This window comes from Microbacterium sp. SGAir0570, from assembly GCF_005491085.2.
GTDB lineage: Bacteria > Actinomycetota > Actinomycetes > Actinomycetales > Microbacteriaceae > Microbacterium > Microbacterium arborescens.
Window position 1 is genome coordinate 112409 of the sequence record NZ_CP027929.1, and the last position, 113456, is coordinate 225864.

Sequence of the window (113456 nt, forward strand, 5' to 3'; positions counted from 1 at the left end):
CCCAGATGGGCTGGTCGCGTGTGGCCTGCTCGGAGACGGGGACGGTGGGGTCCGCGGGCGCGGGGCCGGTCGAGCGAGGCTTCGTCATGGTCACACTCTAGAGGCGGGGTCGGCGCTCCGTGAGGGGCGGGGCGGAGGCCGTCGAGCAGATAGGGTCGGCGGGGGAGGAGCCACCATGACCGACGCCACGACCGAACTCCATCGCCTGCGCGCGAGCATCGACAACATCGACGCCGCGCTCGTCTTCATGCTGGCCGAACGGTTCCGCTGCACGAAGCAGGTCGGCGAGCTCAAGGCGACGCACGGCATGCCGGCCTCCGATCCTGGTCGGGAGGAGCGGCAGATCGCCCGGCTGCGTCGTCTCGCCGAGGAGGCGGATCTCGACCCCGAGTTCGCTCAGAAGTGGTTCGGGTTCGTGGTCGCCGAGGTGATCCGCCACCACCGCATCGCGGCCGAGGACATCGCCGACTGAGTCTCAGTCGCCGGGAGCCGCGAGCTGCCGGATCGATTGCTCGATCGCCGCGCGCTGAACCGCGTCGAAGTCGAGGAACCCCGTCGCCCGGCTCACCCACAGCCCCAGTGCCGCTGCCACGGCGGTCAGCTGCGCGGGTGTGGCGTCGTCCGGCTGCAGCCAGTGCGCCCGGATGCGATGCCATTCGTCGTGCATCCGCCGCCCGCCGATGGTCTCGACCGCGAGGCGCAGCTCGGCCGGTGTGGCGTCTCCTTCGAGCATGCCGGCCACGAACGCGGCGAATCTGTGCGGGGGATCGTCGGGTTCGTCGGCCGCATGGGATGCCGCCGCCTCGGCCCAGCCGTCGATCAACCGGCCCGCGACAGCCTCGAGGATCAGCTGCCGCGTCGCGAAGTGATAGACGATGCCGCTCTTGGTGAGACCGGTCTGCGCCGCCAGGTCGTCGTAGGTGACCGATTCGGCCCCGGAGGTCGCGAACAGCTCGACGGCCGCGTCGATGATGAGCTCGCGGTTACTCGGCCGCACGGGGTGCTCCACTCGCCGCGGTGTTACCGGCTCGCCACATCGCGAGCGGGCCGGCGCCGTCGGGCCAGGGCAGCCGCGTGAGCGGAACAAAGCCGTGCCGGCGGTACAGCGCGGTCGTGCGGTCGTTCGACGACTCAAGGTAGGAGGGAGAGCCCTGGGTGTCGATCAGCTCGAGCCGAGCTGCCAGCAGGGTTCCCCCGATGCCGCCGCCGACCGCGTCGGGCGCGACGCCGACCGCCTTGAGGTACCAGTGCGGGACGGCGGGCCGGTGGGAGTCGATCGCGTCGGACACGCGGAGGGCGCGCGCGAGGCCCCCGATCCCGATCGCTCGGGCGTACTCGGGCAGGGCGGCCGTGCGCATGCCGGTGTCGCCCGGACGCGACCACACGGCCACCCCGATGAGCGTCCCGGTATCGGGATCGCGAACGCCGTCCACGGTGCCGTTCTGCAACGGGCCGCCCAGCAGGATGGCGCGGAACAGGCGGTGGCGCGCTCGCTCGTCGTGCGCGCGCTCCTGCAGCAGCGCGCGCGTGGGGGCATCGTTCGCGAACGCGCGGGTCAGCAGGTCCGCCGCCACGTCGATCTCTCCGCGGGTGACAGGGGTGACGGTGCGGGACGTCGTACGGGTCATGCCGTAACTGTACGTGCACTGCACATACAGTTGTCTGTGAGTCGACTGTCCATTCGGGCGCGTGCGCGCGCGTTTATCCGAATGGCCGGTCAGCGGTCAAATCCTCGGTTCGATTTGCGACCTCCCTGTGAACGTGAAACGTTGGATCAGGCCCTCCGCGGGCCACTACCCGACCAGTCCGCGGTCGCTGGTGGCAATCTCCTGAGGTTCCAGACCGGCGAGCGTATGGTCGGCGGCCTGTGCTCGTGGGTCCGACATCCGCAGCCGAGACGCCGTCGCGAGACGCGCCGAGAGGTCGCCACCCGGGCGTAACCGATGCAGCCTGCACCGGCTGCCGAGGTGACCTGTGACCAGTCCGTCTTCTTCGGGGGAAAAGACGTCCCCCGCTCTCGAAGCCAAGAATCTGTACAAGGTCTTCGGGCGCAACCCGAAGTCCGTCGTCGAGAAGCTGCGGGCCGGCGCCCAGCGCAACGAGATCTCCGACGCCGGGACCGCCGCCGTCATCGACGCCTCCTTCACCGTCCAGCCCGGCGAGATCTTCGTCATCATGGGCCTGTCCGGCTCGGGGAAGTCGACCCTCATCCGCATGCTCAACGGCCTGCACGACGCCACCGCAGGAACGATCACCGTGAAGGGCGACTCGATCACCGATGTCGCGCCCGCCCGGTTGCGCAGCATCCGTCGCGAGTGCATCGCGATGGTCTTCCAGCACTTCGCCCTGCTCCCGCACCGGACCGTCGCCGCCAACGTCGCCTACCCGCTCGAGCTTCGCGGCGTCGGCAAGGTCGAGCGCCTCGCGAAGGCCGAGGAGATCCTCGCCCTCGTCGGGCTCGAAGGCTGGGGCGACAAGCTGCCGTCGGCGCTCTCCGGCGGAATGCAGCAGCGCGTCGGCATCGCCCGCGCGCTCGCCGCCGACAGCGACATCCTGCTCATGGACGAGGCCTTCAGCGCGCTCGACCCGCTCATCCGGCGCGAGATGCAGGAGCAGCTGCTCGAACTGCAGCAGAAGCTGCAGAAGACGATCATCTTCATCACGCACGACCTCAACGAGGCCATGTTCCTCGGCGACCGCATCGCGGTCATGCGCGACGGCCGCATCGTGCAGATCGGCACGCCCGAAGACATCCTCACCGACCCGGCGAACGACTACGTCGAGCAGTTCGTGCAAGACGTCGACCGCGCCCGCGTCCTCACGGCCGCGAACGTCATGGAGCGGCCGCGCCCCGTCGTCGCCGAATCCGCCGGTCCTCGCGTGGCCCTCAAACAGATGCGGGATGCCTTCATGTCGGCGGCCTACGTCGTCGGGCGCGACCGCAAACTGCTCGGTGTCGTCACCGACCGCGACGCCGTCAAGCTCGTCCGCCGCGGCGAGTCGGCGCTGTCTTCGGTCATCAAGCCCGCGCCGCAGACCGTCGGCCAGGACGAGGTGCTCATGAACCTCTTCGTCCCGGCCGTCGAGTCGCCGCTGCCGCTCGCCGTGACCGACGCGGAGGGGCGCCTCGTCGGCGTCATCCCCCGCATCACCCTGCTCGCCGCCCTCGGCCCCGGGCCCGGCGCGACGGAGGAGATCACGATCCCGCTGCAGCCGATGCCGCAGGCCGCGATCGATGAGGTGCTCGCGGAGGCGACCGCCGTCGACGGCGCCGCCCTCCAGAACGGGGAGGTGCGCTGATGGATGGGTTCCGCATTCCGCTCGGCCAGTGGGCCGAGGTCGCGGTCGACTGGATCCGCGACAACCTCTCCTGGCTGCTCGGCGCGGTCTCGACCGCGGTCGGCTGGCTGGTCGGCTCGCTCGCCGACCTGCTGCTGAGCGCACCGATCGTCGTCGTCATCGTCATCGCGGCGCTGCTGGGCTGGTTCCTGCGCTCGTGGAAGTTCGCGATCGGCACCGCGATCTCGTTCGCGATCATTCTCGGCGTCGGCCAGTGGGTCACCGCGATGCAGACGCTCGCACTCGTCGTCATCGCGACGCTCATCGCCGTCGTCATCGCCGTTCCGCTCGGCATCCTCGCTGCGCGCAGCGACCGCTTCAGCGCGATCATCAAGCCCGTCCTCGACCTGATGCAGGCGATGCCGGGGTTCGTCTACCTCATCCCCGCGATCGTGTTCTTCAGCATCGGCTTCGTGCCGGGTCTGGTCGCGACCGTCATCTTCGCGCTGCCGCCGGGCGTGCGTCTGACCGAGCTCGGCATCCGCAGCGTCGACTCCGAGACCGTCGAGGCCGGGCACGCGTTCGGCGCGACGCCAGGGCAGATCCTGCGGGGCGTGCAGCTGCCCCTCGCGATGCCGACGATCATGACGGGCGTCAACCAGGTGATCATGCTCGCGCTCTCGATGGCCGTCATCGCCGGTATCGCCGGTGCTCCCGGCCTCGGCAAGGAGATCGTCCAGGCGATGTCGACCGTCAACATCGGCACGGGTGTCGAGGCGGGCCTCAGCGTCGTCATTCTCGCGATCTACCTCGACCGCCTGACCTCGGCCCTCGGTGACATGAAGGGCCAGAAGGGCTCGATCCTCGGCGTGATCGGCCGCCGTCGCACCGCGGCCGCCGCCGCGACCGCCGCGGAGAAGCGCGAGCTCGCCCCGGCTGCGTGAGCCGCGGCATCCCGAACGTATCCTCCCTGCACCACCCATACGGAACGAATGAATCCATACGGAAGGCACACGATGAACAAGCGACACCTCACCGGGATCGTGGCGCTCGGCGCCGCGGCATCCCTGGCCCTCGCCGGCTGCGCGAGCGGTAACCAGGCCGAAGGCGGCTCTGGCGAGAGCGGCGACAGCAAGGGCACCATCACGCTGGGCTACCTGCCCTCGTGGACCGACGGCCTCAGCACGGCGTACCTGCTCGAGAACCAGCTCGAGCAGCTCGGCTACACCGTCGAGATGCAGGAGCTCACCGAGGCGGGCCCGCTCTACGCCGGTCTCGCGCAGGGCGACGTCGACATCTACCCGTCGGCCTGGCCCGAGCTCACCCACGCCTCGTACATGGAGCGCTACGGCGACCAGATCGACGACCTCGGCGCGTACTACGACAACGCCAAGCTCACGATCGCCGTGCCCGAGTACGTCGACATCACCTCAATCGAGGACCTGGCTGCGAACGCCGACCGCTTCGGCGGGCAGATCTACGGCATCGAGCCGGGCGCCGGGCTGACCAAGCAGACCCAGGAGTCGATGATCCCCGAGTACGGCCTCGACGGCACGTACGAGCTCGTCACCTCGTCGACCGCGGCGATGCTCACCGAGCTCGACACCGCGATCGCTGCGCAGCGCGACATCGTCGTGACCTCGTGGCGTCCGTTCTGGGCCAACGAGCGCTACGGTCTCAAGGACCTCGAAGACCCGCGCGGCGCGATGGGCGACACCGAGGCGCTGCACTTCCTCGCGACGTCCGGCTTCGCCGACGAGCACCCCGAGGCCGCCGAGCTGATCGGCAAGATCAAGCTCGACGACGAGCAGTACGCCGCGCTCGAGGACATGGTCGTGAATCAGTACGGCGAGGGCAAGGAAGCCGAGGCGATCACAGCCTGGCTCGAGGAGTACGGCAGCCAGGTCGACGGTCTGCAGACCAGCTGACCTCGTCTGAGTGACGACGAAACCCCCGGGAGCTGCTCCCGGGGGTTTCGTCACTCCGGCCGGTCGCCGCGCGACGGGCGGTCGCGCCGCATCCGGTTCCACATCTCGGTCGACCGGGTGATGGCGCGTTGCGCGTTGTCAAGGAGGTCTTGCGCGACCTCGGCCCAATCGGGCGAACGGTCGTCGGGCTCGGGAAGCTCGCGAGGCGTGCCCTGCCGCGCGGCGCGCTCCGCGGCGTCGAAGGCATGGGTAGCGCGCCGGACGGCTTCGCGATAGGCGCTGTAGTCGCCCGGAGCCATGCGAACCTCGCGCGAGGCCGGTCGCAGCCACGACGCCTGCTGGTGCTCGCGCAGGAAGAGGTCCATCGGCGGCCAGCGGGCGTCGAGCATCATCGGGAATCCGATGGCCTTCGCGGCATCGGTCTCGTAGTCCATCCACCGCGCCAGCAGTGCGTCGTGCTCGGCCATCAGCCGGGCCAGCGGCATCCGGTCGACCTCCTTGCGCGACGCGGGCATCATCGCGCGCGCGGCCTGTACGCCTGCGCGCCGCGCCTTCAGCTCGGCGACGGCGGCCCGTGCCTGGCGCTCGGCGATCTGCAGGCGACGACGGGCCTCGGGCACCGCACCCGCGGTCGCCCGGGGCGTCGCCTTCTCGGCCTGCGCGCGCATCAGCTCGGCGCGCGCGACCTTCAGCTGCGCGCGGGCATGGGTGACGCCCTGCTGCGCGCGGCGGAGGTCCAGCTGGGCGGCATCGAGCTCGAGGCGACGCTGCGACGGCCGTCCCCGGCGCAGGCCGGCCCAGCCGAGGGCGCCCGCGCTGGCTCCCGCCGGCGCGATCCACCACCACTCGGCCGCGAGGGCGAGGATCGGATCCACTTCTTCAGCCTACGCACCTCGACGCGCCGCGTCTTCGAGCCAGCTGGGGATACACCTGTCGGACTGGTGGTGCTGGTGTACGGTCGAACCCGCCGTGAGGCCGCACCAGCCCCACGGGTCCTACGGATGTATCAGCCGAAGAGCAGCGCGAAGACCGTCGAGCCGCCGCCCACGAGGATGAGCGAGACGATCGCGACCCACGCGGTCACGCGCAGGCGACGCGAGCGCCCGCGCGCGAAGCCGGCGTACTCGTCGTCCTCGCCCTGCGGCGTCAGGTCGCGCCCGCTCATGCCGCGCTCATGACGTCGGCACCTCGTCGACGATGTCGCCGAAGGCGGCGGGCAGGGTCGCGCGCGACGTGGCGCGGATCTCGGCGACGGGCACCGAGAACAGGCCCTGGATGTCGAGCACCGACTCGACGCCCTCGGCGGCATCCGTCACGCCGATGCGGATGACGGGGTAGTCGCGGCCCTCGCACAGGCCGCGGAACTTCACGTCCTCCTCGCGCGGCACCGAGACGATGACGCGGCCGGTCGACTCGCTGAACAGCGCGGTCGCGACATCGACGCCGTCGCGCTCGACGATCTCGCTGAGCCAGACGCGGGCGCCGACGCCGAAGCGGGTCGTCGCCTCGGCGAGGGCCTGGCCGAGGCCGCCGGTCGACAGGTCGTGCGCGGCCGAGATGAGTCCCTGCTGCGACGCGGCCTGGATGAGGCCGGCCAGACGCTTCTCGGCGGCGAGGTCGACCTTCGGGGGTCGTCCGCCGAGGTGGCCGTGGATCGTGTCGGCCCAGGCCGAGCCGTCGAGCTCCTCGGCGGTCGTGCCGAGCAGGTAGATGTTCTCGCCGGCATCCTGCCAGCCCGACGGGATGCGGCGGGCGACGTCGTCGACGATCCCGAGCACGCCCACGACGGGGGTCGGGAAGATCGGCTGGTCGCCGGTCTGGTTGTAGAACGAGACGTTGCCGCCCGTCACCGGCACGCCGAGCTCGAGGCACGCGTCGGAGAGCCCGTCGACGGCCTGGCCGAACTGCCACATGACCTCGGGGTTCTCGGGGCTTCCGAAGTTGAGGCAGTCGGTCACGGCGGTGGGCACGGCGCCCGTGACGGCGACGTTGCGGTACGCCTCGGCGAGGGCGAGCTGCGCGCCCGCGTACGGGTCGAGCTGGCAGTAGCGGCCGTTGCAGTCCGTCGCGATCGCGAAGCCGAGGCCCGACTCCTCGTCGACGCGGATCATGCCGGCGTCGTCGGGGAAGCTGAGCGCGGTGTTGCCGAGCACGTAGTAGTCGTACTGGTTGGTGATCCAGCTCGTGTCAGCGAGGTTCGGGCTGCCGACGAGCTGCAGGAACTGGTCGCGGAGCTCCTCGCCGTCGGTGGCGCGGGGGAGGGATGCCGCCGAGTCGGCCTGCAGGCCGTCGATCCAGGTCGGGTAGGCGACCGGGCGGTCGTAGACGGGACCGTCGACCGCGACGGTCGAGGGGTCGACGTCGACGATCTTCTCGCCGTGCCAGAAGATCTGCAGGCGGCCGTCGCCGGTCACCTCGCCGAGCACGCTCGTCTCGACATCCCACTTGCCGACGACGGCGAGGAACGCGTCGAGCTTCTCGGGAGCGACGATCGCCATCATGCGCTCCTGGCTCTCGCTCATGAGGATCTCCTCGGGCGTGAGCGAGGGGTCACGCAGCAGCACGTTCTCGAGGTCGACGCGCATGCCCGATCCGCCGTTGGCGGCGAGCTCGCTCGTGGCGCACGAGATGCCGGCCGCGCCAAGGTCCTGGATGGCCTCGACGAGCTCGCCCGCGTACAGCTCGAGGCAGCACTCGATGAGCACCTTCTCGGCGAACGGGTCGCCGACCTGCACGGCGGGGCGCTTGGTGGGTCCGCCGTCGGCGAAGGTGTCGGACGCGAGGATCGACGCGCCGCCGATGCCGTCGCCGCCCGTGCGGGCTCCGAACAGCACGACCTTGTTGCCGGCGCCGGTGGCGTTGGCCAGCTTGATGTCCTCGTGGCGCATGACGCCCACCGCGAGGGCGTTGACGAGCGGGTTGCCCTGGTAGACCGAGTCGAAGACCGTCTCGCCGCCGATGTTCGGCAGGCCCAGGCAGTTGCCGTAGAACGAGATGCCGCTGACGACGCCGTGCACGACGCGGGCGGTGTCGGGGTGGTCGATGGCGCCGAAGCGCAGCTGGTCCATGACGGCGACGGGCCGCGCGCCCATCGAGATGATGTCGCGGACGATGCCGCCGACACCCGTCGCGGCGCCCTGGAACGGCTCGATGTAGCTCGGGTGGTTGTGCGACTCGACCTTGAAGGTGACCGCCCAGCCCTCACCGACGTCGACGACGCCCGCGTTCTGGCCCATGCCGACCATGAGGCGGGTCTTCATCTCGTCGGAAACCTTCTGGCCGAACCGGCGCAGGTAGTTCTTGCTCGACTTGTAGGAGCAGTGCTCACTCCACATGACCGAGTACATCGCCAGCTCACCCGAGGTGGGGCGGCGGCCGAGGATCTCGCGGATCTTCGCGTACTCGTCGGGCTTGAGGCCCAGGGCTCCGTAGGGCTGATCACGCTCCGGAGTGGCGGTGGCGTTCTCGACGGTATCTGCGACAGGGGTGCTCACGCGGCTGGACTCCAGGACTCGGGATGCCGGACGCGATCAGTCTAGTTGGCGGGACGAACCGTCGAGTCGCCAGGAAATGCGGATGCGGGCGGTCCGGTATCCGCGCCTTCTGGCGAGTCGACGCTCAGGAGGGCGCGTTGTATGCGCCGAAGAGACCGGTGCCGTGCTCGACGAGGGCGTCGTACGCCTCGCCGTAGGTCGCGGGCAGCGTGCTGCCGGGGTCGAAGCGCGACGTCAGGAGCCCGAGCAGTCCGCGCGCGGGCGGGGTGAGCGGACGCTTGTGGTGCTTCTCGTCGGGGGCCTTGGTCGCGCCCTTCTCGGGATTGGGCGGCACGTACAGCGACTGCGGCTGCGGCCAGGTGTAGGGCTGGCGCGGCGTCGTGAGGTTGACGGCGTTGAAGATCGGGTTCGCGGTCTCGTCGCGGACGTTGAGCGGCCGCAGCCCGTGCAGCCGGCAGAGCGTGTTGATCACCGACCCGTGATGCATCTCGTCGTGGATGACCGTCCCGGCTGCGGTGTACGCGCTCACGACGATCGCCGGCACCCGCAGACCGAGGCGGTCGAACGTGAAGCCCATCTCGCCGGGTCCGCTCGCATCCGGCGGCGGCGCGGCCGGCGGCGCGACGTGGTCGAAGGTGCCGCCGTGCTCGTCGAAGGTGATGACGAGCGCCGTGTTCATGGCGTTCGAGCCGGAGGTCGACGCACTCGTGCGGATCGCGTCGTACACGTCCTGCGCGAGTTTGTCGCCGGCGCGGACGTCGCTGTCAGCGCTGTTGGTGATGCGGATGCGACTGCCGTCGGACAGCTCGAGCTCGCCCTCGCGAGTCGCGCCCCACGGCGGATGCATGTCGTTGTGATTGAAGACCATGCGCGGCTCGATGAACGCGTAATCGGGCAGCTCGCCGTTCGCGGCATCCACGTAGAACTGCTCCATGACGCGGAAGTTCGTCTTCCAGTACCGCTCGAGCACGGGCGCGTGGAGCATGCCGGTGAGCGAGACGAGTTGCGTCGCGTCGTAGTAGACGCGCCACGACAGGCCGGCGTCTTCGAGGCGGTTGAAGATCGTGGGTGCTGCGGGTGCGTTGATCCACTTGTCGTAGTTGTCGCCGGTGTGGTTGACGACGTAGCCGTGCGAGGTCGAGGCGTGGAAGAAGCTGCGGTTGCAGAAGGTCTGGGACGGCACGCCGGCGAACCAGCGGTCGTAGACGCCGAACTCACGGGCGAGGGTCGAGATCACCGGCAGCATCTCGGGCGAGAAGCCGCCCATCGCCGTGGCGTACTCGTCGGCGGTCGGCTCGCGCTTCTTCGCGAGGCGGTAGTTGACGATGTAGTCGTGCACGAACCCGTCGTTGCGGGGCGCGCTCCCCGCGGCGGGAGCGTTGTAGGGCGGCTGCAGCCCGTTGCGGGCGATGTCGGCGTTGGCGGGCGGGTCGATCGTCCCGAACAGCTGCGTGTTGACGTGCGGGTAGGTCTCGCCGGGGTCGGGCTGCGGCTGCTGCATGATGTGGTCGGTCGCGCCCGTGTAGACGTGCGCGGGCACGACGGTTCCGTCGGGGGCGGTGTTGGCGTAGTCGCCCTGCAGGATGCCGTCGAAGTCGGCCGCGCTCTTCTCGTCGGCCGTGTAGAGGTGGCCGAGCAGGTTGTCGAAGCTGCGGTTCTCGAACATGAGCACCACGACGTGGTCGAACCCGGCGACGCTCCGCGCCGCGAGGGGCGCGAACTCGGGCGGATGCGCGGTCATCGCTGCCGTCACGGCCGCGCCGGCCGAGCCTCCGACCGCGAGGCCTGCGGCTCCGAGGCCCGCGCGGCGCAGGAAGTCGCGGCGCGACGGGCGTCGGCTGGCCCAGGAGGCGTCCGTCTCGTCGCGATCGGCGTCGGTCACGGGTCCCCTCCCTCCCTGGGTGCTCGGCGATCAGGCTACCCTCACACCATGGAGGACGGCCTGCGTTTCGATCGGGGAGCCCGATACGGTGCGGCGATCGTCGCGGCGATGTTCGGCACCTATCTCGCCGTCGCGTCCGACTTCTCCGCGATCGTGCAGGCGCAGATGTACGCCGGCACTATCACGAACGACATGCCGTACGTCGACACGCTCCAGTTCGTGCTCGTCGTGGCGACCCTCGTCGCCGCGTTCGCCGTGCTCCCGACGTCGCCCATGCGCCGCGTGGGAGGTGTGACCCTCGCGTGCGTCGCGCTGTTCCTCTGGGCGACGTTCGGGCTGCTGCGCGGAGCCGGTCATCTCGCCCACCTCGACCCTCTGTGGGAGGTCGTGCTCAATCAGGGCTTCATCGCGTTGCTGGCCGGGGTGGGCGGCTGGGTGGTCGCGCGCGGCCGGCATCCGCTGTCGTGGGTCGTCGTGATCGTCGCGCTCGTCCCGCCGATCGTCGGCCCCCGACTGGTCGAGGCCAACGTCACGAGCGGCGGCTACGCGCTGGCGATGCAGGGCATCGTGATCGTCGGCGGGCTCGTCGCGACGTGGGCCGCTGTCGGGATCGATCGGTTGCTGCGCCGGCGAATCAGTGGTCGGGATGCAGCGACGCGTCGGCCGGCACGCTCCGCCACGACACGAAGCGAACCGTGAGCCCGGCGCGCGTGGGCGCGCAGCAGAACGGCCCGGCTGCCACCTCCGCGTCCGGGTCGAGGGGGGCCACCCGGACGAGCCGCCAGTCCTCGTCGTCGACGCGGGCGCGGATCGTGACGGCGTCGCCCGACCGGCTCGCGCGAACCGTGACGACGCGTCCAGCCCAGTCGGCGACGGGGGAGAGCGACCAGTCCGACATCCCGCGCGTCACCACCGCGCCCAGGCTGTCGGCGCCGTCGCTGTGCTCGATGCCGGCCTTGATCCAGGTCTCTTCGTCGACGCGCAGGAAGACACCCGCCTGATCGAACTGCGCCGAGAAGTCGAGCACGAACGCCACCTCGACCGCGGTGTCGGGTGCCATCGGCGCGAGCAGCGCGTGCTCGTCGTCGTGCACGAACCCGTACGACGTCACGCGCCACGCGTCGCTTCCCTCGCGCGCCGTGACGAGCAGGTCGTGGCCGTCGAGCGCGGTCGCCGCGGGCTCGTTGGTCCACGATCCGGTGGACCAGGCGATGTCGGTCATGTGATTCCTCTCGGGTCAGGCGCGCAGCTGGGCCAGCAGCGCGGCGTGGTCGGTGGTGCCGGCGAACTCGACGATGCGGCCGCCCGCCACCCGCAGGAACCCGAACTCCGCCACGTTGACGTGTCGGCGGGTGGGCCGGATGCCGCGGAACGGGCCGGTGTGCGTGCCGCTCGCGCGCACGTGCGCCGCGATGCGGTCATCCTCGACGACGAGCTGGATGCGGCGCACCTGCCAGTCGGGAAAGGCGTCGAGCACCTCGACGGCGTCGGCCATCCACGCGTCGGCTCCGCCGGGCAGGTGGGCTCGCCGCACGTTCGGGTCGATGAACGAGCGGATGGCGTCGAGGTCATGACGATTGCAGGCGTCGAGGTACTCGGCGTACCAGGCGTGCATCTCCCACGGCTCCATCCGCCCATTATCGGCTGGTGCGACGGGGTACCCCGCCCTCAGCGGGTCGCGGTGGCGTTCTCGTAGGCCCGCATCGCGGCATCCTGTGCGTCCGCGAGCGCTTCCTCGGCGGTCTTGTCGCCGAGAAGTGCCGCCGTCACGGCGTTGTTCAGCTCGTTCTGGATGTCCTGTCCGGCGGGGGAGGAACCGAACGACGTGCCGTAGTCGACCACGTCGTAGTAGGTGGCGACGACCTGGTCGAATCCCTCGTCGCCCGACGGAGTGACCCACTTCTCGCGGATCGCCTGGTCGGGCTGCGGCGATCCCGTGAACAGGCCGGTGTTGGCACCGCCGTCAGCGGCGCGCGTCTCGGCGCGCGCTTCGCCCGCCGCGTTCCACGCCTCGTCGCTGGTCAGAGCCGAGACCCACGCGCAGGCCGCGGCGGGGTTCTTCGCTCCGGCCGGGATGACGAAGGCCTGGCCGCCGGAGACCGAGAACGGTTCGCCGTCGCTGTCGCGGAACGGCACCGCCTCGATGTCGATCTGCTCGAGGTAGGGCGAGAGCACGTTCGGGTACCACTGCGCGTTGACCTGTGCACCGACCTGGTCGGTGACGTACTGATTGGCGTCGCCGAACGTGTCGAAGGCGTCGGTGAAGCTCTTCACCTGCGCGAAACCGCCCTGCGCGTCGTTGATGCGCTGCAGCAGCTCCATGCCGGCGAGGTTGCTCGGGTCGTCGAGGGTCGGCACGCCGTCGTCATCGGTGAGCTGGCCGCCCGCCCCGAGGATCCACAGCGCGGACTGACCGGTCGAGACGGGGTCGAAGCCCAGGCGCGTCGGAACACCGCCGGACTCCTGATACATCTTCTCGATGGCGGCCAGCAGGACGTCGGGCTGCGAGGTGTCGATCTCGTCGGCCGTCACGCCCGCGGCATCCATCACCCGCTTGTTCAGGATGATGGCCGGCGGCTGGTAGAACTGCGGCGCTCCCCACACCTGATCCTCGTAGCGCACATCGTCGACGACCGACTCGTACCACCGGTCGTCCGCGTCGACGTCCTGTGCGTCGAAACAGCTGTCGAGCGGCAGGATGAGGCCCTGTGCCGCGTACTGAGTGACGTAGCGGCGGTCCATCTGCACGACGTCGGGCACGTCGCCGCTCGCGATGCGGGTCGTGAACTTCTGCGAGTCGAAGGCCGTGGCATCCAGTTGCACGTCGACATCCGACAGCTGCTCCGCCGCGTAGTCGAGTCGCGCGGTGCCGACGTCGTCGGCGTTCTCGAAGCCCCACGCCGCGAGGGTTCCGGTGGGCGTCGCCGAGAAGTCGACGTCTTCCGCGGTGCCGGCGTCGTTGCTGCATCCCGCCAGCACGATGACGGATGCCGCGGCCACTGCGGTCGTTCCGATCAGTCGATTGCGCATGTGATTCCTCCTGTCGTGGTTCCGCGCGAGCACGCGGGTCATCCCTTGCGGCCCTGGGTCGCGACGCCTTCGATGAAGTAGCGCTGTCCGAAGGCGAAGAGGATGAGCATGGGCAGCGTGACGATGAGCGATGCCACCATCACGTACTGGTAGTCGCCCTGGCCGCCGGCCGTCGGGCTGTACTTGGTCATCGCGTAGGCGATGCCGAGAGGTGCGGTGAACTCGTCGACCGACCCGGCGTTGAGGTAGATGAGCGCGGACTGCAGGTTGTTCCAGCTCGCCTGGAACTCGAACAGGAACACGATCACGAACGAGGGCACCGACAGCGGCATCGCGATACGCCAGAAGAGTCCCCAGTAGCTCGCGCCGTCGATGCGCGCCGCCTCGAAGAGCTCGCGCGGCAGGCCGAGGAAGAACTGGCGCTGCAGGAAGATGTAGAACGCCGACCCGAAGAGGTTGGCGCCCCACAGCGGGACCCACGTTCCGAGCAGGCCGGTCTCCTTCCAGATCAGGTAGACGGGGATCATCGTCACGGCGCCGGGCAGCATCATCGTCGCGAGCACCAGTCCGAACAGGAGCTTGCGACCGGGGAACGAGAAGTAGGCGAACCCGAACGCGACGATCGAGCTCGAGATCGACACCGCCGTCGCCGCCAGCAGCGCGATCGCGACGCTGTTGAACATCCAGCTGAGCAGCGGGAGCTGGTTCCACACCTCGGCGTAGTTCTCGGGCACGAAGGTCTGCGGGATGAGGCGGTTGTCGAACACCTCGCCGCGGGGCTTGAAGCTCGCCGCGAGCAGCCAGGCGAACGGGTACAGGAACAGCAGGGCGAAGCCCGTCGAGATCGCGGCGAGCGTGACGCGGCCGGCGACGGTCTTCGGGGTGCGGAACCTCGTCGCCATCAGCGGTCGCCCTCGTAGTAGACGAAGCGGTTGCCGAACTTCACCTGGATGACCGTGACGGCCATGATGATGACGAACAGCAGCCAGGCCATCGCGGCGGCGAACCCGAAGTTGAACTGCCGGAACGCCTGCTGGAAGAGATAGATCGCATAGAACAGCGACGCCTCGGGTGATGCGTTGCTCTGATCCCGCCAGAACAGCAGATAGGCCTGGTCGAAGACCTGGAAGGCTGCGATCGACAGCACGATGACGTTGAAGAACATCGCGCCCGAGATCATCGGCAGCGTGATCGAGAAGAACTTCCGCACCGGCCCGGCGCCGTCGAGGGATGCCACCTCGTACAGCTCGACGGGAACGTTCTTCAGCGCGGCGAGGAAGATGACCATCGTGCCGCTGACGGTCCACAGCGCCATGATGACAATGCTGGGCTTCACCCAGGCCGGGTCGACGAGCCACTGCGGACCCTGGATGCCGATGGCCGCGAGCCCCTGGTTGATCGCGCCGGAGTTGCCGTTGAGCAGAAGGAAGAACACCGCCGCCGTCGCGACCGCCGGGGTCATCTTCGGCAGATAGTAGAGCGTGCGGAAGATCCCCGCGCCGCGACCCATCCGGTTCAGCAGCAGCGCCAGCACGAGGGCGAACATGATCTCGAGCGGCACGGCCATGACTGCGTAGAACAGCGTGTTGCCCAGCGACACCGCCACGCGGGGGTCGTCGAAGAGCCGGGCGTAGTTGTCGAAGCCGATGGGCCGCGAGGAGTTCGTCGCGAGGTTGTAGCTGCTGAACGAGATGTACAGGCTGTAGACCATCGCCCCGACGGTGAAGACCAGGAAGCCGATGATCCACGGCGTCAGGAAGAGGTAGCCCGCCAGCGCCTCGCGCTTGTTGTACTTCTGCCGGATGCGGCTCGGCCGTGTGGCGCGGACCGCCGTCGGTCGCGCGCGAGCGGTGATGCTTATGTCGTCCTCCGGATGCCGTCATACCCGCAGGACCTGGTGGATGCCGTCCTGTGAGGCCGAAGCTAGGAGCCGGGAGAACCGCTTCCCCAGTGGCTTGACACGGCGGCATCCCTCGGGCAGTGCTCGCCGGACAGTCCCGATCAGGCTGACGTGGTCACAGCGACGAGGAGATGCCTGCGTGCTGGTTCATCTCCGCGACGAAGCTGGTCCCCGCCGCGACGACCTCGACCTTGAAGCCCGCCGCATTCTCGAGCCAGCCGGCGTAGTGCTGCGGGCCGCCGGCGTGCGGGTAGCGCTCCTGGTACAGCGGCACCCAGCCCGCGGACGGGGCGTCGGCCATGATCGCATCGACCTCGGCGGGGGAGCCGCCGTGGAACGCCAGGTGGTTCAGCCCCGGGCGCCGACGGTCGTGCTCGGCGCCGACCGTGTTCGGTGACGTGGTGAGCGTCAGGTAGGCCCCGCCCGCCGCCCACGACTCGCCCTGCGCCCACGTGCTCTCGAGGTCGAAGCCGACCCGCCGAAGCAGCCAGCCCCAGTCGGAGCGTGCGCTCTCGATGTCGCTGACCCAGAGCTCGACGTGATGGAAACCTGCCATGTGTCCAGTCTCGCGCGTGGAGTGAGTGACTCGTTTCGCCTCGTTGTCCAGTCCCGCCGTCGATGCCGGCGACCCGGGACGTGATGACCCGAGTCGCCGGCCGCTGGTCAATCCGCGACTGTCATCCGATCGAGGTTGACATAGTTCGCGCCGCCCGCCGCGCTGTCGACGCGCAGGTCCACGCGGTTGTACCCCTCATCGAGCGAAACGGTCACCGTACGCGTCTGCCAGTCACCCCAGCCGGACGTCGCGGGGAACGACAGCGGGGTCGTCGCACCGTTGACGGTCAGAGCCCGTGAGGCGACACCAGCCGCGGCGGCGTAGTGGAACTGCAGCTCGTAGGTGCCGGCGGACGCGACGTTGACGTGGAAGGTCGCCCCGGTGCCGTCGCCGATCCAACCGCCGATGTATCCGCGCCCGCTGTATCCCGACTGCCCGCTCTCGGAGATCACTCCCGAGCGCTCGGTGTTCTCGGCCTCGTAGACCCGCGTTCCCTCGACCGGCCCCGTGTAGCCGTCGGGCGTCGCCTGGCTCATGACGGCAACGCTGGCCGCTGCGGCGAGACTCTGAATGGCGGTCGTGCCGAGCTCGGGTGCCGGGGCGGTCCAGTCGTATGCCCCGATGCCTGCGGAGTTGAGGTGGTTGGCCGCCTGGGTCGCGTTGTCGGTGAGCAGCTGCTCATACTGCGTCTGCCCGGCCTCGTCGATAAGCGCGCGGATGTTGCGCGTGAGGATGGCCTTGAACCCGCCCGTGTCGTCGACGCCCTCGAAGAGGAAGGTGCCCGATGAGGTCAGGTTCGCCACGGCCCAGTCGACCGCCGCAACCGCGCGCGAAAGCTCAGCGGGATCGCCCGAGTCGAGATACATCTCGAGGGCGGCGCCGGCGTAGTTGCCCTGGTTGTAGGTCCAGTCCCAGTCGACGAACTGGCCGGTGCCCTCGATGTGGTCGCGCAGCTTGCCGCTGACGTAGAAGTTCGCGTCGAGCCAGGAGAAGATGCTCCGCGCCTGGTCGCGGTACGAGACGTCGCCCGTCGCGGCATAGATGCGCATCGCCGTGTAGACGGCCGTCGCGTTCGTGGCGACGTTCTTCTCGTTGCGCTCGCCGTCGCCGATGTCGACGTTCTTCCACCAGATGCCGCCGCCGTAGGTCGTGTCGGCGTACTGGGCGATGAAATCGAACATCTCGATCGCGTCGTCGCGGTACTCGACGTCGCCGGTGAGCTCGTACGCGCGGATGGCGCCGCGGGCCCACCATCCGATGTCGTCGTTCCAGTCGTTGTCGCGGAGGTCGGGATACTGCGTCTGAAAGCCGTCGTAGATGTCATCGATCATCTGGCGGGCGTCGGTGCTGCCGGTGCGCTCGTAGACATCCATGACCGTCTCCCACAGCTGCGCCTCCCACCAGTAGTCCGTGTAGAGGCCGCCCTGGGGGCCGTGCGCGTGTTCGGGGTGGATCTGATGGTCGCTGTACGTGAAGAAGTAGTTCGCAGAGTCGTCCCAGAAGACGTCGACGAAGTCGTCGAAGGCCGTCTCGGGCTCGGCCGCGGTCAGCGCGTGCGCCGGTTGCGGGACCAGGAGGGCCGCCGCGAGCAGCGTAGCCCCGAGGATGGGCAGGGATCTCTTCATCGTTCTCTCCTCAGTGAAAAAACATATTGATTGCCGACCGGTCGACGCCGCCTTTCAGTGGCTTCAGCGTCTTGGGCTACGCGAGACACAGCGTTGCACATATTTATACGTTTTAATAGACGGATTGCTAGATCCGTCCTATACTCGGGCCTACCGTCCACCGCTGGGCGGGTCCGACACCACCCGAGGAGCAACGTGGCTCACGTGCATTCGGCCTTCATCCGTTCCGTCTCCGATCGTGTGCGGGAACGTCTCGACGACGAGGTCGCCGACATCTTCGAGCGCTGCTTCGAGAACACCCTCGGCACGACGCTCACGGCGATGCCCGACGGGACGCTCTTCATGCTCACCGGCGACATCCCCGCCATGTGGCTGCGCGACTCCACAGCGCAGCTCGCGCCCTACCTGCATTTCGCCGCCGAGGATCAGGCGATCTCCGACATGATCGCCGCCGTCTCGCGGAGACAGGTCGCCTTCGTCCTCATCGACGCTTACGCCAACGCCTTCAACGCCGCTCCCGACGGCAAGGGCCACCAGGACGACCTCACCGACGGCTCACCGTGGGTCTGGGAGCGCAAGTACGAGGTCGACTCGCTCTGCTACCCGATCCAGCTCGCCCATGACCTGTGGACGGTGACCGGTCGGACGGATCACCTCGGGCCCGACTTCGCCGAGGCCGCACGTCGGATCATCGCGCTGTGGCGCGTCGAGCAGGATCACGAGGCGTCCTCGCCCTACCGGTTCCAGCGCTTCGACTGCCCCCCGAGCGACACGCTCGTTCGCGACGGCCGTGGTCCCGAGACCGCGCCGACCGGCATGACGTGGTCGGCCTTCCGCCCGAGCGACGACGCGTGCGCATACGGCTACAACGTGCCCGGCAACATGTTCGCCGCCGTCGAGCTCGGCCACATCGCCGACATCGCCGAGACCGTGCTCGGCGATCCCGAGCTCGCCCGCACCGCGCGCGACCTGAGGGACGATATCGAGCGCGGGGTCGCCGAGCACGGTCTCGTCGTCGACTCCGATCACGGCGAGCTGTACGCCTACGAGGTCGACGGTCGCGGCGGTGTCCTGCTCCTCGACGACGCCAACGTGCCGAGTCTGCTCTCCCTGCCGCTCATCGGGTGGTGCGGAACGGACGACGACCGGTACCTCGCGACCCGACGCTTCATCCTCAGCGACGCGAACCCGACCTTCGTCCGTGGCGTTCTGCCGGACGGCGGCGACGTGCGCGGCCTCGGCAGCCCTCACACCCCTGCCGGTCACATCTGGCCCATCGGCCTGTGCATCGAGGGTCTCACGACCTCGGACGAGGACGAGCGGCGCCGCATCCTGCGTCTGCTCCTCGACACCGACGCCGGCACCGGGCTCATGCACGAGTCGTTCCTCGCGACCGACCCCGAGACGTTCACGCGCGAATGGTTCTCGTGGGCGAACGCCATGTTCTGCGAGTTCGTGCTCGACCTCGCGGGCCTCCGCGTGCTCGTCCGCGACGCGGTCACCGAGGCGCGGCCGTCATGAGCGCGTCGACCGTGGTGCGTCCGGGCTCGACCGAGCAGACGCCGCGTGCGCAGCGGACGCATCGGCCGGGGAACCCCTCGGCCCGGCAGATGACCCGGAGTGCCTGGCTGTTCCTGCTGGTGCCGGGCGTGCTGTTCCTCGTCTTCATGGCGCTACCGATCGCGATCGCGCTCGTGCTGAGCCTGACGGACTACGCCATCGTCGGAGACTTCGACTGGCTCGGGCTGCAGAACTACGCCGAGATCGCCGTCGACCCGTTCTTCTGGATCGCGCTGCGCAACACCGCCTACTACACGGTGCTCTACGTCCCGGCCGGACTCGTCGTCGCGCTCGGCACGGCGCTGCTCCTCAATCGTCGGCAACGGGCCGTCCGTATCTTCCGCACGCTCTTCTACATCCCCGTCGTGGCTTCGACGGTGGCGACGGCGACGATCTGGTTCTGGATGCTGAACCCGCAGAACGGCCTGCTCAACGTCGTGCTGAGCTGGTTCGGCATCGACGGCCCCGCGTGGCTGTACGAATCGCAGTGGGCGATGATCGCGATCGTCATGATGAGCGTCTGGGCCGGCTTCGGCGCCAACATGATCATCTTCCTCGGCGGACTGCAGGGCGTTCCCGGCGAGCTCTACGAGGCCGCTCGTCTCGACGGCGCGAACGCCTGGCAGCAGTTCCGGTACGTCACTCTGCCGTCTCTCACGCGCACGACGTTCCTCGTATCGACGCTGCTGATCATCGGCGCGTTCCAGGTCTTCGACCAGGCCTATGTCCTCACCAAGGGCGGGCCGGGCAACTCCACCGTGACGATGGTCTACTACATCTACAACAAGGGGTTCGGGGCCCTCGAGATGGGCTATGCCTCGGCGCTGTCGTTCATCCTCTTCCTCATCATCCTCGTGTTCTCGCTCGTGAACGCACGACTCACGAATCGCGGAGGCGTCCGATGACGAACACGCTCAACGGCTCCGTGGACGGCGGCAGCGCCGTCCAGACCGCCCTCGCGGCCCGGACGCCGGTCGCGGCGGCTCCGACCGCCCGTCCGCGGACGCCGCGGCAGCGCGCGGGAACGATCGCCTGGTACGTCGGAGTGATCCTCGTCAGCATCGTCACGGTCGCGCCGCTCGTCTGGACGATCTCGACGTCGATCAAGCCGGCCACCGAGATCCTCTCCGGCGCCCTGTCGCTCATCCCCGACAACCCCACGATCGAGAACTACGTCCGGGTGTTCGACGAGGTGCCGTTCGGGCGGTACTTCGTGAACTCGCTCGTGCTCGGCATCGGCGGCGCGGCGACGAACATCTTCTTCGGCGCGCTGGGCGGCTACGCCCTCGCCAAGCTGCGGTTCCGCGGCCGCACGGCGGTGTTCGCGGTCTTCCTGTCGTCGCTCATGATCCCCGGCATCATCACGATGATCCCGTCGTTCCTGATCCTGCGGTCGATCCCGTTCGCGGGCGGCAACGACATTCTGGGGCAGGGCGGCCTCGGCCTGATCAACACCTACTGGGCCGTCATCATCCCGGGCGCCGCCGGTGCATTCGCGGTCTTCTTCATGAAGCAGTTCTTCGAGACTCTGCCCGACGAGCTCGGCGAGGCGGCGCGCATCGACGGCGCCGGCGAGTTCCGCATCTTCGCGCTCATCTACTTCCCGCTCGCGAAGGCCGGGCTCGCCGTGCTCGGCATCATCAGCTTCCAGGCCGGATGGAACAACTTCCTGTGGCCGCTCATCGTCCTGAACAGCCAGGACATGATGACGGTCCAGGTCGGGCTCGCGTCGTTCGTCAACAACTACGAGACGGCATTCGGCCCGCTCATGGCCGGGACCGTGGTCGCGAGCCTCCCCGTGCTGCTCGTGTTCCTCTTCGCCCAGCGATACATCATCGAGGGCGTCGCGCACGTCGGCACCAAGTAGACGACACTCCCACCCGCAACCACACCATCCGATCACAGGAGATTCCGATGAAGAACACCGTGCGCTCGCTCGCCCTGCTGGGCGTCGCGACCCTGACCGTCACCCTCGCCGGCTGCGGCGGCTCCGATGCCGGCAACGGCGGCGACGGACCCGAGCCCGTCGTCATGTGGGGCTCGTGGTCGGGCGATCAGGTCGCCCAGCTCGAGGCTCAGGCCGCCCGCTTCAACGAGGCGCAGGACGACTACGAGGTCAGTTACGTGCCGCAGGAGCTCGTCGAGGAGAAGCTCCTCACGGCCCTCGCCGGGGGCCAGGTGCCGGACATCGTGCTGTGGGACCGCTATCAGACCTCGCTCTACGCCCCGAAGGGAGCGCTCGCTCCGATCGACGACTTCATCGCCGAGGATTCCGTCGACACCAGCGTCTTCTACGAGCCGGCTCTCGGCGAGATGGAGGTCGACGACAAGCTCTACGGCCTTCCCCTGCTCGTCGACAACCGTTCGCTCGTCTACAACCGGGCGCTGCTCGACGAAGCCGGCGTCGCGGCGCCGACGAACTGGGACGAGCTCCAGGCGGCCGCCCAGGCGCTGACCAAGCGCGACGGCAGCAAGCTCGTGCAGTCGGGCTTCGACCTGAGCGACCCCGGCCTGTTCAGCATGTACCTCGCGCAGGCGGGGGGTGAGCTGCTCAACGACGACGAGACGAAGACCGCCTTCAACAGCCCGGAGGGCCTCGAGGTGCTCGAGTTCTGGCAGAGCCTGCTTGATGACGGCGTGTACTCGCAGGGCTTCGGCGACACGGGCGACGCGTTCGCCGAAGGGCGCACCGCGATGAAGCTCGACGGCCCCTGGGCGCTCTCGACGCTCGACAAGGTCGACGGCCTGACCTACGGCGTCGCGCAGCCGCCCGCCGGTCCCGACGGCGACTCCGGCGCGTACATGGGCGGCTTCGGGCTCGTCATCCCCGAGGGCGCCAAGAACGCGGAGGGTGCCTGGGAGTTCATGAAGTGGTGGACGACCGAGGCGGAGAACGGCGTCGCTTTCGGCGAGATCTCCGGCTGGATCCCCGCGAACATCGAGGCCGCGAACGACCCCTACTTCACCGACGACGAGCACTACGCGGCCTTCATCGAGACCATGAACTACGCCGGGGCCCGGCCGAACGTACAGGGCTTCTCGGACGTCGAGGGCAAGGCGCTGGTGCCCGCTCTCGAGCGGTTCATGTCCGGCGAGATCTCCGCCGAGCAGGCGCTCAAGGACGCGCAGGAGCAGGGCGATCAGATCCTCGCGAAGAACCGATGACGCGACCGACCCTCGTCTCGGCCCGCGAGGCCGCCGACCTCCCCATCCAGAGAGAAGAGCACGCATGACCCGTCCCGCAGCGATCGTCTGGTCGTCCCGAGCGGATGTCGCCCAGGAGAGCCTCGACCACTTCTTCGGCGTCCCCGGCATCCAGTTCCTCGCGAACAGCCACCCGCACGACCGCGGCGACACCGCGGTGTTCAACTACTGGTGGCTGGCGCACGTCATCGACGCCCGCATCGACGCGTGGCTGCGGACGGGGGAGGCCCGCTGGCTCGAAGCGGCCGTCGCCGCCCGCGACAACATCGTCGAACGCAACGGCGGCTCGCTGTTCAACGACTACTTCGACGACATGCTCTGGTTCGCGCTCGCACTCGAGCGGCTCCACGCCGCGACCGGCGATCAGCGTCACCTCGACGACGCCCGCGCGATCTGGGACCACGTCGTCGAGCACGGCTGGAACGAGACCCTCGGGTGGAGCCTCGCGTGGCGGAAGCAGCAGCTGGCCTACAAGAACACGCCCGCCAACGGGCCGCTCGTGATCCTCGGCGCGCGGCTGAGCGCGCTCGACGCGTCCGGTGACCACCTCGACTACGCCCATCGGGCGTTCGACTGGCTGACGGCGAACCTCGTCGGACCCGACGGGTTCGTCGAGGACGGTGTCAACCGCAACGATGACGGCGCCGTCGACACGCAGTGGCGCTTCACCTACAATCAGGGGCTCTACGCGGGAGCGGCGGTCGAGCTGTTCCGGCTGACGGGCGACCGCGCGTTCCTCGAGCGTGCCGTGCAGACGGCCGTCACCGCCGTCCGAGAGCTGAGCGACGGTTCGGTGTTCCGCGACGAGGGCGACGGCGGCGACGAGGGCCTGTTCAAGGGCGTCTACTACCGCTACCTGGGCGAGGTGCTCGCGGTCCTCGCCGATGAGCCGGGCTTCGCCGACGAGCTGGCGCTGCTCGAGGCGTTCCTGCGGGCGAGCACCGACGAGCTCTGGCGAACCGGCGTCGTCGACGGTCTGCTGCGTCCCGGCAACGACTGGTCGGAGCCGGCGGGGGAGTGGATCCCGTACTCCACCGCTGTCAGCGCGATCTTCGCGATCGAGCAGCGCGCGCGACGGGAGAGCGCCGAGTCCGCGGGTGAGACGGTGGGCGCGGGTTCCGCCGCGGCAGCCGGTACGGTCGTCGGCGCCTAGGCCGCGCCGCCTCGTTCTGCTCCGCGCACGACGGCGCCTCCTCAGCTGCGAGGTGGCGCCGTCGACGCGCCCGGCATGAGCTCGGTGGGCAGCACGACCTTGTCGACCGTGAGCGGGTGGGCGATCTGCTGCTGCAACGACGCGATGCCACGGCCGCCGAGCTCGGTCTGCGCCTGCCGGATGTGGGTGAAGCGGAACAGGCCCGTGTCGAAGAACGCGTCGGGATGGTCGAAGCAGACGACCGACACGTCGCGCGGGATGCTGAGCCCGAGCCGCGAGCAAGCCTCGCGCAGCATGAGCGCGATGTTGTACTCGGCCGCGACGTAGCCGGTGATGTCGGGATGCTCGCCGACGAACGCGATGAGCCGCTCGATGTCGTCCTCGACGGTGTCGGTGCTGCCGGGCACCGTCGACTCGAGCGTCTGCAGCTCCGCACGGTTCTCCAGGGGCAGGTGGTTCATGGCGTGGGCATGGATGTACCCGTTGCGACGGTCGTCGCTCGATGACACGTGGCTCGACGGTCCCACGAACCCGACGGTGCGGTGCCCGAGCTCGAGCAGGTGCTCGGTCGCCGCGCGTCCTCCGCCGAGGTTGTCGGAGCAGACGGCCGAGACGGGGATGCCGTCGAAGAGGCGGTCGAGGATGACGAGCGGGAACCGGCGCGCGACGAGCTCGAGGGCGGCGGGCGGGATGTACTCCGACGAGCTCGGGAGCAGCACGAGCCCCTCGACGCCGGCGTCGACGAGGGATCGGATGCACGCGTCCTCCTCGGCCAGGTCGCCGCCTGACCGTTTGAAGATGACGTGGGTGTCGGCGCCCGCCGCGGCGAGGATCCCCTCGATGATCTTGTTGCCGAACGTGTCGTCGAAGCTCGTGAGGACGCAGCCCAGCAGGCGGGTCGAGACCTCCGACCCCGCGGCCGGGACGGTCGTCGCGGTCGCGCTCGTCACCACCGTGCCGATGCGCGGACGACGCATGATCATCCCCTCGCTGCGCAGCAGCTCGAGTGCCCGCTTGACAGTGATGGCGCTCACGTCGAACTGCTTGGACAGCTCGGCCTCGGAGGGCAGGCGCTCGCCGACCGGGTAGGTGCCGTTGGTGATCGCCAGACGCAACGATTCGTACACCCGCTTGTACAGCATCCCGATCCTCCTCCGGCTGGAATTCTTATATTTAATCTACAGGGTTGGTGGTCGAAATCCGCCGGTCGTGGCGCGGCTCGCTACGACCGCAGATCCGCGGTCATCTGCACGCGCGGGCCGAGGGCGTCGAGTCCCATGCGCTCCTCGGTCTCGACGAGCATGAGCTCGAACTCCGAACGCGGTTCGGTCACCGCGAAGCCGAGGCGCGCGTAGAACGGGGCGTTCCAGGGCACGTCGGCGAAGGTGCGGAGCGACATCCGATCGTGGCCGCGGTCGCCGGCGTAGGCCATCGCCGCCTCGACGAGCATGCGGCCGTACCCGCGGCGAGCGTGCTCGGGCGACACCGACAGCTGTTCGAGGTGAGCGTGGCGGTCGACCTCGAGCACATGGACGAAACCGGCGATCACGCCGGCGCCGACATCGGCGACCAGCAGGAAGCCGGCCTCGTCGGCACGCGACGCGCCGGTCGGCGCCGGCCACCAGGTCGGCGGGTCGAGCCGATCGCGGAGCAGTGCGTCGGCGTCGTTCTCGATGTCTTCGAGAAGGCTCAGCTCGTCAGGCCTCGGCGGTCGGATGTCGATGGGCACGACCAGATCGTAGCGAGCGGCGGTCAGTCGACGATGAGCCGGTACCCCATGCCCGACTCCGTCAGCAGGTGCTCGGGATGCGCGGGATCGGCCTCGAGCTTCTTCCGCAGCTGCGAGACGTAGAGACGCAGGTACCCGGTGTCGTTGACCTGCTCGGTGCCCCACAGCTCCTTCAGCAGGTCCTGCCGGGTCACGAGCGCCCCGGGGCTCCGCGCGAGGAAGTCGAGCATCCGCCACTCGGTCGGCGTGAGGTGCACGCGCTCGCCGCCGCGCGTGACGGTCTTGGCGGCCCGGTCGATCTCGACATCGGCGAACCGCACGACGGCGACGGATGCCGCACCGCCGGCCCGCCGGGTCAGCGCGCGCAGCCTCGCGAGCAGCTCGTCGATCTGGAACGGCTTGGTGACGTAGTCGTCAGCGCCGGCGTCGAGCGCCGCCACCTTGTCGGCCGACCCGGTGCGCCCCGAGACGACGATGATCGGCACGGCGCTCCATCCCCGCACGGCCTCGATCACGGCGACGCCGTCGAGGCGCGGCATCCCCAGATCGAGGACCACGACGTCGGGGTGCTCCGATGCGGCCGCGGCGATCGCGGCGGCCCCGTCACCCGCCGCGACGACGTCGTACCCGTGGGCCGCGAGCGTGATGCGCAGCGCCCGCACGAGCTGCGGGTCGTCGTCGGCGAGAAGGACTTTCACCCCTCGATCCTGCCCTCTGGTGCCGCCGACGATGCCAGGGGCAGTTCGATCACCATGGTGAGGCCGCCGCCGGGGGTCTGCTCGGGGACGAGCTGACCCTGCATCCCCTCGGTGAAGCCCTTCGATAGCGCGAGCCCCAATCCGAGCCCGGTCGTGTTGTCGGTGTCGCCCAGCCGCTGGAAGGGCGCGAACACGTCGCCGTGGCGTTCGACCGGGATCCCGGGTCCGTGGTCGATCACGCGGATCTGCGCCCGCTCGCCGAGTGAGCTCGTGCTGATGCGCACCGGCGTTCCGGGCGGCGAGTGGCGGTGGGCGTTGGCGAGCACGTTCACCAGCACGCGCTGCAACAGCACAGGGTCGGCCAGCACGGGCTCGATCGCCTCATCCATCGCCAGCTCGACCGCGCCGGGCCCCAGGCCGAGTTCGTCGACGGCGGCGAGCACGGCCTCGGCGGTGTCGACCGGCCGCAGGGCGACCGCGAGAGCACCCGCCTCGATGCGGCTCACGTCGAGCAGGTCGGTCACGAGCGAGGTCAGCGTGCCGAGGCTCTCGTCGGCGGTCGCGAGCAGCTCGTCGCGGTCGGAGTCGTCGAGCGCGGGTCCCGTAGCCCGCAGCCCGCCGAGCGCTGCGACGGCAGCGGCCAGAGGGCGCCGCAGGTCATGGCTCGCCGCCGAGAGCAGGGCGCTGCGCACCCGGTCGGTCTCGGCGAGCACCGACGCCGAGCTCGCCGCCCGCTGCAGGTCGGCCTGTTCGAGGGCGGCGGCGAGCTGCGCGACGACGACATCCAGCAGTCGGCGTTCCGAGCCGTCGAGCTGCTCCGACTCGCTGCCGTGGAGTTCGAGCACGGCCTGGGGTCCGACGTCGACGCGCAGGTGGCGGTCGTCGCGCACGGGCTCGCCGTCGGCGGCGACGACGGTTCCGTCCGACGCGACCAGGCGGGCGCCCGACATCCCGAAGGCCTCGCGCGCCCGCGCGACGAGAGCCGGGATCGAGCCGTCGCCCCGCAGCACGCTGCCCGCGACCGCCGCGAGCAGCTCGGCCTCGGCCGCCGCCCGCCGGGCCGCGCGCGTGCCCCGGGCCGCGCGGTCGACGATGACGCTCACGAGGAGCGCGATGACGACGTACAGGATCAGCGCCCACGCGTGCAGCGGATCGGAGACCGTCACGGTGTACAGCGGCGCCACGAAGAAGAAGTCGAGCGTCACCCCCGACATCACCGCCGCGAAGACCGCCGGCCACAGGCCGCCGACGAGCGCGACCACCACCACGAGCAGCTGATACGCGAGCACATCGCTCGTGATCGACTCGGGGCTCCGCAGTGCGACGAGCAGCCAGGTGAGCAGCGGCCCGCCGGTGAGCGCCACGACGAAACCGAGGATCCGGCGCCGCACGCTGAGCGCTCCGCCGGCGACACGGGGCAGGGTGAAGCGGCCGCCGGCGGCCGCATGCGTCACGACGTGCACGTCGATATCGCCCGACTCGCGGATGACGGTGGCGCCGATGCCCGGGCCGCTGAGGGCCGCAGCGAGCCGGCCGCGACGGCTGACGCCGACGACGAGCTGCGACGCGTTGACCGACCGCGCGAACTCGACGAGGGCGGCGGGGATGTCGTCACCGACGACCTGGTGATAGCTGCCACCGAGCGACTCGACGAGGGCCCGCTGGGCGGCGAGGGCGGCGGGGTCGGCGGTGCGCAGCCCGTCCTGACCCGACACGTGGACGGCCAGGAGCTCGCCGCCGGCCGACCGGTCGACGATGCGGGCCCCGCGGCGGATCAGCGTCTCGCCCTCGGGGCCGCCGGTCAGCGCGACCACGACGCGCTCGCGCGCCTGCCAGGTGCCCCGGATGCCGTGCTCGGCCCGGTAGTCCTGCAGAGCGCTGTCGACCTCGTCGGCGAGCCACAGCAGCGCGAGCTCCCGCAGCGCCGTCAGATTGCCGAGCCGGAAGTAGTTCGACAGGGCGGCGTCGATGCGCTCGGCGGGGTAGACGAGGCCGGCGGCGAGGCGGTCGCGCAGTGACGGCGGCGCGAGGTCGACGAGCTCGATCGGGTCGGCCGAGCGCACGACGGCATCCGGCACCGTCTCGCGCTGCGCGACGCCGGTGATCTGCTCGACGACGTCGCCCAGCGACTCGATGTGCTGGACGTTGACGGTCGTGATGACGTCGATGCCGGCATCCCGGAGCTCCTCGACGTCCTGCCAGCGCTTCTCGTTGCGCGATCCGCCGACGTTGGTGTGGGCGAGCTCATCGACGAGCGCGACGCGCGGGGCCCGGGCGAGCACGGCGTCGAGGTCCATCTCGTCGAGCGTGACGCCCCGGTGCTCGATGCGGCGGCGCGCAACGATCGGCAGGCCCGCGATCATCGCGGCGGTCGCGGCGCGTCCGTGGGTCTCGACGATCGCGACGACGACGTCGACCCCGGCATCCTGCAGCCGGCGGCCCTCCTCGAGCATCTCGTAGGTCTTGCCCACGCCCGGCGCCGCTCCCAGCAGCACCCGCAGCCGTCCCCGCTTCACGGCATCACCCTAGTTCTCCCCGCGCCCGGCTCGACCCGCTCCTGCGGGCCGCGATGCAAGGGATCCGGCCCGACACCCCGCCGAAGGGCGCTGTTGCCCGGCGCGCCGCCCCGCATCCCTTGCACCCGTGCCCGGGAGGAAGCTCATCGCGCGAGGCCGTCCAGCGCCGCGTTCAGCTCGACGACGTTCACCCGCGGCTCGCCGAGGAACCCGAGATCACGGCCGGCCGTGTGCTCCGCAACGAGGTCGCGCACCTCGGCATCCGACAGCCCGCGCTCGGCCGCGACGCGGGCGACCTGCAGCTCGGCGTACGCCGGCGAGATGTGCGGGTCGAGGCCCGACGCCGAGGCGGTGACGGCATCCGGCGGCACGTCCGAGACGGCCACGCCCTCGCGGTCGGCGATCGCCGTGCGCCGCTCCTCGATGGCTGCGACGAGGTCGGCGTTGTTCGGGCCGAGATTCGAACCGCTCGAGGCGGCCGCGTCGTAGCCGTCGCCGGCCGCCGAGGGGCGTGACTGGAAGTACTGCGGCAGCGCTTCGCCGTCGGCATCCGTGAACGACTGGCCGATGAGCGACGAGCCGACGACCTGGCCCTCGGCGTCGCGCAGCAGCGATCCGTTCGCCTGCGCCGGCAGCGCGAGGCCGATCAGCGAGATGAGCAGGGTGTAGCCGACCCCGAGGACGAGGGTGAGGACGACCATCGCGCGGACGGCGACGGCGGAGGTGCGCAGCGAGGCGCGGGCGGTGGACATGACAGGTCTCCAGGAGGGGGCTCAGAAGCCCGGGATGAGGCTGACGACGAGGTCGATCAGCTTGATGCCGACGAACGGGGCGATGACGCCGCCGAGCCCGTACACGACGAGGTTGCGGCTGAGGATCGACGAGGCGCTGGCCGCGCGGTACTTCACGCCGCGCAGCGCCAGCGGGATGAGCACGATGATGACGATCGCGTTGAACACGATCGCGCTCGTGACGGCGGATGCCGGCGACGACAGCTGCATGATGTTGAGCGCGGCGAGCCCCGGGAAGACGCCCATGAACATCGCCGGGATGATCGCGAAGTACTTGGCGATGTCGTTCGCGAGCGAGAACGTCGTGAGGGCGCCGCGCGTGATGAGCAGCTGCTTGCCGATACGGACGATGTCGATGAGCTTCGTCGGGTCCGAGTCGAGGTCGACCATGTTGCCGGCCTCCTTCGCCGCCGACGTGCCCGTGTTCATCGCCACGCCGACGTCGGCCTGCGCGAGGGCGGGGGCGTCGTTCGTGCCGTCGCCGGTCATCGCGACGAGGTGACCGCCCTCCTGCTCCTTGCGGATGAGGGCGAGCTTGTCTTCGGGCGTCGCCTCGGCGAGGAAGTCGTCCACGCCCGCCTCTCTCGCGATCGCGGCGGCGGTCAGCGGGTTGTCGCCCGTGATCATGACGGTGCGGATGCCCATCGAGCGCAGCTCGTCGAAGCGCTCGCGCAGGCCGTCCTTGACGACGTCCTTCAGGTGGATGACGCCGAGCAGTGTTCCGGTGCCGGATGGGTCGAGGGTCGCGACGGCGAGCGGCGTGCCGCCGGACTGCGCGATCGCGTCGGCGTGGTGGAGCAGCTCGGCGCGGGCCTCGGGCGAGACCGGCCGCGCCGAGGCGTCGAGCCAGGCGAGCACCGACCCCGACGCGCCCTTGCGCACCTGCGTGCCGCCCGGCAGGTCGACGCCGCTCATGCGGGTCTGCGCCGTGAAGGCCACGGCCACCGCATCGCGCGGCAGCTCGGCCACCACGTGCTGCGAGGCCGCGAGCTCGACCACCGAGGTGCCCTCGGGCGTCGGGTCGGACAGCGACGAGAGGGATGCCGCGCGGGCGAGCTCGGCGCCGTCGACGCCGGTCATCGCGACGAACTCCGATGCGCGACGGTTGCCGTAGGTGATCGTGCCGGTCTTGTCGAGCAGGAGCGTCGTCACATCCCCGGCCGCCTCGACCGCGCGTCCCGACATCGCCAGGACGTTCCGCTGCACGAGACGGTCCATGCCCGCGATGCCGATGGCAGACAGCAGAGCGCCGATCGTGGTCGGGATCAGGCAGACGAGCAGCGCGACGAGCACCGGGATGCTGACGGGCGAGGCGCTGTACGACGCGATCGGGTTCATCGCCAGCACGACCACGACGAAGACGATCGACAGGCTCGCGAGCAGGATGTTGAGGGCGATCTCGTTCGGTGTGCGCTGCCGCGCGGCGCCCTCGACGAGGGCGATCATCCGGTCGACGAAGGTCTCGCCGGGCTTCGAGGTGATCCGCACGACAATGCGGTCGGAGAGCACCCGGGTGCCGCCGGTGACGGCGCTCCGGTCGCCGCCCGACTCGCGGACGACGGGAGCCGATTCGCCGGTGATCGCCGACTCGTCGACCGTCGCGATGCCGTCGACGATGTCGCCGTCGCCGGGGATCAGTTCGCCCGCCTCGACGAGCACGACATCCCCGAGCCGCAGGTCGGCCGAGGGCACCTCCTCGGTCGCGGCGCCGCGGGCCGCGGCATCCGTCCGCTCGTCGTACGAGACGACGCGGCGCGCGGTCGTCGTCGTGCGGGTCTTGCGCAGCGCCTGCGCCTGCGCCTTGCCGCGGCCCTCGGCGACGGACTCTGCCACGTTCGCGAAGAACACGGTGAGCCAGAGCCACACCGCGATGCCCCACGTGAATCCGGCCGGGACGGTCGTGCCGCCCGAGGTCTCGGGTCCGCCGAGGAACGGCTCCGCGATCGCGATCGCCGTCGTGAGGGAGGCGCCGACCCAGACGAGGAACATGACGGGGTTCCGCCACTGGGCGGCGGGGTTGAGCTTGCGCAGCGCGCCGGGGAGGGCGGCGCCGACCTGATCGAGGCTGAACGCGCTGCGGCGGCGCCGTGCCGGGCTGGCGTCCGGCTCGGAGGACGACGGGCCGGATGAGGGCCGGGTTTCGGTCAGAGGGGCAGACATCAGGAGAGTCCTTCGGCGAGGGGGCCCAGGGTGAGGACCGGGAAGTAGGTGAGCGCGGTGATGATCACGACGACGCCGGCGAGCAGGCCCGCGAACTGCGGGCGGTGTGTCGGGAGCGTGCCGGCGCTCGACGGCACCGTGTCTTGTGCGGCGAGCGATCCGGCGAGGGCGAGCACGAGCACGATCGGGATGAACCGGCCGAGCAGCATCGCGACGCCGAGCGCCGTGTTGAGCCACGGGGTGTTGGCGGTGAGGCCGGCGAAGGCCGAGCCGTTGTTGTTCGCCGCGGAGGTGAACGCGTAGAGCACTTCGCTCAGGCCGTGGACGCCCGGGTTCCAGATCGAGGTGCTCTCGACGTCGGCGCGGACGGCCGGGATCGCGAAGCTCAGCGCCGTTCCGGCGAGCACGAGCGTCGGCGTCACGAGGATGTACAGACTCGCGAGCTTGATCTCGCGGGGCCCGATCTTCTTGCCGAGATATTCGGGCGTGCGTCCGATCAGCAGGCCGCCGACGAAGACGGCGAGGATGGCGAGCACCAGCATCCCGTACAGCCCTGAGCCGACACCGCCGGGGGCGATCTCGCCGAGCATCATGTTGAGCATCGGCATCATGCCGCCGAGCGGCGTGAAGCTGTCGTGCATCGCGTTGACCGCGCCGGTCGAGGTGAGGGTCGACGCGCCGCCGAACAGGGCCGACGCGGCGACGCCGAAACGGGTCTCCTTGCCCTCCATCGCGGCGCCGGCGAGCTGCGTCGCCGTGCCCCCGCCCGACGCCTCCGCCCACGAGCCGAGGGCGATCGAGGCGAGGAAGATCCCGCCCATGACGGCGACGATCGCGTAGCCCTGGCGGTCGTCGCCGACGATGCGGCCGAAGGCGCGCGGCATCGCGAACGGGATGACCAGGAGCAGCAGGATCTCGAACAGGTTCGTCCACGGCGTCGGGTTCTCGAACGGGTGCGCGGAGTTCGCGTTGAAGAACCCGCCGCCGTTCGTGCCGAGCAGCTTGATGGCCTCCTGGCTGGCGACAGGTCCGCCCGGGATCGACTGCGCCCCGCCGGCGATCGTCTGCACGTCGGAGAAGCCGGCGAAGTTCTGGATCACGCCGCCCGCGAGCAGCACGACGGCCGCGACGATCGCCATCGGGAGGAGGATGCGGCCGAGCCCGCGCACGAGGTCGACCCAGAAGTTGCCGATCGTGCCGGAGCGGCGATACGCGAAGCCGCGGACGAGGGCGATGGCCACGGCCATGCCGACCGCAGCCGAGACGAAGTTCTGCACGGCCAGGCCCGCGAACTGCACGGTGTAGCCGAGCGTCGTGTCGGGCGAGTACGACTGCCAGTTCGTGTTGGCCACGAACGAGATGGCGGTGTTGAACGCGAGGTGCTCGCTCGGTGCGGGAAGGCCCAGGCTGAACGGGAGGAGCGGCTGGAGGCGCTGCAGCCCGTAGACGATCACGACGCCGACGAGCGAGAACAGCAGCACACCGCGGGCGTAGGCCGGCCATGTCTGCTCGGCGCGCGGGTCGACGCCGATCAGGCGGTAGACGCCCCGCTCGACGGCGAGGTCGCGCGGCGAGGTGTAGACGCGGGCGATGTAGTCGCCGACGGGCCGGTACAGCACGACGAGGATGAGGACGAGGGTCGCGATCTGCAGCGACGCGAACCCGATCTGCGCGGCATCCACGTCAGAACCGTTCGGGCCGCACGAGGGCGACGACGAGGTAGACGATGGCGGCGACGGCCAGCACCGCCGCGAGGAGCGAGAAGACCGTCACAGCTTCTCGACCCCCCGGGCGATGAGGCCGGCGACGGCGAAGAGCGCGAGGATCGCGGCGAGATAGATGAGGTCGAGCACGAGATCCGATGCAACACCCCGCCGAATGCCGCTCCCGCGGTCCTCACGGAATCCATACGGCCTCGCGCCCGCTCCTCACGCCGCCCTCACGGTCTGCGTGGCGATACATCCGTCGGATGTCCGGTGCTGGTGTCGCCTCGCACCTGCGCCGAGACGACACCCGCACCACCGGTCCGCGGATGTATCGCCATGCCCCGCCTCACGGCCGGGTCAGGGGGCGGGGTCAGGGCGCGAGGGGCGAGGACTCGTCGTCGATGACCCCGATGCCGACGGCGTGGTGGCTCGGCTCCTCGTCCTTCTGCTCCGGCGCCTTGGGCTCTTCGCCCGGCTCCTTCGCGACGCTGGGCTCTTCGAGCTCCTCCGTCGAGGGGTTCTCGTCGGGGGCGTGCTGGGCGCCCTCGTCGGCGTGCTCGGCCTCGTTGTCGTGGTGTTCGGTCATGTCGTTACTCCCTTCCACCCCCAGCGTGCGCCGATCCGGCCGCCGATGTCACCGGCTTGACGTAGCGACTCGCGTGGCCGAAGCGCACCGGGCGGGCCCCTCGGTAAGGTTCGCGGATGACGTCACGGACCGGCACCCGCGCGCTGAAGCTGTCGTTCGCCTTCGTCGCCGCGGTGCTGTGGGCTGCAGCCCTGCTGGCAGCGATGCCCGCCGGCATCAACGACGGGCCGAGCGGCGCCTGCGCGCACGCCGTGGGCAACCGCCCGGTGTTCGACCTATCCGTGGTGCCCGAATCCGTCGCGGCCCACGGCGCCTGGCAGCTCTTCCCCCTCGGCGTCGGATGCCGCTACACGGCCCCCGCCGGGGAGTCGGTATTCGTCGGGCCGAGTTACGGGCCGTCGATCATCGCCCTCCATGCGCTCGCCGTCACCGTCATCCTGGCCGGTGTCGTCGTGAGAGACAGGTGGCGCGAGCCGCGTCGCCGCGACGACCTCCTGCGGGCGTAGGGTCGCGGGATGGACCCGGAAGCGCGGCTGCACGAGCGCAAGCGCGAGCTCACCGTGCAGCTCGACCGGCTCGATGCCGACGACGACAGCCTCCGTCACGACCGCGCCGACGCCACTGCCGACGATGAGCACGACCCCGAGGGCTCGACGCTGTCGGGGGAGTGGCAGCGCGTCGAGGCTCTGCGCCGCGCTGCACGGGCCGAGCTCGTCGAGGTCGAGGCTTCCCTCGCCCGCGTCGCCGCGGGCACCTATGGCGTGTGCGCGAGCTGCGGGCGCGACATCCCGGTCGAGCGCCTCGAGGTGCGCCCTCACGCGACGATGTGCGTCGCCTGTGCTTCGCGCTAGCCGAGCGCGAAGGCGCCACCGCGTCTGCATCCCGCCAAACGTCGGAGAATGACGCGAGATTCGGAGGTATGCGGCGTCCCGGTCCGAGTTTTGCGCCGATCTCCGAAGTCCCTTCCGCCGAGGGCATTGACACCACCCACGCCGAGTCCTAACGTACAACCAAATGGTTGCACGAAACGAACCCCGACCGAGTGAGCGGAGCGAGCTGAGCGATGACGACATCGACCGCCTCTTCCACGCGCTCGCGACGGCGACGCGTCGCGACATCCTCCGCCGCACGATCGAGCACGAGCAGTCGGTGTCGGCGCTCGCTGCCGACTACGACATGTCGTTCGCCGCGGTGCAGAAGCACATCGGCGTCCTCGAGACGGCCGGCCTCATCGTCAAGCGGGCCGAGGGGCGCGAGCGCCTCGTCCGCGCCGACCCCGCCATGATCGCCCGCGCCCGGGCCCTCCTCGCCCGCTACGAAGACCTCTGGCGTGCCCGCGTCGACCGGCTCGACGCGCTGCTCGCCGAGCCCGAAGACTGACCCCGCAGACCGCAAGCCCGCACACCCGCAGACCGCACCCACCCCACGCGCACCATCCGTTCGAAGGAGAATCCGATGCCCGTCACCGACATCACCACCGATGCCGAGAACCTCACGATGACGCTCGTGGCGGATGTCGCCGCGCCCGTCGACCGCCTCTGGCGCGCGTTCACGCAGCCCGCGCAGCTCGAGCGCTTCTGGGGCCCTCCCGGCTGGCCCGCGACCTTCACGCGGTTCGACTTCACGCCGGGCGGACGCGCGCAGTACGCCATGTCGAGCCCGCAGGGCGAGAAGTCGCGCGGAACCTGGGAGTTCATCGCGATCGACGAGGGCCGCAGCTTCGAGGTGCTCGACGCGTTCGCCGACGAGAACGGCGAGCCGATGGAGCAGTTCCCTGCGATGCGCATGCTGTTCTCGTTCGAGACGACCGACACCGGCTCGCGCCTGACGAACGTCACCTACTTCACCTCGGCCGAGGGCCTCGAGCAGGTCATCGCGATGGGCGCCATCGAGGGCTCGCGCCTCGCCATGGGTCAGCTCGACGCGGTCGTCCAAGACCTCCGCGCGTACGCGCAGGGGCAGGGCACGCGCGTCGAACTGCTCGACGACAGGCATGTGCGCATCACGCGGTTCATCGACGGCCCGCGCGAGCTCGTCTGGCGCGCGCACCACGAGACCGAGCTGCTGAAGAAGTGGATGCTGGGCCCCGACGGCTGGACCATGACGGTCGCCGAGCCCGCCACCGACGTGGGCGGGACGTTCCGCTACGCGTGGGAGCAGGAGGGCGCGCCCGAGACGGCGTTCGGTTTCGAGGGCGAGCTGCTGCAGCTCGACGCGCCGCGCCGCGAGGTCACGACCGAGCGGATGTCGGGAGTCGAGGGGCCCGGTACCGTCAACGACCTGCAGCTGTACGAGGAGGACGGCGCGACCCTGCTCACGCTCCTCATCGAGTATCCCGACAAGGAGACGCGCGACACGGTGCTCGCCACCGGCATGGCCGATGGCATGGAAGACTCCTACGCCCGCCTCGAGGCGGAGGTGCTGTCAAAATGATGGGGTGACCGAACCCGTGATCGCCCTGCAGAATCATCCCGGCGACGTGGAGTTCCCCGTCCGCCCGCGGCGGCGGTACACGCGGATGCTGGACGCGCGGCGCAAGGCCGACCCCACGGCCATGCGCAAGCGGGCCCTCCCCGTGACGGCGATCGCGGTGCCGATCGGCATCCTGGGCTTCGTGCTGTCGTACGTGTGGGTGGGCAGCGAGGATTTCGGCAACAACCTGTTCGGTCTCTTCCTCGGGATGTGCGCGGGCCTGCTCGTCGCCTCGATCGTCCTCGCGGTGCGCGATGCCCGCGCACCGCGCGACGCGCAGCGGCAGTACCTCGCCCTTGCGGCGCGCAGCCCGCTGACGCCGCGGCAGCAGCAGATCCTGGCGCTCGACGCCGCGAGCGACTTCGCGATGCGCGGCTGGAACTCGTCGCTCGCCTTCACGCCGACCTTCGCGGAGCTGCCGCAGGAGCTGCGCGCCAAGCACCGTGACGGGGTCGACGGATCGCCGTGGTTCGCGATGCCGCTGCCGGGCATGCAGCAGCTCCGCGCGGCTCTCGACGAGCAGTTCAAGATCGTGTCGCGCTCGGACGCCGAGCTTCTCGTCGCCGACACGCTCGCCCGCGGCGTGCTCTCGACACGGTTCGCCGAGGTCGCGCGGAGCGATGCAGCCGAGCACATGATGTCGCGCATCGCGGCCCTCACGGATCTGCCGGTCTTCGACATCCACGACCTCGCGCGTGGCGACGAGGGACGTCCGCCGCGGCTGCTGCTGGCCGCCGACATCGAGCGCGCGATCGGCGGTGTCCGATACGCCTACGTCGCCGGCTACCTGACCGCCGACGAGGCGTGGACGCTGCTCGAGCCCCTCGCGACGCGCGCGTTCACCACGTACCAGGGTCGCGACGACTACTGGCGCGAGGTCGTCATCGCGACGGCGTTCCGCACGGACTCGCTCGAGTCGGTGCAGCGCCAGCGCGAGACGCTCGCCGAGCTGCAGCGGTCGGACTGGCCCGCGGCATCCGTCGCCTGGCCGTCGGCCTGACCGGCGCCCGGCCCGCGGCCTGCCCGGACGGCCGGGGCTCAGGCCCGCCCGAGACCGTCTTCGAGGGCGACCCAGGCGAGCATCGCGCACTTGACGCGCGCCGAGAACTTCGAGACGCCCGACAGGGCCGCGGCGTCGCCGAAGGTCTCCTCGTCGAGGGGGATGCTGCCTCGCGAGCGCAGCGCCTCACGGAACCGCTCGATGAGGGCGGCCGCGTCGGCGCGCGTCATCCCGTCGCCCTCGACCTCTTCCTCGACCAGCGAGGCGAGCATCGACGCCGAGGCCTGCGAGATCGAGCATCCGGTGCCCTCCCACGAGACCTCGGTGATGCGGTCGCCGTCGACGGCGACGCGCAGCGTGATCTCGTCGCCGCAGACGGGGTTCTTCTGGTGCGAGTCGGCGTGGGCGGCGTCGCCGACGTCGTGCAGCGGGTTGCCGACCGGGTGCTTGGAGTGGTCGAGGATGAGCTCCTGGTACAGCGAGTCGAGCCCGGTCATGCGTGTGCCCCTTCGGCCTGGTCGGTGACGCCGAAGAAGCCGCGGATGCCGCGCACCGCGTCGAGGAACAGGTCGACGTCGTCCTCTGTGTTGTACAGCGCCGTCGAGGCGCGGACGGATGCCGTCATCCCGAACTGCCGGTGCAGCGGAGCTGCGCAGTGGTGTCCGACGCGCACCGCGATGCCCTGCGCGTCGAGGAACTGCCCCGCGTCGTGGGCGTGCACCCCGGCGACGTCGAACGACCACAGGCCGACGCGATCGGCTCCCGGTGCGTCGCCGAGCAGGCGGACGCCGGGGATCTCGCGGAGGCCCGCGCCCATGCGCTCGGCGAGGGCGACCTCGTGCGCGTGGATGTTCGCCGGCCCGACATCCTGCAGGTAGCGGACAGCCGCGGCGAGACCGATCGCCGGTCCGACGGCCTGCGTTCCGGCCTCGAACCTCTGGGGAGCCGGCAGGTACTCGGCGTGGTCGAGCGTCACGGTCGTGATCATCGACCCGCCGGTGAGGAACGGCGGCAGCGCGTCGAGCACGTCGGCGCGGCCGTAGAGTCCGCCGATCGCGTAGGGGCCGAGCATCTTGTGGCCGCTGAAGACGGCGAGGTCGACGTCCAGCGCGGGGAGGTCGAGCGGCAGGTGCGGAGCCGACTGGCACGCGTCGAGCACGGTCGTCGCCCCGACCGCCTGCGCGAGGGCCACGATCTCGGCGACCGGGTTGACGATGCCGAGCACGTTCGAGACGTGGGTGAAGGCGACGATCCGGGTGCGTTCGCCGATGATGGATGCCGCGGCATCCAGGTCGAGCGTGCCGTCTGTACGCGCCGGGATGTGGCGGAGCACGGCGCCGGTGCGGGCGGCGAGCTCCTGCCAGGGGATGAGGTTGGCGTGGTGCTCGATCGCCGTCGTGACGATCTCGTCGCCGGGTGCCAGCGCGTACGGTGCGGATGCGGGCGCGCCGCGGCCGAGCGTGGCGTTGCCGATCGCGTAGGCGACGAGGTTGAGGCCGGCCGTCGCGCCGCTGGTCCAGACGAGCTGCTCGGGCTTGGCGCCGACGAACCGGGCCACGGCGGCACGGGCGTCCTCGAAGAGATCGGTCGCCTCTGCGGCGAGCGTGTGCGCGCCGCGGTGAACGGCGGAGTTGGCGTGCGTGAGGAAGTCGCGTTCGGCGTCGAGGACCGCGGTGGGCTTCTGGCTCGTCGCGGCGGAGTCGAGGTACACGAGCCGGTGCCCGTTGACCTGCTCCGAGAGGATCGGGAAGTCGGCGCGCAACGACACCGCGTCGAGCGGGCTGACGCGCGGCGACGCGGCGGGAACGGCGGAAGAACTCACCCGTCTAGGCTACGCCCGCCCACCGACCCGAGCTCGGGCGCGGGTGGCCGGCTGGCGGCGAGAACGTACCGCCGCCACCAGAACGCACCGTGCGGGGTACGCGCTCGCCGCGCCGGTGCGCACTCGAGCCGGGGCATCGGCAGGGCCGGGGCGCCGGACGGGGAGCGCTGGCACGATGGGGGCATGAGCGACACGACTCCCGACCCGAGCGGACTGCACGATGCGGCGCGCGACCGCACCCGGCGAGACCAGCTGGCCGGGTGCGCCGACGCCGCGCGCCGCCTCGTCGAGCAACGCGAGAGCGAGCTCACCGAGATGCAGCAGAAGCTGCGGGTCGAGACAGCGGACGTCCGTCGGCTCGAGCGCTTCTCGCCCGTGCAGGTGTGGGGCCTCCTCCGCGGTGACATCGACGACAAGCTCGCCGTTGAACGCGCGGAGCAGCAGGCGGCCGAGCACGCCGTCGACGGCGCGACCGAGCGACTCGCGCACGCCCGGGCCGACCTCGCCCGCATCGAGGGTGAGATCGCCGCGCTGGGAGACGTGGACGGCGCCTACTCCGCTGCTCTCGGACGGCGTGAGGAAGAGCTGCGCGTGGCCGGCCGGGAGGCCGCGGCCGAGCTCACCCGACTCGACGCCGAGGCCGGCGAGCTCAGCGCCGAGTCGCATGAGATCACCGAGGCGCAGGTCGCTCTCGGCCAGGCGCAGGAGGCGCTCGCCGTCGCCCAGCGCGACCTCGATGCCGCGGGAGGCTGGTCGACCTACGACACGTTCTTCGGCGGCGGCATGATCGCCGACTGGATGAAGCACGACCGGATCGGACGCTCCGCGCGTGCTTTCGCGGCCGTCAACCGCGCCCTCGAGACGCTCGCCACCGAGCTCGCCGACATCGACGCGCCGCCGGTCGCGGGTGTGCAGATCTCGGAGTCGCTCGCCGTCTTCGACGTGCTGTTCGACAACGTGATCTCCGACTTCATGGTGCGTCAGCGCATCGCCGACGCGCAGGCCGCGGCATCCGACCTCGATCTGCGCCTGCGCGGGCTGAACGACTATCTCGCCCAGCGAGCGGATGCCGTATCCGCCCGCACCGCCGATCTCCTCTCCCGCCGCGAGCGCCTCCTCCTCGCCCCCTGACTCCCTGATCCGCCGCGCGAGCGCGTACCGCTGCCGCGAGAAGGCACCGTGAAAGGTGCGCCCTCGCCGAGAGGGCGCGCTCTCGCGCGCGCCGGGCGCCGGGCGCGGGCTCAGCGCTCGTCGGGGGACTCGGTGTGGGCCACCAGGCCGTAGGTCGCGGAGGCGCGGCCGGCGCGGTCGTCGCCGGGCATCGGACGCGAGCGGCGGCCGTAGACGATCTCCGACGAGTCGAGCAGCCAGGGAACGAGGGTGATCTGCACGCCGTGCACCATCATGAGCTGCTGGGCGATGCGCCGGGCGCGTCGGTTGTGCAGGAAGGTCTCCCACCAGTGCCCGACGATGTACTGCGGCAGGTAGACCGTGACGACGGATGAGCCGTGCTTCTCGCGGTACTTGTGGATGAAGGCGGCGAGCGGGGCCGCGTACTGACGGTAGGGCGACTCGATGATCACCAGCGGCACCGGCATCCCGTGCACTTCCCAGTCGGTCTGGATCTCCTGCGCCGATTCCTTCGACACCGCCACGTGCACGGCGATCGTCTTGTCGTGCTTGGCCGAGAGGGCGTAGTCGACGGCCTTCGCGACCGGCTTCTGCAGGCGGTTCACCAGGACGAGGGCGACGTCGCCGGTCGAGCCGTAATGCACGTCGTCGTCCATCGCGATCTCGTGCTCGACGTCGCGGTAGTAGCGGCTGACGCCGACCATGAGGAACGCCAGGATCGGGATCGCGATGAACACCAGCCAGGCGCCGTGGGTGAACTTCGTCACGGTGACGATGACGAGCACCGCGACGGTGAAGGTCGCGCCGATGCCGTTGATGACCAGTCCCCGGCGGGCCTCCGCGCGGTCGGCCGACGCCGACGGATGCAGCAGCCGCAGCTCGCGTCGCCAGTGCTTGACCATGCCGACCTGGCCCAGCGAGAACGACACGAACACGCCGATGATGTACAGCTGGATGAGCGTCGTGAGGTCGGCCTGGAACACCACGAGCACGAGGATCGCGGCGAGCCCCAGGATGATCATGCCGTTGGAGAAGACGAGCCGGTCGCCGCGGGTGTTCAGCGACTTCGGCGCGTAGCCGTCGCGGGCGAGCACGGCGCCCAGCAGCGGGAATCCGTTGAACGCCGTGTTCGCGGCGAGCAGCAGCACGCACGCCGTCGCCGCCTGGATGATGAAGAACGGGATCGACCCCATGCCGAAGGTGGCAGCCGCGATCTGGGCCATGAGGCTCGGCTGCGGCTGGTTGACGCAGTCGAAGCCGACGAGGGCGCAGGGGTCCTCCGCGTAGTGGACGCCGGCGATGAGGCCGAGCGCCGTCAGGCCCGAGAACAGCAGGATGGCGATCGTGCCCATCATGACGAGGGTCTTCTGCGCGTTCGCGATCTTCGGCGCGCGGAAGGCCGGCACTCCGTTCGAGACCGCCTCGACACCGGTCAGAGCCGAGCAGCCGCTCGAGAACGCCCGCAGGATCAGGAGGATGAGCGCGACCTGGCTGAGGCTCTCGGCCTCCATCGCGAACTGCGCGCTCGAGGCGACGGGGGCGTCGCCGAGCAGCGTGCGGATGAGTCCGGTCGCCACCATGACGCCGACCGAGCCGATGAAGATGTACGTCGGCACGGCGAACGCCGACGACGCTTCGCGTACGCCGCGCAGGTTGACGATGATGATGAGGACGACGAACCCGACGGCCAACTCGACTCGCCAGGGGGCGAGACCGGGCAACGCCGAGATGATGTTGTCGACACCGGATGCCACCGACACCGCGACCGTCAGGATGTAGTCGACCAGCAGCGCGGCCGCAACGACGACTCCGGCCTTCTCGCCGAGGTTCGTGCGCGCGACCTCGTAGTCGCCGCCGCCCGACGGGTACGCCTTGATGAGCTGGCGGTAGCTCAGCACGACGACGATGAGCAGGGCCACGACCGCGAGCGCGACCCACGGGCTGAATGCGAGCATCGCCGTGCCGCCGATCGCCAGGATCATCAGCAGTTCCTGGGGCGCGTAGGCGACCGACGACAGGGCGTCGGAGGCGAAGATCGGAAGCGCCCGGCGCTTGGGCAGGAGCTGGTCGTCGAGCTTCTCGGAATCGAGCGGGTCGCCGATGAGGATGCGCTTCGCGATAGCCGTGGTTTCCTCGCCCGGTTCGCGACTGTCAGTGGTCACGGCGGGCGACATTACGCCTGGCGCGGCATCCTGCGCAATCTCGCCGCGCCGAGCGTCACCAGAGCGTTGTCGAACCGTGTTTCCGCGTTCGGTTCAGAGCCCGCTGTAGGGGCGGTACAGGATGTCGGTGACGCCGACGCCTTCGGTCGCGTCCGCGAACACGCTGTACGAAAGATCTCGCACCGCGCCGTCGGGTGAGAGGAAATCAGTTCGGTCGATGTCGAAGACGAAGCGCAGCTCGCCGTCGCCAGGCATCGACCATTCGTCGTCGGGACCGTTCGAGCGCACGGCATCCGCGGCCGAGCCGATGCTGAGCCCGAACTCAGGCGTTATGGGCACTGCCTGAACCTCGTTCGCGCGGATGCTGACCCACGTCGGGATGCCGTACTCATCTCGCGGCTTGTTGCCGTCGACGAAGATCATGTCGTACAGGGTGAAGCCGGCCCAGTCGTAGATCGTGTAGTCGGGGAAGTGGGTGCCGTCTCCGGTCTGGACGCCGAGCTCGGGCTCGGCACCGAAGGCTTCGGTCAGTGCGGCGACGGCGGGCCCGACCTCATCGCGCCAGCGGAACTCGAGGAGAGTCGATGCGTCGTCGGCGAGGATCGTGAAGCCGGTCGCCGCCATGACGATCTCGGCCGCGACGGGAGCCGCATCCGTGGGCGTGGGCGTGGGCGTGGGCGTGGGCGTGGGCGTGGGTGTCGGCGCCGGTGCGGCGCTGGTCGGGAACGGAGAGGACGGTGCCGCCGCGGGCTCGTCGTCACGCTGCGTGAGCAGGAAAACCGCGACCGCCGCCAGGACCAGCAGCACCGCCGCCACGATCGAGAGCACGATGAGGGGCCGCCGCGGTGTCGCTGTGGTCATACCGCCATCCTGGCAGCGGAGTCACCGCCGGCGGCATCGCGAAGCGGTGCACGGATGCAACGAATCGGTCACGGCGCGCCGGGAACGGATGCCGCGCCGCGGCGCGTCGGTGACGATCCGTTGGATCGCGGCACGGGCCCGCCCCGCGGCCGACCCGCGGCAGACTCAGCGGCCGGCGCGGAAGGTGTAGGTGACGGTGACCTTGCTGCCCTCGACCGTGACGGCTGCCCCGAAGCGGCGCTGCCCGTCCTGGTAGAAGGTGTTGCGATCCGAGCCGAACACGAACGATCCGCCCTGACCGGAGTCGGGACCGAGCGCCGCGACCTCGTCGGCCGACATGTCGAGCCCGACGCCGAAGTCGTCGGTCACCGGCACGTCGATGTCCGAGTCGTAGGAGATGAACGTCGGTGCCGGGACCTCGGATCGCGGACGGTTGCTCTCGTTGAGGTAGACGTCGTAGAGCCGGAAGCCCTCCCACGCGTAGATCCGATACGCGTAGTTCTCCGCGTCGCCGTTCTGGAAGTCCTCCGTCGGCGCCGCGCCGAAGAGCTCGGTGAGCGCCGCCACGGCCGGGGCCGCGTCATCCGCCCACGCGTGCGTGAAGACCGTCGAACCGCTCGCGTCGCTGATGGTGAATCCGTCGGCGGTCACCGCGACGCCGGAGGTCGCTGCTGGGGCGCTCGGGCTCTCCGACGGCTGCGGGGTCGCCGACGGCTGCGGGATCGACTGCGTCGCCGGAGCCGTGGGCACCGGGTCGGCCGCGGGCTCCTGACGCTGGGACTGCTGCGTCAGGTAGATCGCGAACACCACGACGACTGCGACGACCAGCAGTCCGGCGATGCTGGAGAGGATGACGAGCAGACGACGATCGCCGCCGCCGCCGCCGCCGCCGTTGCTCGGCTCGGCCGGACGCGGCGCGAGGGGCTCGTCGGGCCAGCCCGCCATGACGGAGGGCGTCCCCGCCCCCTTCTCGCGCTTGGGACCGGGCTCGCGCGATGCGCGGGGCTTCTTCGCGCGGGGCTCCCGGGGCTCGCGGGGCTCGCGGGGCTCCCGGGGTGCTTTCTCGCGCTTCGCGCGCTCGGGCTTGGCCGGCGGCTCGTAGGGCTCGAAATCGGCGAACGGGTCGTTGGGGTCGCTCATGCGAGGAACTCCTTGGCTGCCACGACGAGGTTCTCGACCCCGCGCTCGATCGTCGGGTGCATGACCGGCGCGAAGAACGGGGAGTGGTTGGTGGGGATGTCGCGCTCGACGGTGCCCGCCGCGACGGCATCCGCGAACTTCTGCGGGTCGACGCCGCCCCAGAACCAGAACACGAGCGGAACGCCGGCCTCGCGCGCGAACCACGAGACGTCCTCGCTTCCGGTGAACATGCCGGGGTCGACGACGCTGCCCTCGCCGAACGCGCGCTCGAAGGCGGCGGTCAGGCGTGCGGTCGCCGTGTGGTCGTTGATCGTGGGCGGCAGGGTGTGATCGGTCGTGATGGTCGGCTCGGTCTCGGCGCCGGATGCCGCGGCCTCGGCGCGCACGATGCGTTCGACCTTCGCCAGGACGCGCTCGCGGGCCTCGTCGTCGGGGTATCGCAGACTGAGCTCGAGCTTGGCCTCGGCGGGGATGATGTTGTTCTTCAGGCCGGCGTGGATCGAGCCGACCGTCACGACAGCCACGTCGCGGGGGTCGACCTCACGCGACACGATCGTCTGCAGCCGCATGACGGTCGCCGCCGCCATCACGACCGGGTCGATCGTGGAATGCGGGCGCGAGCCGTGTCCGCCGCGGCCGTGCAGCACGACGGTCAGGCCGTCGGACGCCGCCATCTGCGTGCCGGGTCGCACACCGATGACACCCGCGGGCAGCGGGGTGACGTGCTGGCCCAGCACGATGTCGGGCTTCGGGAAGCGGTCGAGCACGCCGTCGGCGATCATCGCCTGCGAGCCGGCGCCGTACTCCTCGGCGGGCTGGAAGACGGCGACGACGGTTCCCGACCACTCGTCGCGCGTCCCGACGAGCTGCTCGAGGGCGCCGAGCAGTGCCGTGACGTGCATGTCATGGCCGCACGCGTGCATGACGGGCACGTCGTTGCCGGCAGGGTCGACGCCGCGCGCCGTGGAGGCGTAATCGAGGCCAGTCTGCTCGGGAACGGGCAGGCCGTCCATGTCGGCGCGGAGCCACACGACGGGACCGTCTCCGTTGCGGATCGCGGTCACGACACCGGTGCGGCCGACGCCCTCCTCGTACGGGAGACCGAGCTCGCTGAGCCGAGCCGCGATGACAGCGGCCGTCCGCGTCTCCTGGAACGACAGTTCCGGGTGCCGGTGCAGGTCGGTGTAGAGGGCGTCGAGGTCCAAGGCCATGCTTCGAGCCTACGGGAGGCCGCCTGCGCGCCGCCTAGGGGCCGTTGCAGAGCCCGGGGCGATACAGCTGTCGGATGCGCGGTGCTGGTGTCGTGTGCACGCGGCGTCCGGACCCCACCGGCCCCGCGGGTCCGACGAATGTATCGGCGCCGGCGCGGCCCCGGCGTGGGCGCGGCCCCGGCCGCCTCGGGCCCCGACTCAGGCGGGTGGGGCCGTGCTCGACCGCTCCACGAGGGCGAAGTCGAGGTCGGCCGGGGGCTCGGACGCCGCCCCGCGCAGGGCGGCGATCATCGCCGAGGCCACGCGCTCGCCCTGCCGCCCCGGGAACTGGTCGACCGTCGTGAGCCCGAAGAACCCGCCGAGGTCGTGGCCGTCGACCCCGATGACCGACACGTCCTCCGGCACGCGCAGCCCGAGCTCCCGCGCCGCGAGCATCGCGCCGATCGCCATCTCGTCCGAGGCTGCGAAGATCGCCGTCGGTCGTGCCTCCGCGTCGCGGAGCAGCCGCGTCGCAGCGTCGTGCCCGCCGGCCATCGTGAAGTCCGCGGCGGCGAAGCGATCGGTCCGCGGTGCGAGACCGGCCTCGGCCAAGGCCGCCTCGAAGCCGCGGCGACGCTGCGACGGGATGTGGAAGTCGCCCTCGAACTGCGGATGCAGACCGATATGGGCGATGTCGCGGTGCCCGAGGCCGAGCAGGTGCTCGGTCGCGGTCCGGGCCACCTCGATCTCGTCGACGGTGAGCGATCGCAGGCCGGCCAGCTGCCCGCCCATCGCGATGACCGGCAGGCCGAGGTCGCCCAGCTGCGCGATCTCGTCGTGTGCGAGCGCCATCGACACGACGATCACCCCGTCGACCCGCTGACGCCGGAGCGACGTCGCGAACACCCGGCGGCGCTCGTCGGCCTCGGCGGTGAGGGCGTACAGCGCGACGTCGTAGCCGTCGCGCTGGAGTGTCGCGGCGATGCCCGTCAGCACGCGCGAGAAGAACCAGCGGTCCAGGATCGGAACGAGCACACCGATGTTGCGCGTGCGTCCGGACGCGAGGCTCGAGGCCGCCGACGAGACGACGTAGCCGAGGTCGGATGCCGCACGCAGCACGCGCTCGCGCGTCGCGGGCGACACCGGACCACGGCCGCTGAGGGTGCGGGAGACGGTCGCCGTCGAGACCTCGGCGCGTCGCGCGACGTCGTCGATGCCGACCATCCCCCGCTCCTCTCGTCAGCTCGCGCGGATCCAGACCGCCGCGTCGACGGGCAGCTCGGAGCCGCCTCCAGCGCGCTCAGCGGGGCCGGCGACGCTTGAGACCAGGATCTCACCGGCGGGCAGTGCGACCGCATCCGTCCCGGTGTTGGCGACGACGAGCACGTCACCGTTGCGGAACGCCACGACGTCGTCGCCGAGCTGCAGATCGACCCACTCGAGCGATCCGGTTCCCAGGTCGTGCCGGCGGCGCGCCGCCAGGAGCTCGCGGTAGAGCGTCAGAGTTGAGGCGGGGTCGCCGTCCTGCGCCGAACGAGCGAGGCCGTGCCACTCCTCGGGCTGCGGCAGCCACGAGGCGCCGGTGGGGCTGAACCCGTAGCCGGGGGCGTCGGCCTCCCACGGGATCGGGACGCGGCATCCGTCGCGGCCGTAGCGCTCGCCGTCGGTGCGGAACCAGGTCGGGTCCTGACGAGCGTCGTCGGGCAGGTGCACGACCTCGGGAAGCCCGAGCTCCTCGCCCTGATACAGGTACGCCGAGCCGGGGAGGGCCAGCATGAGCGTCGTCGCGGCGCGGGCGCGGGCGAGGCCCACGACAGGGTCCGGCTGGCCGGGGGAGTCGGGTCCGAGGCCGTGGCCCTGGGGGTTCTCGGCCGTCAGCGCCAGGCGCGAGGCGTGGCGGACGACGTCGTGGTTCGACAGCACCCAGGTGGCCGGCGCGCCGACGGCGGGGAAGGCGCGCAGCGACTCGGAGATCACCTCGGTGAGGTGGTCGGCATCCCACTCGGTCTGCAGGTACGGGAAGTTGAACGCCTGGTGCATCTCGTCCTGGCGCACCCACAGAGCGGTCTCGTCGACCGTGGGCAGCCACGCCTCGGCGCAGAGGGCCCGGTCGCCCTCGTACTCGGCGAGGATGCGGTTCCATCGGCGGTAGATGTCGTGGACGCCCTCCTGGCCCCAGTAGGGGACATCGAGGCTGTCGCCGCCCATCGATCCGGCGTCTTCGGCGGGCACGAAGTCGGGCAGACCGTCGGACTTGACCAGTCCGTGGGCCACGTCGACGCGGAAACCGTCGACCCCGCGGTCGAGCCAGAAGCGGAGGATGCGCTCGAACTCGTCGCCCACCTCGGGGTTGGACCAATCGAAGTCGGGCTGGGTCGAGTCGAAGAGGTGCAGGTACCACTGGCCCGGCGTGCCGTCGGGTTTCGTCGTGCGGGTCCAGGCGGGGCCGCCGAAGACCGATTCCCAGTTGTTGGGAGCCTCGTCGCCGTTCTCGCCCTTGCCGTCGCGGAAGATGTAGCGCGCGCGCTCGGGGCTGCCGGGTTCGGCGGCGAGAGCCTGCTGGAACCACGCGTGCTGGTCGGACGAGTGGTTGGGGACGAGGTCGACGATGACCCGGATGCCGCTGTCGTGCGCCTCCGCGAGCATGGTGTCGAAGTCGGCGAGCGTGCCGAAGAGCGGGTCGACGTCGCAGTAGTCGGAGACGTCGTACCCGGCATCCTTCTGCGGCGACCGGAAGAAGGGACTGAGCCAGACGGCGTCGACGCCGAGGTCGGCGAGGTCGCCCAGGCGCGAGGTGATGCCGGCGAGGTCGCCGATGCCGTCACCCGACGCGTCGGCGAACGAGCGGGGGTAGATCTGATAGATGACGGCGGTGCGCCACCACTCGGCGCCGGGCCGGGAGATCCCGATCGGGGCGAGGGTCGATGCCGCCGTGTCCACGGAGGAGGAGGTCATGGCGCTCACTCTAGTGCAAGCGCTTGCAGTCGTGTCGTCACCGTCGGAGGCCTCTCGAAACAGGCCTAGGGTGGTTCGGTGACTTCCGACCCCCTCGAGCACGCCGAGTCGCTCATCGCGCTCATCCCGGACTTCCCCGAACCGGGCATCCTCTTCCGCGACATCTCGCCGCTGCTCGCCGACGCGACCGCGTTGCGCACCGTCATCGACGCGATCATCACGCCCTTCGCCCGCGAGTTCGACGTCGTCGCCGGCGTCGAGGCACGCGGATTCCTCATCGCCGGTGCGGTGGCCGCCGCGAGCGGCGTCGGCATGGTGCCGATCCGCAAGGCGGGCAAGCTGCCGCGCCCGGCGGCATCCGTCTCGTACGACCTCGAGTACGGTCAGGCGACGATCGAGATGGCGGACGACCTGCCCCGCGGCACCCGCGTGCTGCTCGTCGACGACGTGCTGGCCACGGGGGGAACCCTGCGTGCCGCCCAGCGCCTGCTCGAAGGCCTCGGCCACCGGACCGTCGGGACCGCCGTGCTGATGGAGCTCACCGAGCTCGGCGGGCAGGACGTCTGCGGTCCGGTGCACACGATCTTCCGCGTCTGACCTCGCTCGCGCCCTCGCGGGCGGGGCGCCGTCAGAGCACGCCGGCCCCCAGGTTGATCGGGCTGCCCGCGATGTTGCCCACGATGCCGCGGATGATGCCGGCCCCGTCGGTGCCGCGCAGGCCCCGATACCAATTCGCGGTGACCTCCGGGTCGGCGCCGTGCGTCTCGGCCGCGCGGGCGCGGGCCCGCAGCACGAGGTCACCGGCCCGCTCGACGCGCGACGCGGCATAGCGCCGCAGCGTGTCTTCGACCGACACGGTGTCGGTCGCGACCGCGATGCCGAGGGCGAAGGCGTCCTCCAGCGCCGAGCATGCGCCCTGTCCGATGTCGGGCGTCGTGTTGTGCGCCGCGTCTCCGAGGATCGCGACGCGTCCGCGGGTCCAGGTGTCGAAGGGGTCGATGTCCCAGATCTCGACGCGGTTCAGCGAGCCCTCGCGTTCGATCGCCTCGATCAGCGCCCGCGTGCCGGGGGCCCAGTGCGCGAACGCCTCGTGCAGCTCGGCGAGGGCGTCGCCGTCCTCGCCGGAGGGGCGCGGGATGTCGAACCAGTAGTAGAAACGTCCGCCGGCGATCGGCATGACGGCCGCCCGCTTGCCCTCGGCGACGTAGGTGGTCCACTGGTCGTCGGGCCCGATGCGTCCGTCGAACGCGACGAGTCCGTTGTAGTTCGTGTACCCGGCGTACGTCCGCTCGATCGGCGGCTCGTCGGCGCCGGTGACGTAGTCGCGCGTGAACGACCGGGCGCCGTCGGCGCCGATGAGCATGTCGGCGGTATCGGTGGTGCCGTCGGCGAACGTCGCGGTGACGGTCGTGCCGTCGTCGTCGATGCCGACGAGCTGCATGCCGAGCCGGATCCGGTCGGTGCCGAACCGCTCCATCAGCAGGTTCTGCAGGTCTGCGCGTGCGACGGGGTACGCGCGCTGCCCGGTCTGCTGTTCGACCGGCGCGAGCGAGAACCGGCACAGCTCCTCGCCCGTGATGCCGTCGCGGTAGGCCATGTGGTCGAGCGCACCGCCGAGCGCCGCGACCTCCGGCCCCACTCCCAGCCAGTTGAGCACCTTCACGCCGTTCGACCAGAGCGACAGCGCCGCGCCGACCGGCCGGTTCTCGCGCATCCGGTCGTAGACGACGACGTCGTGGCCGAGCCGCTGCAGGGCGATGCCGGCGCTCGTACCGCCGACGCCGGCGCCGATCACGATGACCTTCATGCCGCCGCCACCGGCTCGTGCACGAGGTCGGAGATGATGCGCTTGTACTCGGTGAACGCCGGCGAGAGGATGTCGCGCTGCGGGGGCAGGTCGATCTCGACGATGCGACTGATGTGCCCCGGCACCCCGTGCGACGCGCCACCGGTCATCACGACGACCCGGTCGGCGAGGAAGACGGCCTCCTCGATCGAGTGGGTGATGAAGACGACGGTCGTGCGCGTCTCGAGGTGGATGCGCTTGAGCTCGGCCTGCAGGTCGGAACGCGTCAGCGCGTCGAGGGCGCCGAACGGCTCATCCATGAGCAGCACGCGGGGCTCGTTGGCCAGCACGCGTGCGATCGCGACGCGCTGCTGCATCCCGCCCGACAACTGCCCCGGGTACTTGGCCGCGAACCGGGTCAGCCCGACGGCTGCGAGGAAGCGGTCGACCAGCTCGTTCACCCGCGCACGGGGGAGGCGCCGGCGCCGGGGGCCGTACGCGATGTTCTCGCGCACGGTGAGCCACGGGAACAGCCCGTAGTCCTGGAAGACCACTCCGCGATCCGGCCCGGGACGCGTGACCGGGGCGCCGCCGACCGAGACCGAGCCGCTGCTTGCTTCCTCGAAGCCGGCGAGGATGCGCAGCACCGTGCTCTTGCCGCATCCGGAGGCCCCGACGATCGCGACGAACTCGCCCGAGGCGATGCTCAGGTCGACGCCGGCGACGGCCTGGGTGCCCGCCCATTCGGGACCGTAGCGCTTGCCCAGATCCACGATCTCGACGGAGGCCGAGGTGTCGGCGGCGAGATCCGCCGCGGGGGAGATGATGTCGGTCATCGTCGCTCCAGTCACTTGATGAGGGGTCGGCCGCGCGTCGCGAGACGGAAGACCCCGACGAGGATGCGGTCGGAGAGGAAGCCGGCGGCGCCGATCGCCACCATCCCCACGACGACCATGTCGGTGCGCACGACGTCGCGGGCGAGGATGATGGCCGACCCGAGGCCGACGTTCACCCCCACCGACTCGCCGAGCACGAGCACGACCCAGGCGATGCCGAGGCCGACCCGCAGGCCGTTCATGATCGACGGCGCCGATGCGGGGACGACCACCTGCGTCAGGATCTCGCTGCGCCGGGCGCCCAGCATCCGGCCGGCTTCGACCAGCCGCTGCGGCACCTCCTTCGACCCGCTGATGGCTCCCAGCACGATCGGGAAGAACGCCGAGAGGGCGATGAGGAAGATCGTCGCCTGGTCGCCCCAGCCGATCAGCAGCCCGACCAGCGGGACCCACGCCGTCGCCGGGATGGGGCGGAAGAGGTTGATGAAGGGGTCGAAGAGGCCGTCCATCGTGTACGAGCGGCCCATGACGATCCCGAGGGGGATCGCGATGGCCGCGGCGATCGCGAAGCCGACCAGCACGCGCAGCGCCGACGTGCCGAGGTTGACCCAGAGGTCCCCCGAGAAGGCGTCGTCGTTCACGCCGCCGAACCCGTAGTCCCACAGCGACGTCACGACCTCGGCGGGCGTCGGCAGGAACGCCATCCGGATGCCGATGAGCGGGATCTCCCACTCCTGGTCGCGGCCGATCTGCCACAGGATGACGAAGAGGAACGGCACCGGCAGGCCGAGCAGGAACCGGTAGAGAGCTGCCCGCTGGTTGGGTCGGCGTGCCGGCGGGCGGCGCCGGACGGGTGCGCTCGCAGGCGCACCGGCGACGACGGCTGCGTCGTCGGTGCGCCCGGACGGGACGGTGTCGGTCATGGTGCTTCTCCCCGCGGGTCAGTCGGCGAAGCTCGTGTCGACGATCGTGTCGGCGGTCGGCGTCGAGGTGATCAGGCCGATCGAGGCCATGGCTCCGGCGAGGGCCTCGAGCTGGCCGACGTACTCGTCCGAGAGGTCCGACCGCAGCCAGAAGTTCTCGAGCGCCGAGGTGAGGACCTCCTCGTCGCCGCCGAACTCCTCGACCATGCTGGGCAGCCACTCCTCGATGTTGTCGGCCATGTAGGCCGTCGTCGCGGCGTGGGTGTCGACGACTCGCTGCACCAGCTCGGGGTTCTCCTCGATCAGCTCGCCGGTCGTGACGAGTCCGATGTTCACGCGCCCGATGGGGGTGGAGTAGGGGTCGACGACCTCGGTGCCGCCGGCGGCCTTCGCGATCGAGACGCCGATCTCGACTCCCATGAAGGCGTCGATGTCGCCGCTCGCGAAGGCCGAAGCCATCTCGGGGACGGGGATCGGGGTGAGCTCGAAGTCGTCGGGTGTCATGCCGGCCTCGTCGATGAGCAGTCGCAGCGCGACCTCCTGCGCCGAGCCCTGGACGATGCCGATCTGCGAGCCCGCGAGCTCGGCGAGGGAGGTCTCGCCGTTGCCGATGAAGCCCGACCCGCCGTCGGCGGCGCTCGCGACGATGCGCAGGTCGCGGTTCTGCGAGATCGACGAGATGGTCGGGGTGACGCCGGTGATCGCGAAGTCGATGCTGCCCGAGACGAGCGCGTCGGAGAGTGCCGGGGTGGTGTCGAGCGTCACGACCTCGAACTCGACGCCGTCGACGGCGTGGTCGGCGTAGAGGAACGGCTGGTAGAAGTGCGGCTGGCCGCGCAGGGTGCCGACCTTGACGGTCTCGACGCCGTCATCGCCCGCGGCGTCGTCGCCGGCGGAGCTGCAGCCGGCGAGGACGAGGGCGGCGAGGGAGACGGCGGCCAGGAGGACGACGCGGGGTGAACGTGCGCGCATGGGGTTCCGATCGGAGGAGGACGGCGGTGCAGAGGACTGCCGTCATTCAACGGTTTCCGATCGCTCGCGAGGTGAAGGCCGTGTAACGACCTTGTTAAGCCAGCGCTTAAGGTGCGTGAGCGCGGGGTTCAGCTGCCGCGGTAGGTCGAGTACGCGAACGGGCTCAGCAGCAGCGGCACGTGCAGGTGGGGCTCGTCGCCGACGGTGAAGCTGACGGTCGCCGACGGGTAGAAGGTCGCGGTGCCGGCCCGGGCGAAGTGCCCGCCCGTGTCGAACGTCAGCGCGTAGATTCCCGGCTCGAGCCGGTCGGGCCCGAGCGCGAGCCGTCCGTCGGCATCGGTCGAGCCCGTCGCGATGACGGTTCCGCGGGCGTCGGCGAGCTCGATCGCCACGTCGACAGCGGGAGTGCCGGTCGCCGCGTCCAGCACATGAGTGGTCAGGTGGGTCATGCCGGCGCCTCCGTGGTGACGGTCTGCGACAGGCGGAGCAGCGCGATCTCGGCCAGCTGGCCGAGGGCCTCGGCCGTCTCGGTGCGGTCGTCGTTGCCGAGGCGCCGCTCGAGCTCGGCGCGCATCTCGCCCGGGGTCCGGCCGGCCGCCCGGATGAGGAAGACACGGTCGAACCGCTCCTCGTAGCGCCGATTGCCCGCCGCGATCGCGGCGGCGTCGTCATCGGATGCCGACCGCATCGCGGCCTGCTCGGATCGCGACGCGTCGCCCTCGGCACCCGGCTGGTCGACGCGGGCGCCGATGCGCGGATGATGCGCGAGCGCGGCATCGAGGTCGTCTTCGTTCCAGTGCGCCGCCTCGGCCCGCGCCCGGGCGCCCAGCTCCGCGACGTCGCGGTAAGGCCGCCCGGCGACCAGGGTCTCGACCCAGCGGGGGATGGGGGCCCAGACGGCGACGACGCGTCGGGCATCGTCCGCGCTGAGGGCGTGGAACTCGTCGAGGTGCATGCGCGTCACGGTACTGTCACCGCGTTTCTCCCGCGTTACATATCATCGTGCCGTGGAACCGCAGCGCGCCGAGCCCGACCTTCCCGCGTCGATCGGGCGCCGCCTGCGGGCGCTGCGCACCCGGACGGGGCGCTCCCTCGCCTCGGTCGCGCAGGAGATGGGCATCTCGGCGAGCGCCCTGTCGCAGATCGAGACGGGTGCGATGCAGCCGTCGGTTCACCGGCTCGTCGAGCTCGTCGGGGTGCTGGGCGCTCCGGTGTCGGTCATCTTCGACGATCACGCCGTCGCGGTGATCCCCGATGCCGATGCCCCCGGCGAGCTGAACGAACCCGTCCCCGGCGTCTTCGTCGCCCGCGTCGGCACCGAGACTACGGCGCACCTCGGCGGCGGCGTGACCTACCGGCGGCTGACGCCCGTGCCCATCAGTGGCGTGGAGCACTTCGAATCGACCTACCCGCCGGGCGCGAGCTCGAGCGCCGACGGCGGCCTCCTCGTTCACGCGGGCTACGAGAGCGGGCTCGTCGTGACGGGGACGCTCACCTTCGAGTTCGCCGACGGCGAGGTCGAGCTCGGCCCGGGCGAGTCGCTCTCGTTCGCGGCATCCCGACCGCACCGCGTCGCGAACCGCACCGACAGCGTCGCGGTCGCGACGTGGCTCACGGTCGTCGGGTCGACGGGGCCGGTCGACGGCGCGACGGGGCGCTGAGACCCCGGCGCCTCGCGCGCGCCGGCGTCCGACCGAGCTCACGCGGGCCCGTGGACGATCAGCCAGGTCGCGACGGCGGTCTCGTCGCCGTCGTTGTGGATGCGGTGCGGTCGCGAGCACGGGTAGCTGATCGTGTCGCCGGGACGCAGCACGACCCGCTCATCGGTGAAATCGATCGTCAGCTCGCCCGAGAGCATGGTGCCGACCTCGTACCCGTCGTGCCGGAAGAGGTCGGTGTCGCGGTGGGCCGACGACCCGGGCGGATAGGTCGACTGGAAGTAGTCGATTCCCGGGCTCGGTCCGGGGGACAGACGGCGGAAGGTCACTCCGTCGCCGAGCTCGACCGTCGTGGCCTGGGCGGCGCGGACCAGCGAGAACCCGTCGATCTCCGCCGCGAGCGCAGCGGCGGGGGCCTCGCCACCGCTCTCGAAGACGGCGGCGAGGGGCACGCCGAGGGCGTCGGTGATGGCGAGCAGCCGCGAGACGCTCGGCTGCAGCACGCCGCGCTCGATCTGCGACACCGCGCTGGGGCTGATGCCCAGCGCGGCGGCGACGGCGCGTGCCGACATCCCTCGCTGCCGCCGAAGCTCGCGCAGCCGGACGCCCACCTCGGTCCCGGTCCCCAGCGCGAGCTCTGACATGCCGCCGAGTCTAAACGGGCTGCGGCGGCGTCCGAGCGCGACCGCTGTGAAGCTCCAACTTCACACCGTCGTTACATCAGCGAAACCCGCCGGGATCGATTAACCCATAGCTTCACTTTCCAGATCCCCTCCTGGAAGGTTCCGACGCCATGACCGCTCCTCCGAACATCCTGCCCGCCGAGACGACGGTTCCCGATCGGGGCTACGACCCCCGACTTTCGAACGAGGATCTCGCCCCGCTCCGCAAGCAGAGGTGGACCTGGTACAACATCTTCGCCTTCTGGATGTCGGACGTGCACTCGGTCGGCGGCTACGTCACGGCGGGGTCGCTCTTCGCGCTCGGCATCGCCGCGTGGCAGGTGCTCGTGGCTCTCGTCGTCGGCATCGTGATCGTGCAGGTCTTCGCGAACATGGTCGCCAAGCCCAGTCAGAAGACGGGCGTGCCCTATCCCGTGGTGAACCGCGCCATCTTCGGGGTGCGCGGCGCGAACATCCCCGCGATCATCCGAGGCATCATCGCGATCGCCTGGTACGGCGTGCAGACCTTCCTGGCGGCGCAGTCGCTGAACATCATCTTCCTGAAGTTCATCCCCGGCTCCGCGGCGCTGCTCGACGTGGGCTTCCTCGGGCTCTCGGCGCTCGGGTGGATCTCCTTCTCGATCCTCTGGGTCGCCCAGGTCGCGCTGTTCTGGAACGGCATGGAGGTCATCCGCCGCTTCATCGACTGGGCCGGCCCCGCCGTCTACGTCGTGATGATCGTGCTCGCGGTGTACCTCGTGAGCCAGGCCGGCTGGGAGAACATCGACCTGAACCTCTCCGACCCGGCGGCGGCGCCGCACGACCTCTGGGGCACCCTCGGCCTCATGGCCATGGCGGTCGGCATCGTGGTGGCATACTTCGCCGGCCCGATGCTCAACTTCGGCGACTTCGCGCGGTACGGCCGTTCGTTCAGCCAGGTCAAGAAGGGCAACTTCTGGGGCCTTCCGGTGAACTTCCTGTTCTTCTCGATCCTGACCGTGCTCACCGCCGCCGCGACCGTGCCGGTGTTCGGCGAGCTGCTCCTCGACCCCATCCACACCGTCGAGGCGATCGACACCCCCTTCGCGATCCTGCTCGGCGGGCTGACCTTCGTCACCGCGACGGTCGGCATCAACATCGTCGCCAACTTCATCGCGCCCGCCTTCGACTTCTCCAACGTCGCGCCCCAGAAGATCTCGTGGCGCATGGGCGGCATGATCGCCGCGGTCGGATCGGTGTTCCTCACGCCCTGGAACTGGTACTCCGACGCCACCGCCATCCACTACTCCCTCGGCATCCTCGCGGCCCTCATCGGCCCGCTGTTCGGCCTGCTGATCGCGGGGTACTACATCGCGGCCAAGCAGCGGATCCGCACCGATGACATGTTCACGATGAGCGAGAGCGGGGCGTACTGGTACCGCAAGGGGTACAACCCGAACGCGATGAAGACGCTCCTCGTGGCCGGCATCCCGACGATCCTGCTCGCGATCCTGCCCAAGACGTTCGCCGATATGGGGCTGTTCGACGTCTCGTGGATCGGGAACTTCACCTGGTTCATCGGATGCGGCCTCGCGTTCGCCGCGTTCGTGGTGTTCGAGCGGCTCGACCCGCAGGTCCCGACGTTCGCGGGCGAGACCGAGGGCATCTCGGACGGCACCCTGCCCGAGTCCGCGCCGGAGGGCGCCGCGTGAGGATCACGCTGATCAACCCCAACACCTCCCGGGCGATGACGGACAAGATCGCCGTCGCCGCCCGGGAGGTCGCCGGGCCCGGGGTCGAGGTGGTCGCCGCGCATCCGACCGACGGCGCGGCCGCGATCGAGAGCCATCTCGACGAGATCACCGCCGCCCGCTCGGTCGTCGACATCATCGAGGCCGACCTCGCCGTCGGCGGAAGCGACGCGTACGTCATCGCGTGCTTCGGCGACCCGGGACTCGACGCCGCGCGCGAGCTCGTCGACGTTCCCGTCATCGGCATCGCCGAGGCTGCGATGCACGTCGCGACCCTGTCCGGTCGTCGGTTCGCCGTGGTCACGACGCTCGGCCGGACGCTCGGCCGGGCGCGCGATCTGCTCGCCCGCTACGGGATGACGTCGGCTTGCGCCTCGCTGGTCGCCTCCGGCATCCCGGTGCTCGATCTCGAGGACACCGGGTCGGATGCCTTCGAGCGCATCGCGGCGCTGTGCGCCGCCGAGGTGGCGGGCGGGGCCGACGTCATCGTGCTCGGCTGCGCCGGGATGGCCGATCTCTGCCACGCCCTGACGGAGCGCGTCGGCGTTCCCGTGGTCGACGGGGTCGGCGCGGCGGTCGGGCTCGCGTCGGCGATGGTGCGGATGCGGGTGGGGACGAGCAAGCGCGAGGAGTACGCCGCCCCGCCGCGTCGTCACGAGAGCGTTACATCGGGGTAACCGCCGCGGCTGCGTTAACCCATAGCTTTATATTGACATCGGGCTCTGCGCATCGCGCGCCCGCCGTCGTTCCTCGCCCCCGACCCCGCCCGGAGATCTCGTGACCGCATCGTCCCCGTCCCGCTTCGTCGTGCGCGCCGGCCGCGTCTTCGACGGCACGGCCTTCGTCCCCGCAGCCGTCGTCGTCGAGAACGGCCTCGTCGTCGCGATGCTCGACGAGGACGCCGCCGTCGCCGACGCCGCCGAGGTGCGCGTCGCCGCCGACGCTGTGCTGATGCCAGGGCTCGTCGACTCGCACGTGCACGTCAACGAGCCCGGACGCACCGAGTGGGAGGGCTTCGGCTCGGCGACGCGGGCCGCGGCGGCGGGCGGTGTCACGACGATCGTCGACATGCCGCTGAACTCCATCCCGCCGACCACGACCGCCGGCGCACTGGAGGTCAAGCGTGCCGCCGCCGCGGCATCCGCGCACGTCGACGTCGGGTTCTGGGGCGGGGCGGTGCCCGAGAACCTGGGGGAGCTCGGCCCCCTGCACGAGGCCGGCGTCTACGGGTTCAAGTGCTTCCTCGCGCCGTCGGGCGTCGACGAGTTCGGACACCTCGACCGTGCTCAGCTGCGCCAGGCCATGGGCGAGATCGCGGCGCTCGGCTCGCGGCTCATCGTGCACGCCGAGGACCCCGAGCTGCTCGGTGCCGACGGCGCGCTCGGCCGCGGATACGACGCCTTTCTCGCGTCGCGCCCGGCGACGAGCGAGGCGTCGGCGATCGACGCCGTCATCGAGGCCGCGCGCGCGACCGGCGGCCGGGCGCACATCCTGCACCTGAGCGACGCCCGGTCACTGCCCGCCATCCGTGCGGCCCGCGCGGACGGAGTCGACCTCACGGTCGAGACCTGCCCGCACTACCTCACGATCATCGCCGAGGAGATCCCCGACGGCGCGTCCGAGTTCAAGTGCTGCCCGCCCATCCGCGAGGCCTCGAACCGCGACCTCCTGTGGGAGGGCATCGTCGACGGCACGATCGACGCGATCGTCAGCGACCATTCGCCCTCGACCGTCGACCTCAAGCGCGCAGGCGACGGCGACTTCGGGCTCGCCTGGGGTGGCATCTCCGGACTGCAGGTCGGGCTGTCGGCGGTCTGGACCGAGGCGCGCGAGCGCGGCATCCCGCTCGAGACGATCCTGCCGCTGTTCACGACAGGACCCGCTGCCGTCGCGGGCCTCGCCGTCGGGCGCATCGCCGTGGGCGCGCCCGCGCACCTCACCGTCTTCGCACCCGACGACGTCGTCCACGTCGACGCGCGCGAGCTGCGTCACCGCAACCCGATCTCGGCCTACGACGGCCGCGTGCTGACGGGACGGGTGCGCCGCACCTGGCTCCGAGGCGAGGTCGTGTTCGAGGCCGGCGTCGATGTTGCCGATGCCATGGATGCCGCGGGCGTTCCGGGCGGGCGGCTGCTCTCTCGCGGTGGCACCCTCGTCGCCGTCGGCGAGGATGCGTCGTGACCGGTCGCGCCCACGGCGATGCGCCTAGCGACGGCGCCCCGGCCGGCGGCATGCCCGCCGATCTCGCGGCGGCGTTCGCCGACTACGAGCGCGCCATCGTCGAGAACGACCTCGCGGCGCTCGACGCCGCGTTCGCCCCCGGACCCGGCACGATGCGGGCGGATGCCGGGGGCCTGCTCGTCGGCCACGATGCGATCAGCGCATTCCGCGGGGCGCGCGGCGGGGTCGCGGCGCGCGAGATCGAGCGGATCGAGTACCGGCCGCTTGCCCCTGACGTCGCTCTGCTGATCTCGGTCTCCCGCTACGCCGCAGGTGGCACCGGCCTGCAGACCCAGCTCTGGCAGCGCATCGACGGTCGCTGGCTCATCACCGCCGCACACGTGACCCCGCGGCCGCAGGCGTTCGACCGGTCGATCTGGCGCACCGTGGGCGACCCGCTCTACCAGGGCGCCTGGGAAGGTCCGCTGGCCGGGCTGACCGTCGCCGTCAAAGACCTCTTCGCGATCCGCGGCTACCGCATCGGGGCGGGCAACCCGACGTTCCTCGCCTCGGCCCGCGCCGAGACGACCACGGCGCCCGCGGTCGGCGACCTGTTGCGCGGCGGAGCGTCGCTGCGCGGCATCGCGCGCACCGACGAGTTCGCCTACTCCGTCGCCGGAGACAACACTCACTACGGCACGCCGCCGAACGCCGCGCTGCCCGGAGCGCTCCCGGGCGGCTCGTCGAGCGGGCCGGCCTCCGCCGTCGCGGCCGGGCATGCCGATGTCGCCCTCGCCACCGACACCGCCGGATCGGTGCGGGTACCCGCCTCGTACCAGGGGCTCTGGGGCTTGCGGACCACGCACGACCTCGTGCCCCGGCAGGGCATGCTGCCCCTCGCGCAGAGCTTCGACACCGTCGGCTGGCTGACCCGCGACGGCTCGACGCTCGAGCGCGTCGCCGAGTGGTGCCTCGGGTACACCGGCTCGGAGTCGACCGAGAGCGTGCAGGGCGAGCCGGACGACGAGCTGCCGACGCGCCTCCTCGTGCCCGACGAGATCCTCGCCGCCGCCGAGCCCGCCACCCGACGCGCGTTCGCCGAGCTGCTCGACCGCGTCACGGCCACGGGAGCCGCGGTCTCGGTCGGCCGCGTGTCGATCGGCGACCTCGACGCCTACCTCGACGCGTTCCGCACCGTGCAGGGCGCGGAGGCCTGGCGCAACAACGGCGACTGGCTCGTGCAGCATCCCGGCGCGGTGGGAGCCGCCGTCGCCGACCGCTTCCGCACCGCCGCCGCCGTGACACCCGACGACGAGAAGCGGGCGCGCGCCGCCCTCGCCCCTCTCGCCGACCGCCTGCGTGCCGTCGTCGACGACGCGGTGCTGCTGCTGCCGACCGTCCCCGGAGCCGCACCTGCGCGCACCGCCGGCGGCGAGGCGCTCGACCTGCTGCGCCGTGACACACTGCGGATGACGACGCCGGCCGCCGTCGCCGGGCTCCCCGCGATCTCGGTGCCCCTGCTCACCGTGCCGTCGCCGCTGGGACCGGCGCCCGTCGGCGTCTGCCTCGTCTCGCGCGCCGGCACCGACCTCGCCCTCGTGCGGCTCGCCCGCCGCCTGTTCTCGCTCCTCGACCCCCGGATGGACACGCCATGACGAACCCGACCGTTCAGATCCCCGGACCCATCGACCCGCCCGCTCGCCTGCTCATGGGCCCCGGGCCGATCTCGGCGTACCCCAGCGTGCTCACCGCGATGTCGGCCGCGCTCGTCGGCCAGTACGACCCGTTCATGACGCGGACGATGACCGAGACGCAGGAGCTCTACCGTGCGGTCTGGAACACGCGCAACGACGCCACGATGCTCGTCGACGGCACGAGCCGCGCCGGCATCGAGGCGGCGATCGTCTCGCTCGTCCGGCCCGGCGACCGTGTGCTCGTGCCGATCTTCGGACGCTTCGGGCACCTGCTCGCCGAGATCGCGGAGCGCGCGCTCGCCGAGGTGCACACGATCGAGACCGAGTGGGGGCAGGTCTTCACGCCCGCCGCGATCGAAGAGGCCGTCGTGCGGGTCAAGCCCACGCTGCTCGCGCTCGTGCAGGGCGACACGTCGACGACCATGAACCAGCCGCTCGACGAGATCGGCGCGATCTGCGCGAAGCACGGGGTGCTGTTCTACTCCGACGCGACCGCCTCGCTCGGCGGCAACGAGTTCGACGCCGACGACTGGGGCCTGGATGCCGCCACCGCCGGGCTGCAGAAGTGCCTCGGCGGACCGAGCGGATCGGCGCCCATCACCCTCAGCGAGCGCGCCGTCGAGGTCGTGCGGTCGCGGGCGCGCATCGAAGCCGGCATCCGCGAGCCCGGCGATCCGGACGCGAGTGACTTCGTGCGGTCGAACTACTTCGACCTCGGCATGATCCTCGACTACTGGGGGCCGCGCCGTCTCAACCACCACACCGAGGCGACGTCGATGCTCTACGGGGCGCGCGAATGCGCCCGCGTGCTGCTGCTCGAGGGGCGCGACGAGGTGATCGCGCGCCACCGTCTCGCGGGCGCCGCGATGCTCGCCGGCGTGCAGGCGCTCGGCCTCACCGTCTTCGGCGACATCGCGCACAAGATGAACAACGTCGTGGCCGTCGAGATCCCCGACGGAGTGCCCGGCGACGAGGCGCGCGCAGCGCTGCTGACCGACTTCGGCATCGAGATCGGCACGTCGTTCGGTCCGCTCCACGGACGCGTGTGGCGCATCGGGACGATGGGCTACAACGCCCGGCAGGACGCCGTGCTCACCACCCTCTCGGCGCTCGAGGCGGTGCTGCGCCGCTACGGCGCCGCCGTGCCGGTCGCCGGAGGGGTCGAGGCGGCAGCGGACGTCTACCGGGGACATTGAGTCGTGGCATCCGCTCTGCTCCCCGTATCGCCCGAACGCATCGCCGACGCGGCACGACGGGTGATGTCGCGCTGCGACGATCTCGCGCGCATCAGCGCGGCCCCCGACCGGATCGAGCGCGTCTACCTCTCGCCCGAGCACGCCCGTGTCAACCGTCTCGCCGCCGAATGGATGCGGGAGGTCGGCATGACCACGCGCCAGGATGCCGCCGGCAATCAGATCGGCCGACTCGACACCGCCGGCGACGAGCCCGCGCTCATGATCGGCTCGCATCTCGACACGGTGGCCGACGCCGGGCGCTACGACGGCATCGTGGGTGTCCTGATGGGGATCGAGGTCGTGCGGATGCTGCGCGAGCCCGCCGACGACGACGGCTCGTCGTGGCGGTCGCCCCTGCCGTTCGCCCTCGAGGTCGCCGCGTTCTGGGACGAGGAGGGCACGCGCTTCGGCAAGGCGCTGCTCGGGTCGTCGGCGGTCGGCGGTGTCTGGGACGACGGGTGGTGGGACCTCGCCGACGTCGAGGGGACGACCCTGGCCCAGGCCTTCCGGGAGTTCGGCCTCGACCCCGGGCGGGTCGGCGAGGCGGCCCGTCGGTCGGACGAGCTCGTCGGCTACCTCGAGGCGCACATCGAGCAGGGTCCGCAACTGCACCGGAGCGGCGAATCGCTCGCCGTCGTCTCGTCGATCGCCTCGGCCCGACGCTTTCTGCTGTCGGTCGAGGGCGAGGCGCGGCACGCCGGCGGGACGCCCTACGACATGCGGCGCGACGCGTTGCTCGGCGCATCCGAGGCGGCTCTCGCGGTCGAGCGGATCTGCCGGGCCGAGCATCACATCATCGGGACGGTCGGCCAGTTCGAGGCGTTCCCGGGCGGCGTGAACATCGTGCCCGGCGAGGTGCAGTTCTCCCTCGACCTGCGGGGCGAGTTCGATGGTGAGCGCGACCGCGTCTGGCAGCGGCTCACCGCCGAGCTCGACGAGATCATGGGCCGTCGCGGACTGCGCTGGCAGCACCGCGAGATCCACAACGCCGCGGCGGTCGCCTGCGCGCCGCTGCTGCAGGACGTCGTCCGCGAGGGCATCCGCGCGGCGGCGGGCGAGGTGACCGACGAGCCGCCCGCGATCTTCAGCCGGGCGGGGCACGACGGCATGGCTCTCGGCGGTCTCACCGGCATCGGGATGCTGTTCCTGCGCAACCCCGACGGCATCAGCCACCACCCCGACGAGGACGTCTCCACCGCTGACGTCGCCCGCGGCATCCGCGCCCTCGCCGAATCCGTCCTGCACCTCGCCGCCGACCGCCGCGCCGCCGCCTGACCCGGCCGGCGACCCGCGAGATCGCCACCGCGCGGGCGCAATCCCCCTGACCCGAGGGCGAAACATGGGCTCGGTAGCGTGCGGGTATGCGCCTGCTCGTGACCCACGCCCGCCTCATCACGGTGCCCGCCGGCACCGACGACCCCGGCTACATCGACGAGGGATGGATGCTCGTCGGCGACGACGGGCGCATCGCGGCCATCGGCGCCGGGGATCCGCCCGTGGGCACCACCGCCGACGAGATCCTCGACGCCGGAGGCTCGTTCGTCGCCCCCGGGTTCGTCTCGAGCCACTCGCACCTGTTCACCTCGGGTCTGCGCGGACTCGGGGTCGCCGAGACGCTCTACGGCTGGTGCGACGCGATGCTCGGGACCACCGCCCACATGACCGCCGATGACGTCTACTGGTCGACGCTCCACGGCGCTCTCGACTTCCTCTCGAACGGCGTGACCACCGCCTACAACTTCACCGACCCGCTGCAGTCCTGGGAGTCGATGGTCGACGGCAAGCGCGTGGGCGACGCCCGTATGCGCGAGCTCGAGTACCACACGCGTCAGGCCGACGCGACGCGCGACGCCGGCATCCGGTTCGTCGATTCGATCGGCATGGATGTCACCGTCGGCTCCGACGACGAGATCTTCGCCCGGTTCGCCGCGTCGGTCGCGCACACCCGCGCGATGGACCCCGATTTCGCGCTCGGCGCGTCGATCATGGGCCAGGTGCAGTGGTCGCCGCGCGAGGAGGCCGCCTGGCTCGAGGTCGAGGCGATGCGCCGATATGGCGTGACCAATCAGGCGCACTTCCTCGAATCGCCCGAGGCGGTGGAGCACCAGCGGTCGAAGTTCGCGCAGTATCGGGATGCCGGGGCCCTCGGTCTCGGTCTCGTCTTCGGCCACTTCATCCAGACGACCCCGGAGATCATCGACGAAGCCGTCGCGGGCGGTGCCGCGATGTCATGGCAGCCCGCCTCGAACGGGCGGCTCGCGTCGGGGACCGCGCAGGTTCCCGAGATGCTCGCGAAGGGCATGAAGGTCGGCATCGGACTCGACGACCAGGCGTGCACGGATGTCTCGGATCCCTGGCAGAACATGCGCATGGGCATCTACCAGCAGCGGGCGCGCCTGCAGGATCCGCTCGCGATGATGCCCGAGCAGGTGCTGCGGCTGCACACCCTCGGTGCGGCTGAGATCATGGGCGTCGCCGACCGGGTCGGTTCGCTCGAGGTGGGCAAGCTGGCCGATTTCGTGGTGGTCGACCCCCGGCGTCCCGATGTGGGTCCGCTGTGGCATCCGGTGCGCAGCTACGTGCTGGCGATGAGTCCCCGCAACCTGACGCGCGTGTACGTCGGCGGCGTCCTGGTCGACGATCGCGGCACGTCGACGAACCCCCTGGCCGCCGAGGCGTCTGCGCGTCTGCACGAGAGCCTCGCCGAGGTCGCGCGTCGCCGCCCCACGCACCCTCACTGACTGACCCTCGGCCCGCCCGTCCCTCCGAACCGCGAGACGACAGCTGCGCGTGTGTCGTCTCGCGGTTCGGTTCGGCAGACCCGTCAGGCCACCGAGGTCGTCATGCCCATGCGGGTGAGGACGAGGGTCTCGGCGATCTGCACGAGGTTGTAGAGCACGAGGGTCAGCAGCGTGATGATCGCCACCGACGCCCACAGGTCGTCGAAGCGGGCGGTCGCGGTGAACTTCACGATCATGCCGCCGATGCCCTGCCCCGTCGACAGCCACTCGGCGAGGAGGGCGCCGGTGACGGCGCCCGGCACCGAGACGCGGGCGGCGGCGAAGAGCGAGGGCAACGCGCCCGGCACGCTGACCTTGCGCAGCTGCGCGAGGCGTCCGCCGCCGTAGACGTGCACGAGGTCGAGGCTCTCCTTCGTCGCGCGGCTCAGGCCGAACAGGATCGAGGCGAGGGCGGGGAAGAGCACGACGATCGAGCCGATGACGGCGACGGATGCCGCGGTGCCGCGGCCCGTGATCAGGATGATGACCGGCGCGATGGCCACGAGCGGCACCGAGCGCAGCAGCAGCGCGAGCGGCATGACGCCCGCCTCGATCGCCTTCGACAGCGAGAACGCCACGGCGAGCAGGAGCGCGACGAGCATGCCGACACCGAACCCGAGGGCGGCGTCCTGCACGGTCTGGCCGATGAGCGGCCACAGGCCCATGCGGTTCTCGGCGGCGTCGTCGGCGGTGAACAAGAATTCCCACACTTCGCCGGGGCCCTTGGCGACGTAGGTCGAGATGCCCGTGAGGTTGACGACGGCCCACCACAGCGCGAGCACGATGAGCACGGTCGCGAGGGCGTTGATCAGCGAGCGGCCGACGGAGCGGCGGAGGGCGACGATCATGCGGCTGACCTCCCCGAGACCCACGGCGTGACGAGACGCGCGACGAGGCCGAGGGCCGCGTATCCGATGAGGGCGACGATCGCCGACAGCAGGAACACCGCCCAGACGCGCGGCGAGTCGAGGTCGCCCTGCAGCTTGATGAGGGTGATGCCCACGCCCCGGTCGATCGCGCCCATGTACTCGCCGAGGATGGCACCGAGGAAGGCGCTCGGCACGGCGATCTGCAGCGCGTTGAGGATGGCGGGGGTGGCGGCGATCAGGCGCACTTTGCGCAGCTGCGTCCACCGCGACCCGCCGTAGACGCGCACGACGTCGAGCGCCGCCTTGTCGGCCGCCTTGAACCCGAGCAGCGCGCCGACGACAGTGGTGAAGAAGACCGCGAGCGCCGCGAGGAAGATCGCGGTCGCGCTCGGATCGCCCGCGCGCTTGGCCCCGCCCAGCACGACGATCGCGATGCCGCCGACGGCGACGACGGGTAGGCAGTAGCTGACGACGGCGATCTGGGTGACGACGACCTCGAGGCGGGGGAGGAGCAGCACCGTCGACGCGAGGAGGAGCGCGATCGCGTTGCCCCAGACGTAGCCGATCATCGCTTCGCCGATCGTGACCTGGAACACCGTCCAGTACGGCGCCAGACCGTCGCGGACGATGGTCTCGAACACGGTGAACGGCGAGGGGACGGGGGTGAAGGTCGTGCCCTCGGGCGGCGAGAACGCCGTGACCGATAGCAGCCACCATGCCGCGATCAGCACGACGGCCCCGATGACGCCTGCGAGCCAGGTCGGCATTCCGGCGCGGCGCATCACGACTCCGCGTCGGCGCGGCCGTCGCTGCCGAAAAGCAGCTCGGACGCGCGGTCGACCAGCGCGTGGAACTCCGGGGTCCGCATCATCTCGGGCGTGCGGGGTCGCGGCAGGTCGACGTCGATGATCTCGACGACGCGGCCGGGGCGCGGCGACATGACCGCCACGCGGTCGGAGAGGAAGATCGCCTCGGAGATGCCGTGGGTGACGAGCAGCGTCGTCGCGGGCTTCTCGGTCCAGATGCGCAGCAGCTCGAGGTTGAGGTTCTGTCGGGTCATGTCGTCGAGCGCGCCGAACGGCTCGTCGAGCAGCAGCACCGACGGCTTGAGCGCGAGCGCGCGGGCGATCGAGACGCGCTGCCGCATCCCGCCGGACAGCTGGGCGGGCTTGGACTTCTCGAAGCCGGTGAGCCCGACGAGCGCGATGAGCTCGTCGATGTAGGCCTTGTCGGGCGTGCGGCCCGCGATCTCGAAGGGCAGCCGGATATTGGCCAGCACGCTGCGCCAGGGGAGCAGGGCGTGGTCCTGGAAGGCGATGCCCAGCTCGTGGTCGCGACGCAGCTCGTGGGGGGTCCTGCCGTCGACGCGGACCTCGCCCGCGGTCGGGTTCTCGAGGTCGGCGAGGATGCGCAGGATGGTGGACTTGCCGCATCCCGAGGGGCCGAGCAGGGCGAGGAACGAGCCCTTGTCGGTGTGGAGGTGGGTGTCCTGCAGGGCCGTCACGGTCCGGCCGCGGCCGGTGTGGAAGGTCTTGCTGAGGCCGTCGATCAGGATGCCGGTGCCGCGAGGGGCACCGGCATCCCGGGTGTCGTCGTGTGTCATGTGATGGAGGGAAGCGTCCGAACCTACGGAAGGTAGTCCAGCAGCTCCGGGTTCTCGTCGTAGATCTCGTCGATGATGGTGGTGTCGAACAGGTCGTCGACCGAGACCTTCCAGCCTGCGGCGGCGAGCGAGTCGACCGTCTGCTGCTTCAGGTCGTCCGAGATCGTGAAGAGGCCGTTGGCCTCGGTCTCCTCGGTCGAGATGAGCAGGTTCTGAGCGGCGATGCCGGCGGTCGTCTTCGCGGGGTCGAGGGCGCCGAACACGGCCTCGAGGCCGTCCTCCGACTCCTCCGCGGCCTGGTTGTAGTACTTCTGCACCAGGCTGACGGTGTCGTCGACGGGCTGCTGGAACACCTGGGTCCAGCCCTTGATCTCGGCGATGAGGAACTCCTTGAGGAGCTCCTTGTTCTCGGCGAGGTACTGGTCGGTGACGGTGAACGTCTCGGCCACGTAGGGCACGCCGTTCTCGGCGTACGAGAGGTTGGTGATGTCGTAGCCCGCGAGCTCGACGGTCAGCGCCTCGTTGGTGAGGTAGGCCATGAAGCCGTCGACTTGGCCGTCCATGAGCGGGGTCGGGTCGAAGTCGACGGGAACGACGGTGACCTCGCTCGGGTCGATGCCGTTGGCGTTCAGCAGGGCCGCGAATACTGAGGCGTTGGAGTCCTGGACGCCGATCGTCTTGCCGATGAGGTCCTGCGGGGTCGCGATGTTGCCGCCGTCCGCGAGCGAGAGGATCGTGAACGGATTCTTCTGGAAGGTCGCGCCGATGATCTTCAGCGGCGCATCCTCCTCGGCGACGGCGGCGCCTACCGAGGCGGCGTCCGAGAGCGCGACCTGCACGGTGCCCGAGAGCAGCTTCGCCACGCCCGTGTCGGGCCCGGAGATGCCGATGACCTCGTCGAAGCCGGCCTCGTCGTAGTAGCCGTTCTCGTAGGCGTAGAACTCGCCGGCGAACTCCTCGTTCTTGATCCACGAGTACTGCACGCTGATCTCGCCGAATGACGCGGAGTCGTCGGAGCCCGATGCGCCGGGCTCGGCGGAGCTCGACGAGCAGGCCGAGAGGGCGAGGGCGGCGACGGCGGCGGTGGCCAGGGTCGCGGCGAGGCGGTGTTTCCGGATGCGCGGTGCGGGCATCGGTTCTCCTTCGGGTGTGCGGGTGCAGGAACGCAGCGCGGGTGCACGGATGCCGCTGCGGGGAGGTGCTGGCTTGAAGCTATTGCTTGAATATTTCGGTCACCGTCGCGCTCGTGTTTCGATGCTGTGACGGCTTCCGACGCGTCGCGGCTCAGCGGGGGTCGTGCTGAGCCAGCCGCCAGATCCGGTCGCGGCTGAAGGGCTGCTCGTAGGGTCGTCGCCCCAGGGCGCGGGCGATCGCGTTGCCGATCGCGGGCGCGACGGGGTTGTAGGGCGACTCGCTCATCGACTTCGCGCCGAACGGTCCGAGCGCGTCGTCGGTCTCGGCGAAGAAGACCTCGGTGTCGGGGATGTCGGCCGACTGCGGCACGCGGTAGGTGCGGAACACCGGGTTCATCACCCGCCCGCCGTCGTCGATCATCACCTCCTCATACAGGGCGCTGCCGATGCCCTGCGCGACTCCGCCCTCGACCTGTCCGCGGCACTGGGCCGGGTTGAGCACGACCCCCGCGTCCGCCGACTGGACGGACTGGAGGATGCGCACCGATCCGGTCTCGGGGTCGACCGCGACGCGGACGGCGTGGACGTTGAAGGCGAGCGATCGCTGTTCGCCGAGCTCGCTGCCGTCGGCGGTGAGCCCGTGCTCGTCGCGGTGCGCCGGATCGGCGGCGGCGATCAGCTCAGCGGGACCGACGAGCCGCACCGGGGTGCGCACCGAGCCGTCGGGCTGCAGCACCGCGTCGGCCGGGGAGGTCTCCGTGAGCGCGGCCGCGGCCTGTCGCATCCGATCGGCCAGGGTGAGGCAGGCGGCGTGCAGGGCCTTCCCGGCGACGGTGATGCCGGCCGAGGCGAACGCGCCCGTGTCGTGATGCACGGCGTCGGTGTCGGCGCTGCGCACCTCGAGGCGGTCGCTGCCCAGCACCGTCGACGCGATCTGGCGGTGCACCGTGCTCGTGCCGTTGCCGAACTCGACGGTGCCGGTGCGCAGGAGGTACGAGCCGTCGGGACGCAGCGTCGCGGTCGTGTGGGCGATGTGGCCGAACGGTGCCATCGTCGCGATCATGGCCGCCGCCATGCCTTCGCCGACGAGCCAGCCGTCGGGTGCGGTGGAGCCGTTGCCGCGTCGCAGCGCGGCCTCGGCGAGGTCGAGGCACTGGTCGAAGCCGTAGCTGCCCCAGACGAGGTCGTGCTCGTGCGTCGCATCCGCCGGTCCGACCGCGTTGCGACGGCGCAGCTCGAACGGGTCGATGCCGAGCTGCTCGGCGAGCATGTCCATCGCCGACTCGACGCCGAGGATGACCTGGCCGAGCCCGTATCCGCGGAAGGCGCCCGAGGGGACGTTGTTCGTGTAGACGACCTCGGCGTCGAGGCGCACGGCATCGCAGCGGTACAGCGCGACCGACTCGGCGAGCGAGTGGAACATGACCCCGCGCGAATGGTTGCCGTAGGCTCCGGTGTCGCTCAGCAGATCCACCGTCATCGCGGTCAGCCGGCCGTCGGTGTCGGCGCCGAGGGTCACCGACACGCGCATCGGATGCCGCAGCGACGCGCGCTGGAACTGCTCCGTCCGCGAGAACTCATAGGCCACCGGTCGGCCCGTGCGCAGTACCGCCAGCGCGACCAGGTCCTCGGTGAAGATCTCCTGCTTGCCCCCGAAGCCGCCGCCCACGCGCGCCGTGAACACCCGCACCCGGTCGGTGGGCAGGTCGAACAGCCGGGCGATCTCGTCGCGGGCGAGGAACGGCACCTGGGTGGAGGAGCGGATGACGAGGCGTCCCGCGTCGTCGAGCCATCCCACGGAGCCGTGCGTCTCGAGCTGCGCGTGCGAGACGCGCTGCGTCGACCAGGTGCCGCTGACGACGGCGGCGCTCGCCGCCAGAGCGGCCGCGGTGTCGCCCGTCTCGCGGTGGAGTCCCGCGATCACGTTGCGGCCGGCGTCGTCGACGCGGTCGGCGGGCGTGCGGTCGGGATGCAGCAGCGGGGCGCCGGCGCTCCGTGCCTCCTCGGGGTCGAAGACCGCCGGCAGCACCTCGTACTCCACGCGCACGAGACGCCGGGCGGCGTCGGCGGCCTCGGCGGTCTCGGCGACCACCGCGACGACCCGCTGTCCGACGTGGCGCACGACCTCGTCGAGCATGAGGGTGTCGTCGGGGTCGTCCTCGCGGTGCTCGTGCCGGCCCGTCGAATAGCGGATGCGGGGGACGTCGGCCGGGGTGAGCACCGCGACGACGCCGGGCACGGCCCGCGCCGCATCCGTGTCGATCGCGAGGATGCGGGCGTGCGCGTGCGGCGATCCGACCACGCGCAGCACCAGCGGCGGACCGGCCGGGGTGTCGGCGATGTCGAACGTGTACGGCTCACGGCCCTGCACCACGCGTCGCGCGGCCTCGGGCGACACCGAACGGCCGACTCCGCGCGGGGCCGCGGGAGCTCCCTCGGCCGAGGCGGGCACACCCGTCTCGCGCACGGGGCCGAGCACCGAGGCGCGGACGGCCTCGCGGATCGGGCGGTAGCCGGTGCACCGGCACAGGTTGCCCTTGAGCCGACGGTCGAGGTCGTCGAGGTCGTCGGCGCACAGCGTCGAAGCCGTCACGCTCAGACCCGGCGAGCAGAACCCGCATTGGAAGCCGAAATGCTCGACGAGGGCCTCCTGCACCGGATGCAGCTCGTCGCCGGGTGCGAGACCGGCCGCAGTCGTCACGCTGCGACCGTCGAGCCGCGCCGCCGGGATGAGGCAGGAATGCACCGCCTCGCCGTCGAGCAGCACCGAGCAGGCACCGCAGTCGCCCGCGTCGCAGCCCTTCTTGACCTCGAGGCGGCCCGTCTCGCGGAGCATCGTGCGCAGGCACTGCCCGGCGCGGGGCGCGGCCTCGACCGCCACCCCGTCGACCTCGAACCTGACGGCGTCGGCGGTCATGCGGGCTCCATCCGGTCCCTCTCGCGCCGCAGGTCGGCGGCGGCTCGGCGAGCGAGCACGGAGCTGACTCCGCGGCGCCAGTCCGCGGCACCGAGCGGGTCGCTGTAATAGCCGGGTGCCGCCTCGGCGGCCGCGACCAGCGCCGCGTCGGACGGGATCCCCGAGAAGCGCAGCACGACCGGGCGCCGGACGGCGGCTGTGATCGTGAATGTGGCCGACCCGTCATCGTCGAGGCGCCCGGTGACGACGGCTCCCGACCGGCCGAGCTCGGCGAGGGCGATCTTGTGGAGCACCGCGCGCGAGCGCAGCGTCGCGGCGGGCAGCTCGATCGCCCGCAGCAGGTCGCCCGGCGCGAGGCAGGTCGCGCCGTCGTCGACGACGAGCTCGGCCACCGGCATCCGCGTCTCCCCGCCGTCGGCGTGCCAGATCACCGCGACGCCGTCGAGCGCAGCGCACAGGCTGATCATGGCCCCCGCGGCGAAGGCGCGGCAGAGGTTGCCGCCGACCGTGGCGGTGTTCCAGATCTTGAAGCTCGCGAGCAGGGCGTTCGCCGCGGCCGGCACGAGGTCGAGCGCGGTCCAGTCGGTGCGGGGGGCCACCTCGAGGCGCCCGGCTGCGAAGGCGACGAGTCGCGCGATGGTGCACGTCGCGGCGATGCGCAGGCCGTTCTCATCGACCTCGAGCTCGGGCCAGCCCATCGTCGTGAGGTCGACGAAGCCGGTCGTCCCCGGCTGCGGCTCCGACATCAGCCAGGTGCCTCCGGCGATGAACCTCTCGCCCGGCGCGAGCACGAGATCGTCGCGTGTCCGGGCGGCGCGGAAGCCGGTGACGGTCGTGATGTCCATGGGGCTCCTCTCGGCTCGGACGTCGCATGAGTGAATCAGCCCCGCATTTCGCTCGTGTTTCACGTCGCCGCAACGAGCCGCAACGAACCGGCAACACGTGAGGCCTAACGTGCGGAGGAGTCCCGTCGCCGCCCCGAGGAGGTCCCATGCGCGAGATCCTCGCCGTCGCCCGCGAAGAGCTGGCCGCGGGCCGCGCCGTCGCCGTGGCGACCGTGGTGGCCGCAGCCGGCAGTTCGCCGCGCGAGATCGGCGCCTCGATGCTGGTCGCGGCCGACGGGCGGGCGTTCGGCAACGTGTCGGGGGGATGCGTCGACGGAGCCGTCTACGAGCGGTGCGTCGAGGTGCTCGCCGGAGACGACGCGGTGGTCGACCGCTTCGGCATCGCCGATGACGACGCCGTCGCGGTCGGGCTCTCGTGCGGCGGGACGATCGAGGTGCTGGTGCGCGCGCTCGTACCCGGGTCGCCCGAGGCTGCGACGCTCGCTCTTCTCGCCGCGCGTGACCGCGACGGCGTCGCCACGGTGCTCCGGCTGCGGACGGCCGGCGATGGGATGGGGTCGGCGTCGATCATCGACGCGAGCACGGCCCCCACCCCCGCGCCCGCTGGGAGCGTCGACCTGCAGTTCGGCGCACCGCCGCGGCTCATCGTGGTGGGCGCCGTCGAGGTCGCGGTTGCCCTGGTCGCGCTCGGGACCGCAGCGGGGTTCCACGTCGTCGTCGTCGACCCGCGCGACGTCTTCGCTCGCCCCGACCGCTTCCCGGCCGCGGAGGTCGTGGTCGACCAGCCCGGTCGCTATCTCGCAGCCGCCGGCCTCGACGTGCACACCGCCGTCTGCGTGCTCACCCACGACCCGAAGTTCGACGTTCCCGCGCTCGCCGCCGCGCTCATGTCGCCGGCCGCGTACGTCGGTGCGATGGGCAGCCGCGCGACGTGCGCGGACCGCGTCCGTCGGCTCGTCGAAGCCGGGGTGCCGACAGCGCTCGTCGACCGGCTGCGTTCGCCGATCGGGCTCGACCTGGGCGGTACGAGCGCCGCCGAGGTGGCGCTGTCGATCCTGGCCGAGGTCGTGGCCGCGCGGCGCGGTGGAACGGGTGCGCCGCTGCGCGCCGGATCGGGCCCGATCCATCGAGACACGGCGTCGGAGGGATGCCGCGTCGACCACCTGGTCACGTGACGGACGACGTCGCGCCGCGTCGTACTCCCCCCGTCGGAATCGTGCTCGCCGCCGGCGCCGGCACGCGCTACGGCATGCCGAAGGCGCTGGCGGTCGCGCCCGGGGGACGCGCCTGGCTGGACGGGGTGGTGGCGGCGCTCGCTGCGGCCGGGTGCGAGCCGATCCTCGTGATGCTCGGTGCCGCGCCGGAGGCGCCTGTCCCCGCGGGGGCACGCGCGCGCGTGGTCGAGGACTGGCGCGAGGGTCTGTCGGCGACCGTGCGCGCGGCGCTCGCGGCGGCATCCGGCACCGACGCCGCCGTCGCGGTCATCGTGCCGGTCGACGTCCCCGAGCTGCCAGCCCGAGCGGTGGCCCGGCTGCTGACCGCCGCCGCCGGTGACGCTCGCGCGCGTCATCGCGCCGTCTTCGGCGGGCGTCCCGGCCATCCCGTCGTCCTCGGGCGAGCGCACTGGGACGCCGCCGCGCGCGCGGTCTCCGGCGATGAGGGGGCGGGTGCCTACCTCAGGCGCATCGGTGCTGTAGGCGTGGAGTGCTCCGACCTGTGGCACGGCCGCGACATCGACCATCCGCCGGATGACGGACGGGCGCCTGACGGCCGGGCGCCCGGCGCCTGACGCCGGGCGTCGTCAGGCGCCGGGCGTCGTCAGGCGTCGACGATGTTGACCGGCTCCTCGCCGGCGGCGAGGCGCTCGATCTGGGTCCGGACGAGCTTCGCGATGCGCGGACGCATGGCGTCGGCCGCCCCGCCCACGTGCGGCACGACGATCACCCCGGGGGCGCGCCACAGCGGGTGGTCCTCCGGCAGCGGCTCGGGGTCGACGACATCGAGCGCGGCGCGCAGACGTTCCGCCTGCAGCTCGGCCACGAGGGCGTCGGTGTCGAGCACGGTGCCGCGCCCGACGTTGACGACGAGTGCGCCGTCGGGAAGCAGCGCCAGCTCGCGGGCGCCGATGAGCCCCTTTGTCGGCTCGCCGCCGGGGAGCGTGATCATGAGGATGTCGGTGTGCGGCAGCAGCTCGTCGAGCTCGTCGATGCCGTGGACGTGGACCCCGTCCTCGTCGCGCGCGCGGGACGCGACCGGGATGATCGTGGTCTCGAAGGGGAGCAGGCGGGATGCCACGGCCTTGCCCACGCCGCCGTAGCCGAGCACCAGCACGGTGCGGTCGGCGACGCTGCGGCTGAACTGCGGGGCCCACCGCGCCGACTCCTGGTTGCGGACGTAATCCGCGAGGTCGCGCTGCGCGGCGATGGTGAGACCGACCGCGATCTCGGCGGTCGCCGTCTCGTGGACACTCGTTGCGTTCGCGAGCCTCGTGCCCTCGGGCAGGTAAGCGCCCATGCCCTCGTAGCCGATCGACTGGCTCTGGAGAAGCCCGACCTTCACGTCGCCCAGTGCACTGAGCAGTCGCTTGCCCGACATGTAGGGCGGGACCACCATGTCGAACGCACCGCGGGGCGCCGGAGAGCGGAGGTCCCAGACGACCAGTTCGACTCCGTCGGGAAGAGGGCCGATGTCGGCCGCCAGCTCATCGGTGGGAACGCTGACGATGACGGTGCCGGGGGATTCGCTCATGCCCCCAACGCTACCGACCCGGCGCTCAGACGCGGGCGAGCACCGCGGCGACGGCCGACGTGAAGAACGTGAGTCCGTCGGTGCCCGAGCGCATCGCCTCGGTGGTGTTCGGGCCGAAGCCCGGCTCGACGGCGTGCTCGGGATGCGGCATGAGTCCGACGACGTTCCCGCGCTCGTTCGTGAGGCCGGCGATGTCGTCGAGCGAGCCGTTGGGGTTCACGCCGCGGTAGCGGAAGGCGACGAGACCATCGCCCTCGATCTGCTCGAGCGTCTCGGCCGAGCAGGTGAAGCCGCCGTCGGCGTTCTTCAGCGGGATGACGATCTCCTGGCCGGTCTCGAAGCCGCTCGTCCACGCGGTGTCGGCGTTCTCGACGACCAGGCGCTGGTCGCGGCGGATGAACTGCTGGTGGGCGTTGCGGATCAGGCCGCCGGGCAGCAGGTGCGCTTCGACGAGCATCTGGAATCCGTTGCAGATGCCGAGGATCGGCATCCCCTTGGCGGCGGCATCCTTCACCTCGGCCATGATCGGCGCGTGCGCCGCGATCGCGCCGGCGCGGAGGTAGTCGCCGTAGCTGAAGCCGCCGGGCAGGACGAGCGCGTCGACGCCGTCGAGGTCGTGCGAGCCGTGCCAGAGCGCGACGGGCTCGGCGCCGGCGAGCCGGACGGCGCGCTGCGCGTCGCGGTCGTCGAGCGAGCCCGGGAAGGTGATGACACCGATGCGCGCGGTCACTCCACGACCTCGATGTTCACGACGTCCTCGATGACCGAGTTCGAGAGGATCTCGTCGGCGATGCGGCGAGCGGTCTCGAGGGTCGCGTCGTCGGCGCGGTCGACGGTGAGCTCGAAGCGCTTGCCGATGCGGACGTCGGAGAAACCGGCGACGCCCAGGCGGGTGAGGGCCCCCGATACCGCCTTGCCCTGCGGATCCAGCAGCTCGGCCTTGGGCATGACGTCGACGACGATGGTGGGCATTGCTCGCTCCGGAGGTCGCGGGATGGGTGCGCGACCAGTCTACGGGTGGGATGCGCGCCTCGTTCGCCGCATCCGGCCGGTCTCGTGACCGGATCGTGACCATCGTCTTTGGGAGCGCTCTCTTGTGATCCTGGGAGCGCTCCCGTATGGTCATGGTCAATCGGTGAGAGCGCTCCCAAAGTCGGGTGCGAACCGCCGCGCACCAGATACCCGCAATCACGAAGGAGTGACACGTGAATTCACGCGCACTGCGGCGGATCGGCCTCGTGGCCGGCGTCGCAACCACCTCGGCCATCGTCCTCGCCGGATGTTCGGGCGGAGGTGACCAGGCCGCATCCGGTGGCGACTCCGACACCGTGACCCTCGCGACGTTCAACGACTTCGGCTACACCGACGAGCTGCTCGCGGAGTTCACCGAGGAGACCGGCATCAAGGTCGTCCACACCAAGGCGGCGACCTCGAACGACGCCCGCACCAACTTCTTCCAGAAGCTCGGCAAGACCGGCCTCGCCGACGTCGAGGGCGTCGAGGTCGACTGGTTCCCCGAGATGATGCAGTACTCCGACCTGATCGCGCCGGTTCCCGACGAGCTCGCCGGCCGCTGGCTCGACTGGAAGGAGAAGGCGGCGACCGATGCCGAGGGCAACCTCGTCGCCTACGGCACCGACGTGGGACCGCAGGCCATCTGCTACCGCGCCGACCTGTTCGAGGCCGCCGGCCTGCCCACCGACCGCGAAGAGGTCGCGAAGCTCTTCCCGACGTGGGACGCCTTCTTCCAGATCGGCAGCGACTACGTCGCCAAGACCGGCCAGCCCTTCATCGACTCGGCCAACTCCGTCCTGCAGGGGGTCGTGAACCAGCTCGAGGTCGCCTACGAGGAGCCGGACGGCACGGTCATCGCGACCGAGAACCCCGACATCCGCGAGGCCTACGACACCGTCGTCGACAAGGCGATCCCGATCTCCGCCTACCCGGGACAGTGGACCGACGACTGGTACGCCGCCATGGCGAGCGGCAAGTTCGCCGCCATGCTGTGCCCGCCGTGGATGCACGGCATCATCGAGGGCGAAGCGCCCGACATCGCCGGCTGGGACATCGCCAACGCGTTCCCCGAGGGCGGCGGCAACTGGGGCGGTTCGTACCTCGTGGTCCCCGCGAACGGCAAGAACCTCACCAACGCGCAGAGGCTCGCCGACTGGCTGACGTCGCCCGAGACGCAGATCAAGGCCTTCAACAACGCCGGCACCTTCCCGAGCCAGCCCGAGGCGCAGTCGAGCCCCGACCTGACCGGGTTCGTCAGCGAGTACTTCAACAACGCGCCCACGGGTGAGATCGGCATCGACCGGGCCAACGCGATCACTGTGACGACCTTCAAGGGTCCGAAGTACTTCCAGTTCCACGACGCCCTCGGCAACGCCATCACGCGTGTCTTCGACGGCATCGAGGACAAGGAGACCTCCTGGAAGACCTGGGTGAACGAGGTCGGAAGCTTCTGACCCGCCCCGCCGGGGCGCACCGCATCGCCGGTGCGCCCCGGCGTTCCCCGCCCACGCACCCGAAGGACGATCGTGACCACGACACAGCAGCGCCCGGCGACGCGCTCCCCCCGAATCGACGACGGCGGTCGTCCCCCGCGGGTCATCTCTTTCTCGCAGAAGCTCAGCAAGTGGGACATCCGCTTCTCGCCGTACCTCTACATCTCGCCCTTCTTCATCATGTTCGCGATCGTGGGGCTCTTCCCCATCGCGTACACCGCGGTGATCTCGTTCATGGACTGGGACCTCATCCGCGGTGAGGGCGAGTTCATCGGATTCGACCAGTACATCTGGATCCTGACGCAGCCCCACTTCTGGACGGCCCTGCGCAACACCTTCAGCATCTTCCTGCTCTCGAGCGTTCCGCAGCTCGTGCTCGCGATCTTCATCGCGGCCGTGCTCGACCGCAACATCCGCGCCAAGACCTTCTGGCGCATGGCGGTGCTCGTCCCCTACGTCGTCGCTCCCATCGCCGTCGGCCTCATCTTCAACGCGATGTTCGCCGACCAGTCGGGCTTCATCAACGGCATCCTCCAGTCGATCGGCATCGGCGCCATCCCCTGGCACGTCGAGCCGTTCTGGAGCCACATCGCCATCGCGACGATGGTGAACTACCGCTGGATGGGCTACAACACCCTCATCCTGCTCGCAGCCATGCAGGCGGTGAACCGCGACTTCTACGAGGCCGCCACCGTCGACGGCGCGGGCCCCGTGCGCCAGTTCTTCTCGATCACCCTGCCCTCGCTCAAGCCCACGCTCATCTTCGTCATCATCACCGCCACGATCGGCGGTCTGCAGATCTTCGACGAGCCGCGTGTGTTCGATCAGGCGGGCCGCGGTGGCTCGGCCCAGCAGTGGCTGACCATCACGCTCTACCTCTACGACGTCGGCTGGGGACAGTGGAACTTCGGTCGCGCCGCCGCCATGGCGTGGATCCTCTTCCTCATCATCGTGCTGATCGGCCTGGTCAACCTCGTGGTCACCCGGACCCTGGTCCGAGACGAGGGGCTGAGGCGCGAGCTCAGCAAACGGCAGCAGAAGCAGCAGGCCAAGCAGGCGCAGCGCGCGCTGAAGGAGAACCAGGCATGAGCACCATCGGCACTCCCGCCCCTCTCGCCACGGTGGAAGAAGGGATCCCGACCGCTCGCGAGCAGCGTCGCGGAGCCCGCGCCCGCCGCATCCGCGGCAGCCGGCCCGGGATCTGGACCTACGGCATCCTCGGGGCCGTCTTCCTCTCGGCGGTGTTCCCCCTGTACTGGTCCTTCGTGATCGGTTCGGGCGACTCCACCACCCTCCGCAAGCCCTTCCCGTGGATCCCCGGCGGCAACTTCATCGAGAACGCGCTGTCGGTCATCTCCAACCCGGCGGTCAACTTCTGGCCGGCGCTGTGGAACTCGATCTACAGCTCGTTCCTCATCGCCGCCGCCGTCGTGATCACCTCGACACTCGCCGGCTGGGCCTTCGCGAAGCTGCGCTTCCACGGCGGTCCGGCGCTGCTCGTCTTCGTCATCGCCACGATGGCCGTGCCGCAGCAGCTCGGCGTCGTGCCGCTCTACATCCTGTTCTCCGAGCTCGGGTGGACGGGGCAGATCGGCGCGATCATCATCCCCGCCCTCACGAGCGCCTTCGGGGTGTTCTGGATGACGCAGTACCTGCGCCAGGCGGTGCCCGACGAGCTCATCGAGGCCGCGCGCGTCGACGGCGCGTCGATGATCCGCACGTTCTGGACCGTCGGCATGACCGCGGCGCGTCCGGCCGCGGCGATGCTGTTCCTCTTCACCTTCGTCGGAGCCTGGAACAACTTCTTCTGGCCGTTCATCGTGCTCGACCGGCAGAACCCGACGCTTCCCGTGGCGCTGTCGCTGCTGCAGTCGAACTACTTCGTCGACTACTCGGTCGTGCTCGCGGGCGTCATCCTCGCCACCATCCCGCTGCTGCTGCTGTTCATCTTCGCGGGCAAGCAGCTCGTCAGTGGCATCATGGCCGGGGCGGTGAAGGGATGACCCTGAACCTCGACCGCACTCAGCAGGAGAACATGAACGCTTCGCGCAGCTTCCCGACCGGCTTCCTCTTCGGAGCAGCCACCGCGGCGTACCAGATCGAGGGCGCGGCCTTCGAAGACGGCCGTACCGCGTCGATCTGGGATGCGTTCGCCCGTGTTCCCGGTGCCGTGATCAACGCCGACAACGGCGACGTCGCGTGCGACCACTACCACCGCTACCGTGACGACGTCGCGCTCATGAAGGAGCTCGGCCTCGACACGTACCGGTTCTCGACCTCGTGGTCGCGCGTGCGTCCCGACGGCGGCCCGCTCAACCCGCAGGGCGTCGACTTCTACGAGCGGCTCGTCGACGAACTGCTCGGCGCCGGCATCATCCCGTGGCTGACGCTCTACCACTGGGATCTGCCGCAGGCCATCGAGGAGCGGGGCGGCTGGACCCTGCGCGAGACGGCCGACCGCTTCACGGAGTACGCCCTCGACATGCACGACGCCCTCGGCGACCGTGTGCACCACTGGACGACGCTCAACGAGCCGTGGTGCTCGTCGTTCCTCAGCTACACCGCGGGCATCCACGCTCCCGGACGGTTCGACATCGGCGACGGCATGCTCGCGGCGCACCACCTGCTGCTCGGCCACGGGCAGACCGTCGCCGCGCTGCGCGAGCGGGACGAGTCGCTGTCGCTCGGCATCACGCTGAACCTCACGGTCGCCGAGCCCGCCGACCCGGCCGACGCCGCCGACGTCGACGCCGCGCGACGTATCGACGGACAGTTCAACCGCTGGTTCCTCGACCCGATCTTCCGGGCCGCGTACCCGGGCGACATCGTCGCCGACATCGAGAAGGTGGATGCCGCGGCGGTCGAGCGTTGGCGGAATGCCGTGCGCCCGGGCGACGAGGCGATCATCGCGCAGCCGCTCGACGCCCTCGGAGTGAACTACTACCACGGCGAGTTCGTGGGCGGTCGTCCCGACCCCCACCCGCCGACCCCGGGCGATGCACCGACCGATCGCAAGACCGGGTCGCCCTGGCCCGCCGGTCACGACATCTACTGGCACGAGCGGGGCCTGCCGCGGACGTCGATGCACTGGGAGGTGCAGCCCGCGGGGCTGACCCAGCTGCTCGAGCGCGTGTGGACCGAGTACGCCCAGCCCGTGGGCACGATCCTCTACGTCACCGAGAACGGCGCCGCCTACGACGACGAGCTCGTCGAGGTGGAAGGCGAGAAGACGGTTCCCGACGCCGAGCGCACCGAGTTCCTCCGGGTTCATCTCGGTGCGATCCTCGATGCGCAGGAGGCCGGTGTCGATGTGCGCGGCTACTTCTACTGGTCGCTGCTCGACAACTTCGAATGGGCGTGGGGCTACGAGAAGCGCTTCGGGATCGTGCACGTGGATTACCACACTCAGGAGCGGACGCTGAAGGACAGCGCGAAGGAGTATCGTCGGGTCATCGCAGATCGTGCGATCGACGTTCCCGCCGCGGCGGACGCCGCCCGGACCGCCGTCCCGAGGTAGCCCACCTGTGATCTCCGACCAGAACCGGACGGCCGCGACCATCGAAGAGGTCGCGGCCGTCGCCGGTGTATCGCGCTCGACCGTGTCGCGCGTCGTCAACGGCTCGACCGCCGTCAGCCCGGCCGCGCTCGAGTCGGTGCGCCGTGCGATCGCCGAGCTCAACTACGTTCCCAACCGCGCGGCGCGTTCGCTCGCGAGCCGGTCGACGATGGCGATCGCCCTGGTCGTCCCAGAAGACACCAGCCGCGTGTTCGGCGATCCGTTCTTCGCGTCGGTCGTCTCGGGCATCAACTCGCGCATCAGCCGCAGCGATTACGTGCTGAACCTGATCATGGCCAGTGCCGACCCCGGCGACAAGACCGCTCAGTACGTGCGCAGCGGCGCCGTCGACGGGGCGATCATCGTGTCGCACCACACGAGCGACACGTTCATCGAGCGCATCGCAGCCGCGATCCCCGTGGTCTACGGCGGCCGTCCGGTGCGGTCGCGGGCCGGCGACTATTACATCGACGTCGACAACGTCGCCGGTGCGCGCGATGCCACGGCCTACCTCATCGGCCGCGGATGCCGGCACATCGGCGCGATCACGGGTCCGCCCTCCATGCCCGCCGGCGTCGACCGCGCCGAGGGCTACCGCGTGGCGCTCGCGGAGTCGGGACTCACTCCGGCTCCCGTCGTGCAGGGCGACTTCACGACCGAGTCCGGCGCCGTCGCCATGCGCGCCATCCTCGCGGCGGGTGAGCCGCTCGACGGCCTCTTCGTCGCCAGCGACCTCATGGCGCGCGGCGCGATGCAGGTGCTCGCGGCCGAAGGCATCCGGATCCCCGACGAGGTCGCCGTCGTGGGCTTCGACGATTCGCCCGTCGCACTGACGACCGAGCCGCAGCTGACCACGATGCGGCAGCCGTCGTTCACGCAGGGCGAGTGCATGGCCGACGTCCTGCTCGCCCGGCTCGCGGGGATGTCTCCGCCCGAGGTGACGATCCTCGACACCGAGCTCATCGTCCGCGGCTCGGCCTGACGCGTGGCCTGACGCTCAGGCCAGGGCGGCGTGGAGCGTGTTGTTCCAGGGGTCGTCGAACGCGACCGTCCGCCCGTCGTCGCGCACCGCGATGCCGTGATGACGCAGACGCTCGGTGAGGGCCCCGAGATCGTCGGATGTCGGCAGGGCGAGGTCGACGCGGCCGAGCCCGAGCGCCGGCATGCGCGGCCCCGCCCCTCGGGAGTTCCACACGTTCATCGCCATGTGGTGGTGGTAGCCGCCCGCGCTGACGAAGAGGGCCTGATCGCCGAGCGCCGCGGTCGTGTCGAACCCCAGGGCGTCGACATAGAACGCCCGTGCGGTCGCCACGTCGCCGACCGAGAGGTGCACGTGTCCGACGCGGGCGGGATCAGACGGCGTGAAGGCGGCGCTGCCCGCGACGTCGAGCGTCGCAGGGTCGAGGTGTTCGCGCAGGAAGGCGTTGGGATCGAGGAAGAGGGTGTCCATCTCGACCTGTCCGTGGGTCCACGACCAGGTGCTGCGGTCTCGGTCCCAGTAGAGCTCGATGCCGTTGCCCTCGGGGTCGGTGAAGTAGAACGCCTGGCTGACGAGGTGGTCGGCGCTGCCGCTGAAAGTCGAAGGCGCGTGACGGGCGACGCTGTAGAGCGCGGCCGCGAGGGCTGTCTGCGTCTCGAAGAGGATCGCCGTGTGGAACAGGCCCGCCGACCCTGAAGCCGCGTGGCGCAGCGAGGGCTCGTGGCGCAGGATCACGATCGGTCGACCGGAACGCCCGAGCGTGACGGTGTCGCCCTCGGCGGCAAGCACCTGCAGGGTCACGACGTCGCGGTAGTAACGCGTCATCGCGTCGAGGTCGCCGACCAGCAGGGTGACGGCGCCCATCCTGGTGGCATCCGCCAATTTCTCATTCACACACATACACAACCCCCACACCCCCCATGTCATTCCCCCCCCGGGTGGCGCCGAGTGCACGGCAAAACGCCGAGTGCACGGCATCCTCGCGTGTGAAAGTCGTCCTTTCGACGGGATGCCGTGCACTCGGGCGCGCTGCGCTTACTGGGGGTCGCCGCCCAGCGGGCCTACCGCGGGGATGGGGCCGCCGTCGTCGGCGCCGGTCTTGCGCCAGCGGGCGATCGCGTTGCCCGCGTGATAGATCACGAGGGCGGCGATGGTGCCGAGGACGATCGCGCCGAACTGCAGCGAGCCGAAGTTCATCGCGAACCCGGCGATCGCGATGACGAACGACACCGCGACGGTGTACTGGTTGACGGGGCGCGAGAAGTCGACGCGGTTGTCGACCCAGATCTTGATGCCGATGACGCCGATCAGGCCGTAGAGGGCCGTCGTGACGCCGCCGAGCACGCCCGCCGGGATGGTGTTGAACACCGCCCCGACCTTGGGCGAGAACGCGAGGAGGATCGCGACGATGCCGGCCACCCAGTACGCGGCGGTCGAGTAGACGCGGGTCGCGGCCATGACGCCGATGTTCTCGCCGTAGGTCGTGGTGCCCGAGCCGCCGAAGCCGCCCGCGAGGGTCGTCGCGACACCGTCGGCGATGAGGGCGCGACCGGTGTGCTTGTTGATCGACGGGTCGTCGGTCATGGTCGCGACGCCGCGCACGTGGCCGACGTTCTCGGCGATCAGCACGAGCACGACCGGCAGGAACATCGGCACGATGGACCAGGCCGCGGCATCCCCGATCGCCACGAGGTGGAAGTCGGGCAGACCGAACCAGGCGGCGGCCTCGACGGCCTCGAACTCGACCTGCCCGGTGACGGCGGCCACGACGTAGCCGACGATCACGCCGAGGAAGATCGAGATGCGGCCGAGGAACCCGCGGAACAGCACGCTGAACAGGATGACGGCACACAGGGTCACCGTCGCGATCTCGGGCTGCAGCTGGAAGTTGTTCCACGCCGCGGGGGCGAGGTTGAAGCCGATCAGCGCGACGATCGCTCCGGCGACCACGGGCGGCATGAGCTTCTCGATCCAGCCGGTGCCGAAGGCCTGCACGATGAAGCCGACCGCCGCGAGCAGGAGGCCCGCGACGACGACGCCGAGGAGCGCCTGCGTGATCTGCTCGGCGGTCTCGAGGCGGTTGCCGCCGTTGAGTGCCGTGATGGGGGCGATGAACGCGAACGACGAGCCGAGGTAGCTGGGCAGCTTGTTGCGCGTGATGAGCAGGAAGACGAGGGTGCCGAGACCCGAGAAGAGCAGGGTCGTCGAGACCGGGAAGCCGGTGATGATCGGAACGAGGAACGTCGCACCGAACATGGCGACGACGTGCTGCGCGCCGATGGCGATGGTGCCGGGCCAGTTCAGGCGCTCGCCGGGCTTGACGACGGCGCCGCGCGCGACGGTGCGGCCGTCGCCGTGGAGGGACCAGATGGGCATGGGACTCCTCGGGAAGGATGAGGGATTCGGGATGGAGCGCGAGAGCGGCCCCACCCTATCTGTGAGATCCCTGGATGCCCGGTCGGCGCTCCGCGGAGCCGCGCGACCCGCGCCGCGAAGGACGGTACCGGAGTCAGCCGGCGAGCGTCTCGAGCAGCTCGCGGTACTTCGCCGCGGTGCGCTCGACGATGTCGTCGGGGAGGGCCGGGGGAGTGCCGGTCTTGTCCCAGGCGCCCGCGAGCCAGTCGCGCACGATCTGCTTGTCGTAGCTCGCCATGCGCTCGGCGGGCGTCGTGCCGGTGCGCCAGGCCTCGGCATCCCAGTAGCGCGACGAGTCGCTCGTGAGCACCTCGTCGGCGAGGGTCAGCACCCCGTCGGCGTCGAGGCCGAACTCGAACTTCGTGTCGGCGAGGATGAGTCCCTTGCTCTCGGCGAGGGTCGCGGCACGCCGGTAGATCTCGAGCGATGCGTCGCGCAGCGCGGCCGCGGTCTCGGCACCGACGAGCTCGACGGAACGCTCGAACGAGATGTTCTCGTCGTGCTCGCCGAGGGGCGCCTTGTAGGCGGGGGTGTAGATCGGTTCGGGCAGCCGGTCGCCGTTCTGCAGGCCGGCGGGAAGCGGGATGCCGCACACCGTGCCGCTGTCTTGATACTCCGCCCAGCCGGAGCCGGTGAGGTAGCCGCGCACGACGCACTCGATCGGCTGCATGTCGAGCTCGCGCACGACCATCGCCCGGCCCGCGACCTCTGCCGGGGGCTGGAGCCCGAGGACGTGGTTGGGGATCGGGCGTCCGCCGTCGGCGCCCGCGAGCTGCGCGAACCACCACAGGCTGAGGCGCGTCAGCAGTTCGCCCTTGCCCGGGATTCCGGGTTCGAGCACCTGGTCGAACGCGCTGACGCGGTCGCTGGCGACCACCAGCATCCGGTCGGCCGGGCCGTCGGCGGGGCGATAGAGGTCGCGGACCTTGCCGGAGTAGACGTGCTTCCAGCCGGGCAGATCGAGGGCGCTCACCCGGCCATTATCCCGGAGCGCGGCGACGAGTTGAGCCGGGCGGCGAGCATCACGGCAGTCGCGGTCAATGTGCGTGCAGAACGGCCCACGCAATCAGGCTGTCGATGCGTCGGACATCGGCTCCCTTCGAAAGCTTCACCTTGATGTGTCCGGCTCGCGTCCACAACTCGATCTCGGAGTTCCAGTCGAGGGTCCCCGCGTTCTCGGATGACCACATGTTGATCGCGCTGTAGGGCAGGGAGTAGATCTCGACCTTCTTGCCTGTGATGCCCTGTGCGTCACGAACGATCAGTCTTTTCGTGGTGAAGGTCGCGGAATCGCGGAACGTCTTGAATGACGCGACGGCTTCTTCGCCTTGGGTCAGAAGGGGCAGTACGTCGGCGGGAACGGCGATCTCTTGTTGCAGCGTCCACGTGAGCATTGCGGCGGGTTCCATGAGGGCATTCTTCCGTGATAGCGAGACGAAGGTGCAGGTAGTGCGGGGGCGGACGAGTCGTCTGCCCCCGCCGTTCAGTAGCCGATGGCTGCCAGCCCGAATTCGATCTGTTCGGAGGTGAACCCTTCGAAGGCGAGTTGGTCGTAGAGACCTTGGCGTGAGAACGCCATGAGGTCGAGGTAGCTCGCGGCCTTCTCAGCAGCTTCGGCGTTCCAGTCCGCGCCCGCGTTGTCGGCGCCGAACGTGGCGTCCTCGTTGGTGAACCCCTCGAACTCGAGCTGCGTGATCAACCCCGTGCGCGAAAAGCCCATGAGGGACAGGTAGCTCGCGGCTTTGTCGACCGCGTTGCGCTGCCCCAGCGAGAACACGGGCGCGGGGGCCTCAGCGACGATCGTGATCTCTGCTCCGTCGTCGGCCTTGGTGCCTTCGCTGACGTTCTGAGAGGTGACGAGCCAGTCGTCCCCGGTTCCTTCGGGGGCGACGAGGACGAAGCCATCGGCTTGCAGCGCGACCCGCGCCTCGGCCACAGTTGAACCGACGACGGTCGGCACGGTGGCGCGGTCGTCGACCGGTGCCGCCGCCGCGTCGTCGGCGGGCTCGGTCGCAGTCTGGTCATCGATGGGCGCGGCTACGGCAGGAGCCGAGACGCGATCCGACACGCTGTTCGCGGCGTTGCCGATGTTGGCGACGAGCGCGACGAGCACGACGATACCGGTGACGATCCAAGCGATCATCGGCTGCTTGCCTTCGCCTCGAACCGCGAGGCCTCGGGCGTCCTTGGCATTTTGCGTCAGCGTGATGATGAGGTCGACCAATGCCCAGATCCCGAGCCCGCCGAAAGTCAGGAGCTTGATGATGCCGGTTCCGATTTTTCCAAGGTAGAACCGATCAACTCCCAGGACTCCGAGGAACAGAGCGAAAAGCCAGGTCGCGATGAATGACTTGTCGCTCAGGGCGGGCTGTGCCGAGCCCGGTCCGTGCACGGTCATAGCGGATGGCGCGGCGGGGTAGCTCTCTCGGGGCGGCGACTGGGCCGATGTTGCGTGCATGTTAGGCACCGGCGGGGCCGCGAGGGTTGCCGGTCCCGGCGGTGGTGGCGGTGGTGGCGGCGGCGTAGTGGCGCGCGAGTGCGACGTGTCTTCTGAAGTCATTTCTCCCCCGAATGTCTCTGCGCAATATGAGACGGCTCTCATATTGGCATCCGATCCCCTTCCGTCACAATGCAGCGGGCTGCAATCGGCGTCGATCGGACTAGCGCGTTGCTCGATAGGCCGCGGTCCACGCCTCACGAGCATCGTGGGGGCCCGTCCGGGAGCCCACCGTCGCTCCCGTGAAAAAGGGCGTATAGTCCACATGGACTAATCGAGAGGGGGGTGCCATGCCGGATGCCGTCGACCGACTCACGCCGCTCGGGCTGATGCTGCTCGCGCTGCTGCACGAGGACGACATGCACGCCTACGAGATGGTCCGTCTGCTGCGCGAGCGCAAGGCCGACCGGCTCGTCGCCCCGACCCACGGCACGATCTATCACACGGTCGCTCGCCTCGAGCGGCAGGGGCTCATCGCCGAGGTCGGCACCGACCGTGACGGCAACCGTCCGGAACGGACGACCTACACGCTCACGGAGGCCGGCGCCGACATGATGATCGCGTGGGTGCGGCGCGAGCTCCCCGCCATCGACCGCCCCGACCGTTTCCGCGTCGCGCTGGCCGAGTCGCACAACCTCGACCGTGGCGAAGTCGTCGCGCTTCTCAGCGAGCGGCGGGACGCCCTGGCGGCATCCCTCGGTGCGCACCGTCAGGCGCGCGATCACGCGATCGAGCGCGGCTCGTATCCCCAGTTCTGGATCGAGGTGCACCGCGAGACGGCTCTGCTGTCGGCGGATGTCGCCTGGCTCGACGAAGCGGTCGAGTACATCCGTCGTCCCGACACCGTGTGGGGGGTCACCGACCTCGCCCCGACCGACCGCTACCTGGCACAGAGAGAAGCCGCCCGCGCATGAGCGAGAGAACCAGCACCGTCCGCGCCCCCGAAGGCGCCGCACCCGCCGTCAACCCGTGGCCCGCCCTGTGGGCGATGGTCATCGGATTCTTCATGATCCTCGTCGACACGACGATCGTCTCGGTCGCGAACCCCGCGATCAAGGCCGCGCTCGACCCGTCGACCGGCAACCTCGACAACGTCGTGTGGGTCACCTCGTCGTACCTGCTCGCGTACGCCGTGCCGCTGCTGGTCACCGGCCGCCTGGGCGACCGGTTCGGACCGAAGAACATCTACCTGATCGGGCTCGCGATCTTCACGATCGCCTCGCTCGCCTGCGGGCTCTCGGGCTCGCTCGCCGTGCTCGTGATCGCGCGAGCCGTGCAGGGTCTCGGCGCCGCTCTCATGACCCCGCAGACGATGGCCGTCATCACTCGCACGTTCCCCGCCGAGCGCCGCGGCGCGGCCATGGGGCTGTGGGGTGCGACCGCCGGTGTCGCGACGCTCGTCGGACCGCTCGCGGGCGGCCTGCTCGTCGACGGCTTCGGGTGGGAGTGGATCTTCTTCGTCAACATCCCCGTCGGCGTCGTGGCGTTCGTGCTGGCGTGGCGCCTGGTGCCGCATCTCGAGACCCACCCGCACCGCTTCGACGTCGTGGGGGTCGTGCTCAGCGCGATCGGGCTCTTCCTCATCGTCTTCGGTCTGCAGGAGGGCGAGCACTACGAGTGGGCCGCCGGCATCTGGGCGATGATCGCCGCGGGTGTCGTCGTGATGGCGGTGTTCGTCTGGACACAGGGCCGGACCAAGAGCGAGCCCCTCGTTCCGCTCGAGCTCTTCCGCGACCGCAACTTCGCGATCTCGAACCTCGCGATCGCCGCGGTGGGCTTCACCGTGACGAGCATGGCGCTGCCGATGGCGTTCTTCACGCAGCTCGCCCGGGGCCTGACGCCGACGCAGTCGGCGCTGCTGCTCGTCCCCATGGCGGTGCTGTCGGGCGCGCTCGCACCGTTGGCGGGCCGCATCCTCGACCGGGTCGACCCGCGTCTGCTGCTCGTCCCCGGCCTGACGCTGATGGTCGTGGGCCTCGTCGGCTACGCGCTGCTCATGAACACCGAGGCCCCGGTGCTGCTGCTGCTCATCCCTGCCGCGATCATCGGTGTCGCCAACGCCGGCATGTGGGGGCCGCTCGCCACGACCGCGACCCGCAACCTGCCGCCGCGTCAGGCGGGGGCCGGCTCGGGCATCTACAACACGACCCGAACGGTCGGCTCGGTGATCGGCTCGGCGGCCATCGCGGCCTACATGCAGTCGCGACTGACGGCGAATCTGCCGGGTGGCGGGGATGCCGCGAGCGGCGACTTCGGCGGTGGCGGCGGCGCGATGCCTCCCGCGATCGCCGAGGGCTTCTCCGCCGCGATGGCGCAGGCCATGATCCTGCCGGCGATCGTCATCGGGGTCGCCGTGATCGTCGTGATCTTCCTCAAGCGCCCCGCGCACCTCGCCAAGCGCTGACCCCGTCGCGCTCCGTCGGGCCGCCCCTGCCGTGGATTCAGTCCGCGACGCGGGCGGCGATGTCGGTGCGGTGGTGCGAGCCTTCGAGGCTGATCTCCGCGAGGGCGCGGTAGGCGCGGTCGCGAGCCTCGGTGAAGTCGGCGCCGCGTGCGACGACGTTGAGCACGCGTCCACCCGTGGCGACGAGCCCGTCGACCGACTCGGCGGTCGCAGCGTGCGCGAGGTGCACGCTTTCGACGGATGCCGCGGCGTCGAGCCCCGTCAGCGCCCGGCCGGTCACCGGGTTGTCGGGGTAGCCCTCGCTCGCGAGCACGACGGTGACGGCGGCATCGTCCGAGAACGTCGGATCGGGCTCGGACTCCAGTCGCCCGCTCGCCGCGGCCATCAGCAGCTCCGAGAGCGGCGAGGTCAGCCGCGCGAGCACCACCTGCGTCTCGGGGTCGCCGAACCGCGCGTTGAACTCGATCACCTTGATGCCCGACTCGGTGAGGATGAGGCCCGCGTAGAGCAGGCCGATGAACGGTGTGCCCTCGGCGTCGAGGTGGCGGATGACGGGCTCGGCCACGTCGCGCGTGACCTCGGCGACGAATCCGGCCTCGCTGCCGAACCGGTCGGCGAGCCAGGGGAGCGGCGAGTAGGCGCCCATGCCCCCGGTGTTCGGGCCGGCGTCGCCGTCGTAGGCGCGCTTGTAGTCCTGCGCCGGGCTCAGGGCTCGGACGGTGTCGCCGTCCGAGACGAAGAAGAGCGACACCTCGGGGCCGGCGAGGAACTCCTCGATCAGCACTGGGCCGCTCGAGAGGTAGGTGTCGGCGTGGGCGAGCGCCGCCTCACGGTCGTCGGTGACGATGACGCCCTTGCCGGCGGCGAGGCCGTCGGCTTTGACCACATGGGGGGTGCCGAGCTCGTCGAGCGCCGTCTCGACCTCGGCACGGCTCCGCGCCCGCACGGCGCGCCCGGTGGGCACGCCGGCCTCGTCCATGACGCGCTTGGCGAACGCCTTCGATCCTTCGAGCTGCGCGGCGACCTTGCCGGGGCCGAAGACGGGGATGCCGCGCTCGCGCAGCGCATCGGCGACACCGGCGATGAGCGGGGCCTCCGGCCCGACGATGACCAGATCGACGTTGGCGCTGCCGGCGAACTCCGTCACGGCGACCGGGTCGTTCTGGTCGAGGCCCGGGACGATCTCGGCATCGCGGGCGATGCCGGCGTTGCCGGGGGCCGCGAGCAGGTCGTGACCTGCGCCTTCCGCGGCGAGAGCGAGGATGATGGCGTGCTCGCGCGCGCCCGAGCCGAGGACCAGGATCTTCACCCGGCCAGCCTACCGACCGGGCTAGCGTGGAACCCATGGCCCGCAGCATCCTCACCGCCGATGGCCGCGCCGCGCTCGCCGCCGTCGCCGCCGCCGATGCGTCCGGCGAGAAGCCCGCTCGAACCGACCTGGCGACCGCCGTGCGCTACCTGTTGCAGCTGCTCGTCGAGAAGGCGCCCGGCAACTCGGTCGAGATGCGCGTGCCGCCGTTCGGTGCCGTCCAGGTCGTCGAAGGGCCGCGGCACACGCGCGGCACCCCGCCGAACGTCGTCGAGACGGATGCCGCGACGTGGATCGCCCTCGCCCTCGGCGACCTCGCCTGGGCGGATGCCGCCGCCGCGGGCCGGCTGCGCGCGTCGGGCACCCGCGCCGATCTCGGGGCGCTGCTGCCACTGCGACCCTGACACCGGCTCCGATAAGGTTAGGCAAGCCTGACCTTATCTCTGGAGTCTGCTGTGCGCTCTTCCCTTCTGTCCCGGGCGCCCCTCGGGGTGCTCGCCGCTACGTCGATCGTCCTCGGCGTCGCGAGCCCCGCCCTCGCGATCGGCGACGCCGCGCCCGTCGAGCAGCGGACCGCCGCGACCTCGCCGCCCGTCTGCGACATCACCGACGCGACCATCACGTGGGGCTTCAAGGAGTCGTTCCGCTCGTACATCTCCGGCTCCATCGCAATGGGTGCGTGGGAGCCGTTCGGCGGCGTGGGTTACGAGACGCCCGCGTTCACCTGGGCCGGTGGCACGGGCAGCTACGACCCCGCGACCGGCGCCGGCTCGATCGCCTTCCCCGGCGGCATCCGGTTCACCGGGCACGGCGGCCTGCTCGACTCGACGGTGCAGAACGTCACGCTCGAGATCGCGCCGGCGGCGGGGCGTGTTCTCGTCGACCTCGCCGGAGTCTCGATGGAGAGCGCGCTCGCCGGCGACGACACCGTCGTCACGACACCCCAGGTGCCGTTCGTGACCGTCGACCTGGCGGGTCTGGAGAACACGGTCTCGGGAGAAGCCCTCACTCTCGCCGCCGCGGATGCCGCCACCGCGATCACCGAGGAGGGGTTCGCCGCCTTCGGCAACTACGAGACCGGCACCGCCTTCGACCCCCTGTCGTTCACCGCGAGCGGTGTGTGCGCGGCTGCCACCCCGACGGCAGACCCATCGCCCGTCGTCGATGCATCACCCGCCGCGGATGCCGCGGAGGCGGGCGATGACGAGAGCGGATCGAGCGGCGCGCTGCCGGTCGCGCTCTTCGCCGCTATCGGCGGCGCGCTCGTCGCGACGATCGGCGGGTCGACCGCAGCGATCGTCGCCTCGCGTCGCAAGCAGCGGAAGGCGCGTGCCGGCGGTGGGCCCGCCGATCACGCCGACGAAGGGCCGGCCGCGTGAAGATGCGGCGACTCCTCGTCGCGGCGCTCGCCGCTGCTGCCCTGTCGCTCAGCGCCTGCGCTCCGGCTGCGACGTCTCACGGCGAGGCGGCGGGCCAGGTCGTGATCGACCGACCCCCGCTGAGCGAATTGGCGCCGGTGACCGACCCGCGCTCGCTCGAGGGCCCCTCGACCGCCGTCCTCGCCGACGCCGCGGTCGAGCCGGTCGTGACGGATCCCACCCAGAGCCTGCCCGTCACCGTGAGCTCGCACGATCTCACCGGCGACGTCGAGGTGACGGTGACGGACACCTCGCGCATCATCGCGATGGACCTCTCCGGTTCGCTGGCCGCGACCGTCTGGGGCCTGGGCCTCGGCGGCGAGCTCGTCGGCCGCGACGTCTCGACGACGTTCCCCGGCGCGGCGGACCTGCCGGTCGTCACGGGCAGCGGACACACGGTCAACGCCGAGTCGATCATCGGCCTCGCCCCCACCCTCGTCATCACCGACGGCAGCATCGGACCGGTCGACGTCGTGCAGCAACTGCGGGATGTCGGCATCACGGTGGTCTTCGTCGAGCGCTCCGCCTCGTTCGACGGTGCCGCCGATCTCGCGCGGACGGTCGGCGACGTACTCGGCGTACCCGACACGGGCGAGCAGCTCGCCCAGCGCATCGCGAGCGAGGTCGACCAGACGCGTGCCCAGATCGCCGCGCTTGCGCCGGCGGCCGCGGCGGACCGGCTGCGCATGGTCTTCCTCTACCTGCGCGGCACGGCGGGGGTGTACTACCTCTTCGGCTCCGAATCGGGCGCCGACGAGCTCATCGCCGCGCTCGGCGGCGTCGATGTCGCCGGCGAGCTCGGCTGGAACGGCATGCAGCCGCTCACCGACGAAGCCATGGTCGCCGCCGACCCCGACCTCATCCTCGTGATGACCGCCGGGCTCGAATCGGTCGGCGGCGTCGACGGTCTGCTCTCCGACAAGCCCGCGATCGCGCTGACCGCAGCCGGCCAGCATCGCCGCTTCGTCGACATGGCGGACGGGCAGATCCTGTCGTTCGGGCCGCGCAGCGCGGGGGTGCTCGACGCGCTGGCACGCGCTGTCTACGCGCCCGATCCCGCGTCGTGAGCGGGCGTGCCGCTGGGCGCCGCGGAGTTCTCGTCGCGATCGTGAGCGCGGTGCTGCTCGTCGTGGGCGTCGTGCTCTCGGCCGGGCTCGGTCAGCTGCCGGTCGGTCCCGCCGAGGTGGTGGGCTCCGTCCTCCGCGCCCTCGGCATGCCCGGCTCGTGGGCGCCGACCGAGCCGCTCATCGAGCAGACGCTGTGGCAGATCCGTTTCCCGCGCGTCGCGATGTCGCTTCTGGTCGGTGCGCTGCTCGCGGTCGCCGGTGCCGTCATGCAGGCGATCTTCGCGAACCCGCTCGCCGAGCCGGGCGTCGTTGGCGTCTCGTCGGGCGCGGCCGTCGGCGCTGCCGCAGCGATCACGCTCGGCTTCTCGTTCCTCGGTCCGTGGTCGATCGCGGTCTGCGCCTTCGCGGGCGGTCTCGTCGCGACCTTGGTCGTGTATGCCGCTGCCCGCGCGCAGGGCCGGACCGAGTCGATCACGCTCATCCTGACGGGCATCGCCGTCAATGCGTTCGCGGGGGCCGCGCTGGCGCTCCTGATGTTCGCGGGAGACACGGCGTCGCGCGAGCAGATCGTGTTCTGGCAGCTGGGCTCGATGAACGGCTCGCGCTGGACGGAGGTCGCGGTCGTCGCCCTCGTCGGAGCGCTCGGCACCGCGGCATCCCTCGCTCTCGCGCGCCGCTACGACCTTCTGGCGCTCGGCGATCGCACCGCCGCCCACCTCGGTGTGCGCGTCGAGGCGCTGCGGGTCGGGTCGATCGTCCTCGTCGCCCTGCTGACCGGCGTCGCCGTCGCGTTCGTCGGCATCATCGCGTTCGTCGGCCTCGTCGTGCCCCACATCATCCGCATGCTGGTCGGGCCCGCGCACCGGGGGCTCATCGCCCTCTCGGCGCTCGGCGGCGGCGTCGTGCTCGTCTACGCCGATCTCCTCGCGCGGACCATCGTCGTCGCGGCAGACCTGCCGATCGGCATCCTCACGTCGCTCGTGGGCGGACCGTTCTTCTTCTGGCTCATCCGCCGCACCCGCCGCACCGCCGGGGGCTGGTCGTGACGGGCGTGGCCGTCGAGGTGCGGCACGCGAGCTTGCGGTCGGGTGAGGCGACGATCCTCGACGACGTGGCGACGGATGTCGGCTACGGCCGGCTGCTCGCTCTCGTCGGGCCCAACGGCGCCGGAAAGTCGAGCCTGCTCTCCCTGCTGACAGGCGACCGCGCGCCCACCTCGGGCGCGGTGCATCTCGACGGGCGTCCGGTGGGCGAGTGGTCGGCCCGCGAGCTGTCGCGGCGACGGTCGGTGCTGCTGCAGTCGAACCAGGTCGCCTTCTCGTTCACCGCGGGCCAGGTGGTCGCGATGGGGCGCACTCCTTGGATCGGAACCGAGCGCGCCCGCCTCGACGACGCTCGTATCGCCGAAGCCGTCGAGCGAGCGGATGTCGCACACCTGCTCCATCGCGCCTACCCGTCGCTCTCGGGTGGCGAGAAGGCGCGTGTCTCGCTGGCTCGAGTACTCGCGCAGGACACCCCCGTCGTGCTGCTCGATGAGCCGACCGCAGCCCTCGACCTCCGGCACCAGGAAGAGGTCCTCCGCGTCGCGCGGCGGCTCGCGCGGGATGGGCGCGCGGTGGTCGTGGTGCTGCACGACCTGTCGCTCGCCGCGGCATACTCCGACGAGGTCGCGATGATCGACGGCGGCCGGCTCGTCGCTCGGGGGAACCCGCGCGACGTGTTGACCGCGGACCGGGTCGAGGCCGTCTACGGCACCCCGGTGCGCGTGCTCGACGACCCCGACACCGGCCGTCCGGTCATCCTGCCGCGCCGTCACGCCGAGCAATGACTGTCAGGGACTTCACAAACTTCGATTAGGTAAGGCTAAGCTAACTCTCGTCGCGTGCCCGACGCGCGAGCTTCACCTGCATCGAGATTCGGAGGGTTCCCATGCTGAGAACCAGGAGGGCGGCGCTGCAGCGTCCGCTCGCGAGCGTGCTGACCGGCGCGCTCGTCGCCATGGCCGCCGTCGTCGGTGTCGCCGCGCCGGCAACGGCCGCCGGCCCCACTCTGACGACGTCGACCACCGTCGTCGCGAACGAGAAGATCACGGTCGCCATCACCGGCACCGGCTTCGAGGTCGCTCCCCAGTACCCGGGTCAGCCGAGCCGGCACGCCTACGTCGCCCTCGTCGAGAAGGGCGACCTGACGGTCGACCAGGCGACCACGCCCAACGCCTCGCTCGACGTCTCCACCGCGGGCGAGATCACCGGAAGCCTCGAGCAGATCGCGAGCGAGCTCGATCGCACGAAGGCCTACGAGGTCATCTCGTGGCCGTCTCGTTCGTTCCCCACCGAGGCGAACCTCCTCGCCCGCGCCGACGTCTCGATCGACTGGGCCGCGCTCTTCCCGGTCGTCGCCGAGTCGACCACGACGACCCTGTCGGCCTCACCCGATGGAACGGCCGTCGAGGGCGCCGACGTCACCCTGACGGCGACGGTCTCGCCGGCGGCATCCGGGGCGGTCTCGTTCACGGCAGGCGACGCGTCGCTCGGCTCGGCGCCGGTCGAGGGCGGCGTCGCGAGCATCGTCACCTCGTCGCTCGCCGTCGGCACGCACAGCATCGCGGCCGCGTTCACCCCGGCCGACGCCACGGCCTACTCCGCCTCGACCGCACCGGCGCTGAGCTACACGGTCACCGCGAAGGCGAGCGAGCCCGAGACTCCGGCGCGGGTGCCCACGCTCACGCTCTCGAAGTCGACGGGGCTCGACCCCGCGGGCGAGGAGATCACCGTCACGGGCACGGGCTACGACCCGGCTCAGCCGATCTACCTCACGACGTGCACCGACCGCCCGCTCGCTGAGGTCGACTTCGCCTTCATCGCGGCGGGATGCACGAGAGGCGCGAAGCTCGTCACCTCGAACCCCACCACGGCGACGATGGTGAAGTTCGCGGAGGACGGTTCGTTCGAGACCACGCTGACGGTCGCGCCGAAGGGCGAGACGACGGCGGTCTACACGATCGCCGATCACACCGGCATGACCAACCGCACGCAGGACGCGAAGGCCGTGGTGTCGTTCGCGGCCACGACGCCGACCGAGCCGCTCCCCGCGCCGACGCTCACGGTCACCCCGAACACGGATGTCGACCCGAGCGGTGCCACGCTCACCGTCGAGGGACGCAACTACCGCCAGAGCGAGGTCGGCGCCGGCTTCGCGCTGCGCTTCGGCTGGGTCGCCGAGACCTGGAAGCCCTCCGAGGGCGCCGCGAACTCCGCTCGCCCCTCGGTCTCGTACGTCCGCGTCTCGGGCGAGCCGACCGGCGACGCCAACCTCCCGTGGACCGAGAACGCCGACGGCACGGTCGACTTCACGTGGACAGTCCAGGTCGATGAGAAGTCCGCGAACGAGAAGCGCCCCGGCGACGACTACCGCCTCGGCGTCTTCACCTTCGGCAACAAGGCGTCGCAGGGCCTGCAGCCCGACAACGAGCTCTTCGTGCCTGTGACGTGGGCCGCGGTCGCGCCGCAGCCCGAGCCGACGAAGAGCCCGAGGATCACGGTGACACCGAACGCCGACCTCGACCCGGCCGTGGCCCACACGCTCACGGTCTCGGGCACCGGTTTCGTCGGCGACAGCGCCGCCAACGGCGCGTACGTCCTCTTCGGTGAGAAGTCGGTCTGGGCCGGGGCCGGACCGCTCCCCGCCGAGGGCTGGGTGCAGTTGGCCTGGGTCCGTCCGACGTCGATCGTGGGCGGCGCGTTCACGGTTGAGCTGACGGTTCCCGCGGGCTCGCTCGACCCGACGAAGAGCTACCACGTCGCGACGTCCGCGGCGCACGCGCTGTCGATCACCGACCGGACGCTCGACGCCTTCGCCGACGTCACCGTCGCTCAGCCGACGGCTCCGTTCGTCGCGTTCGCGGGCTCGGCGACCGTCGCCCAGGGCGGCGTGCTCGAGTTCACCGGCGGCGGTTTCGCACCCGGTGACGTCGTGACGGCCGTCGCGCACTCCGAGCCGGTCACCATCGGCTCGGCGACGGCGGATGCCGGCGGACGCGTGTCGTTCTCGTGGGCGGTTCCCGCCGGGTTCGCGACGGGCGACCACACGCTCGAGCTCAGCGTCGGCGGCGTCGTCGCGGCATCCGCCCCCTTCCGGGTCACCCCTGCCGCTGTCGCCGCAGCCGTCGAGTCGCCGGCCGCACCGTCGTGCGTCGCCCGGTCGGTCTCGGGAGCGACGATCGAGTGGGGTGTGAAGGAGTCGTACCGCTCGTACATCACGGGCCCGATCGCCAAGGGAGAGATCTCCGGCGGCTGGGGCAGCGGTTCGGGAGCGTACAGCCCCGAGAACGACCGCGGCCGCGTCAGCTTCGGCGGCTCGGTGCACTACACCGGCCACAGCGGTCTGCTCGACATGACCCTGTCGAACCCGCGCGTGCAGATCACCGGCGCGAACACCGCTTCGCTGATCGTGAACGTGCAGTCCAAGGGGTACAACGGCTCGCCCGACGTGAACGCGAACGGCGTCGTCTTCGCGACGCTCTCGCTGCCCGCCGCCACGACGACGGCGAATCGGATCAGCTGGACGGGTGCATCGGCCACGCTGACGGCAGCGGGCGCCGAGGCCTTCGCCGGCTTCTACTCGGCCGGCGAGGCGCTCGATCCCGTGAGCATCACGTTCCCGCTCGGCGCCGAGGTGCCGTGCGACGCCTCGACCGACGCGACCCTCGCCGCGACCGGTGGACAGGCTCCCGTCGACACCCTGTGGCTGGGTGCCGGGATGCTGCTGATCGGCGCGCTCGCCGTGTCGTTCACGCGTCGTCGCCGCAGCGCGCTCTGACGACTCGCTGAGCCCTCTCGTCGCACCGCCCGGGCATTGCTCGGGCGGTGCGACAATGGAGTCATGGCTGAGGAGATCACCGAACGGGTCGAGTCGGCGCGCGTGCGTCGCGTGCCCAAGTACAGCGTGTTCCTCCTGCTCGGAGCCGCGGCGGGCATCATCGTCGCGCTGGCCCTGACGTTCGGCATCCCGGATGAGGGAGTCAGCACCAACACCGGCCTGCAGTACTCTGCGGGTCAGGTGTTCGGGTTCATCGCGCTCGGCGCCATCCCGGTCTGCATGGCGATCGCGGGCGTCATCGCCCTCGTGCTCGACCGCGCCGCACGTCGCCGCACGCGCGAGGTCCGCATCCTCCACGAGCGCGTGCGCGCCGTCGACGACGCCTGACGCGGGCCCGGTTCTCGCGGGTCAGGCGATCTCGGCGATGATCGGTGCGATCGCTGCGTCGAAGGCCACGACGTCGCTGCGCAGTCCGTCGGTGACGGCGATCGTGAGCGCGCCGATCCACCACACGCCGCGCTGACTCAGCGGCAGCACCTGCACGTTCAGCTCGAACGAGTGCGCCCGCCGCCCGATGCGGCGCTCGTGCTGCGCGAGCGCCCCGGCATACGCGCGGTAGGCGACGGCGCCGGCGCCCGACGAGCGCGAGGTGTACCGGGCGTGCACGTCACGCGCGAAAGCCACCGCCTCCGCCGCGTGCGGGCGGATCTCGCGCTCGAGTCGCTCGAACCCCTCGGTGGGCAACGCGACGAGAGTGTCGAAGCCGTCGACGAGATCGAGCGGCACGGGGGAGGGATGCGCGAGCGGCTCGACCGTCATCTCCCAGTACGCGCGCCACTGCCGTTCGAGCTCCGCCTGCGTCTCGGGGTCGCGCTCGACGGGTGTCGGCTCTATCCCACGCAGGTGAGGCAGCTCATCCGGAGTGCGGATGCCGAGCACCTGGCGCAGGTACAGCGCGACGACGACCGAGGGCGCGGCATCCTCCCGCACCACCCACTCGGGAGTCTTCGCCGCGCTCATGGCGCCAGTTTAGAGCGGGGGTGGTGGGGTGCGGCCGGTGCCGAGACGATCGCGCTCGGCACCGGCCGAGGCGTCACTCGAACTCGATCGACGCGTGTTCGTTGTTCAGCACGATGACCGGCGTGATGGGGGAGTAGCCCGCGCCGCGGATGACGCCCGTGTCGATGCGGAGCAACGGATGCCCCGCGTGCACGCCCTCACCCTGCTGGACGAGCGCCTGGAACCCACGGCCCTTGAGGTCGACGGTGTCGATGCCCACGTGGATCAGCAGCTCGGTGCCGTCGTCGAGGGTCATGCCCACGGCGTGACCGGTCGGGAACACCGTGGTCACGGTGCCGTCCGCGGGCGCGACGACCGTGTCTCCGGACGGGTCGATCGCGAGGCCGGGACCCATCGTCCCCTGCGAGAACATCGGGTCGGGAACCTGCGCGAGCGGCACGACCGTGCCGGCGATGGGCTGACGCAGCCGCACCACCGCGGGGGCGGTGGTCGTCACCGTGCTCGCACCCTGCGGTGCCGACGATGCCGCGGGCGGCTCGACCTCGCGGCCCGCGAGGACGTCGTCCATCGCGTCCTTCACGAACTGCACGTTGAGCCCGTAGACCACCTGCACCGACTTGGGCCCGGAGACCATGGTGCCCGCCGCGCCGGCGCGCTTGAGCGCGTCGCTGTCGACACGCGACGTGTCGGCGACCTCGAGCCGCAGGCGGGTGGCGCAGTTGTCGAGCTGAACGATGTTGTCCTTGCCGCCGAGGCCCGCGATCATCTTCTCCGCGGTGGGGCCGTAGCCCGCGTCGCGGTTGATCGCCGGGCCGATGTCGGCTGCGAGCTCGTCGTCGTCTTCACGGCCCGGCGTCTTCAGTCGGAACTTCAGGATGAGGAACCGGAACACCACGAAGTAGACCGCGAACCAGAACACGCCCATGATCGGGATCATCCAGGGGTTCTGAGCCAGCGGGTTCATCCAGCCGAGCACCAGGTCGATGAAGCCCGCCGAGAAACCGAAGCCCATGCGGGTCGGGAGCAGCGCGGCGATGAAGACCGAGATGCCCGTGAAGACGGCGTGGACGAGGTACAGCCACGGCGCGAGGAACATGAAGGTGAACTCGAGCGGTTCGGTGACGCCGACGAAGAACGAGGCGACGGCGGCCGAGAGGAGGATGCCCGACACCATCTTCTTGCGCTTGGTCTTGGCGGTGACGTACATCGCCAGGGCGGCGCCGGGCAGGCCGAACATCATGATCGGGAAGAAACCGGTCATGTACTGACCCGTCACCCCGAAGACGCCTTCGCCGTTGGAGCCGGCGAGGAAGTTGTTGAGGTCGTTGATGCCGGCGACGTCGAACCAGAAGACCGAGTTCAGAGCGTGGTGCAGCCCGAGTGGGATCAGGAGGCGGTTGAAGAAGCCGTAGAGCCCTGCGCCGACGGGGCCGAGGGTCGAGATCCACTCGCCAAAGATGACCAGGCCCGCGTAGACGATGGGCCAGACGAAGAACAGCACCGCGGCGACGACGAGCGAGATCCCGGCCGTGACGATCGCCACGGAGCGCTTGCCCGAGAAGAAGGACAGCGCGTCCGGTAGCCTGACGTCCTTGAACCGGTTGTAGGCCCAGGCGCCGATGAGGCCGCAGATGATGCCGATGAAGACGTTCTGCACCTTGCCGAAGGCGGGGTCGACCTCGGCGACATCCTCGATGCCGAGGAAGCCGGCGACGGTTGCGGGGCTCAGGAGGGTCGTGATCGTGAGCCACGACACGAGCCCGGCCAGCGCTGAGGTCCCGTCAGACTTGTTGGCCATGCCGATCGAGATGCCGATCGCGAACAGCAGGGCCATGTTGTCGATCAGTGCACCGCCTGCGGCGGCGAGGAACGTCGCGATGATGTTGGGGCCTGCGGCAGAGGCGATCCAGTAGCTGATCCCGACGAGGATGGCGGCGACGGGTAGCACGGCGACCGGCAGCATGATCGACCGGCCGAGTCGTTGGAAGAATTTCACGGGTCACTCCGATGTGCGCGGGGGAACGGGGTTCTGGCAGTATTGGTTAAGAACGTTTCCGAATTATTTCTCGGGAACTGTACTCGATCGGGGAACGTATGACTACGACGTCAGCGGAAGGCGCTGCTTCGCCGAGGGCGCGCGGCCGCCGCATCCGTCCCGAGGACGCGCGCAGCAACAACCGTCGCCTCGTCCTGCAGGCGCTCCACCGCGAGGAAGGGCTGTCGCGCGCCGACATCGCGCGTGCGACCGGACTCTCGCGCGTGACGATCTCCGATCTGGTCGGTGAGCTCGTCGACGAGCAGCTCGTCGTCGAGAGCGGCCGCGGACACCGGTCGGGGCCCGGCGCGCCCTCCCGGGCCCTCGCGCTGGCGAGGTCGTCGCGCAACGTGGTCGCCGTGTCGATCTCGAGCGGCGACACGATCGAGGGCGCCGTCGTCGACCTCGGGGGAACCGTCATCGCGCGCGAGGTCGTCGAGCGCGGCGGGTCGACCGGCGCCGAGGCGCTCGCCGTGCTCGGTGACCTCATCGACCGGCTGGTCCGCACGGCCGAGGCCCCGATCCTCGGGATCGGCGTCTCGACACCGGGCGTCGTCGACGGCGCGGGCGTCGTCCGCGAGTCGTCGCATCTGGACTGGCACGACGTCGCGCTCCGCGGCATCCTGTTCGACCGCACCGGTCTGCCGGTCTCGGTCACCAACGGGCTCAACGCCGCGGGCATGGGCGAGCTGAGCTTCGGCAAGGTCGACCACGACCTGTTGCTCGTCCGGGTCGGCGCCGGCGTCGGAGCCGCCGCGATCGTGAACGGCGCGGTCGTCCACGGACGCAACTGGGCCGCGGGCGAGATCGGCCACGTCGTCGTGACGGAGGGCGAGGGGCCCGTCTGCGCGTGCGGCCGCACCGGATGCCTCGAGGCCTGGCTGTCGGTGCCGAAGCTCGAGGCTCGGCTCGCAGCGGCGCCCGACGCCGAGGCCGCTCTGCACGTTCGCCGCGAGGCGGGGCGGTGCCTCGGCATCGCGCTGTCACCGCTCGTCGCGACGCTCGGGCTGACGGATGTCGTGCTGAGCGGACCGGCCGAGCTGATCGAGGGGGCGCTCATCGACGCCGCGAGCGAAGCCATCGCAGCTCGCGTGCTGCCGATCCTCTTCGACGACCTGACCGTGCGCCTTGCCGAGACCCACGGCGACCTCCGACTGCGGGGAGCCGCAGCCCTCGTGCTGTCGGAGACCCTCGGGCTCGCCTGAGCCGAGCCCCGGCATCCGCCCTCCCGACCGAACCGAAAGAAGGAAGAGTCATGGCCGAAGTCGTCATCGTCCCCAGCGAGCAGGAGGCGGGCCGTCTCGTCGGCGACGCGATCGTCGACCTCATCCAGCGGCGCCCCGATGCCGTGCTCGGACTGGCGACCGGGTCGACCCCGCTCGCGGTCTACCGGCACCTCGCCGAGCGCGTGCGCGGCGAGGACATCGACGTGTCGCGCGTGCGCGGCTTCGCGCTCGACGAGTACGTCGGGCTGCCCGCCGGCCACCCGGAGAGCTACCGCAGCGTCATCGAGCGCGAGGTCGTCGAGCCCGTCGGGTTCGACCCGGCCCGCATCGAGGTGCCGCACGGCGACCTCGACGGAATCGAGACCGCGGGGGAGCAGTACGAGGCCGCGATCCGCGCCGCCGGTGGGGTCGACCTGCAGATCCTCGGCATCGGCCGCACCGGGCACATCGGCTTCAACGAGCCGGGCAGCTCGCTCGCCTCGCTGACGCGGGTCAAGACGCTCACGGAGGAGACGCGGGCCGACAACGCCCGCTTCTTCGACTCGCCCGACGATGTGCCGATGCACTGCATCACCCAGGGCATCGGCACCATCCTGCGCGCCCGCCACCTCGTGCTGCTGGCGTTCGGCGAAGCCAAGGCGGATGCCGTCGCCGCGGCCGTCGAGGGCCCGGTCAGCACCTCGGCGCCCGGCTCGGCCGTGCAGCTGCATCCGCATGTCACCGTCGTCGTCGACGAGGCCGCCGCAAGCGCCCTGAACCAGACGCCGTACTACCGGCACGCGTGGGCGAACAAGCCCGCCTGGCAGGGCATCTGACCCCGGTCCGTGTCGCGATGGAATCACCACCGATTCGGGCCGCCGAGACACGCCCGGCGCTCGGCCGCTCCACGGGCCGGTACTCTGGATGCCGTGGCCTCGAGTCCCACTGATCCCTATACCCAAGCCGGCGTCGACACCGCGGCGGGAGACCTCGCCGTCGAACTGATGAAGTCGGCGGTCCGGCGAACCCACGGCGACGAAGTCCTCGGGGGTGTCGGCGGCTTCGCCGGCCTCTTCGATGCGAGCGCGCTGCTCGGCTACACGAAGCCGCTGCTGGCGACCTCGACCGACGGCGTCGGCACGAAGGTCGCGATCGCGCAGGCCATCGACAAGCACGACACGATCGGGCAGGACCTGGTCGGCATGGTCGTCGACGACATCGTCGTGGTCGGCGCGAAGCCGCTCTTCATGACCGACTACATCGCGTGCGGCAAGGTCGTGCCCGAGCGCATCGCCGACATCGTCCGCGGCATCGCCGACGGCTGCTCTGCGACGGGCACCGCGCTCGTCGGCGGCGAGACGGCCGAGCACCCCGGTCTTCTGGGCGTGAACGACTACGACGTCGCGGGTGCGGCGACGGGTGTCGTGGAGTCCGAGCAGGTGCTGGGCGCCGACCGGGTGCGGGACGGCGACGTCGTGCTCGCGCTCGCTTCGAGCGGCCCGCATTCCAACGGCTACTCGCTGATCCGCCACATCATCACGGGTGCGGGCATCGGCTACGGCGACCAGGCGGCGGACTTCGGCCGCACCTGGGGCGAGCAGCTGCTCGAGCCCACGCGCCTCTACACCTCGCCGCTGCTGCGCCTGATCGCCGAGCTCGGCGACGGCATCCACTCCCTCAGCCACGTCACGGGCGGCGGTATCGCGGCGAACCTCGCGCGCGTCCTGCCGAAGGACACCTGGGTCGACGTCGATCGTGCGACATGGTCGCCGTCGCCGGTCTTCCGCGTGCTCGCAGACCTCGGGGGCCTCGAGCTCGAGCGCACCGAGGGCACCTGGAACCTCGGCATCGGCTTCTTCGCCGTCGTGTCGCCGGCCGCAGCGGATGCCGCGATCGCGGCGCTTCGCGCGGACGGCATCGATACCTGGCAGGTCGGTGTCGTCTCGACGGGCCCGCGTCCCGCGGGCGACTACGAGCAGGGCGCCAAGGGCGTCGACGGCGGGGCCGTGCGCCTGGTCGGCGGGTACCGCGAAGCAGGAGTTAACTGACCCCCTATGTGCGGAATCGTCGGAATCGTCGGGCAGTCCCCGGCGAACCAGGAGATCTACGACGCCCTGCTGCTGCTGCAGCACCGCGGCCAGGACTCGACGGGCATCGCGACCGCTGAGAACAGCGGCGTCTTCCACATCTTCAAGGCCAACGGGCAGGTGCGCGAGGCGGTCCGCACGCGTGACATGCGGTCGCTGCTCGGCAACATCGGGCTCGGCCACGTCCGCTACGCCACCAAGGGCACCGCGTCGAGCGAAGAAGAGGCGCAGCCCTTCTACGTCAACGCGCCGTACGGCATCGTGCTGGTGCACAACGGCAACCTGACCAACACCCGCGAGCTGACCGACGAGCTGTTCCGCAAGGATCGCCGCCACCTCAACACCAGCTCCGACACCGAGCTTCTGGTCAACGTGCTCGCCAACGAGCTGCAGGCCACCATCTCGGGCCTCGACCTCGACCCCGACCAGGTCTTCCAGGCTGTCGAGCGCGTTCACGAGCGTGTCGAGGGCTCGTACGCCGCGATCGCCCTGATCGCCGGCCACGGCCTGCTGGCCTTCCGCGATCCGTTCGGCATCCGTCCGCTCATCCTCGGCACCCGCCGGGCCGAGAACGGCCGCGACGAGTGGACCGTGGCATCGGAGTCGCTCGTGCTCGAGAACGGCGGCTTCGAGGTCGTGCGCGACGTCGAGCCCGGCGAAGCGGTGTTCATCGACGCCGAGGGTACGCTGCACACGCGTCAGTGCGCGCAGCAGACGCAGCTCGCGCCGTGCTCGTTCGAGTACGTCTACCTCGCCCGCCCCGACTCGATCATGAACGGCATCTCGGTCTACGAGGCTCGCCTGCGCATGGGCGAGCGTCTCGCCGACACGATCGCCAAGTACACCCCTCAGGGTGCGATCGACGTCGTCATGCCGATCCCCGACTCATCGCGTCCGGCGGCGATGCAGGTCGCGCGCAAGCTCGGCATCGAGTACCGCGAGGGCTTCTACAAGAACCGCTACGTCGGCCGGACGTTCATTATGCCGGGCCAGGCCGTGCGCAAGAAGAGCGTGCGCCAGAAGCTCAACGCGATGTCGAGCGAGTTCAAGGGCAAGAACGTCCTGCTCATCGACGACTCGATCGTGCGCGGCACGACGTCGAAGGAGATCATCCAGATGGCCCGGGATGCCGGTGCCAAGAGCGTCACGTTCGCGTCGGCCGCGCCGCCGGTGCGTTACCCGCACGTGTACGGCATCAACATGCCCTCTCGTCACGAGCTGATCGCGCACGACCGCACCATCCCCGAGATCGCGGAGGAGCTCGGCTGCGACTACCTCGTCTATCAGGAGATCGAGGACCTGAAAGCGGCGATCGTCGAGGGCACCGACATCGTCGACCTCGACATGAGCTGCTTCGACGGGCGCTACGTCACCGGAACGGTCAGCGAGGAGTATCTGAGCTGGGTCGAGGGCACCCAGCAGTCGTGACTTCGCTCTGGCGGGGACGCGTCCTCGCGTTCCTCGGCGTCATCCTCGTCGCCTTCTCGCTGCGTTCGGCCGTCGCGTCGCTGTCGCCGATCCTCACCGAGATCGACGCGGACCTCGGCGTGCCGTCGTGGGTGGCCGGCCTCATCGGCGCGGCGCCGCCGGTGTGCTTCGCGGTCTTCGGCGTCATCACTCCGATCCTGGAGCGACGGTTCGGCCTGCAGCGCCTCGCGGTCGCCGCGATGGTCGTCGCCGGGGCCGCGCTGCTGGGTCGAGCGCTCGCGCCGGATGCCGGCATCCTGCTCATTGCCACGACCGTGCTCTTCGCCGCGATCAGCATCGGCAACGTCGTGCTGCCGCCGCTGATCAAGACGTACTTCCCCGACCGGGTCGGGACGATGACCGCGGTCTACTCGACGATGCTCGCCGTCGCGGCCTTCGTGCCGCCGCTGGTGGCGGTGCCGATCGCCGACACGGCGGGTTGGCGGTTCTCCCTCGGGCTGTGGTCGGTGTTCGCCGTGCTCGCGGTGATCCCCTGGCTCGTGACGCTGCGCCGGTCACGCATCGCGGCGGCGTCGGCGGATGCGGTGATCGCCCCGACTCCGTCGCCGAACGTGCTCAGCCGGCTCGTGCGCCTGCCGATGGCGTGGGCCGTCGCGGTCACCTTCGCGGTGTCGGCATCCAGCGTCTACGCGTCTTTCGCGTGGCTGCCGATCATCCTCGTCGACCTCGCGGGCGTATCGCACGCCGCCGCGGGGTCGCTCCTCGCGCTGTTCGGTGCGATGGGGCTGCCGTGGTCGATCCTCGTGCCGCTGGTCATCACGCGGTGGCAGCGGCTCGGCCCGATCTACGCCGTCGCGGCGTCGGCCGGGCTCGTCGCCGTCGCGGGGCTGCTCATCGCGCCGGGATCAGCCGTCGTGCTGTGGGTCGTGCTGCTGGGCACGCCGCAGATGCTGTTCCCGGCTGCGCTGGTGTTCATCCAGCGCAAGACGAGGACGCACGAGGGCACTGTCGCTCTGAGCGGATTCGCGCAGAGCGTCGGCTATGCCGTGGCCGCGGTGTTCCCCATCTCGTTCGCGCTCCTGCACGAAGCGACGGGCGACTGGACGGCCCCGCTCATCATGGTCGGTGTGCTGATGCTCGCTGCGATCCCCGCGGGGATCGTCGTCACGCGTCCCCACACGATCGAGGACGAGTGGGAGCAGCGCCACGGCGCATGGTGATGAGCCCGGTCAGGCCTTCTCGTCCTCGTACTCGTCGGAGTACTGGTCAGCCCACTTGTCGACGTACTGATCGTCGTCGGAATGAGCGAGCTCCTTCTCGAGCGAGGAGAAGTTGACATTGTAGGTGTCGTACTTCAGCTCACGCGCGATCTTGGTGTGCTTCGCCTTTTGACGGCCACGCCCCATGCGAGACCCCCTCATTTCTGAGTCACGGGCTGTTCAGCGGTGCCCGGAGCATTTCACGATCCGGCGCTGCGCCGGGGAAGAGTAGCATCAAGAATAACACGGGGGCCCCGAGCCATCGCCGGTGCCGCCGCTGAGACAGGGGGCGACCATGGCCGATCAGCACTCCGCAGGCGACGAGAGCCGCCTTCCGTCGACGCCCGTCATCGCGGGAGTCATCCCCGGGCAGTCGCCTCGCGTCGTCGTCGAAGCGGCCCGATACGCGTCGATGCTCGGCGTCGGGCTCATCATCGTGCACGTCGACGTCACCCGGTTCGTGACCTACGAAGACCCCGACGGCTACGTCCACACGGCTCCCATCGACCTCGGGGCGGTCTCGAGCGCGGCGCAGCTCGAGCAGATCCGAGCGGCCGCGGCGGAGGCGCTCCGGTCGTCCCCCGTGGAGTGGACCGTGCATCAGCTCGTCGGAGATCCGGCGCTCGCGATCAAGCACCTCGCCGACCGGCTCGACGCCAAGCTGCTCGTGGTCGGTACGCGCCGGCGCGGCATCGGCGAGTCGATCCGCGAGTTCTTCACGGGCTCGGTGGCGGCGCGGCTGGCGCATCGGCAGCGGCGGTCCATCCTCGTCGTACCGCAGGGTGAGACCGCCGCGGACGACGAAGACCTCTGGCCCGAGCCCTGAGCGGCCCGGAGCAGAGGTCATCGGTGCGGCGTGGCACCGCGCGTCGTCAGCCCCGCAGGGTCCGCAGCACCTCTTCGCGGGCCCGGGTGAGTGCAGCGACGAGGTCGTCGACGGTGGAAGCCGTGACGTCGCCGTCGCGCGCGATGTGCGACCGCAGGTCGGCCTTCACGTTCGCCCGGAACTCGGCGATCGCGGCATCCGCTCGCTGCGCCTGCGCGCGGGCTTCGGCGCGCGGGTTCTCGGGTGGTGTCGGACGCGTGGCCGTCTCGTGATCGAGGTTCGCGGCCGCTGCGAGATCGGCCTGGAGGCTCTTCATCGCGGCGCGCACGCTGCCCCGGACCTCGTCGGCGATGAGGCGGATGCTGTCGGCCAGGCCGGCCTGGATGCCGTCGAGGTCATGGCGGCGGGCCGAGAGCTCGTCACGGCCGGCATCCGTGATCTCGTAGATCGTCTTGCGACCGTCGACGGTCTTGGTCACGAGTCCTTCGTCCTCGAGCTTGGCCAACCGCGGATAGATGGTGCCGGCGCTCGGCGAGTACGTGCCGCCGGTGCGCTCCGTCAGGGCCTGCATGAGGTCGTACCCATGACGCGGCGACTCGTCGAGCAGCGACAGCAGGTAGAGGCGCAGATCACCGTGGGAGAAGACGGGCGGCATCGTCAGAGCTCCTCGCGACGGTCGGCGGTGTCCTCGGCCGGGGTGGTGGGCGCCGCTTCGCCCGGGGCGGCGTCGGGTGCTGCCTCGCCGGCGACCTCGGGAGTGCTCGTGCCGGCGACGTCGGTGGCCGCGGGGGCGGAGCGCCGCAGAACGGTCAGGTCGCCCGAGACCGAGTTGGTGCGGACATCGACGAACGATCCGCTGAGTTCACCGGTCGAGCCGGCGAAGCTCGTCAGCGGCCCGGCACCCTGACCGGATCGCACGACCCCGTCGATGAGCACGCGTCCGCTGACGCTTCGCACCTGATAGTTCGCGGGCAGGCTCTCGTCGAGGCGCACCGTCGCGTCGCCGCCCACGGTGTGGAGCGTGATCGACTGGATCGGACCGGACGAGTCGACGAGCATGGCGCCCGACACGGTGTCGATGTCGGCCGCGCGCAGGGTGCCGATCGCCGACACGTCGCCCGACACGGACTTCGCAGTGAGCGCTCCGGTCAGCTCGCGAGCCTGTACGTCGCCCGAGACGGCGTTGGCGTTCACGTCGCCCGTGATCCCGTCGATGATGATGTCGCCCGAGACGGTATTGACCCGCGCATCGGCCGTGAGACCCGACACGAGCGCGCTCGCGCTGACGACGCCGAGCGTGAGGTCGGTGCCTCGCGGGACGGCGACGCTGATCTCGGCCTTCGGCCCGGACGACCCGAAGTTGCGGAAGACCTGCGTGAAGTTGTCCCAGCGCAGCTGCGGGTGGTCGATCTCGACGACGTCGCCGGTCGCTTCGATACGGAGATCCTTGCCCGTGACGGCGTGCACCTCGATGCGGACGCCCGGTTCGTCGTGGGCGACGATGTCGATCTGACCCCCGACCATGCTCACCTTGAGCTTGCGGATGTCATCGACGTCGATCACCCGCGTCTCGTCGGGGTGGACGATCCATTTCTGCAGTGTCATGGCGCTTCCCTCTCTCAGGCGACGGTTGCCGCGAACTATTCGCGATATATCGCGTGTGCTGACGGTAACACGATATATCGCGACTCGTCCAGAGGTCCTCGGAGCAGGTCGCCGCACGGCTCCGGAAATGCAGAACGCCCCCGCCCGGAGGCGGAGGCGTTCGCGCAGCGCGGCGGTCAGACGCGCTTGTTGCCGCTGATCACTCGGAAGAGGAACGCGATGAGCGCGATCACACCGACGATCAGAGCAACCCAGAGCAGCCAGCTCAGGGCGCTGTTCAGGCCACTGACGATCGCGAGCACGATCGCAACGACGATGATGATGATGAGGAAGATGTTCACGAGGGCTCCTTGTCTGTCTCCCAATGTCCGTCCCACTGCGAGACGTTCCGACCCCGTGAAGGGCTGACCGCAACGTTAGAGAATGCCGAGCGTAAGTGCCGAGGCCTTGACGATCGATTCCCCGTGGTGGTAGCCCATCACGCGCCGACCCGACGCGCATGGTCGTGTCGGCGGCGAGGAAGGCGCCCTTTGTGTCGGGTCGCGGTCGGGCGGCGGCCGGCGGGCGGCGGGCGGCGGGTGGGGTGGGGTTACGCCCTTGCGCGAATGCCTGTCAAGCACCTGCGACGGCCGTCGTGGCGGTCGTAATCTCGGCCTGACGAAGAGGGGAGACCGCCATGCCACAGGGACGCGGATCGAACAGTCTCAAAGACCCCGAGCTCTACGAGGAGCTGCGCGAGGACGGCGCCTCGAAGGAGAAGGCCGCTCGCATCTCGAACGCCGCCGCCCGTGACGGCCGCAAGAAGGTCGGCAGCCGGGGCGGGCAGTCCGGCGACTACGAGGACTGGACCGTCGACGAGCTGAAGAAGCGCGCCAAGGAACTCGGCATCTCCGGGTACTCGGGCAAGAAGAAGGCGCAGATCATCTCGATGCTGCGCAACCACTGAGGTGGCCCGACTCGTCCGGGTCCGACCCGATGTGGATGCCGGCATCCGGCGCATCCGCTCGGGCAAGGGCTTCCGGTACACGGACGCCGACGGCGGCGTGGTCGGGCGGCGCGATCTCGCCCGCATCCGCACGATCGTCATCCCGCCGGCGTGGCAGGACGTCTGGATCTGCGCGGATCCCCAGGGGCACATCCAGGTCGTCGGAACCGACGATGCGGGCCGCCGACAGTACATCTACCATCCCGACTGGACGCGCAGCCGCGACAAGGGCAAGTACGCGAGGGCGCTGCAGCTCGCCGAGTCCCTGCCGCGCGCCCGGTCCCGGGCGACCGCGTCGTTGCGTCGCGCCGACCTCGACCGCGAACGCGTCCTCGCGGCGGCATTCCGGCTGCTCGACCGCTCGGCGCTGCGCATCGGGTCGCAGCGCTACCTGCTGCAGCACGGCAGCCGGGGGCTGACGACGCTCCGGCGCCGCGACGCCTCGGTGGCCGACGCCGTCGTGAGCCTGGCTTTCTCGGGCAAGAGCGGGCAGCGGCAGGCGCTCGAGATCCCCGACCCCGATCTCGCGACGGCGATCATGCTGCTCATCGAGGGGCGGCCCTCGTCGCCGTTGCTCGCGTGGCAGCGGCAGCGCCGGCGGGTGCCGCTCACCCCGAACGACGTCAACGCGTACGTCCGCGCGCTGACCGGCGGCCCGTTCACCGCGAAGGACTTCCGCACGCTCCGAGGCACCGTCGTCGCGGCGGATGCCCTCGCCCGCATCGGCATCGCCGAGACCGCCCGGGCCGTGCATCAGGCCGAGGTCGAAGCGGTGCGCGCCGCGGCGACGGCGCTGGGCAACACCCCGGCGGTCGCGCGCAGCTCGTACATCGATCCGCGCGTGTTCGAGCGTTATCGCTCGGGGATGCTGCTCGACACGACCGTCTCGCCCGAGTCCGCCATCCGTTCCCTCGTCCTCGGTTGACGCCGACGGCGCAGCGCCCGAGCACTCACCGGGCAGCCTCGGCGCGACGCCGAAACGGCCCGGGCCGCACGAGGCGACACCGGGCCGTTCGAAACGCGCGACGCGTCAGCGGCGCTGGGGCTCTCCCGAGGTCAGGAGGGCGTCGGCCTTCGAGCTGAAGAACCGGGTCGCCCACATCATGACGGCGGCGAGGAACGCGAACAGACCCAGCGACACCACGCCCCAGGCTCCGCTCTCGGTCGGGACGGCCTCGTTGATCCCCGTGCGCATGATCGGGGCGACGAAGCCGCCCAGGTTGCCGAGGGAGTTGATGAGGCCGATGCCGGCTGCGGCCGCGGCCCCCGTGAGGAACGAGGTCGGGAACGACCAGGTGATGGGGCCCGTCGAGAGGAACGCCGCGACCGCGACGGTGATCGCGATGATGCCGAGCAGGCCCTGCCCGTTGGCTCCGGCCCACGCCGACACGAGGATGGCCGAACCCGTCACGAGGAAGAACAGGGCACCCCACACGCGGCGCCGGCGCACGGTGTCGGCGTGCTTGCCGACGTAGTAGCAGGCGAACAGGCCGACGGCCCACGGGATGGCGGACACGAGGCCGACCTGCCAGCCGACCGACTCTCCGATGAGGTTCGACACCTGCTGCGGCAGGTAGAACGTCGTGCCGTAGACGGCGATCTGCAGGCAGAAGTAGATGACGGTGAAGTACCAGACCTTCCAGCTGATGAGCGCCGCGCCGATGCCGCGGGGCCCATCGGATTCCTTCACGGTGTCTTCATGCTCCATCACCGCCTTCAGCGCGGCCTTCTCGTCGTCATCGAGGAACTTCGCCTTCTGCGGCGAGTCGACGAGGAAGAACAGGGCTGCGATACCGGCGACGACCGCCATCATGCCCTCGACGAAGAACATCACCTGCCAGCCGGCCCACGGGGTGACCTGGTCGCCGATGCTGATCAGGCCGCCCGACAGCGGGGCTCCCAGCATCTGCGAGAAGGGCTGCGCGAGGTAGAACAGCGCGAACATCTGCACGCGGCGCTTGTTGGGGAACCACTGCGCGAGGAACATGATGACGCCGGGGAAGAGGCCGGCCTCCGTGACGCCCAGGAGGAAGCGCAGCACGATGAACATCGTCTCGCCGTTGACGAAGGCGAAGAGCGACGCGACGATTCCCCAGGTGACCGCGATGCGGGCGAGCCAGAAGCGCGCGCCGAACTTGTCGAGCAGCAGGTTCGAGGGGATCTCGAAGAGGGCGTAGCCGATGAAGAAGATGCCGGCACCGAGGGCATAGGCCCCGGCCGAGATGCCCCGGTCGACTTCGAGAGCGGACTCGGCGAACCCGACATTCGTGCGATCCAGGAACGCGACGAAGTACAGGATGATGAGCATCGGCATGAGCCGGTAGGTGGCCTTCTTGATGCCGCTCGCCAGGTGCGGGCTGCTCAGCAGCTCATTCGCGACCGTGACGTTGGCCCGCGTGGCGGGACCGTAGTCCGATGAGGACACAGTGACTCTCCTTCGAGTTCGTGTGGGTGTGACGGAGTGACGAGGCGGCGGTTCAGCCGCCGAGTGAGGGGATGATCAGGACGAGGCCGACGACCACGCAGATCACCCCGATGGCCAGGAACCCGAGGCGTCCGCGGGACCAGTTGCGGTTCACGGGAGCCTCAGTGCATGTAGAGGCCACCGTCGACGTTCAGGGTCTGGCCCGTCACGAATCCGGCGTCCTCGCTGATCAGGTAGGCCACCGCCGCGGCGATGTCGGTGGGAGTGCCGATGCGCGGCAGCACGCCGTCGGCGGCCATCGCCTCCTTGCGCTCCTCCGTCAGCGTCCCGCCCATGATGTCGGTGTCGATCGGGCCGGGCGAGATGACGTTCGCCGTGATGCCGAGCGGACCGAGCTCTCGCGCGACCGAGCGCATCAGGCCGATCACACCCGCCTTCGCCGCCGAGTAGGGCGTCTTCGAGAAGGTGCCGCCACCGCGCTGCGCCGACACCGACGAGATGCCCACGAGGCGCCCCACGCCGTTCGCGAC

Annotated in this window: 110 protein-coding genes (2 of these 110 running past the window's edge); 49 read left to right on the top strand and 61 right to left on the bottom strand. The window is 70.5% G+C overall.

Translation table 11 applies throughout. The features are described from left to right. Positions 1 to 88 carry the 5' end (the start) of an AI-2E family transporter gene (locus tag C1N74_RS00560; protein WP_023953265.1) on the bottom strand. The gene continues 1061 nt to the left of window position 1, outside the view, so the window shows 88 of its 1149 coding nt (coding positions 1-88); the start codon lies at positions 86 to 88; the stop codon falls past the left edge of the window. An 87-nt stretch (positions 89 to 175) separates the two neighbouring features. Between C1N74_RS00560 and C1N74_RS00565 the strand changes: the two genes are divergently transcribed. Next, a complete protein-coding gene (locus tag C1N74_RS00565; protein WP_023953263.1) occupies positions 176 to 472 on the top strand; it encodes a chorismate mutase in 297 nt (98 codons plus the stop codon). 3 nt (positions 473 to 475) lie between these two features. Here the strand turns inward: C1N74_RS00565 and C1N74_RS00570 are convergent, their stop codons facing one another. After that, positions 476 to 997: a TetR/AcrR family transcriptional regulator gene (locus C1N74_RS00570; protein WP_023953261.1), complete on the bottom strand. Its 522-nt coding sequence runs from the start codon at positions 995 to 997 to the stop codon at positions 476 to 478. Next, positions 984 to 1628 carry an N-acetyltransferase gene (locus tag C1N74_RS00575; protein WP_181405565.1) on the bottom strand — a complete coding sequence of 215 codons (645 nt, stop codon included), beginning with the start codon at positions 1626 to 1628 and terminating at the stop codon, positions 984 to 986. The genes C1N74_RS00570 and C1N74_RS00575 overlap by 14 nt, the downstream gene beginning before the upstream one ends. Before the next feature lie 346 nt (positions 1629 to 1974). Between C1N74_RS00575 and C1N74_RS00580 the strand changes: the two genes are divergently transcribed. The 3 genes from C1N74_RS00580 (at position 1975) to C1N74_RS00590 (ending at position 5207) form a co-directional block, all read left to right on the top strand. After that, a complete protein-coding gene (locus tag C1N74_RS00580) occupies positions 1975 to 3300 on the top strand; it encodes a glycine betaine/L-proline ABC transporter ATP-binding protein (protein ID WP_137749743.1) in 1326 nt (441 codons plus the stop codon). Then, complete coding sequence (locus tag C1N74_RS00585; RefSeq protein WP_023953255.1) at positions 3300 to 4223, top strand: proline/glycine betaine ABC transporter permease; 924 nt, start codon at positions 3300 to 3302, stop codon at positions 4221 to 4223. Before C1N74_RS00580 ends, C1N74_RS00585 begins: the two co-directional genes overlap by 1 nt. Before the next feature lie 72 nt (positions 4224 to 4295). Then, positions 4296 to 5207 (top strand): glycine betaine ABC transporter substrate-binding protein, encoded by a 912-nt coding sequence (locus tag C1N74_RS00590; protein WP_023953254.1) that lies wholly within the window; start codon positions 4296 to 4298, stop codon positions 5205 to 5207. A 50-nt stretch (positions 5208 to 5257) separates the two neighbouring features. Here the strand turns inward: C1N74_RS00590 and C1N74_RS00595 are convergent, their stop codons facing one another. The 4 genes from C1N74_RS00595 to C1N74_RS00605 form a co-directional block, all read right to left on the bottom strand. Beyond that, entirely contained in the window at positions 5258 to 6082 is an 825-nt protein-coding gene (locus C1N74_RS00595; RefSeq protein WP_137749744.1) for a hypothetical protein, read from the bottom strand. A 131-nt stretch (positions 6083 to 6213) separates the two neighbouring features. Beyond that, on the bottom strand, positions 6214 to 6372 hold the full coding sequence (locus C1N74_RS16345; RefSeq protein ID WP_023953252.1) for a hypothetical protein: 159 nt from the start codon (positions 6370 to 6372) through the stop codon (positions 6214 to 6216). Between the two features lie 7 nt (positions 6373 to 6379). After that, on the bottom strand, positions 6380 to 8701 hold the full coding sequence (purL, locus tag C1N74_RS00600) for a phosphoribosylformylglycinamidine synthase subunit PurL (protein ID WP_064955230.1): 2322 nt from the start codon (positions 8699 to 8701) through the stop codon (positions 6380 to 6382). A 124-nt stretch (positions 8702 to 8825) separates the two neighbouring features. Next, entirely contained in the window at positions 8826 to 10583 is a 1758-nt protein-coding gene (locus tag C1N74_RS00605) for an alkaline phosphatase family protein (protein WP_258317958.1), read from the bottom strand. Between the two features lie 48 nt (positions 10584 to 10631). Between C1N74_RS00605 and C1N74_RS00610 the strand changes: the two genes are divergently transcribed. Next, positions 10632 to 11282 (top strand): hypothetical protein, encoded by a 651-nt coding sequence (locus C1N74_RS00610; protein WP_137749745.1) that lies wholly within the window; start codon positions 10632 to 10634, stop codon positions 11280 to 11282. Here the strand turns inward: C1N74_RS00610 and C1N74_RS00615 are convergent. The 7 genes from C1N74_RS00615 to C1N74_RS00645 form a co-directional block, all read right to left on the bottom strand. After that, positions 11218 to 11805 carry a DUF1349 domain-containing protein gene (locus C1N74_RS00615; protein ID WP_137749746.1) on the bottom strand — a complete coding sequence of 196 codons (588 nt, stop codon included), beginning with the start codon at positions 11803 to 11805 and terminating at the stop codon, positions 11218 to 11220. The genes C1N74_RS00610 and C1N74_RS00615 overlap by 65 nt on opposite strands. 15 nt (positions 11806 to 11820) lie before the next feature. Continuing rightward, positions 11821 to 12213, bottom strand: a complete 393-nt coding sequence (locus C1N74_RS00620) for an ester cyclase (RefSeq protein WP_023953247.1) — start codon at positions 12211 to 12213, stop codon at positions 11821 to 11823. A gap of 38 nt (positions 12214 to 12251) precedes the next feature. Beyond that, positions 12252 to 13613: an ABC transporter substrate-binding protein gene (locus C1N74_RS00625; protein ID WP_137749747.1), complete on the bottom strand. Its 1362-nt coding sequence runs from the start codon at positions 13611 to 13613 to the stop codon at positions 12252 to 12254. A 38-nt stretch (positions 13614 to 13651) separates the two neighbouring features. Next, on the bottom strand, positions 13652 to 14515 hold the full coding sequence (locus C1N74_RS00630; RefSeq protein ID WP_023953243.1) for a carbohydrate ABC transporter permease: 864 nt from the start codon (positions 14513 to 14515) through the stop codon (positions 13652 to 13654). Then, positions 14515 to 15468, bottom strand: coding sequence for a carbohydrate ABC transporter permease (locus tag C1N74_RS00635; RefSeq protein ID WP_103841715.1), 954 nt, complete (start codon positions 15466 to 15468; stop codon positions 14515 to 14517). Before C1N74_RS00635 ends, C1N74_RS00630 begins: the two co-directional genes overlap by 1 nt. Before the next feature lie 160 nt (positions 15469 to 15628). After that, a complete protein-coding gene (locus C1N74_RS00640) occupies positions 15629 to 16069 on the bottom strand; it encodes a VOC family protein (protein WP_137749748.1) in 441 nt (146 codons plus the stop codon). A gap of 107 nt (positions 16070 to 16176) precedes the next feature. Then, positions 16177 to 17694: a glycoside hydrolase family 76 protein gene (locus C1N74_RS00645; RefSeq protein ID WP_137749749.1), complete on the bottom strand. Its 1518-nt coding sequence runs from the start codon at positions 17692 to 17694 to the stop codon at positions 16177 to 16179. Between the two features lie 195 nt (positions 17695 to 17889). Between C1N74_RS00645 and C1N74_RS00650 the strand changes: the two genes are divergently transcribed. The 5 genes from C1N74_RS00650 to C1N74_RS00670 all read left to right on the top strand — a co-directional run bounded on the left by C1N74_RS00650 (position 17890) and on the right by C1N74_RS00670 (position 23611). Beyond that, positions 17890 to 19215, top strand: a complete 1326-nt coding sequence (locus tag C1N74_RS00650; protein WP_023953238.1) for a glycoside hydrolase family 125 protein — start codon at positions 17890 to 17892, stop codon at positions 19213 to 19215. Continuing rightward, positions 19212 to 20159, top strand: a complete 948-nt coding sequence (locus C1N74_RS00655; protein ID WP_219994750.1) for a carbohydrate ABC transporter permease — start codon at positions 19212 to 19214, stop codon at positions 20157 to 20159. Before C1N74_RS00650 ends, C1N74_RS00655 begins: the two co-directional genes overlap by 4 nt. Further along, a complete protein-coding gene (locus tag C1N74_RS00660; protein ID WP_023953236.1) occupies positions 20156 to 21121 on the top strand; it encodes a carbohydrate ABC transporter permease in 966 nt (321 codons plus the stop codon). The genes C1N74_RS00655 and C1N74_RS00660 overlap by 4 nt, the downstream gene beginning before the upstream one ends. Before the next feature lie 47 nt (positions 21122 to 21168). Next, complete coding sequence (locus C1N74_RS00665; RefSeq protein ID WP_064955223.1) at positions 21169 to 22419, top strand: ABC transporter substrate-binding protein; 1251 nt, start codon at positions 21169 to 21171, stop codon at positions 22417 to 22419. A 64-nt stretch (positions 22420 to 22483) separates the two neighbouring features. Further along, positions 22484 to 23611 (top strand): glycoside hydrolase family 76 protein, encoded by a 1128-nt coding sequence (locus C1N74_RS00670; protein ID WP_137749750.1) that lies wholly within the window; start codon positions 22484 to 22486, stop codon positions 23609 to 23611. Between the two features lie 41 nt (positions 23612 to 23652). Here C1N74_RS00670 and C1N74_RS00675 read toward each other — a convergent pair whose 3' ends face one another. The 9 genes from C1N74_RS00675 to C1N74_RS00715 form a co-directional block, all read right to left on the bottom strand. Further along, positions 23653 to 24753, bottom strand: coding sequence for a GntR family transcriptional regulator (locus C1N74_RS00675; RefSeq protein WP_064955221.1), 1101 nt, complete (start codon positions 24751 to 24753; stop codon positions 23653 to 23655). Positions 24754 to 24833: 80 nt separating this feature from the next. Beyond that, positions 24834 to 25340, bottom strand: coding sequence for a GNAT family N-acetyltransferase (locus tag C1N74_RS00680; RefSeq protein ID WP_137749751.1), 507 nt, complete (start codon positions 25338 to 25340; stop codon positions 24834 to 24836). Positions 25341 to 25363: 23 nt separating this feature from the next. After that, complete coding sequence (locus C1N74_RS00685; protein ID WP_137749752.1) at positions 25364 to 26038, bottom strand: response regulator; 675 nt, start codon at positions 26036 to 26038, stop codon at positions 25364 to 25366. Beyond that, positions 26035 to 28554 carry an ATP-binding protein gene (locus C1N74_RS00690; RefSeq protein ID WP_137749753.1) on the bottom strand — a complete coding sequence of 840 codons (2520 nt, stop codon included), beginning with the start codon at positions 28552 to 28554 and terminating at the stop codon, positions 26035 to 26037. The genes C1N74_RS00685 and C1N74_RS00690 overlap by 4 nt, the downstream gene beginning before the upstream one ends. Positions 28555 to 28697: 143 nt before the next feature. Further along, entirely contained in the window at positions 28698 to 29306 is a 609-nt protein-coding gene (gene kdpC, locus C1N74_RS00695) for a potassium-transporting ATPase subunit KdpC (RefSeq protein ID WP_023953222.1), read from the bottom strand. Between the two features lie 21 nt (positions 29307 to 29327). Continuing rightward, positions 29328 to 31505, bottom strand: coding sequence for a potassium-transporting ATPase subunit KdpB (kdpB, locus tag C1N74_RS00700; RefSeq protein WP_137749754.1), 2178 nt, complete (start codon positions 31503 to 31505; stop codon positions 29328 to 29330). Next, complete coding sequence (kdpA, locus tag C1N74_RS00705; protein ID WP_137749755.1) at positions 31505 to 33187, bottom strand: potassium-transporting ATPase subunit KdpA; 1683 nt, start codon at positions 33185 to 33187, stop codon at positions 31505 to 31507. Before kdpA ends, kdpB begins: the two co-directional genes overlap by 1 nt. A 1-nt stretch (position 33188) precedes the next feature. Next, a complete protein-coding gene (gene kdpF / locus C1N74_RS00710; RefSeq protein ID WP_071918756.1) occupies positions 33189 to 33278 on the bottom strand; it encodes a K(+)-transporting ATPase subunit F in 90 nt (29 codons plus the stop codon). Between the two features lie 303 nt (positions 33279 to 33581). Beyond that, complete coding sequence (locus C1N74_RS00715; RefSeq protein WP_064955214.1) at positions 33582 to 33797, bottom strand: hypothetical protein; 216 nt, start codon at positions 33795 to 33797, stop codon at positions 33582 to 33584. A 116-nt stretch (positions 33798 to 33913) separates the two neighbouring features. Between C1N74_RS00715 and C1N74_RS00720 the strand changes: the two genes are divergently transcribed. The 5 genes from C1N74_RS00720 (at position 33914) to C1N74_RS00740 (ending at position 37269) form a co-directional block, all read left to right on the top strand. After that, positions 33914 to 34303 carry a hypothetical protein gene (locus C1N74_RS00720; RefSeq protein ID WP_137749756.1) on the top strand — a complete coding sequence of 130 codons (390 nt, stop codon included), beginning with the start codon at positions 33914 to 33916 and terminating at the stop codon, positions 34301 to 34303. A 9-nt stretch (positions 34304 to 34312) separates the two neighbouring features. Next, a complete protein-coding gene (locus tag C1N74_RS00725) occupies positions 34313 to 34648 on the top strand; it encodes a TraR/DksA C4-type zinc finger protein (protein WP_023953213.1) in 336 nt (111 codons plus the stop codon). 163 nt (positions 34649 to 34811) lie between these two features. Continuing rightward, positions 34812 to 35177 (top strand): helix-turn-helix transcriptional regulator, encoded by a 366-nt coding sequence (locus C1N74_RS00730; RefSeq protein ID WP_137749757.1) that lies wholly within the window; start codon positions 34812 to 34814, stop codon positions 35175 to 35177. Positions 35178 to 35252: 75 nt separating this feature from the next. Next, positions 35253 to 36230 (top strand): SRPBCC family protein, encoded by a 978-nt coding sequence (locus C1N74_RS00735; protein ID WP_137749758.1) that lies wholly within the window; start codon positions 35253 to 35255, stop codon positions 36228 to 36230. 4 nt (positions 36231 to 36234) lie between these two features. After that, on the top strand, positions 36235 to 37269 hold the full coding sequence (locus C1N74_RS00740; RefSeq protein ID WP_240482580.1) for a DUF1266 domain-containing protein: 1035 nt from the start codon (positions 36235 to 36237) through the stop codon (positions 37267 to 37269). A 38-nt stretch (positions 37270 to 37307) separates the two neighbouring features. Here C1N74_RS00740 and sufU read toward each other — a convergent pair whose 3' ends face one another. Then, positions 37308 to 37766 (bottom strand): Fe-S cluster assembly sulfur transfer protein SufU, encoded by a 459-nt coding sequence (sufU, locus tag C1N74_RS00745; protein ID WP_023953189.1) that lies wholly within the window; start codon positions 37764 to 37766, stop codon positions 37308 to 37310. Next, positions 37763 to 39091, bottom strand: a complete 1329-nt coding sequence (locus C1N74_RS00750; RefSeq protein WP_137749759.1) for a SufS family cysteine desulfurase — start codon at positions 39089 to 39091, stop codon at positions 37763 to 37765. The genes sufU and C1N74_RS00750 overlap by 4 nt, the downstream gene beginning before the upstream one ends. A gap of 183 nt (positions 39092 to 39274) precedes the next feature. On the opposite strand from C1N74_RS00750, the gene C1N74_RS00755 reads away from it, so the two are divergent. Then, entirely contained in the window at positions 39275 to 40222 is a 948-nt protein-coding gene (locus C1N74_RS00755) for a hypothetical protein (protein ID WP_137749760.1), read from the top strand. Positions 40223 to 40332: 110 nt separating this feature from the next. On the opposite strand, the gene C1N74_RS00760 is transcribed toward C1N74_RS00755, so the two are convergent. The 6 genes from C1N74_RS00760 to C1N74_RS00785 all read right to left on the bottom strand — a co-directional run bounded on the left by C1N74_RS00760 (position 40333) and on the right by C1N74_RS00785 (position 48530). Continuing rightward, positions 40333 to 42396 carry an APC family permease gene (locus C1N74_RS00760; RefSeq protein ID WP_137749761.1) on the bottom strand — a complete coding sequence of 688 codons (2064 nt, stop codon included), beginning with the start codon at positions 42394 to 42396 and terminating at the stop codon, positions 40333 to 40335. Between the two features lie 81 nt (positions 42397 to 42477). Continuing rightward, on the bottom strand, positions 42478 to 43245 hold the full coding sequence (locus C1N74_RS00765) for a hypothetical protein (protein ID WP_137749762.1): 768 nt from the start codon (positions 43243 to 43245) through the stop codon (positions 42478 to 42480). A gap of 165 nt (positions 43246 to 43410) precedes the next feature. Next, positions 43411 to 44385, bottom strand: coding sequence for a hypothetical protein (locus C1N74_RS00770; protein ID WP_137749763.1), 975 nt, complete (start codon positions 44383 to 44385; stop codon positions 43411 to 43413). After that, the gene (locus tag C1N74_RS00775) at positions 44382 to 45596 is read right to left on the bottom strand and encodes an amidohydrolase (protein ID WP_023953179.1); all 1215 of its coding nucleotides are present in this window, start codon (positions 45594 to 45596) and stop codon (positions 44382 to 44384) included. Before C1N74_RS00775 ends, C1N74_RS00770 begins: the two co-directional genes overlap by 4 nt. Positions 45597 to 45794: 198 nt before the next feature. Further along, positions 45795 to 46799, bottom strand: a complete 1005-nt coding sequence (locus C1N74_RS00780) for a LacI family DNA-binding transcriptional regulator (protein ID WP_137749764.1) — start codon at positions 46797 to 46799, stop codon at positions 45795 to 45797. Positions 46800 to 46814: 15 nt separating this feature from the next. Beyond that, positions 46815 to 48530 carry a glycoside hydrolase family 13 protein gene (locus C1N74_RS00785; protein ID WP_137749765.1) on the bottom strand — a complete coding sequence of 572 codons (1716 nt, stop codon included), beginning with the start codon at positions 48528 to 48530 and terminating at the stop codon, positions 46815 to 46817. Positions 48531 to 48608: 78 nt separating this feature from the next. On the opposite strand from C1N74_RS00785, the gene C1N74_RS00790 reads away from it, so the two are divergent. Continuing rightward, positions 48609 to 49127 (top strand): adenine phosphoribosyltransferase, encoded by a 519-nt coding sequence (locus C1N74_RS00790; RefSeq protein WP_023953175.1) that lies wholly within the window; start codon positions 48609 to 48611, stop codon positions 49125 to 49127. Between the two features lie 31 nt (positions 49128 to 49158). Here C1N74_RS00790 and hpxO read toward each other — a convergent pair whose 3' ends face one another. The 6 genes from hpxO to uraD form a co-directional block, all read right to left on the bottom strand. Further along, positions 49159 to 50337: an FAD-dependent urate hydroxylase HpxO gene (hpxO, locus tag C1N74_RS00795; RefSeq protein WP_088379676.1), complete on the bottom strand. Its 1179-nt coding sequence runs from the start codon at positions 50335 to 50337 to the stop codon at positions 49159 to 49161. Beyond that, the gene (locus C1N74_RS00800; RefSeq protein ID WP_137749766.1) at positions 50334 to 51152 is read right to left on the bottom strand and encodes an ABC transporter ATP-binding protein; all 819 of its coding nucleotides are present in this window, start codon (positions 51150 to 51152) and stop codon (positions 50334 to 50336) included. Before C1N74_RS00800 ends, hpxO begins: the two co-directional genes overlap by 4 nt. A gap of 11 nt (positions 51153 to 51163) precedes the next feature. After that, positions 51164 to 52075 (bottom strand): ABC transporter permease, encoded by a 912-nt coding sequence (locus C1N74_RS00805; protein ID WP_137749767.1) that lies wholly within the window; start codon positions 52073 to 52075, stop codon positions 51164 to 51166. A gap of 18 nt (positions 52076 to 52093) precedes the next feature. Next, the gene (locus C1N74_RS00810) at positions 52094 to 53047 is read right to left on the bottom strand and encodes an ABC transporter substrate-binding protein (protein WP_103841677.1); all 954 of its coding nucleotides are present in this window, start codon (positions 53045 to 53047) and stop codon (positions 52094 to 52096) included. Positions 53048 to 53175: 128 nt separating this feature from the next. Continuing rightward, positions 53176 to 53496, bottom strand: coding sequence for a hydroxyisourate hydrolase (uraH, locus tag C1N74_RS00815; RefSeq protein WP_023953170.1), 321 nt, complete (start codon positions 53494 to 53496; stop codon positions 53176 to 53178). Further along, the gene (gene uraD / locus C1N74_RS00820; RefSeq protein WP_036305327.1) at positions 53493 to 54002 is read right to left on the bottom strand and encodes a 2-oxo-4-hydroxy-4-carboxy-5-ureidoimidazoline decarboxylase; all 510 of its coding nucleotides are present in this window, start codon (positions 54000 to 54002) and stop codon (positions 53493 to 53495) included. Before uraD ends, uraH begins: the two co-directional genes overlap by 4 nt. A gap of 52 nt (positions 54003 to 54054) precedes the next feature. Between uraD and C1N74_RS00825 the strand changes: the two genes are divergently transcribed. After that, complete coding sequence (locus C1N74_RS00825; RefSeq protein ID WP_023953168.1) at positions 54055 to 54708, top strand: helix-turn-helix domain-containing protein; 654 nt, start codon at positions 54055 to 54057, stop codon at positions 54706 to 54708. 38 nt (positions 54709 to 54746) lie between these two features. On the opposite strand, the gene C1N74_RS00830 is transcribed toward C1N74_RS00825, so the two are convergent. Then, positions 54747 to 55349 carry a helix-turn-helix domain-containing protein gene (locus C1N74_RS00830; protein ID WP_023953167.1) on the bottom strand — a complete coding sequence of 201 codons (603 nt, stop codon included), beginning with the start codon at positions 55347 to 55349 and terminating at the stop codon, positions 54747 to 54749. 149 nt (positions 55350 to 55498) lie between these two features. Between C1N74_RS00830 and C1N74_RS00835 the strand changes: the two genes are divergently transcribed. The 7 genes from C1N74_RS00835 to C1N74_RS00865 all read left to right on the top strand — a co-directional run bounded on the left by C1N74_RS00835 (position 55499) and on the right by C1N74_RS00865 (position 64927). After that, positions 55499 to 57058, top strand: coding sequence for an NCS1 family nucleobase:cation symporter-1 (locus C1N74_RS00835; protein WP_137749769.1), 1560 nt, complete (start codon positions 55499 to 55501; stop codon positions 57056 to 57058). Then, entirely contained in the window at positions 57055 to 57774 is a 720-nt protein-coding gene (locus tag C1N74_RS00840) for an aspartate/glutamate racemase family protein (protein WP_023953163.1), read from the top strand. The genes C1N74_RS00835 and C1N74_RS00840 overlap by 4 nt, the downstream gene beginning before the upstream one ends. Before the next feature lie 100 nt (positions 57775 to 57874). Continuing rightward, positions 57875 to 59278 (top strand): allantoinase AllB, encoded by a 1404-nt coding sequence (gene allB, locus C1N74_RS00845; protein WP_258317959.1) that lies wholly within the window; start codon positions 57875 to 57877, stop codon positions 59276 to 59278. Beyond that, positions 59275 to 60912, top strand: a complete 1638-nt coding sequence (locus tag C1N74_RS00850) for an AtzH-like domain-containing protein (RefSeq protein WP_258317960.1) — start codon at positions 59275 to 59277, stop codon at positions 60910 to 60912. The genes allB and C1N74_RS00850 overlap by 4 nt, the downstream gene beginning before the upstream one ends. Continuing rightward, entirely contained in the window at positions 60909 to 62147 is a 1239-nt protein-coding gene (locus tag C1N74_RS00855) for an alanine--glyoxylate aminotransferase family protein (RefSeq protein WP_071918741.1), read from the top strand. Before C1N74_RS00850 ends, C1N74_RS00855 begins: the two co-directional genes overlap by 4 nt. 3 nt (positions 62148 to 62150) lie before the next feature. Beyond that, positions 62151 to 63461: a Zn-dependent hydrolase gene (locus C1N74_RS00860; protein ID WP_258317961.1), complete on the top strand. Its 1311-nt coding sequence runs from the start codon at positions 62151 to 62153 to the stop codon at positions 63459 to 63461. A gap of 86 nt (positions 63462 to 63547) precedes the next feature. Next, positions 63548 to 64927 carry an amidohydrolase family protein gene (locus tag C1N74_RS00865; RefSeq protein WP_137749771.1) on the top strand — a complete coding sequence of 460 codons (1380 nt, stop codon included), beginning with the start codon at positions 63548 to 63550 and terminating at the stop codon, positions 64925 to 64927. A gap of 83 nt (positions 64928 to 65010) precedes the next feature. Here the strand turns inward: C1N74_RS00865 and C1N74_RS00870 are convergent, their stop codons facing one another. The 6 genes from C1N74_RS00870 to C1N74_RS00895 all read right to left on the bottom strand — a co-directional run bounded on the left by C1N74_RS00870 (position 65011) and on the right by C1N74_RS00895 (position 72333). Further along, a complete protein-coding gene (locus C1N74_RS00870) occupies positions 65011 to 65814 on the bottom strand; it encodes an ABC transporter permease (RefSeq protein ID WP_023953151.1) in 804 nt (267 codons plus the stop codon). After that, positions 65811 to 66617, bottom strand: a complete 807-nt coding sequence (locus C1N74_RS00875) for an ABC transporter permease (RefSeq protein ID WP_023953149.1) — start codon at positions 66615 to 66617, stop codon at positions 65811 to 65813. Before C1N74_RS00875 ends, C1N74_RS00870 begins: the two co-directional genes overlap by 4 nt. After that, complete coding sequence (locus C1N74_RS00880; RefSeq protein ID WP_137749772.1) at positions 66617 to 67438, bottom strand: ABC transporter ATP-binding protein; 822 nt, start codon at positions 67436 to 67438, stop codon at positions 66617 to 66619. Before C1N74_RS00880 ends, C1N74_RS00875 begins: the two co-directional genes overlap by 1 nt. 23 nt (positions 67439 to 67461) lie before the next feature. Further along, positions 67462 to 68571 (bottom strand): ABC transporter substrate-binding protein, encoded by a 1110-nt coding sequence (locus tag C1N74_RS00885; RefSeq protein ID WP_064955195.1) that lies wholly within the window; start codon positions 68569 to 68571, stop codon positions 67462 to 67464. Between the two features lie 151 nt (positions 68572 to 68722). Beyond that, positions 68723 to 71488 (bottom strand): molybdopterin-dependent oxidoreductase, encoded by a 2766-nt coding sequence (locus C1N74_RS00890; protein ID WP_137749773.1) that lies wholly within the window; start codon positions 71486 to 71488, stop codon positions 68723 to 68725. Beyond that, positions 71485 to 72333 carry an FAD binding domain-containing protein gene (locus C1N74_RS00895; protein WP_064955193.1) on the bottom strand — a complete coding sequence of 283 codons (849 nt, stop codon included), beginning with the start codon at positions 72331 to 72333 and terminating at the stop codon, positions 71485 to 71487. Before C1N74_RS00895 ends, C1N74_RS00890 begins: the two co-directional genes overlap by 4 nt. Positions 72334 to 72479: 146 nt before the next feature. Between C1N74_RS00895 and C1N74_RS00900 the strand changes: the two genes are divergently transcribed. After that, positions 72480 to 73508: an XdhC family protein gene (locus C1N74_RS00900; protein ID WP_137749774.1), complete on the top strand. Its 1029-nt coding sequence runs from the start codon at positions 72480 to 72482 to the stop codon at positions 73506 to 73508. Then, complete coding sequence (locus C1N74_RS00905) at positions 73505 to 74122, top strand: NTP transferase domain-containing protein (protein ID WP_071918733.1); 618 nt, start codon at positions 73505 to 73507, stop codon at positions 74120 to 74122. Before C1N74_RS00900 ends, C1N74_RS00905 begins: the two co-directional genes overlap by 4 nt. Before the next feature lie 29 nt (positions 74123 to 74151). On the opposite strand, the gene C1N74_RS00910 is transcribed toward C1N74_RS00905, so the two are convergent. From C1N74_RS00910 to purS, 3 genes are read right to left on the bottom strand one after another with little or no spacing between them, the layout of a single operon-like run. Next, entirely contained in the window at positions 74152 to 75081 is a 930-nt protein-coding gene (locus C1N74_RS00910) for a 2-hydroxyacid dehydrogenase (protein ID WP_137749775.1), read from the bottom strand. Positions 75082 to 75106: 25 nt separating this feature from the next. After that, on the bottom strand, positions 75107 to 75811 hold the full coding sequence (purQ, locus tag C1N74_RS00915) for a phosphoribosylformylglycinamidine synthase subunit PurQ (protein WP_088379663.1): 705 nt from the start codon (positions 75809 to 75811) through the stop codon (positions 75107 to 75109). Then, positions 75808 to 76053 carry a phosphoribosylformylglycinamidine synthase subunit PurS gene (gene purS, locus C1N74_RS00920; RefSeq protein ID WP_023953132.1) on the bottom strand — a complete coding sequence of 82 codons (246 nt, stop codon included), beginning with the start codon at positions 76051 to 76053 and terminating at the stop codon, positions 75808 to 75810. Before purS ends, purQ begins: the two co-directional genes overlap by 4 nt. 233 nt (positions 76054 to 76286) lie before the next feature. Here purS and C1N74_RS00925 point away from each other — a divergent pair, with 233 nt between their 5' ends. The 5 genes from C1N74_RS00925 (at position 76287) to C1N74_RS00945 (ending at position 82126) form a co-directional block, all read left to right on the top strand. Continuing rightward, positions 76287 to 77549 carry an ABC transporter substrate-binding protein gene (locus tag C1N74_RS00925; protein ID WP_137749776.1) on the top strand — a complete coding sequence of 421 codons (1263 nt, stop codon included), beginning with the start codon at positions 76287 to 76289 and terminating at the stop codon, positions 77547 to 77549. A gap of 72 nt (positions 77550 to 77621) precedes the next feature. Further along, entirely contained in the window at positions 77622 to 78677 is a 1056-nt protein-coding gene (locus C1N74_RS00930; RefSeq protein WP_375538048.1) for a carbohydrate ABC transporter permease, read from the top strand. Continuing rightward, positions 78674 to 79591: a carbohydrate ABC transporter permease gene (locus C1N74_RS00935; RefSeq protein ID WP_023953129.1), complete on the top strand. Its 918-nt coding sequence runs from the start codon at positions 78674 to 78676 to the stop codon at positions 79589 to 79591. Before C1N74_RS00930 ends, C1N74_RS00935 begins: the two co-directional genes overlap by 4 nt. Next, positions 79588 to 81105 (top strand): GH1 family beta-glucosidase, encoded by a 1518-nt coding sequence (locus C1N74_RS00940; RefSeq protein ID WP_237049123.1) that lies wholly within the window; start codon positions 79588 to 79590, stop codon positions 81103 to 81105. Before C1N74_RS00935 ends, C1N74_RS00940 begins: the two co-directional genes overlap by 4 nt. 7 nt (positions 81106 to 81112) lie before the next feature. Then, positions 81113 to 82126, top strand: a complete 1014-nt coding sequence (locus tag C1N74_RS00945; protein WP_023953127.1) for a LacI family DNA-binding transcriptional regulator — start codon at positions 81113 to 81115, stop codon at positions 82124 to 82126. 15 nt (positions 82127 to 82141) lie between these two features. On the opposite strand, the gene C1N74_RS00950 is transcribed toward C1N74_RS00945, so the two are convergent. The 5 genes from C1N74_RS00950 to C1N74_RS00970 form a co-directional block, all read right to left on the bottom strand. Continuing rightward, positions 82142 to 82987 carry a VOC family protein gene (locus tag C1N74_RS00950; RefSeq protein WP_258317962.1) on the bottom strand — a complete coding sequence of 282 codons (846 nt, stop codon included), beginning with the start codon at positions 82985 to 82987 and terminating at the stop codon, positions 82142 to 82144. Positions 82988 to 83158: 171 nt separating this feature from the next. Continuing rightward, a complete protein-coding gene (locus C1N74_RS00955; protein ID WP_064955181.1) occupies positions 83159 to 84499 on the bottom strand; it encodes a uracil-xanthine permease family protein in 1341 nt (446 codons plus the stop codon). Positions 84500 to 84632: 133 nt separating this feature from the next. Next, positions 84633 to 85511 (bottom strand): phosphoribosylaminoimidazolesuccinocarboxamide synthase, encoded by an 879-nt coding sequence (locus C1N74_RS00960; protein ID WP_023953123.1) that lies wholly within the window; start codon positions 85509 to 85511, stop codon positions 84633 to 84635. A 64-nt stretch (positions 85512 to 85575) separates the two neighbouring features. Continuing rightward, positions 85576 to 85947 (bottom strand): PH domain-containing protein, encoded by a 372-nt coding sequence (locus C1N74_RS00965; RefSeq protein ID WP_137749778.1) that lies wholly within the window; start codon positions 85945 to 85947, stop codon positions 85576 to 85578. 74 nt (positions 85948 to 86021) lie between these two features. Beyond that, a complete protein-coding gene (locus tag C1N74_RS00970; RefSeq protein ID WP_242435547.1) occupies positions 86022 to 86936 on the bottom strand; it encodes an Ltp family lipoprotein in 915 nt (304 codons plus the stop codon). 389 nt (positions 86937 to 87325) lie between these two features. Here C1N74_RS00970 and C1N74_RS00975 point away from each other — a divergent pair, with 389 nt between their 5' ends. Both C1N74_RS00975 and C1N74_RS00980 read left to right on the top strand, forming a co-directional pair. Further along, on the top strand, positions 87326 to 87949 hold the full coding sequence (locus C1N74_RS00975; RefSeq protein ID WP_023953121.1) for a PadR family transcriptional regulator: 624 nt from the start codon (positions 87326 to 87328) through the stop codon (positions 87947 to 87949). Next, positions 87946 to 89439 carry a DHA2 family efflux MFS transporter permease subunit gene (locus C1N74_RS00980; RefSeq protein WP_137749780.1) on the top strand — a complete coding sequence of 498 codons (1494 nt, stop codon included), beginning with the start codon at positions 87946 to 87948 and terminating at the stop codon, positions 89437 to 89439. The genes C1N74_RS00975 and C1N74_RS00980 overlap by 4 nt, the downstream gene beginning before the upstream one ends. Before the next feature lie 37 nt (positions 89440 to 89476). Here C1N74_RS00980 and purD read toward each other — a convergent pair whose 3' ends face one another. Continuing rightward, entirely contained in the window at positions 89477 to 90748 is a 1272-nt protein-coding gene (gene purD, locus C1N74_RS00985) for a phosphoribosylamine--glycine ligase (protein ID WP_112615787.1), read from the bottom strand. Between the two features lie 35 nt (positions 90749 to 90783). Here purD and C1N74_RS00990 point away from each other — a divergent pair, with 35 nt between their 5' ends. The 7 genes from C1N74_RS00990 to C1N74_RS01015 all read left to right on the top strand — a co-directional run bounded on the left by C1N74_RS00990 (position 90784) and on the right by C1N74_RS01015 (position 98438). Further along, entirely contained in the window at positions 90784 to 91152 is a 369-nt protein-coding gene (locus C1N74_RS00990; protein ID WP_023953115.1) for a sterol carrier family protein, read from the top strand. 51 nt (positions 91153 to 91203) lie between these two features. Further along, entirely contained in the window at positions 91204 to 92127 is a 924-nt protein-coding gene (locus C1N74_RS16550) for an HtaA domain-containing protein (RefSeq protein WP_258317963.1), read from the top strand. Positions 92128 to 92129: 2 nt separating this feature from the next. Then, a complete protein-coding gene (locus C1N74_RS16555; protein WP_258318046.1) occupies positions 92130 to 93233 on the top strand; it encodes a hemin ABC transporter substrate-binding protein in 1104 nt (367 codons plus the stop codon). A gap of 41 nt (positions 93234 to 93274) precedes the next feature. Continuing rightward, complete coding sequence (locus C1N74_RS16560; protein WP_023953109.1) at positions 93275 to 94279, top strand: iron ABC transporter permease; 1005 nt, start codon at positions 93275 to 93277, stop codon at positions 94277 to 94279. Next, positions 94270 to 95061, top strand: coding sequence for a heme ABC transporter ATP-binding protein (locus C1N74_RS01005; protein ID WP_375538060.1), 792 nt, complete (start codon positions 94270 to 94272; stop codon positions 95059 to 95061). The genes C1N74_RS16560 and C1N74_RS01005 overlap by 10 nt, the downstream gene beginning before the upstream one ends. Before the next feature lie 101 nt (positions 95062 to 95162). Then, positions 95163 to 98051 (top strand): HtaA domain-containing protein, encoded by a 2889-nt coding sequence (locus C1N74_RS01010; RefSeq protein ID WP_137749782.1) that lies wholly within the window; start codon positions 95163 to 95165, stop codon positions 98049 to 98051. Positions 98052 to 98114: 63 nt separating this feature from the next. Then, entirely contained in the window at positions 98115 to 98438 is a 324-nt protein-coding gene (locus tag C1N74_RS01015; protein ID WP_023953106.1) for a hypothetical protein, read from the top strand. A 21-nt stretch (positions 98439 to 98459) separates the two neighbouring features. Here the strand turns inward: C1N74_RS01015 and C1N74_RS01020 are convergent, their stop codons facing one another. Continuing rightward, positions 98460 to 99071, bottom strand: a complete 612-nt coding sequence (locus C1N74_RS01020) for a hypothetical protein (protein WP_023953105.1) — start codon at positions 99069 to 99071, stop codon at positions 98460 to 98462. A 73-nt stretch (positions 99072 to 99144) separates the two neighbouring features. After that, positions 99145 to 101067 (bottom strand): N-acetylglucosamine-specific PTS transporter subunit IIBC, encoded by a 1923-nt coding sequence (gene nagE, locus C1N74_RS01025; RefSeq protein WP_137749783.1) that lies wholly within the window; start codon positions 101065 to 101067, stop codon positions 99145 to 99147. Between the two features lie 98 nt (positions 101068 to 101165). Between nagE and C1N74_RS01030 the strand changes: the two genes are divergently transcribed. The 5 genes from C1N74_RS01030 to C1N74_RS01050 all read left to right on the top strand — a co-directional run bounded on the left by C1N74_RS01030 (position 101166) and on the right by C1N74_RS01050 (position 107046). Then, on the top strand, positions 101166 to 102311 hold the full coding sequence (locus C1N74_RS01030) for an ROK family transcriptional regulator (RefSeq protein WP_071918724.1): 1146 nt from the start codon (positions 101166 to 101168) through the stop codon (positions 102309 to 102311). A 50-nt stretch (positions 102312 to 102361) separates the two neighbouring features. Next, positions 102362 to 103147 carry a glucosamine-6-phosphate deaminase gene (nagB, locus tag C1N74_RS01035; protein WP_064955169.1) on the top strand — a complete coding sequence of 262 codons (786 nt, stop codon included), beginning with the start codon at positions 102362 to 102364 and terminating at the stop codon, positions 103145 to 103147. A 93-nt stretch (positions 103148 to 103240) separates the two neighbouring features. After that, on the top strand, positions 103241 to 104359 hold the full coding sequence (gene purM / locus C1N74_RS01040) for a phosphoribosylformylglycinamidine cyclo-ligase (protein WP_023953099.1): 1119 nt from the start codon (positions 103241 to 103243) through the stop codon (positions 104357 to 104359). A 6-nt stretch (positions 104360 to 104365) separates the two neighbouring features. After that, positions 104366 to 105826, top strand: a complete 1461-nt coding sequence (gene purF, locus C1N74_RS01045; protein ID WP_137749784.1) for an amidophosphoribosyltransferase — start codon at positions 104366 to 104368, stop codon at positions 105824 to 105826. Beyond that, complete coding sequence (locus C1N74_RS01050; RefSeq protein WP_064955168.1) at positions 105823 to 107046, top strand: CynX/NimT family MFS transporter; 1224 nt, start codon at positions 105823 to 105825, stop codon at positions 107044 to 107046. Before purF ends, C1N74_RS01050 begins: the two co-directional genes overlap by 4 nt. Positions 107047 to 107055: 9 nt before the next feature. Here C1N74_RS01050 and C1N74_RS01055 read toward each other — a convergent pair whose 3' ends face one another. Continuing rightward, the gene (locus C1N74_RS01055) at positions 107056 to 107232 is read right to left on the bottom strand and encodes a DUF3073 family protein (RefSeq protein ID WP_023953093.1); all 177 of its coding nucleotides are present in this window, start codon (positions 107230 to 107232) and stop codon (positions 107056 to 107058) included. A gap of 148 nt (positions 107233 to 107380) precedes the next feature. Here C1N74_RS01055 and C1N74_RS01060 point away from each other — a divergent pair, with 148 nt between their 5' ends. Then, entirely contained in the window at positions 107381 to 107911 is a 531-nt protein-coding gene (locus C1N74_RS01060; RefSeq protein ID WP_064955167.1) for a universal stress protein, read from the top strand. A gap of 46 nt (positions 107912 to 107957) precedes the next feature. On the opposite strand, the gene C1N74_RS01065 is transcribed toward C1N74_RS01060, so the two are convergent. The 3 genes from C1N74_RS01065 to C1N74_RS16350 form a co-directional block, all read right to left on the bottom strand. Beyond that, on the bottom strand, positions 107958 to 108566 hold the full coding sequence (locus tag C1N74_RS01065; protein WP_064955166.1) for a PadR family transcriptional regulator: 609 nt from the start codon (positions 108564 to 108566) through the stop codon (positions 107958 to 107960). Between the two features lie 2 nt (positions 108567 to 108568). Beyond that, positions 108569 to 109516 carry a DUF4097 family beta strand repeat-containing protein gene (locus tag C1N74_RS01070; RefSeq protein ID WP_114598180.1) on the bottom strand — a complete coding sequence of 316 codons (948 nt, stop codon included), beginning with the start codon at positions 109514 to 109516 and terminating at the stop codon, positions 108569 to 108571. A gap of 176 nt (positions 109517 to 109692) precedes the next feature. Further along, entirely contained in the window at positions 109693 to 109857 is a 165-nt protein-coding gene (locus C1N74_RS16350) for a hypothetical protein (protein WP_023953086.1), read from the bottom strand. Between the two features lie 335 nt (positions 109858 to 110192). Here C1N74_RS16350 and C1N74_RS01075 point away from each other — a divergent pair, with 335 nt between their 5' ends. Both C1N74_RS01075 and C1N74_RS01080 read left to right on the top strand, forming a co-directional pair. After that, positions 110193 to 110462: a Rho termination factor N-terminal domain-containing protein gene (locus C1N74_RS01075; RefSeq protein WP_023953083.1), complete on the top strand. Its 270-nt coding sequence runs from the start codon at positions 110193 to 110195 to the stop codon at positions 110460 to 110462. Between the two features lies 1 nt (position 110463). After that, positions 110464 to 111426, top strand: coding sequence for a DNA topoisomerase IB (locus tag C1N74_RS01080; protein WP_023953082.1), 963 nt, complete (start codon positions 110464 to 110466; stop codon positions 111424 to 111426). 105 nt (positions 111427 to 111531) lie between these two features. Here C1N74_RS01080 and C1N74_RS01085 read toward each other — a convergent pair whose 3' ends face one another. Both C1N74_RS01085 and C1N74_RS01090 read right to left on the bottom strand, forming a co-directional pair. Next, a complete protein-coding gene (locus tag C1N74_RS01085) occupies positions 111532 to 112926 on the bottom strand; it encodes an MFS transporter (RefSeq protein ID WP_023953080.1) in 1395 nt (464 codons plus the stop codon). Between the two features lie 161 nt (positions 112927 to 113087). Then, positions 113088 to 113456: the 3' portion of an SDR family NAD(P)-dependent oxidoreductase gene (locus C1N74_RS01090; RefSeq protein ID WP_023953078.1), read on the bottom strand. It continues 402 nt past the right edge of the window; the window shows 369 of its 771 coding nt (coding positions 403-771); its start codon lies beyond the right edge, outside the window; its stop codon occupies positions 113088 to 113090.

Coding starts and splice junctions, on each gene's coding strand:
- C1N74_RS00755 (WP_137749760.1), top strand. CDS start 39,275: ATGAGCGACACGACTCCCGACCCGAGCGGACTGCACGATGCGGCGCGC.
- uraD (WP_036305327.1), bottom strand. CDS start 54,002: ATGCACCTCGACGAGTTCCACGCCCTCAGCGCGGACGATGCCCGACGC.
- C1N74_RS01065 (WP_064955166.1), bottom strand. CDS start 108,566: ATGCCGCCCGTCTTCTCCCACGGTGATCTGCGCCTCTACCTGCTGTCG.
- C1N74_RS00655 (WP_219994750.1), top strand. CDS start 19,212: ATGAGCGCGTCGACCGTGGTGCGTCCGGGCTCGACCGAGCAGACGCCG.
- C1N74_RS00955 (WP_064955181.1), bottom strand. CDS start 84,499: ATGCCCATCTGGTCCCTCCACGGCGACGGCCGCACCGTCGCGCGCGGC.
- C1N74_RS00885 (WP_064955195.1), bottom strand. CDS start 68,571: ATGCCCGCACCGCGCATCCGGAAACACCGCCTCGCCGCGACCCTGGCC.
- C1N74_RS00630 (WP_023953243.1), bottom strand. CDS start 14,515: ATGGCGACGAGGTTCCGCACCCCGAAGACCGTCGCCGGCCGCGTCACG.
- C1N74_RS00660 (WP_023953236.1), top strand. CDS start 20,156: ATGACGAACACGCTCAACGGCTCCGTGGACGGCGGCAGCGCCGTCCAG.
- kdpC (WP_023953222.1), bottom strand. CDS start 29,306: ATGTCCACCGCCCGCGCCTCGCTGCGCACCTCCGCCGTCGCCGTCCGC.
- purS (WP_023953132.1), bottom strand. CDS start 76,053: ATGCCCACCATCGTCGTCGACGTCATGCCCAAGGCCGAGCTGCTGGAT.
- C1N74_RS00665 (WP_064955223.1), top strand. CDS start 21,169: ATGAAGAACACCGTGCGCTCGCTCGCCCTGCTGGGCGTCGCGACCCTG.
- uraH (WP_023953170.1), bottom strand. CDS start 53,496: ATGACCCACCTGACCACTCATGTGCTGGACGCGGCGACCGGCACTCCC.
- C1N74_RS00615 (WP_137749746.1), bottom strand. CDS start 11,805: ATGACCGACATCGCCTGGTCCACCGGATCGTGGACCAACGAGCCCGCG.
- C1N74_RS00565 (WP_023953263.1), top strand. CDS start 176: ATGACCGACGCCACGACCGAACTCCATCGCCTGCGCGCGAGCATCGAC.
- C1N74_RS00875 (WP_023953149.1), bottom strand. CDS start 66,617: ATGCGCCGCGCCGGAATGCCGACCTGGCTCGCAGGCGTCATCGGGGCC.
- C1N74_RS00735 (WP_137749758.1), top strand. CDS start 35,253: ATGCCCGTCACCGACATCACCACCGATGCCGAGAACCTCACGATGACG.
- C1N74_RS00810 (WP_103841677.1), bottom strand. CDS start 53,047: ATGCGCGCACGTTCACCCCGCGTCGTCCTCCTGGCCGCCGTCTCCCTC.
- C1N74_RS00800 (WP_137749766.1), bottom strand. CDS start 51,152: ATGACCGACATCATCTCCCCCGCGGCGGATCTCGCCGCCGACACCTCG.
- C1N74_RS16345 (WP_023953252.1), bottom strand. CDS start 6,372: ATGAGCGGGCGCGACCTGACGCCGCAGGGCGAGGACGACGAGTACGCC.
- C1N74_RS00890 (WP_137749773.1), bottom strand. CDS start 71,488: ATGACCGCCGACGCCGTCAGGTTCGAGGTCGACGGGGTGGCGGTCGAG.
- C1N74_RS00980 (WP_137749780.1), top strand. CDS start 87,946: ATGAGCGAGAGAACCAGCACCGTCCGCGCCCCCGAAGGCGCCGCACCC.
- C1N74_RS00935 (WP_023953129.1), top strand. CDS start 78,674: ATGAGCACCATCGGCACTCCCGCCCCTCTCGCCACGGTGGAAGAAGGG.
- nagB (WP_064955169.1), top strand. CDS start 102,362: ATGGCCGAAGTCGTCATCGTCCCCAGCGAGCAGGAGGCGGGCCGTCTC.
- C1N74_RS01010 (WP_137749782.1), top strand. CDS start 95,163: ATGCTGAGAACCAGGAGGGCGGCGCTGCAGCGTCCGCTCGCGAGCGTG.
- C1N74_RS00610 (WP_137749745.1), top strand. CDS start 10,632: ATGGAGGACGGCCTGCGTTTCGATCGGGGAGCCCGATACGGTGCGGCG.
- C1N74_RS00620 (WP_023953247.1), bottom strand. CDS start 12,213: ATGGAGCCGTGGGAGATGCACGCCTGGTACGCCGAGTACCTCGACGCC.
- C1N74_RS00970 (WP_242435547.1), bottom strand. CDS start 86,936: ATGACCGTGCACGGACCGGGCTCGGCACAGCCCGCCCTGAGCGACAAG.
- C1N74_RS16555 (WP_258318046.1), top strand. CDS start 92,130: ATGCGGCGACTCCTCGTCGCGGCGCTCGCCGCTGCTGCCCTGTCGCTC.
- C1N74_RS00900 (WP_137749774.1), top strand. CDS start 72,480: ATGCGCGAGATCCTCGCCGTCGCCCGCGAAGAGCTGGCCGCGGGCCGC.
- C1N74_RS01055 (WP_023953093.1), bottom strand. CDS start 107,232: ATGGGGCGTGGCCGTCAAAAGGCGAAGCACACCAAGATCGCGCGTGAG.
- C1N74_RS00990 (WP_023953115.1), top strand. CDS start 90,784: ATGGCCCGCAGCATCCTCACCGCCGATGGCCGCGCCGCGCTCGCCGCC.
- C1N74_RS01060 (WP_064955167.1), top strand. CDS start 107,381: ATGGCCGATCAGCACTCCGCAGGCGACGAGAGCCGCCTTCCGTCGACG.
- C1N74_RS00895 (WP_064955193.1), bottom strand. CDS start 72,333: ATGGACATCACGACCGTCACCGGCTTCCGCGCCGCCCGGACACGCGAC.
- C1N74_RS00585 (WP_023953255.1), top strand. CDS start 3,300: ATGGATGGGTTCCGCATTCCGCTCGGCCAGTGGGCCGAGGTCGCGGTC.
- C1N74_RS00975 (WP_023953121.1), top strand. CDS start 87,326: ATGCCGGATGCCGTCGACCGACTCACGCCGCTCGGGCTGATGCTGCTC.
- C1N74_RS00575 (WP_181405565.1), bottom strand. CDS start 1,628: ATGACCCGTACGACGTCCCGCACCGTCACCCCTGTCACCCGCGGAGAG.
- C1N74_RS00765 (WP_137749762.1), bottom strand. CDS start 43,245: ATGACCACAGCGACACCGCGGCGGCCCCTCATCGTGCTCTCGATCGTG.
- C1N74_RS01020 (WP_023953105.1), bottom strand. CDS start 99,071: ATGAGCGCGGCGAAGACTCCCGAGTGGGTGGTGCGGGAGGATGCCGCG.
- C1N74_RS00965 (WP_137749778.1), bottom strand. CDS start 85,947: ATGGAACCCGCCGCAATGCTCACGTGGACGCTGCAACAAGAGATCGCC.
- C1N74_RS00775 (WP_023953179.1), bottom strand. CDS start 45,596: ATGGCCTTGGACCTCGACGCCCTCTACACCGACCTGCACCGGCACCCG.
- C1N74_RS01015 (WP_023953106.1), top strand. CDS start 98,115: ATGGCTGAGGAGATCACCGAACGGGTCGAGTCGGCGCGCGTGCGTCGC.
- C1N74_RS00590 (WP_023953254.1), top strand. CDS start 4,296: ATGAACAAGCGACACCTCACCGGGATCGTGGCGCTCGGCGCCGCGGCA.
- C1N74_RS00640 (WP_137749748.1), bottom strand. CDS start 16,069: ATGGCAGGTTTCCATCACGTCGAGCTCTGGGTCAGCGACATCGAGAGC.
- C1N74_RS00950 (WP_258317962.1), bottom strand. CDS start 82,987: ATGGGCGCCGTCACCCTGCTGGTCGGCGACCTCGACGCGATGACGCGT.
- C1N74_RS00670 (WP_137749750.1), top strand. CDS start 22,484: ATGACCCGTCCCGCAGCGATCGTCTGGTCGTCCCGAGCGGATGTCGCC.
- sufU (WP_023953189.1), bottom strand. CDS start 37,766: ATGACCGGGCTCGACTCGCTGTACCAGGAGCTCATCCTCGACCACTCC.
- kdpB (WP_137749754.1), bottom strand. CDS start 31,505: ATGTCTGCCCCTCTGACCGAAACCCGGCCCTCATCCGGCCCGTCGTCC.
- C1N74_RS01030 (WP_071918724.1), top strand. CDS start 101,166: ATGACTACGACGTCAGCGGAAGGCGCTGCTTCGCCGAGGGCGCGCGGC.
- C1N74_RS00675 (WP_064955221.1), bottom strand. CDS start 24,753: ATGCTGTACAAGCGGGTGTACGAATCGTTGCGTCTGGCGATCACCAAC.
- hpxO (WP_088379676.1), bottom strand. CDS start 50,337: ATGAAGGTCATCGTGATCGGCGCCGGCGTCGGCGGTACGAGCGCCGGC.
- C1N74_RS00715 (WP_064955214.1), bottom strand. CDS start 33,797: ATGACCGAACACCACGACAACGAGGCCGAGCACGCCGACGAGGGCGCC.
- C1N74_RS00645 (WP_137749749.1), bottom strand. CDS start 17,694: ATGAAGAGATCCCTGCCCATCCTCGGGGCTACGCTGCTCGCGGCGGCC.
- C1N74_RS00725 (WP_023953213.1), top strand. CDS start 34,313: ATGGACCCGGAAGCGCGGCTGCACGAGCGCAAGCGCGAGCTCACCGTG.
- C1N74_RS00625 (WP_137749747.1), bottom strand. CDS start 13,613: ATGCGCAATCGACTGATCGGAACGACCGCAGTGGCCGCGGCATCCGTC.
- C1N74_RS00730 (WP_137749757.1), top strand. CDS start 34,812: ATGGTTGCACGAAACGAACCCCGACCGAGTGAGCGGAGCGAGCTGAGC.
- C1N74_RS00865 (WP_137749771.1), top strand. CDS start 63,548: ATGCGCCTGCTCGTGACCCACGCCCGCCTCATCACGGTGCCCGCCGGC.
- C1N74_RS00870 (WP_023953151.1), bottom strand. CDS start 65,814: ATGATCGTCGCCCTCCGCCGCTCCGTCGGCCGCTCGCTGATCAACGCC.
- C1N74_RS01075 (WP_023953083.1), top strand. CDS start 110,193: ATGCCACAGGGACGCGGATCGAACAGTCTCAAAGACCCCGAGCTCTAC.
- C1N74_RS00835 (WP_137749769.1), top strand. CDS start 55,499: ATGACCGCTCCTCCGAACATCCTGCCCGCCGAGACGACGGTTCCCGAT.
- C1N74_RS00760 (WP_137749761.1), bottom strand. CDS start 42,396: ATGTCGCCCGCCGTGACCACTGACAGTCGCGAACCGGGCGAGGAAACC.
- C1N74_RS00785 (WP_137749765.1), bottom strand. CDS start 48,530: ATGACCTCCTCCTCCGTGGACACGGCGGCATCGACCCTCGCCCCGATC.
- C1N74_RS00880 (WP_137749772.1), bottom strand. CDS start 67,438: ATGACACACGACGACACCCGGGATGCCGGTGCCCCTCGCGGCACCGGC.
- C1N74_RS00940 (WP_237049123.1), top strand. CDS start 79,588: ATGACCCTGAACCTCGACCGCACTCAGCAGGAGAACATGAACGCTTCG.
- C1N74_RS01070 (WP_114598180.1), bottom strand. CDS start 109,516: ATGACACTGCAGAAATGGATCGTCCACCCCGACGAGACGCGGGTGATC.
- C1N74_RS00830 (WP_023953167.1), bottom strand. CDS start 55,349: ATGTCAGAGCTCGCGCTGGGGACCGGGACCGAGGTGGGCGTCCGGCTG.
- C1N74_RS00720 (WP_137749756.1), top strand. CDS start 33,914: ATGACGTCACGGACCGGCACCCGCGCGCTGAAGCTGTCGTTCGCCTTC.
- C1N74_RS00910 (WP_137749775.1), bottom strand. CDS start 75,081: ATGAGCGAATCCCCCGGCACCGTCATCGTCAGCGTTCCCACCGATGAG.
- C1N74_RS00855 (WP_071918741.1), top strand. CDS start 60,909: ATGACGAACCCGACCGTTCAGATCCCCGGACCCATCGACCCGCCCGCT.
- C1N74_RS00770 (WP_137749763.1), bottom strand. CDS start 44,385: ATGAGCGACCCCAACGACCCGTTCGCCGATTTCGAGCCCTACGAGCCG.
- purF (WP_137749784.1), top strand. CDS start 104,366: ATGTGCGGAATCGTCGGAATCGTCGGGCAGTCCCCGGCGAACCAGGAG.
- C1N74_RS00780 (WP_137749764.1), bottom strand. CDS start 46,799: ATGGTCGGCATCGACGACGTCGCGCGACGCGCCGAGGTCTCGACGGCG.
- C1N74_RS00805 (WP_137749767.1), bottom strand. CDS start 52,075: ATGACCGACACCGTCCCGTCCGGGCGCACCGACGACGCAGCCGTCGTC.